109 protein-coding genes, 11 pseudogenes and 1 other annotated feature (2 of these 121 cut by a window edge) are annotated in these 114,260 nt (G+C 53.2%); of the genes and pseudogenes, 64 read left to right on the top strand and 56 right to left on the bottom strand.

The annotated features are described in order from the left end of the window. Nucleotides 1-61, top strand: the final stretch of a protein-coding gene (locus KO116_RS22185; RefSeq protein ID WP_035563003.1) for a sulfite exporter TauE/SafE family protein. The gene continues 674 nt to the left of window position 1, outside the view; 61 of the gene's 735 nt are visible here — the last part of the coding sequence; its start codon lies off the left edge, out of view; it ends in the stop codon at nt 59-61. Here KO116_RS22185 and KO116_RS22180 read toward each other — a convergent pair. Continuing rightward, the gene (locus KO116_RS22180) at nt 58-483 is read right to left on the bottom strand and encodes a MerR family transcriptional regulator (RefSeq protein WP_035563000.1); all 426 of its coding nucleotides are present in this window, start codon (nt 481-483) and stop codon (nt 58-60) included. The two genes, KO116_RS22185 and KO116_RS22180, sit on opposite strands and share 4 nt — an antisense overlap. Nucleotides 484-729: 246 nt before the next feature. On the opposite strand from KO116_RS22180, the gene KO116_RS22175 reads away from it, so the two are divergent. From KO116_RS22175 to KO116_RS22145, 7 genes are all read left to right on the top strand, one after another. Next, nucleotides 730-966: a hypothetical protein gene (locus KO116_RS22175; protein ID WP_035562998.1), complete on the top strand. Its 237-nt coding sequence runs from the start codon at nt 730-732 to the stop codon at nt 964-966. A 100-nt stretch (nt 967-1,066) separates the two neighbouring features. Next, a complete protein-coding gene (locus KO116_RS22170; RefSeq protein WP_035562995.1) occupies nt 1,067-1,507 on the top strand; it encodes a DUF411 domain-containing protein in 441 nt (146 codons plus the stop codon). A gap of 14 nt (nt 1,508-1,521) precedes the next feature. After that, nucleotides 1,522-2,070, top strand: coding sequence for a TlpA family protein disulfide reductase (locus KO116_RS22165; protein WP_045812314.1), 549 nt, complete (start codon nt 1,522-1,524; stop codon nt 2,068-2,070). Between the two features lie 12 nt (nt 2,071-2,082). After that, nucleotides 2,083-2,466 carry a hypothetical protein gene (locus tag KO116_RS22160; RefSeq protein WP_035562993.1) on the top strand — a complete coding sequence of 128 codons (384 nt, stop codon included), beginning with the start codon at nt 2,083-2,085 and terminating at the stop codon, nt 2,464-2,466. Nucleotides 2,467-2,482: 16 nt separating this feature from the next. After that, nucleotides 2,483-3,226, top strand: a complete 744-nt coding sequence (locus KO116_RS22155; protein WP_035562990.1) for a cytochrome c biogenesis CcdA family protein — start codon at nt 2,483-2,485, stop codon at nt 3,224-3,226. Between the two features lie 23 nt (nt 3,227-3,249). Continuing rightward, entirely contained in the window at nt 3,250-4,116 is an 867-nt protein-coding gene (locus KO116_RS22150; protein ID WP_035562988.1) for a WD40/YVTN/BNR-like repeat-containing protein, read from the top strand. Next, nucleotides 4,109-4,579, top strand: a complete 471-nt coding sequence (locus KO116_RS22145; RefSeq protein WP_035562985.1) for a c-type cytochrome — start codon at nt 4,109-4,111, stop codon at nt 4,577-4,579. The genes KO116_RS22150 and KO116_RS22145 overlap by 8 nt, the downstream gene beginning before the upstream one ends. Before the next feature lie 505 nt (nt 4,580-5,084). Here the strand turns inward: KO116_RS22145 and cadR (KO116_RS22140) are convergent. Further along, nucleotides 5,085-5,492 carry a Cd(II)/Pb(II)-responsive transcriptional regulator gene (gene cadR / locus KO116_RS22140; RefSeq protein ID WP_004364961.1) on the bottom strand — a complete coding sequence of 136 codons (408 nt, stop codon included), beginning with the start codon at nt 5,490-5,492 and terminating at the stop codon, nt 5,085-5,087. A 95-nt stretch (nt 5,493-5,587) separates the two neighbouring features. Between cadR (KO116_RS22140) and KO116_RS22135 the strand changes: the two genes are divergently transcribed. From KO116_RS22135 to KO116_RS22125, 3 genes and pseudogenes are all read left to right on the top strand, one after another. After that, nucleotides 5,588-6,484, top strand: coding sequence for a cation transporter (locus KO116_RS22135; protein WP_045812313.1), 897 nt, complete (start codon nt 5,588-5,590; stop codon nt 6,482-6,484). A gap of 3 nt (nt 6,485-6,487) precedes the next feature. Next, the gene (gene lspA, locus KO116_RS22130; RefSeq protein WP_035565177.1) at nt 6,488-7,000 is read left to right on the top strand and encodes a signal peptidase II; all 513 of its coding nucleotides are present in this window, start codon (nt 6,488-6,490) and stop codon (nt 6,998-7,000) included. Between the two features lie 21 nt (nt 7,001-7,021). Then, nucleotides 7,022-8,313 (top strand): annotated as a pseudogene (locus tag KO116_RS22125) (ISL3-like element ISPpu12 family transposase). A gap of 50 nt (nt 8,314-8,363) precedes the next feature. Here the strand turns inward: KO116_RS22125 and KO116_RS22120 are convergent. Next, nucleotides 8,364-8,659 (bottom strand): annotated as a pseudogene (locus tag KO116_RS22120) (TorF family putative porin); the annotation flags it as partial. 95 nt (nt 8,660-8,754) lie between these two features. Between KO116_RS22120 and KO116_RS22115 the strand changes: the two are divergent. After that, a complete protein-coding gene (locus tag KO116_RS22115; RefSeq protein WP_045812073.1) occupies nt 8,755-10,116 on the top strand; it encodes an IS1380 family transposase in 1,362 nt (453 codons plus the stop codon). 351 nt (nt 10,117-10,467) lie between these two features. Further along, on the top strand, nt 10,468-10,788 hold the full coding sequence (locus tag KO116_RS24900) for a hypothetical protein (RefSeq protein ID WP_164834383.1): 321 nt from the start codon (nt 10,468-10,470) through the stop codon (nt 10,786-10,788). Between the two features lie 505 nt (nt 10,789-11,293). Here KO116_RS24900 and KO116_RS22100 read toward each other — a convergent pair. Then, on the bottom strand, nt 11,294-12,022 hold the full coding sequence (locus KO116_RS22100) for a TorF family putative porin (RefSeq protein WP_035566949.1): 729 nt from the start codon (nt 12,020-12,022) through the stop codon (nt 11,294-11,296). A 281-nt stretch (nt 12,023-12,303) separates the two neighbouring features. Between KO116_RS22100 and KO116_RS22095 the strand changes: the two genes are divergently transcribed. Continuing rightward, the gene (locus KO116_RS22095) at nt 12,304-13,389 is read left to right on the top strand and encodes an OprO/OprP family phosphate-selective porin (RefSeq protein ID WP_035566952.1); all 1,086 of its coding nucleotides are present in this window, start codon (nt 12,304-12,306) and stop codon (nt 13,387-13,389) included. A gap of 173 nt (nt 13,390-13,562) precedes the next feature. Here the strand turns inward: KO116_RS22095 and cadR (KO116_RS22090) are convergent, their stop codons facing one another. After that, nucleotides 13,563-13,970, bottom strand: coding sequence for a Cd(II)/Pb(II)-responsive transcriptional regulator (gene cadR, locus KO116_RS22090; RefSeq protein WP_035566955.1), 408 nt, complete (start codon nt 13,968-13,970; stop codon nt 13,563-13,565). A gap of 95 nt (nt 13,971-14,065) precedes the next feature. Between cadR (KO116_RS22090) and KO116_RS22085 the strand changes: the two genes are divergently transcribed. The 4 genes and pseudogenes from KO116_RS22085 (at nt 14,066) to KO116_RS22070 (ending at nt 18,680) form a co-directional block, all read left to right on the top strand. Beyond that, complete coding sequence (locus tag KO116_RS22085) at nt 14,066-14,965, top strand: cation transporter (RefSeq protein WP_045812311.1); 900 nt, start codon at nt 14,066-14,068, stop codon at nt 14,963-14,965. Nucleotides 14,966-14,968: 3 nt separating this feature from the next. Then, on the top strand, nt 14,969-15,481 hold the full coding sequence (lspA, locus tag KO116_RS22080; protein ID WP_035565177.1) for a signal peptidase II: 513 nt from the start codon (nt 14,969-14,971) through the stop codon (nt 15,479-15,481). Between the two features lie 21 nt (nt 15,482-15,502). Further along, nucleotides 15,503-16,794, top strand: a pseudogene (locus tag KO116_RS22075) (ISL3-like element ISPpu12 family transposase). Between the two features lie 713 nt (nt 16,795-17,507). After that, the gene (locus KO116_RS22070; protein ID WP_052703841.1) at nt 17,508-18,680 is read left to right on the top strand and encodes a DcaP family trimeric outer membrane transporter; all 1,173 of its coding nucleotides are present in this window, start codon (nt 17,508-17,510) and stop codon (nt 18,678-18,680) included. Nucleotides 18,681-18,936: 256 nt separating this feature from the next. Here the strand turns inward: KO116_RS22070 and KO116_RS24890 are convergent. Together KO116_RS24890 and KO116_RS22060 are read right to left on the bottom strand one after the other, a co-directional pair. Further along, nucleotides 18,937-20,044 (bottom strand): annotated as a pseudogene (locus KO116_RS24890) (IS3 family transposase). Nucleotides 20,045-20,340: 296 nt separating this feature from the next. Beyond that, a pseudogene (locus KO116_RS22060) lies at nt 20,341-21,310 on the bottom strand (IS30 family transposase). A gap of 258 nt (nt 21,311-21,568) precedes the next feature. Between KO116_RS22060 and KO116_RS22055 the strand changes: the two are divergent. The 5 genes and pseudogenes from KO116_RS22055 to KO116_RS22040 all read left to right on the top strand — a co-directional run bounded on the left by KO116_RS22055 (nt 21,569) and on the right by KO116_RS22040 (nt 24,794). Continuing rightward, nucleotides 21,569-21,985: a hypothetical protein gene (locus tag KO116_RS22055; protein ID WP_035555993.1), complete on the top strand. Its 417-nt coding sequence runs from the start codon at nt 21,569-21,571 to the stop codon at nt 21,983-21,985. A gap of 239 nt (nt 21,986-22,224) precedes the next feature. After that, nucleotides 22,225-22,434, top strand: coding sequence for a hypothetical protein (locus KO116_RS25985; protein WP_235272586.1), 210 nt, complete (start codon nt 22,225-22,227; stop codon nt 22,432-22,434). Next, the gene (locus KO116_RS25980; RefSeq protein ID WP_235272585.1) at nt 22,431-22,811 is read left to right on the top strand and encodes a MauE/DoxX family redox-associated membrane protein; all 381 of its coding nucleotides are present in this window, start codon (nt 22,431-22,433) and stop codon (nt 22,809-22,811) included. Before KO116_RS25985 ends, KO116_RS25980 begins: the two co-directional genes overlap by 4 nt. Before the next feature lie 165 nt (nt 22,812-22,976). Then, a pseudogene (locus KO116_RS22045) lies at nt 22,977-24,308 on the top strand (APC family permease). 27 nt (nt 24,309-24,335) lie between these two features. Further along, entirely contained in the window at nt 24,336-24,794 is a 459-nt protein-coding gene (locus tag KO116_RS22040; RefSeq protein ID WP_035555996.1) for a hypothetical protein, read from the top strand. 483 nt (nt 24,795-25,277) lie between these two features. On the opposite strand, the gene KO116_RS22035 is transcribed toward KO116_RS22040, so the two are convergent. From KO116_RS22035 to KO116_RS22020, 4 genes are all read right to left on the bottom strand, one after another. Continuing rightward, nucleotides 25,278-25,841, bottom strand: coding sequence for a hypothetical protein (locus KO116_RS22035; RefSeq protein ID WP_035555998.1), 564 nt, complete (start codon nt 25,839-25,841; stop codon nt 25,278-25,280). After that, nucleotides 25,841-26,296, bottom strand: a complete 456-nt coding sequence (locus tag KO116_RS22030) for a DUF305 domain-containing protein (RefSeq protein ID WP_035556000.1) — start codon at nt 26,294-26,296, stop codon at nt 25,841-25,843. Before KO116_RS22030 ends, KO116_RS22035 begins: the two co-directional genes overlap by 1 nt. Before the next feature lie 11 nt (nt 26,297-26,307). Beyond that, entirely contained in the window at nt 26,308-26,853 is a 546-nt protein-coding gene (locus tag KO116_RS22025) for a c-type cytochrome (RefSeq protein ID WP_045812310.1), read from the bottom strand. A gap of 207 nt (nt 26,854-27,060) precedes the next feature. Then, nucleotides 27,061-28,338 (bottom strand): hypothetical protein, encoded by a 1,278-nt coding sequence (locus KO116_RS22020; RefSeq protein WP_082072710.1) that lies wholly within the window; start codon nt 28,336-28,338, stop codon nt 27,061-27,063. Nucleotides 28,339-28,470: 132 nt separating this feature from the next. Here KO116_RS22020 and KO116_RS25975 point away from each other — a divergent pair. From KO116_RS25975 to fdhD, 4 genes and pseudogenes are all read left to right on the top strand, one after another. Further along, a pseudogene (locus KO116_RS25975) lies at nt 28,471-29,003 on the top strand (tyrosine-type recombinase/integrase). A 267-nt stretch (nt 29,004-29,270) separates the two neighbouring features. Next, nucleotides 29,271-32,099: a molybdopterin oxidoreductase family protein gene (locus KO116_RS22010; protein ID WP_035556002.1), complete on the top strand. Its 2,829-nt coding sequence runs from the start codon at nt 29,271-29,273 to the stop codon at nt 32,097-32,099. After that, complete coding sequence (locus KO116_RS22005; protein WP_052703838.1) at nt 32,099-32,638, top strand: HPP family protein; 540 nt, start codon at nt 32,099-32,101, stop codon at nt 32,636-32,638. The genes KO116_RS22010 and KO116_RS22005 overlap by 1 nt, the downstream gene beginning before the upstream one ends. A gap of 519 nt (nt 32,639-33,157) precedes the next feature. Then, a complete protein-coding gene (fdhD, locus tag KO116_RS22000) occupies nt 33,158-34,024 on the top strand; it encodes a formate dehydrogenase accessory sulfurtransferase FdhD (RefSeq protein ID WP_052703837.1) in 867 nt (288 codons plus the stop codon). Nucleotides 34,025-34,056: 32 nt separating this feature from the next. Here fdhD and KO116_RS21995 read toward each other — a convergent pair whose 3' ends face one another. Together KO116_RS21995 and fdhF are read right to left on the bottom strand one after the other, a co-directional pair. Continuing rightward, nucleotides 34,057-34,584 carry a DUF1641 domain-containing protein gene (locus KO116_RS21995; protein ID WP_035556004.1) on the bottom strand — a complete coding sequence of 176 codons (528 nt, stop codon included), beginning with the start codon at nt 34,582-34,584 and terminating at the stop codon, nt 34,057-34,059. After that, entirely contained in the window at nt 34,584-37,550 is a 2,967-nt protein-coding gene (gene fdhF, locus KO116_RS21990; protein WP_035556006.1) for a formate dehydrogenase subunit alpha, read from the bottom strand. The genes KO116_RS21995 and fdhF overlap by 1 nt, the downstream gene beginning before the upstream one ends. A gap of 223 nt (nt 37,551-37,773) precedes the next feature. Between fdhF and KO116_RS21985 the strand changes: the two are divergent. Both KO116_RS21985 and KO116_RS21980 read left to right on the top strand, forming a co-directional pair. Beyond that, nucleotides 37,774-38,437, top strand: a pseudogene (locus KO116_RS21985) (SDR family oxidoreductase). Between the two features lie 109 nt (nt 38,438-38,546). Then, nucleotides 38,547-38,876 (top strand): HPP family protein, encoded by a 330-nt coding sequence (locus tag KO116_RS21980; RefSeq protein WP_082072709.1) that lies wholly within the window; start codon nt 38,547-38,549, stop codon nt 38,874-38,876. Nucleotides 38,877-39,894: 1,018 nt separating this feature from the next. On the opposite strand, the gene egtD is transcribed toward KO116_RS21980, so the two are convergent. The 22 genes and pseudogenes from egtD to KO116_RS21870 all read right to left on the bottom strand — a co-directional run bounded on the left by egtD (nt 39,895) and on the right by KO116_RS21870 (nt 62,314). Next, nucleotides 39,895-40,857, bottom strand: a complete 963-nt coding sequence (gene egtD / locus KO116_RS21975) for an L-histidine N(alpha)-methyltransferase (RefSeq protein WP_035556010.1) — start codon at nt 40,855-40,857, stop codon at nt 39,895-39,897. Between the two features lie 2 nt (nt 40,858-40,859). Next, complete coding sequence (egtB, locus tag KO116_RS21970; protein ID WP_035556011.1) at nt 40,860-42,167, bottom strand: ergothioneine biosynthesis protein EgtB; 1,308 nt, start codon at nt 42,165-42,167, stop codon at nt 40,860-40,862. Nucleotides 42,168-42,219: 52 nt separating this feature from the next. After that, complete coding sequence (locus KO116_RS21965; protein WP_035556014.1) at nt 42,220-43,629, bottom strand: NADH-quinone oxidoreductase subunit N; 1,410 nt, start codon at nt 43,627-43,629, stop codon at nt 42,220-42,222. Beyond that, a complete protein-coding gene (locus tag KO116_RS21960) occupies nt 43,629-45,116 on the bottom strand; it encodes a complex I subunit 4 family protein (RefSeq protein WP_253505848.1) in 1,488 nt (495 codons plus the stop codon). The genes KO116_RS21965 and KO116_RS21960 overlap by 1 nt, the downstream gene beginning before the upstream one ends. Further along, on the bottom strand, nt 45,113-47,086 hold the full coding sequence (locus KO116_RS21955) for an NADH-quinone oxidoreductase subunit 5 family protein (protein ID WP_035556016.1): 1,974 nt from the start codon (nt 47,084-47,086) through the stop codon (nt 45,113-45,115). Before KO116_RS21955 ends, KO116_RS21960 begins: the two co-directional genes overlap by 4 nt. Further along, a complete protein-coding gene (gene nuoK, locus KO116_RS21950) occupies nt 47,086-47,391 on the bottom strand; it encodes an NADH-quinone oxidoreductase subunit NuoK (RefSeq protein WP_035413666.1) in 306 nt (101 codons plus the stop codon). Before nuoK ends, KO116_RS21955 begins: the two co-directional genes overlap by 1 nt. Nucleotides 47,392-47,421: 30 nt before the next feature. Beyond that, nucleotides 47,422-48,048: an NADH-quinone oxidoreductase subunit J gene (locus tag KO116_RS21945; protein WP_045812309.1), complete on the bottom strand. Its 627-nt coding sequence runs from the start codon at nt 48,046-48,048 to the stop codon at nt 47,422-47,424. Beyond that, on the bottom strand, nt 48,045-48,971 hold the full coding sequence (locus tag KO116_RS21940) for an NADH-quinone oxidoreductase subunit H (protein WP_035556018.1): 927 nt from the start codon (nt 48,969-48,971) through the stop codon (nt 48,045-48,047). Before KO116_RS21940 ends, KO116_RS21945 begins: the two co-directional genes overlap by 4 nt. Then, on the bottom strand, nt 48,958-50,274 hold the full coding sequence (locus tag KO116_RS21935; protein ID WP_035556021.1) for a hypothetical protein: 1,317 nt from the start codon (nt 50,272-50,274) through the stop codon (nt 48,958-48,960). Before KO116_RS21935 ends, KO116_RS21940 begins: the two co-directional genes overlap by 14 nt. Further along, nucleotides 50,265-50,612 (bottom strand): NADH-quinone oxidoreductase subunit A, encoded by a 348-nt coding sequence (locus tag KO116_RS21930; protein ID WP_035556078.1) that lies wholly within the window; start codon nt 50,610-50,612, stop codon nt 50,265-50,267. The genes KO116_RS21935 and KO116_RS21930 overlap by 10 nt, the downstream gene beginning before the upstream one ends. A 212-nt stretch (nt 50,613-50,824) precedes the next feature. Next, nucleotides 50,825-51,020, bottom strand: a pseudogene (locus KO116_RS26360) (IS30 family transposase); the annotation flags it as partial. A 288-nt stretch (nt 51,021-51,308) separates the two neighbouring features. After that, nucleotides 51,309-52,406: pseudogene (locus KO116_RS21925) on the bottom strand (IS3 family transposase). After that, nucleotides 52,015-52,131 (bottom strand) — a sequence feature (AL1L pseudoknot). It overlaps the preceding pseudogene by 117 nt. Nucleotides 52,407-52,471: 65 nt before the next feature. Further along, a complete protein-coding gene (locus tag KO116_RS21915) occupies nt 52,472-53,809 on the bottom strand; it encodes an APC family permease (protein WP_035556027.1) in 1,338 nt (445 codons plus the stop codon). 163 nt (nt 53,810-53,972) lie between these two features. Continuing rightward, nucleotides 53,973-54,731 (bottom strand): glutaredoxin, encoded by a 759-nt coding sequence (locus tag KO116_RS21910; RefSeq protein WP_035556029.1) that lies wholly within the window; start codon nt 54,729-54,731, stop codon nt 53,973-53,975. A gap of 197 nt (nt 54,732-54,928) precedes the next feature. Beyond that, nucleotides 54,929-55,345: a hypothetical protein gene (locus tag KO116_RS21905; RefSeq protein WP_035556031.1), complete on the bottom strand. Its 417-nt coding sequence runs from the start codon at nt 55,343-55,345 to the stop codon at nt 54,929-54,931. A gap of 133 nt (nt 55,346-55,478) precedes the next feature. Further along, entirely contained in the window at nt 55,479-56,249 is a 771-nt protein-coding gene (locus KO116_RS21900) for a copper resistance protein B (protein WP_035556033.1), read from the bottom strand. Nucleotides 56,250-56,258: 9 nt separating this feature from the next. Further along, complete coding sequence (locus KO116_RS21895) at nt 56,259-58,148, bottom strand: copper resistance system multicopper oxidase (RefSeq protein WP_035556035.1); 1,890 nt, start codon at nt 58,146-58,148, stop codon at nt 56,259-56,261. 68 nt (nt 58,149-58,216) lie between these two features. Next, a complete protein-coding gene (locus KO116_RS21890; RefSeq protein ID WP_035556037.1) occupies nt 58,217-59,551 on the bottom strand; it encodes a sensor histidine kinase in 1,335 nt (444 codons plus the stop codon). Further along, on the bottom strand, nt 59,538-60,203 hold the full coding sequence (locus tag KO116_RS21885) for a response regulator transcription factor (protein ID WP_035556039.1): 666 nt from the start codon (nt 60,201-60,203) through the stop codon (nt 59,538-59,540). The genes KO116_RS21890 and KO116_RS21885 overlap by 14 nt, the downstream gene beginning before the upstream one ends. A gap of 14 nt (nt 60,204-60,217) precedes the next feature. Further along, nucleotides 60,218-60,751: a cupredoxin domain-containing protein gene (locus KO116_RS21880; RefSeq protein ID WP_035556080.1), complete on the bottom strand. Its 534-nt coding sequence runs from the start codon at nt 60,749-60,751 to the stop codon at nt 60,218-60,220. A gap of 282 nt (nt 60,752-61,033) precedes the next feature. Then, nucleotides 61,034-61,939, bottom strand: coding sequence for a copper resistance D family protein (locus KO116_RS21875; RefSeq protein ID WP_035556041.1), 906 nt, complete (start codon nt 61,937-61,939; stop codon nt 61,034-61,036). Between the two features lie 3 nt (nt 61,940-61,942). Then, the gene (locus KO116_RS21870; protein WP_035556043.1) at nt 61,943-62,314 is read right to left on the bottom strand and encodes a copper resistance CopC family protein; all 372 of its coding nucleotides are present in this window, start codon (nt 62,312-62,314) and stop codon (nt 61,943-61,945) included. A 539-nt stretch (nt 62,315-62,853) separates the two neighbouring features. On the opposite strand from KO116_RS21870, the gene KO116_RS26130 reads away from it, so the two are divergent. Continuing rightward, nucleotides 62,854-62,988, top strand: a complete 135-nt coding sequence (locus KO116_RS26130) for a hypothetical protein (protein ID WP_268762349.1) — start codon at nt 62,854-62,856, stop codon at nt 62,986-62,988. A gap of 13 nt (nt 62,989-63,001) precedes the next feature. After that, nucleotides 63,002-63,442 (top strand): DUF411 domain-containing protein, encoded by a 441-nt coding sequence (locus KO116_RS21865; protein ID WP_035556046.1) that lies wholly within the window; start codon nt 63,002-63,004, stop codon nt 63,440-63,442. A gap of 381 nt (nt 63,443-63,823) precedes the next feature. Here the strand turns inward: KO116_RS21865 and KO116_RS21860 are convergent, their stop codons facing one another. Beyond that, nucleotides 63,824-64,744 carry a bile acid:sodium symporter family protein gene (locus KO116_RS21860; RefSeq protein ID WP_027957952.1) on the bottom strand — a complete coding sequence of 307 codons (921 nt, stop codon included), beginning with the start codon at nt 64,742-64,744 and terminating at the stop codon, nt 63,824-63,826. Nucleotides 64,745-64,948: 204 nt separating this feature from the next. On the opposite strand from KO116_RS21860, the gene KO116_RS21855 reads away from it, so the two are divergent. The 4 genes from KO116_RS21855 to KO116_RS21840 all read left to right on the top strand — a co-directional run bounded on the left by KO116_RS21855 (nt 64,949) and on the right by KO116_RS21840 (nt 68,538). Continuing rightward, entirely contained in the window at nt 64,949-65,863 is a 915-nt protein-coding gene (locus KO116_RS21855; protein ID WP_035556048.1) for a cation diffusion facilitator family transporter, read from the top strand. Nucleotides 65,864-65,976: 113 nt separating this feature from the next. Then, entirely contained in the window at nt 65,977-66,654 is a 678-nt protein-coding gene (locus KO116_RS21850) for a DsbA family protein (protein ID WP_035556050.1), read from the top strand. Continuing rightward, the gene (locus KO116_RS21845; protein ID WP_022521291.1) at nt 66,654-67,643 is read left to right on the top strand and encodes a M23 family metallopeptidase; all 990 of its coding nucleotides are present in this window, start codon (nt 66,654-66,656) and stop codon (nt 67,641-67,643) included. The genes KO116_RS21850 and KO116_RS21845 overlap by 1 nt, the downstream gene beginning before the upstream one ends. A gap of 112 nt (nt 67,644-67,755) precedes the next feature. Beyond that, complete coding sequence (locus KO116_RS21840; RefSeq protein WP_035556053.1) at nt 67,756-68,538, top strand: ZIP family metal transporter; 783 nt, start codon at nt 67,756-67,758, stop codon at nt 68,536-68,538. Nucleotides 68,539-68,566: 28 nt separating this feature from the next. Here the strand turns inward: KO116_RS21840 and KO116_RS21835 are convergent, their stop codons facing one another. Further along, nucleotides 68,567-69,025: a MerR family transcriptional regulator gene (locus KO116_RS21835; protein ID WP_082051477.1), complete on the bottom strand. Its 459-nt coding sequence runs from the start codon at nt 69,023-69,025 to the stop codon at nt 68,567-68,569. An 86-nt stretch (nt 69,026-69,111) separates the two neighbouring features. Between KO116_RS21835 and KO116_RS21830 the strand changes: the two genes are divergently transcribed. The 5 genes from KO116_RS21830 to KO116_RS21810 all read left to right on the top strand — a co-directional run bounded on the left by KO116_RS21830 (nt 69,112) and on the right by KO116_RS21810 (nt 75,971). Beyond that, entirely contained in the window at nt 69,112-71,298 is a 2,187-nt protein-coding gene (locus tag KO116_RS21830; protein ID WP_035556055.1) for a heavy metal translocating P-type ATPase, read from the top strand. After that, nucleotides 71,295-71,798, top strand: a complete 504-nt coding sequence (gene lspA, locus KO116_RS21825; RefSeq protein WP_035556057.1) for a signal peptidase II — start codon at nt 71,295-71,297, stop codon at nt 71,796-71,798. The genes KO116_RS21830 and lspA (KO116_RS21825) overlap by 4 nt, the downstream gene beginning before the upstream one ends. Nucleotides 71,799-71,802: 4 nt before the next feature. Further along, nucleotides 71,803-73,335, top strand: a complete 1,533-nt coding sequence (gene lnt, locus KO116_RS21820; RefSeq protein WP_035556060.1) for an apolipoprotein N-acyltransferase — start codon at nt 71,803-71,805, stop codon at nt 73,333-73,335. A 53-nt stretch (nt 73,336-73,388) separates the two neighbouring features. Beyond that, nucleotides 73,389-74,411: a L,D-transpeptidase family protein gene (locus KO116_RS21815; protein WP_035556063.1), complete on the top strand. Its 1,023-nt coding sequence runs from the start codon at nt 73,389-73,391 to the stop codon at nt 74,409-74,411. Between the two features lie 180 nt (nt 74,412-74,591). Continuing rightward, a complete protein-coding gene (locus KO116_RS21810) occupies nt 74,592-75,971 on the top strand; it encodes an IS1380 family transposase (RefSeq protein ID WP_035564251.1) in 1,380 nt (459 codons plus the stop codon). 437 nt (nt 75,972-76,408) lie between these two features. Here KO116_RS21810 and KO116_RS21805 read toward each other — a convergent pair whose 3' ends face one another. Together KO116_RS21805 and KO116_RS21800 are read right to left on the bottom strand one after the other, a co-directional pair. After that, complete coding sequence (locus KO116_RS21805) at nt 76,409-76,681, bottom strand: hypothetical protein (RefSeq protein WP_144408647.1); 273 nt, start codon at nt 76,679-76,681, stop codon at nt 76,409-76,411. Between the two features lie 130 nt (nt 76,682-76,811). Further along, entirely contained in the window at nt 76,812-77,687 is an 876-nt protein-coding gene (locus KO116_RS21800; RefSeq protein WP_035561761.1) for a DUF6685 family protein, read from the bottom strand. Between the two features lie 263 nt (nt 77,688-77,950). Here KO116_RS21800 and KO116_RS21795 point away from each other — a divergent pair, with 263 nt between their 5' ends. The 3 genes from KO116_RS21795 to KO116_RS21785 all read left to right on the top strand — a co-directional run bounded on the left by KO116_RS21795 (nt 77,951) and on the right by KO116_RS21785 (nt 79,218). Next, nucleotides 77,951-78,307, top strand: a complete 357-nt coding sequence (locus tag KO116_RS21795) for a DUF192 domain-containing protein (protein ID WP_052703836.1) — start codon at nt 77,951-77,953, stop codon at nt 78,305-78,307. A 213-nt stretch (nt 78,308-78,520) separates the two neighbouring features. After that, nucleotides 78,521-78,799 carry a type II toxin-antitoxin system RelE/ParE family toxin gene (locus KO116_RS21790; protein ID WP_035561763.1) on the top strand — a complete coding sequence of 93 codons (279 nt, stop codon included), beginning with the start codon at nt 78,521-78,523 and terminating at the stop codon, nt 78,797-78,799. A 140-nt stretch (nt 78,800-78,939) separates the two neighbouring features. Beyond that, entirely contained in the window at nt 78,940-79,218 is a 279-nt protein-coding gene (locus KO116_RS21785) for a HigA family addiction module antitoxin (RefSeq protein WP_035561890.1), read from the top strand. A gap of 566 nt (nt 79,219-79,784) precedes the next feature. Here KO116_RS21785 and KO116_RS21780 read toward each other — a convergent pair. Then, the gene (locus KO116_RS21780) at nt 79,785-80,333 is read right to left on the bottom strand and encodes a hypothetical protein (protein WP_035561765.1); all 549 of its coding nucleotides are present in this window, start codon (nt 80,331-80,333) and stop codon (nt 79,785-79,787) included. Nucleotides 80,334-80,812: 479 nt separating this feature from the next. Between KO116_RS21780 and KO116_RS26125 the strand changes: the two genes are divergently transcribed. The 7 genes from KO116_RS26125 (at nt 80,813) to KO116_RS21750 (ending at nt 85,304) form a co-directional block, all read left to right on the top strand. Continuing rightward, nucleotides 80,813-81,232, top strand: coding sequence for an Abi family protein (locus KO116_RS26125; protein WP_052703835.1), 420 nt, complete (start codon nt 80,813-80,815; stop codon nt 81,230-81,232). Next, nucleotides 81,229-81,735, top strand: a complete 507-nt coding sequence (locus tag KO116_RS26120) for an Abi family protein (RefSeq protein ID WP_206604591.1) — start codon at nt 81,229-81,231, stop codon at nt 81,733-81,735. The genes KO116_RS26125 and KO116_RS26120 overlap by 4 nt, the downstream gene beginning before the upstream one ends. Before the next feature lie 274 nt (nt 81,736-82,009). Then, the gene (locus KO116_RS21770) at nt 82,010-82,915 is read left to right on the top strand and encodes a hypothetical protein (RefSeq protein ID WP_035561768.1); all 906 of its coding nucleotides are present in this window, start codon (nt 82,010-82,012) and stop codon (nt 82,913-82,915) included. Between the two features lie 645 nt (nt 82,916-83,560). After that, nucleotides 83,561-83,905 (top strand): hypothetical protein, encoded by a 345-nt coding sequence (locus KO116_RS21765; protein ID WP_035561771.1) that lies wholly within the window; start codon nt 83,561-83,563, stop codon nt 83,903-83,905. After that, on the top strand, nt 83,895-84,308 hold the full coding sequence (locus tag KO116_RS21760) for a hypothetical protein (protein ID WP_035561774.1): 414 nt from the start codon (nt 83,895-83,897) through the stop codon (nt 84,306-84,308). The genes KO116_RS21765 and KO116_RS21760 overlap by 11 nt, the downstream gene beginning before the upstream one ends. A gap of 128 nt (nt 84,309-84,436) precedes the next feature. After that, entirely contained in the window at nt 84,437-84,745 is a 309-nt protein-coding gene (locus KO116_RS21755) for a hypothetical protein (RefSeq protein WP_035561777.1), read from the top strand. Between the two features lie 160 nt (nt 84,746-84,905). Continuing rightward, nucleotides 84,906-85,304: a hypothetical protein gene (locus KO116_RS21750; protein WP_035561780.1), complete on the top strand. Its 399-nt coding sequence runs from the start codon at nt 84,906-84,908 to the stop codon at nt 85,302-85,304. Nucleotides 85,305-85,778: 474 nt separating this feature from the next. Here the strand turns inward: KO116_RS21750 and KO116_RS21745 are convergent, their stop codons facing one another. The 4 genes from KO116_RS21745 to KO116_RS21735 all read right to left on the bottom strand — a co-directional run bounded on the left by KO116_RS21745 (nt 85,779) and on the right by KO116_RS21735 (nt 87,706). Continuing rightward, on the bottom strand, nt 85,779-86,684 hold the full coding sequence (locus tag KO116_RS21745) for a cation diffusion facilitator family transporter (RefSeq protein ID WP_045812307.1): 906 nt from the start codon (nt 86,682-86,684) through the stop codon (nt 85,779-85,781). A gap of 135 nt (nt 86,685-86,819) precedes the next feature. Then, nucleotides 86,820-87,197 carry a YkvA family protein gene (locus KO116_RS21740; protein ID WP_035561783.1) on the bottom strand — a complete coding sequence of 126 codons (378 nt, stop codon included), beginning with the start codon at nt 87,195-87,197 and terminating at the stop codon, nt 86,820-86,822. 52 nt (nt 87,198-87,249) lie between these two features. Then, entirely contained in the window at nt 87,250-87,402 is a 153-nt protein-coding gene (locus KO116_RS25360) for a hypothetical protein (protein WP_157738124.1), read from the bottom strand. Nucleotides 87,403-87,436: 34 nt separating this feature from the next. Continuing rightward, the gene (locus KO116_RS21735) at nt 87,437-87,706 is read right to left on the bottom strand and encodes a metal/formaldehyde-sensitive transcriptional repressor (RefSeq protein ID WP_035561786.1); all 270 of its coding nucleotides are present in this window, start codon (nt 87,704-87,706) and stop codon (nt 87,437-87,439) included. Between the two features lie 89 nt (nt 87,707-87,795). On the opposite strand from KO116_RS21735, the gene KO116_RS25970 reads away from it, so the two are divergent. Continuing rightward, nucleotides 87,796-88,053 carry a hypothetical protein gene (locus KO116_RS25970; RefSeq protein WP_235272584.1) on the top strand — a complete coding sequence of 86 codons (258 nt, stop codon included), beginning with the start codon at nt 87,796-87,798 and terminating at the stop codon, nt 88,051-88,053. Between the two features lie 5 nt (nt 88,054-88,058). Then, nucleotides 88,059-88,214: a hypothetical protein gene (locus tag KO116_RS25965; protein ID WP_235272583.1), complete on the top strand. Its 156-nt coding sequence runs from the start codon at nt 88,059-88,061 to the stop codon at nt 88,212-88,214. 577 nt (nt 88,215-88,791) lie between these two features. Here the strand turns inward: KO116_RS25965 and KO116_RS21725 are convergent. The 6 genes from KO116_RS21725 to KO116_RS21705 form a co-directional block, all read right to left on the bottom strand. Further along, nucleotides 88,792-89,355: a manganese efflux pump MntP gene (locus KO116_RS21725; protein WP_035561792.1), complete on the bottom strand. Its 564-nt coding sequence runs from the start codon at nt 89,353-89,355 to the stop codon at nt 88,792-88,794. A 258-nt stretch (nt 89,356-89,613) separates the two neighbouring features. Further along, nucleotides 89,614-89,982: a hypothetical protein gene (locus tag KO116_RS25205; RefSeq protein ID WP_144408646.1), complete on the bottom strand. Its 369-nt coding sequence runs from the start codon at nt 89,980-89,982 to the stop codon at nt 89,614-89,616. A gap of 75 nt (nt 89,983-90,057) precedes the next feature. Beyond that, nucleotides 90,058-91,725, bottom strand: a complete 1,668-nt coding sequence (locus KO116_RS21720) for a phosphoethanolamine transferase (RefSeq protein ID WP_035561795.1) — start codon at nt 91,723-91,725, stop codon at nt 90,058-90,060. 24 nt (nt 91,726-91,749) lie between these two features. Next, nucleotides 91,750-92,436, bottom strand: coding sequence for a phosphatase PAP2 family protein (locus KO116_RS21715; protein ID WP_035561798.1), 687 nt, complete (start codon nt 92,434-92,436; stop codon nt 91,750-91,752). Further along, nucleotides 92,418-92,795 (bottom strand): diacylglycerol kinase, encoded by a 378-nt coding sequence (locus KO116_RS21710; RefSeq protein WP_217908915.1) that lies wholly within the window; start codon nt 92,793-92,795, stop codon nt 92,418-92,420. The genes KO116_RS21715 and KO116_RS21710 overlap by 19 nt, the downstream gene beginning before the upstream one ends. Before the next feature lie 74 nt (nt 92,796-92,869). After that, a complete protein-coding gene (locus KO116_RS21705) occupies nt 92,870-93,994 on the bottom strand; it encodes a glycosyltransferase family 9 protein (RefSeq protein WP_235272582.1) in 1,125 nt (374 codons plus the stop codon). 361 nt (nt 93,995-94,355) lie between these two features. On the opposite strand from KO116_RS21705, the gene KO116_RS21700 reads away from it, so the two are divergent. The 3 genes and pseudogenes from KO116_RS21700 (at nt 94,356) to KO116_RS21690 (ending at nt 98,452) form a co-directional block, all read left to right on the top strand. Then, nucleotides 94,356-95,018 carry a response regulator gene (locus KO116_RS21700; RefSeq protein ID WP_035561803.1) on the top strand — a complete coding sequence of 221 codons (663 nt, stop codon included), beginning with the start codon at nt 94,356-94,358 and terminating at the stop codon, nt 95,016-95,018. Then, nucleotides 95,015-96,426 (top strand): annotated as a pseudogene (locus KO116_RS21695) (ATP-binding protein). The gene KO116_RS21700 and the pseudogene KO116_RS21695 overlap by 4 nt, the downstream one beginning before the upstream one ends. Before the next feature lie 439 nt (nt 96,427-96,865). Continuing rightward, the gene (locus KO116_RS21690; protein ID WP_035561808.1) at nt 96,866-98,452 is read left to right on the top strand and encodes a phosphatase PAP2 family protein; all 1,587 of its coding nucleotides are present in this window, start codon (nt 96,866-96,868) and stop codon (nt 98,450-98,452) included. A 1,186-nt stretch (nt 98,453-99,638) separates the two neighbouring features. Here the strand turns inward: KO116_RS21690 and KO116_RS21685 are convergent. Together KO116_RS21685 and KO116_RS21680 are read right to left on the bottom strand one after the other, a co-directional pair. Further along, nucleotides 99,639-101,009: an MFS transporter gene (locus tag KO116_RS21685; protein ID WP_035561811.1), complete on the bottom strand. Its 1,371-nt coding sequence runs from the start codon at nt 101,007-101,009 to the stop codon at nt 99,639-99,641. Between the two features lie 35 nt (nt 101,010-101,044). Further along, entirely contained in the window at nt 101,045-101,320 is a 276-nt protein-coding gene (locus KO116_RS21680; protein WP_035561815.1) for a metal-sensing transcriptional repressor, read from the bottom strand. Nucleotides 101,321-101,448: 128 nt separating this feature from the next. On the opposite strand from KO116_RS21680, the gene KO116_RS21675 reads away from it, so the two are divergent. The 3 genes from KO116_RS21675 to KO116_RS21665 all read left to right on the top strand — a co-directional run bounded on the left by KO116_RS21675 (nt 101,449) and on the right by KO116_RS21665 (nt 103,381). After that, nucleotides 101,449-101,814, top strand: coding sequence for a hypothetical protein (locus KO116_RS21675; protein ID WP_035561818.1), 366 nt, complete (start codon nt 101,449-101,451; stop codon nt 101,812-101,814). Between the two features lie 139 nt (nt 101,815-101,953). After that, nucleotides 101,954-102,604 carry a HupE/UreJ family protein gene (locus KO116_RS21670; RefSeq protein WP_035561902.1) on the top strand — a complete coding sequence of 217 codons (651 nt, stop codon included), beginning with the start codon at nt 101,954-101,956 and terminating at the stop codon, nt 102,602-102,604. Between the two features lie 15 nt (nt 102,605-102,619). After that, nucleotides 102,620-103,381: a hypothetical protein gene (locus KO116_RS21665; protein WP_035561821.1), complete on the top strand. Its 762-nt coding sequence runs from the start codon at nt 102,620-102,622 to the stop codon at nt 103,379-103,381. Between the two features lie 87 nt (nt 103,382-103,468). Here KO116_RS21665 and KO116_RS25955 read toward each other — a convergent pair whose 3' ends face one another. Further along, nucleotides 103,469-103,930: a hypothetical protein gene (locus KO116_RS25955; protein WP_235272581.1), complete on the bottom strand. Its 462-nt coding sequence runs from the start codon at nt 103,928-103,930 to the stop codon at nt 103,469-103,471. A gap of 580 nt (nt 103,931-104,510) precedes the next feature. Between KO116_RS25955 and KO116_RS21655 the strand changes: the two genes are divergently transcribed. From KO116_RS21655 to KO116_RS21630, 6 genes are all read left to right on the top strand, one after another. Continuing rightward, nucleotides 104,511-105,602 (top strand): DUF7146 domain-containing protein, encoded by a 1,092-nt coding sequence (locus tag KO116_RS21655; protein ID WP_052703833.1) that lies wholly within the window; start codon nt 104,511-104,513, stop codon nt 105,600-105,602. 541 nt (nt 105,603-106,143) lie between these two features. Next, the gene (locus KO116_RS24250) at nt 106,144-106,797 is read left to right on the top strand and encodes an ERF family protein (protein WP_052703832.1); all 654 of its coding nucleotides are present in this window, start codon (nt 106,144-106,146) and stop codon (nt 106,795-106,797) included. Nucleotides 106,798-106,868: 71 nt separating this feature from the next. After that, a complete protein-coding gene (locus KO116_RS21645) occupies nt 106,869-107,324 on the top strand; it encodes a metal-dependent hydrolase (protein WP_144408645.1) in 456 nt (151 codons plus the stop codon). Next, complete coding sequence (gene traF, locus KO116_RS21640) at nt 107,321-108,343, top strand: conjugal transfer protein TraF (RefSeq protein ID WP_035561824.1); 1,023 nt, start codon at nt 107,321-107,323, stop codon at nt 108,341-108,343. The genes KO116_RS21645 and traF overlap by 4 nt, the downstream gene beginning before the upstream one ends. After that, entirely contained in the window at nt 108,343-109,902 is a 1,560-nt protein-coding gene (locus KO116_RS21635; protein WP_035561827.1) for a conjugal transfer protein TraH, read from the top strand. The genes traF and KO116_RS21635 overlap by 1 nt, the downstream gene beginning before the upstream one ends. Beyond that, nucleotides 109,902-113,036: a conjugal transfer protein TraG N-terminal domain-containing protein gene (locus KO116_RS21630; protein ID WP_035561830.1), complete on the top strand. Its 3,135-nt coding sequence runs from the start codon at nt 109,902-109,904 to the stop codon at nt 113,034-113,036. The genes KO116_RS21635 and KO116_RS21630 overlap by 1 nt, the downstream gene beginning before the upstream one ends. A 40-nt stretch (nt 113,037-113,076) precedes the next feature. On the opposite strand, the gene KO116_RS21625 is transcribed toward KO116_RS21630, so the two are convergent. From KO116_RS21625 to KO116_RS21615, 3 genes are all read right to left on the bottom strand, one after another. After that, on the bottom strand, nt 113,077-113,421 hold the full coding sequence (locus KO116_RS21625; protein ID WP_035561835.1) for a hypothetical protein: 345 nt from the start codon (nt 113,419-113,421) through the stop codon (nt 113,077-113,079). An 83-nt stretch (nt 113,422-113,504) separates the two neighbouring features. Further along, the gene (locus KO116_RS21620; RefSeq protein WP_035561838.1) at nt 113,505-113,756 is read right to left on the bottom strand and encodes a hypothetical protein; all 252 of its coding nucleotides are present in this window, start codon (nt 113,754-113,756) and stop codon (nt 113,505-113,507) included. A gap of 9 nt (nt 113,757-113,765) precedes the next feature. After that, nucleotides 113,766-114,260, bottom strand: the end of a protein-coding gene (locus KO116_RS21615; protein WP_035561842.1) for a type IV secretory system conjugative DNA transfer family protein. 1,176 nt of this gene lie beyond the right edge of the window; the window shows 495 of its 1,671 coding nt (coding positions 1,177-1,671); its start codon lies beyond the right edge, outside the window; its stop codon occupies nt 113,766-113,768.

Here is a 114,260-nt window from a genome sequence, read left to right as displayed (position 1 = left end):
TTTGGAATCCATGATAGGGATGGTGGATACGCACGGTGCCATGACCCCATCGCACCATTAATGATGACCTCGCTTATCATTAATCTCGACGTCTGATTTTCTAGATCCAAGCGATTCGATGAGCTCCTTCAGGCTGAAACTTTCAGTCATCTTGTCTTGATTCATATTATCTATCCAGCGCGCTATCACCTGGAACTCTTGAGCCCGCAAGTAAAGACGTCCCCTTTGAGTGGCGAGTGGTACTGGTTCAATAAACTCTGCAGTGCCTTGATCCGCCCAAGATAATATTTGCTTGATCTCTGGAAGACTAACACCCAGCGAACGCAGGCAATCGATAAAACGTAGGCGCCCCAAGGACTCTGCATCGTAGAGTTGATAACCGTTGCGCGGGTCGCGGTGCGGTTGCAATAACCCTTCCCTTGTATAGTGGCGTACCGTTTCTGCCGTTACTCCTCCCGTCTGAGCCAGCTCTGAGACTCGCATTGGCTTATCCTCATTCGTTTATTCGTAGCCAGCTTACAACCGTTAGGCTGCCCAAAGGTCAAGTCTTCAGCTGAGCGCTCATGACAAACATTTAGGTTGTATAACGAAATTTAAAATGAGGCCTTGACATTAAAGTCTGCTTTAAGGATATCTTAAAAAAGCACTTCTGCCACAGGATAAAAAACCGTAATCAAGTCCTACCACCAGCGCGTTTGGCAGAGTGACTCACACACAGAGGAGAGTGTCATGCGTAAACGTAATACTGCGATCCTGTTTACTGCCATTGTTGCTGCCAGCAGCTTCGGAGCTAGCTCGCTTCTTGCCCAAGAAGAGAATCAACAGAAGCCGATGGAGGGCAACGCCATGCATAGCAATATGATGCAAGCAGGGGGTATGCACGACATGATGGGCGATATGAAGTCCATGATGGAAAAATGTAACGCCATGATGGAAAACATGCAGCATGAGAACGACGACGCTTAAAGCGGCTCGGATAGGGTTGCTTGTACGCAAGCAACCTTTTCATCATGCGGATAGCGTCGCTTGGACCTTCCTCTCTGATATCTAACCGGACACACAACATATGAAACATTGGAAAGCGCTTGCCGTTACGTCTTTGCTGGCTTTTCCTGTATCGGGATTGGCGGCTGATATATCAGCGACTCTCTACAAAAATCCCAATTGCGGGTGTTGTGCCGAATATGCCAAGTATTTGGAACAAAACGGCTTCGACGTGGAGACGATCGACACCCATGATCTTGTTAAAATGAAAGCCGAGTATAACGTCCCTGAAGAACTGCATGGCTGCCATACCACGGTCGTAGGGGACTATCTCTTCGAAGGGCATGTGCCTGTTGAGAGCGTGACCCAAGTGCTTGATGAAAAGCCCTCTATCATAGGGCTGAGTGTGCCGGGAATGCCGCTTGGCTCACCGGGCATGTCGGGAGAAAAGCGTGGCCCGTTGGAAGTCTATGCCATCGCCTCGCAATCGACTGAGAGCCCCGACATTTACGCGACTCACTAAAGGATAGTGCGGCGATGAAACACCCCATCCTGACAGGACATTTCGTAGCTGTATTTCTGATGACTGCCACATCCCTTGCCATGGCCGCCCCGTCAGAAAGTTCAGGGCCACAGGGGTTTCTTCTCTGGGCTACCCCCAACGACGTGGCACAAATCAGCTTCGAGGATAGCGACGGTACCCCTTTCACGTTGGCTGACTTTGAAGGAAAACTGATTTTACTCAACATCTGGGCAACATGGTGCGGGCCTTGCCGAGAGGAAATGCCCACTTTAGATGCCCTGCAAGATGAGCTTGGCAGCGATGATTTTGAGGTGGTCGCCTTATCGATCGACCGTAAGGGGGGCGAGATTGTTAATGAATTCTATCAAGAGATAGGCATTGAACATCTGGCTCCCTATATAGATAAAACCGGAATGGCTAGCGCAGATCTTGGGGCCGTAGGTATTCCCACGACGCTTCTACTTGACCGCCAAGGCAAAGAAATTGGGCGCCTCGTGGGGGAAGCCGAGTGGAACACTCAAGACATGATCGACTTTCTTGCCGAAATGATTGCAACCAGATAATGAGGTAGCACCATGAGTTGTTGTGACGACAAAACCCAACAGAAAAAACAAAAATCGGGGCTACAAGGCCGGTTGACAGGGCAACGCGGCCTGATGTTGCTGGGTGGCGTGGCAGTGGCTGGCGGCCTTGCTTTTGGCTGGGATAACCTGGTTTTGCTGGGCATCGCGCCTATACTATTGAGCCTATTGCCATGTCTCATTATGTGCGGATTAGGCCTATGCATGATGAAGTGCAAAGACAAAAAAGGTGAAGCGACCGAGCAAAGCGACGCTAACAATGTTCAGGCTCGGGTAGAAGACGCTTCAGAAGTGAATGCTGGCACAGCGTCCACCACTCGCCAAATAGTAGATCAAAACGAGTCAATCAAGCATTCCTCATCAAATTTCCAAGCCTAGCCATGGGTAAAGGGTAATGCTTGAAGTAGCCAATATAGGACTGGTCACTGCCTTTCTGGCAGGCCTGATCTCGTTCATTTCACCCTGTGTTTTGCCACTTGTGCCTGGCTATCTTTCTTTCATGACCGGCCGCTCGCTCGGACAATTACAGAAGGCGGATAGACGAGAGCGACTCCGGGTGTTAACCCAGTCGATATGGTTCGTGCTCGGTTTTTCAACCGTTTTTTTGTTGCTGGGAGCCAGCTCCACCGCCATTGGTCGTCTGCTATTGGTGTATCGCCAAGAAGCAAACCTAGTCGGTGGCCTTATCGTTATACTGTTTGGTGCCTTCATGACCGGGCTCATGCCATGGCGCTGGTTTCATCAAGAATGGCGGTTTATGGGTCGACTGAAGGACGTCGGCGGAAGCCGCAGTGCGGCTTATCTGCTTGGTTTAGCGTTTGCATTTGGCTGGACCCCCTGCATTGGCCCGATTCTGGGTGCCATTCTTACCGTCAGCGCTTCCACGGCCAACGCCTGGAGCGGCATGGCGTTGCTCGGCGTTTATTCTTTGGGTCTGGGTGTGCCCTTCATGCTGAGTGCCCTTTCACTTGATCGCTTCATAAAGCACCAGAAATTCCTGCGTCGCTGGGGGCATTTCATACATATAGCGGCTGGGTTGATCATGATCCTGATGGGTAGCTTAATGATCACAGGCAAACTATCCGAGCTGTCATATTGGTTATTGCGTACTTTCCCTGCCCTAAGTGTTATCGGCTAATCGTTATTTAAGGAAATATTGAAATGCACATGATCGTGAGTCGTTTTTTACGTGTCTTCTTACTGACAGGCTTGGCCGCAGTCAGCTTTGGCAGCGCCATTACGGCCTTGGCAACTGAAGAAAGGTTGCTTGCACTGCAATATGACGTAACAGGCAAACGACTGTTTAAAATTGAGGCTAACCAACTATTCCAGCGTGCCGATGAAGGCATGACCTGGAATGCGATTCCCTTGCCCGAAGACGTGAATGAAGGCCAGTTGCGCGCGGTATCGGTCCCCTCCACTGATCCGCAAGCGCTCTATATCGCAGGCCCCTCAATCGGGGTGCAGCGTAGCACCGACAATGGAGAAACCTGGCAAGAGCTCAGCGCTAACCTACCTAGCCGGGAGGTGACTGCGCTAACCGTGCATCGCCGCCAGGACGAAACACTTTATGCGGTGGTTGCCGATAACGGCATCTACCAAAGCGAGGATGCTGGCAACACCTGGAAGAAAATGGACAGCGGCCCTTCACAAAAGGTTAACCGACTCGTTCACTCTGACATGGAAGGCAGCATGCAGACTGGCTGGCTCTACGCGGTGTCGGACGATGCGGTGCGTCTATCGATGGACTGCTTTTGCGGCTGGAGACCGACCGGAGAGCTTGATGCTGGCAGCGTCTATGATATGGCTTATAGCCTTGGCAACCCAAAGCGAGTCTATGTGGTTACACAGCAAGGACTATGGCGTAGTGAAACGGGTGGTCAAGAGTGGCAACAAGTAGCTGGTGACGGCACAGAGCTCGTTGCACTCACACTCTCCGCCAAAGACACTCTCTATGGTTTAAACCAGAAAGGGGAACTTCTACACAGTGAAGACGAAGGCCAATCCTGGACTTATCCCGATGCGTAAGCACTGTTTTTTCACTGCCTCATGGCTGACGCTAATGGTTGTGGGGCACGCCATGGCTGAGGACCGTCCTTTTTCAAGCGATACTCCTCAGCTGGAAGACGGAAAAAGAGTTTACCGACAATACTGTGCTAGTTGCCACGGTACACAAGGCGAAGGCATGCCCAACTGGGAAGAGCAAAATGCTCTAGGCGAGTTACCTGCTCCACCACATGGGCCAGAGGGCCATACCTGGAAACACTCTGATGCCATGCTCTACCGAATTATTGCCGAGGGTTGGCGCGACTCCTGGAATAAAACCGATAGGCTAACGATGCCAGCGTATCAGGAAGTTTTGGCTCCCAGCGAGATACGAGATGTGGTGAATTATCTCAAGACATTATGGACACAAGAGCAAAGGCGTCACCAAGCAGACGAAAGTATTGAGAACCCCTTTCCAATACAAACTGGAATACCCCCAGAGTAAATAATAGTGTCTATGCCCTATAACAAATTTTCTTAGTCACCTTATGGGTCACCACACTGTTAGCTACCGTCTCAACCGCCCACTTGTGTTATTAAGTAGAAAACAACCTCTTGGTCCTTTTAACTCCGACAAACCTGCTCCCGGCGAATGCTAGCCCTTACTTAGAAAACCAACTTCGCATTGTCAGCGAATAAATATACACTTTAGCGAATCTCAAATGTTTATGTTGAGACATGGAAGTTAACAAATTTCATATAAAATAAACTTATTACCTAACGACTGAGGCGCCTTCAGGCTTAGTAAGATCGACTGGCTCACTTCACAATAAAGTTTTCGTCGCGCCACATATTTGATCTGAAGGCTGTGGAAGGGAGTTAGATTATTATGTTAGGTAAGCAATATAGTGTTAATAAACAACGGGTAAGCGGATTAAATGGTTGATCTTACCTTTGCATGAGAGTGAGACAGACCGGCATCTCATCGGATTATCTGGTTGATGCTTCACCTACTGCTGGTGCATGTTTCCTTCGCTAATTCCAGCAAGAACCCCACACGCCTCAACTTCCCGGTCATCGTTGCAACTCGCTCTCAGTGAAACGAGTTGTTTCTCAAGCGCTTGCAGAGCGGTTATCTGCGACCGCACATGAGAGATGTGATCATCGAGCAAGGCGTTGACGGCGGTACAAGGCTGATGAGGGTCGTCCTGATAGCTCTGTAGTTCGTGAATCTCAGCCAGTGACAGGCCCAGGATTCTGCAGCGACGGATGAAGGCCAGCCCCTCACCATGCTTCTCGGTATAGACACGGTAACCGTTGTCCTGCCGATCAGGCGGCGGCAACAAGCCCTGCTGTTCATAGAAGCGGATCGTCTGTGTTTCGACCCCTACCAACTGCGCCAACTGACCAATGCGCATCAGCCTCCTCCCCAACGGATTCTTTACTCTATTGACCTTATAGTAGCTTTATAGTTTTAAATGGTACCACAACATTGTTCAAGTGGAGTCGTATCATGAGCAAATCCTGTGGTGGCGCCTGTGGCGGTGATGCAACGTCCGCAGCGGATACCGATATACAGGCCTCCTCCGAGGCGCCAGGGAGATGGGTCAGTGTTTATGCCGTGCCGAAGATGGACTGTCCATCAGAAGAACGAATGATTCGCCTAGCCCTGAACGGCTTTGAGGAGATTCGGGCGCTGTCCTTCGACTTGTCGAACCGCCGGCTGAAGGTCGTGCATGACGGCGAGGTCGAGCCCGTCACCTCGAAACTGAAGACCTTGGGGCTAGGCGCCTCGCTTCAGGAAACCGTCGCTGCAAATCCGGAGACCATCAAGGCCGCCGAGTTTTCGGCAGCTTCTGCTAAGCAAGAATCCGGGACCCTGCGCTGGTTGCTCGGCATCAATGCACTTCTGTTCGTGGTGGAAATGACTGCCGGTCTGATGGCTCAGTCAACTGGCCTCATTGCAGAGTCCCTGGACAATTTTGCTGATGCGGCAGTGTACGGACTCGCTCTTTATGCGGTTGGGCATAGCGTGAAAAGGCAGGTCCGTGTTGCGCACGTTGCTGGTGTGGTCCAACTGGTTTTGGCTGTTGGCGTACTCGTAGAGGTCGTGAGGCGCTTTGTATTCGGTAGTGAGCCTGAATCGCTGGTGATGATAGCCATCGCATTCGTCGCATTGATTGCCAATACCGCCTGTCTGCTGATGGTATCCAAACATCGAGGGGGCGGAGCTCATATGAAGGCTAGCTGGATATTTTCGGCCAACGACGTGGTGATCAACCTGGGGGTCATCACCGCCGGCGCCCTGGTCGCGTGGACCGGGTCCAATTATCCGGATCTGATTATCGGCACCATCGCGGGGGGCATTGTACTTAACGGTGCCAGACGCATTTTGGCGTTGAAGGGTTAAATAATGCTCATTATTGGCAAAAAGCTCTCGCCGTATGCCCTATTGTCCATATCGGGCCTGCTGGCAGCGTCTGATCAGGCTGTAAAGTGGCTGGTGCAGCAATCAATGGCCTATGGCGAGTATGTTTCGGTGACCCCGTTCTTTAACTGGGTGCACCTATGGAACACCGGTGCCGCATTCAGTCTTTTTGCGAATGGTGGAGGCTGGCAGCGCTACTTTTTTATCGGAATCGCGGTAGTGGTCTCGATTTTTCTGATCAAGCTGATCCTTGAAAATCGTCATAAAGGAGAAGCCATCGCTTACAGTCTTATCCTCGGTGGCGCCATGGGCAACCTGATTGACCGGGTCTTTCGCGGCTATGTTGTGGATTCCTTTGATTTCTATTGGCGAGACTGGCATTGGCCGGCCTTCAACCTGGCTGATATTGCAATTGTCCTCGGTGCCTTACTTTTCGTTTCCGGCAGCTTTTTGGGTAAAAAAACAAACACCAATGCCGAGCCGGATGGATCTGACTGACACCTACGCCTATACAACACCATGACCGAACTTCCCGACAACATCCTTCACCTGCCGCAATACCAAGTACTGGGCTGCAAATCAACCGACGACGAAATGCACTTCCAGGTGGACGTGCCCGATCCGATCGCCTGCGAGGAATGCGGCGTGCAGGGTGAGTTCGTGCGGTTCGGCAAGCGTGATGTTCCCCATCGTGATCTGCCCATCCAAGGCAAGCGGGTCACTCTCTGGGTGGTCCGCCGCCGATACACCTGCCGGGCCTGCAAGACAACATTCAGGCCCCAGCTACCGGAGGTGGTGGACGGATTCCGTATGACACTGCGGCTGCATGAGTACGTGGAGAAGGAATCCTTCAACCACCCCTACACCTTTGTGGCGGCACAGAGACCGGCCTGGACGAGAAGACGGTGCGCGACATCTTCAACGCCCGCGCCGAGTTCCTGGGGCGCTGGCACCGCTTCGAGACGCCCCGCATCCTGGGCATTGACGAGCTATACCTGAACAAGCGCTACCGCTGCATCCTGACCAACATCGAGGAGCGAACCCTGCTCGACCTGCTGGCCACCCGCCGCCAGGACGTGGTGACCAATTACCTGATGAAGCTGAAAGACCGGCAGAAGGTCGAGATCGTCAGCATGGACATGTGGAACCCTTACCGGGCAGCGGTCAAGGCCGTGCTGCCACAGGCCCGCATCGTGGTCGATAAGTTCCATGTGGTACGCATGGCCAACGATGCCCTGGAGAAGGTGCGCAAGGGCCTCAGAAAGGAGCTGAAACCCTCCCAGAGCCGAACCCTCAAGGGCGACCGGAAGATCCTGCTGAAACGCGCTCACGAAGTTTCAGATCGGGAACGGCTGATCATGGAGACCTGGACAGGCGCATTCCCGCAACTGCTGGCCGCCTACGAGCACAAGGAACGCTTCTACGGCATCTGGGACGCCATCACACGGCTCCAGGCAGAAGCCGCCCTGGACGAGTGGATAGCCACCATCCCGAAGGGCCAAAAGGAAGTCTGGAGCGATCTGGTCAGGGCAGTGGGAAACTGGCGCGAAGAGACCATGACCTACTTCGAGACGGACATGCCCGTCACCAACGCTTACACGGAGTCCATCAACCGACTGGCCAAGGACAAGAACCGTGAAGGGCGCGGTTACTCCTTCGAGGTGATGCGGGCACGAATGCTCTACACCACGAAGCACAAGAAGAAGGCACCGACTGCGAAGGTCTCTCCTTTCTACAAGAAAACCATCGGTTACGGACTGCCGGACTTCGCAGAGGAACTCAACTACGGAGTCGATCTATCAACCATCTGAGGGTGGTATCAGATTGATGGGGTGAAGGTGCCCCATCAACCATTAAATCCGTATACCCAATAAATGTACCCAACGTCATAACCCAGTTCTTCCACAGAGCCGGAGAATCCGGCATAAAGATCAAGCTCATAGCTGGTGCCGTCACCAAAATCGACATTGGAACCCCAGCCACCGGCGTAGAAGCCCGACGCATGCTCATAACATAATCCAACCCTCCCTGGACAGCCGCAGCCCCGTCTGTCTGGGTGACGCCCCGGAACAGATAGTTGCTGCTGGCGCTCACATTTGAGCTGACGTCAGCGCTAACAATGGCGGGCGCAGCCTGAAGTGCTGCAAGCAAAGTGATACTCCTGAATCCGTGAGACCGGCCCCCAGGAATGCTTCTAACCTACTGAACTGCATGGCAATATAGCGAATATCGCCATTCACCCAGACAGTGCCATGCCCAACGTCAAGTTCCGCGCCAGTCGCCGCACCCTCACCAGCCACGCCGGGCTGTCCATCATCGGGCAATGCTTCGAGATCGCTGGCGTCGACAGCATCGACAGCCGCTTCCCCACCACGCTGGGCATGCGCACCAGTGACGTGATCAAGAGCTACCTGGGCCTGCTGTGTCTGGGCATGAGCGACTATGACGCTGTCGAGAACTTCCGCCGCGACAAGCCCTTCCAACAACTGCTGACCCTGCAGAAGGTGCCGAGCGCGGCGACGCTGCGACAGCGGCTGGAGAAACTTGCCGCCAACGACCTGCAGGCGCGCACCGCCACCTGGTCCACGACCCTGCTGTCACTGATCGAAGCACCGATCACCGCCGAGACGACGCACGTCTGCCTGGACATCGACACCTTCGTCATGGACAACAGCAACTCGAAGAAGGAAGGCGTCTCGCGGACCTACCAGAAGGTCGATGGCTACACACCGATCGCCGCCTATCTGGGCAACGAAGGGTGGTGCCTGGGTCTGGAACTGCGGCCTGGCAAGCAGCACACCATGAAGGAGAGCAACGCCTTCCTGGAGCGGGTGCTGCCTCGCACCCAAGGCCTGACCAAGCAACCGATCCTGTTACGCGAGGACAGCGGCTTCGACAGCCAGGCGCACCTGGCGCTTCTCGAACAGCAGCGCCAGGTCTTTGCCGACGAGGGGCGCCGGCTCGACTATGTCGTCAAATGGAACCCGCGCGGCTCGGCCACGGCTGATCGAGATACCTGGCTGGCGGTGGCGGCGGACTACTGGGAAGAGCTGCGTCCTGGCAAGCGCCAGGCGCTGTGGCTGCAGACCGTCTCGATCCACGACGACAACAAGACCGAATACGTCGTCCAACGCGTGATGCGCCTGGTAGAGCGCACCGCCGATCGCGATGGCCAGTTGCTGCTCGAACCGGACTATGAGTTGGAAGGCTGGTGGACCAGCCTGGACGAGGCGCCGGAGGCGGTGATCAAGCGCTACCAGGCGCATGCCACCCATGAGCAGTTTCACAGCGAGATCAAGACCGATCTCGACCTGGAGCGCTTGCCGTCCGGCAAGTTCGCCACCAACGATCTGATCCTGCATCTCGCCCAGTTGGCCTACAACATCCTGCGCCTGATGGGACAGCTGGGCATGACCGGCGAGCTGAGCCCGGTTCGCCACCCGGCCAAGCGGCGCCGGCTGCGCACCGTGCTACAAGAGCTGGTGCACCGTGCGGCTCTCGTGATTCACAAGGCACGGCAGATCATCCTCGACTTCGGGCAGGATATCGGGCGCATGACGGTGCTCAAGACGCTGCGGAGCCGACTGCGTTATCCACGAGGAACGCCATGCTGACCGTCAATCGGCGACACTCTATCCACAAGCAGTTCCAAGCGACACGCGATCGCCAGATATGTCGTGCCTGGCGGGTGGAAAGGCATGACAAAACGGGCCGTCAGCACCGATCAGCACGGTGGGTTTTGGCAATAACGGGCTTGCGAAAGCCAACTTGCACGGGGCGAATGATCAAAAAGTGCTCGCTGGCGGTGATAGGGAAAGTGTCGGCGCCGGCTTCACGGATTCAGGTATTAGAAACAGTGGTTTATGCCTGTTTGAGTGGCGATATAACATCAATAATCATGCTGGCGCGCTCAATAGTGTTATGTTGAAGGGCGTATAATCACTGTTATGTTTTAAGGAGGTAGTTTGAGTAAAGTCGTTGGACGCTGGCGAATTAAGTGGATGGAAATGTGGGATCAAGACTTTGTTGATCTTATCGAGCCCGGATACTTCCAGTTCGATGAAGATGGCCTCGGCTTTTTTGTATTCGGAGCAGTTGAGGGCCAAATCGACTACCGCATTCCAGATGATGGAGGGCGAGTCGAGTTTTCTTGGTCTGGAAATGATGATGGTCGTGAAAAGTCTGGCCGTGGTTGGTTTCAGTTTTCATCTTCAAATTCAGCGAAAGGGGAACTCTTCATTCATTGTGGAGACGAGTCGGCCGTAGAAATCGAATATCAAACATAACTGTCCCTGCTGTATCGAGACCGCGGCCCGCCTCAAAGCCAATACCGGGCTGTTCTCGAAAGCCATCACCATGGCCTGGTTCAGGGAAACAGCCTGGCTGGCTTTGGCCTGCTGATATTCTTTCAGCGACACACTCTCTTGTGCCTGGGCCGACACCATGGGAGAGACGGCCAAGGCTCCCGGAACTATCATCGCGCACAACAACAATCGTTTGTTCATTCAGTATCATCCTGGCTGTTTGACTGAGGTCAGTGAGTCAGCATTTTTGCGTGGGATTCCGGAGCGACCTTACAGACAAACCTTTAATACAGTTTGAAATTCAGGCACCGGATAAGAAATGAGCTTTGGCGGCAGGGGGGGGGCAGAGGTAAGGGCGAGGATGTCGAGTCACCGGGCGTCAAGGCAGGCGCACGATGGTGGGTTCTTGCATGATAAATAAAAACCGGCCCGTCATTTGGGCCGGCTTTTTATTCTGGATCTGAATTGCTTGTGATCACTTGGCCGATCAGAAACTCCTGCTCCAACCCAGCCAGAACTTCGGATCATCCGAGTTGACAGAGCCAAGCGCGTCGGTTGACTCAATGTCCGCGTACTCCACGTTAACACTGAAAGAACCGAAGTTTCCCGCATCCTTTGTAACGTTGGCGGCGACGTGTGAATAACTTGCCTCGCCGACAGAAGCCTTGCCGTCATCAGCGAAGTCGTAATAGCCAAGCGTCACACCGGCACTGTAGCTGTCCTCCAGAGGCACCCCAACAGAGGCGTAGTAATAGGCATCCCCCTGCACGAACACCCCATCACCACTGGTGTCGCTGTTGATCGTGTAGGCCAGGCCGATGGCCGCAATGCCATAACTGATCTCGCCGTACAGTTCGCCGAAGTCGATGGAGCCCGGCGCGTCAGGATACGCATAATAAATGTACCCAACGTCATAACCCAGTTCTTCCACAGAGCCGGAGAATCCGGCATAAAGATCAAGCTCATAGCTGGTGCCGTCACCAAAATCGACATTGGAACCCCAACCACCGGCGTAGAAGCCCGACGCATGCTCATAATCCAACCCTCCCTGGACAGCCGCAGCCCCGTCTGTCTGGGTGACGCCCCGGAACAGATAGTTGCTGCTGGCGCTCACATTTGAGCTGACGTCAGCGCTAACAATGGCGGGCGCAGCCTGAAGTGCTGCAAGCAAAGTGATACTGATAAAACCTGATTTGGTGAAAAACTGCTTCTTCATAATGGATACCTTCGGTTGGGTTTCATTGCTCCAAATATGATTTAGCAAAATTCCTGCCACATCTTATTTATTCTTGTTTATCATAATTATAGAGACAAATCGGCGCATTCTGAGCTTGCCCCCGAAAAACGACCGCAACACCTAGCGCCCCAGAACCTGTCACTGACCCGGACCGGCGCCCTGTTTTGATGCCATTCTCTGTAACTATTCTGTAATCTTTGCCAAGTAGGCTTTAATAGCGCTTCAACACACATAAGCAAACCAAAAAGGTGAGACAGATCATGAGCAAGAAATATTTGGGCTTGGCTTTGGCGATTTCTGCCGCTTCTGCTGCACAGGCCGGAACTGTTACGACCAGCGGCAAAGACCTTGTGATCGATACCGAGAGCGGTATCAAGGTGAAAACGTCTGACAATTCTGCGTCTTTTCAGCTCGGCGGGCGCCTTCAATGGGATTACGACGCCACGCAGTCTGACGCCAACGGTGTTGACACTACCGATTTCGACGTGCGCCGGGCACGCCTCTACGCCAAGGGCCACTTTGGCGACTGGGCGTACAAAGCCCAGTTCAACGTGGCTGAGAGTGATGGCGCCGACGGCGGGAACGCTGAGGACCTGTACATTCGCTACCTGGGATTTGGCTCGACGGCAACCGTGACTATTGGTAAGCAGAAAGAGCCATTCGGCCTGGAACAATTAACGAGTTCAAAAGACATCTCGGCCCTTGAGCGATCCGCCATGACCGAGCGTTATACCCCCGGTCGCAGCGGCGGCATCCAGCTCAGTGGCAAAGGCAGCAACTGGACCTACGGTATCGGCTATTTCGAGGCAGACGGCGATGGCAGCGACGACTTCAATAACACGGCAGTAACCGCACGGGGCACGGTTGCACCCGTTCAAACGAATAATGCTGTTGTTCATCTTGGTGCGGGTTATACCACGCGTGATGCCGACACTCAGGCCAATGAGGTCGATACGTTTAATCTGGAATTGGCCGGCGCTTTCGGGCCCTTCCATGCCCAGGCCGAATATTTCGATTCCGAGGAAGGCCAGGTGGATGTTGATGGCTATTACGTACAGCTTGGCTGGATCATCACCGGCGAAAGCCGTCCTTACAAAGCCGGAGCATTCAAGCGGGTAAAACCGGCATCACCCAAAGGGGCCTGGGAAGTTGTTGCCCGCTTTGAGGATGGTGACGGAAAATACAGTGATGTGGGGCTGGCCACGACCGACGGTGAGCAAACAACACTGGGCGTTAACTATTACGCCAACAAGAATGTTCGACTTGGAATGAGCTACATGGATGGCGAAGAAGCCAATGGCGCTAGCGGAGATGAAGTGCGTGCGAGGTTACAATATGCATTTTGACCGCATGGAGGTCGCTTGAATGAGTTTGCGGCTTGATATAGTTCTTGAGAGTTAATGAAATACTCAGGTTTTGGGCAGATATTAATGGGTAAGCGGATTAAATGGTTGATCTTACCTTTGCATGAGAGTGAGACAGACCGGCATCTCATCGGATTATCTGGTTGATGCTTCACCTACTGCTGGTGCATGTTTCCTTCGCTAATTCCAGCAAGAACCCCACACGCCTCAACTTCCCGGTCATCGTTGCAACTCGCTCTCAGTGAAACGAGTTGTTTCTCAAGCGCTTGCAGAGCGGTTATCTGCGACCGCACATGAGAGATGTGATCATCGAGCAAGGCGTTGACGGCGGTACAAGGCTGATGAGGGTCGTCCTGATAGCTCTGTAGTTCGTGAATCTCAGCCAGTGACAGGCCTAGGATTCTGCAGCGACGGATGAAGGCCAGCCGCTCACCATGCTTCTCGGTATAGACACGGTAACCGTTGTCCTGCCGATCAGGCGGCGGCAACAAGCCTTGCTGTTCATAGAAGCGGATCGTCTGTGTTTCGACCCCTACCAACTGCGCCAACTGACCAATACGCATCAGCCTCCTCCCCAACGGATTCTTTACTCTATTGACCTTATAGTAGCTTTATAGTTTTAAATGGTACCACAACATTGTTCAAGTGGAGTCGTATCATGAACAAATCCTGTGGTGGCGGCGCCTGTGGCGGTGATGCAACGTCCGCGGCGGATACCGATATACAGGCCTCCTCCGAGGCGCCAGGGAGATGGGTCAGTGTTTATGCCGTGCCGAAGATGGACTGTCCATCAGAAGAACGAATGATTCGCCTAGCCCTGAACGGCTTTGAGGAGATTCGGGCGCTGTCCTTCGACTTGTCGAACCGCCGGCTGAAGGTCGTGCATGACGGCGAGGTCGAGCCCGTCACCTCGAAACTGAAGACCTTGGGGCTAGGCGCCTCGCTTCAGGAAACCGTCGCTGCAAATCCGGAGACCATCAAGGCCGCCGAGTTTTCGGCAGCTTCTGCTAAGCAAGAATCCGGGACCCTGCGCTGGTTGCTCGGCATCAATGCACTTCTGTTCGTGGTGGAAATGACTGCCGGTCTGATGGCTCAGTCAACTGGCCTCATTGCAGAGTCCCTGGACAATTTTGCTGATGCGGCAGTGTACGGACTCGCTCTTTATGCGGTTGGGCATAGCGTGAAAAGGCAGGTCCGTGTTGCGCACGTTGCTGGTGTGGTCCAACTGGTTTTGGCTGTTGGCGTACTCGTAGAGGTCGTGAGGCGCTTTGTATTCGGTAGTGAGCCTGAATCGCTGGTGATGATAGCCATCGCATTCGTCGCATTGATTGCCAATACCGCCTGTCTGCTGATGGTATCCAAACATCGAGGGGGCGGAGCTCATATGAAGGCTAGCTGGATATTTTCGGCCAACGACGTGGTGATCAACCTGGGGGTCATCACCGCCGGCGCCCTGGTCGCGTGGACCGGGTCCAATTATCCGGATCTGATTATCGGCACCATCGCGGGGGGCATTGTACTTAACGGTGCCAGACGCATTTTGGCGTTGAAGGGTTAAATAATGCTCATTATTGGCAAAAAGCTCTCGCCGTATGCCCTATTGTCCATATCGGGCCTGCTGGCAGCGTCTGATCAGGCTGTAAAGTGGCTGGTGCAGCAATCAATGGCCTATGGCGAGTATGTTTCGGTGACCCCGTTCTTTAACTGGGTGCACCTATGGAACACCGGTGCCGCATTCAGTCTTTTTGCGAATGGTGGAGGCTGGCAGCGCTACTTTTTTATCGGAATCGCGGTAGTGGTCTCGATTTTTCTGATCAAGCTGATCCTTGAAAATCGTCATAAAGGAGAAGCCATCGCTTACAGTCTTATCCTCGGTGGCGCCATGGGCAACCTGATTGACCGGGTCTTTCGCGGCTATGTTGTGGATTCCTTTGATTTCTATTGGCGAGACTGGCATTGGCCGGCCTTCAACCTGGCTGATATTGCAATTGTCCTCGGTGCCTTACTTTTCGTTTCCGGCAGCTTTTTGGGTAAAAAAACAAACACCAATGCCGAGCCGGATGGATCTGACTGACACCTACGCCTATACAACACCATGACCGAACTTCCCGACAACATCCTTCACCTGCCGCAATACCAAGTACTGGGCTGCAAATCAACCGACGACGAAATGCACTTCCAGGTGGACGTGCCCGATCCGATCGCCTGCGAGGAATGCGGCGTGCAGGGTGAGTTCGTGCGGTTCGGCAAGCGTGATGTTCCCCATCGTGATCTGCCCATCCAAGGCAAGCGGGTCACTCTCTGGGTGGTCCGCCGCCGATACACCTGCCGGGCCTGCAAGACAACATTCAGGCCCCAGCTACCGGAGGTGGTGGACGGATTCCGTATGACACTGCGGCTGCATGAGTACGTGGAGAAGGAATCCTTCAACCACCCCTACACCTTTGTGGCGGCACAGAGACCGGCCTGGACGAGAAGACGGTGCGCGACATCTTCAACGCCCGCGCCGAGTTCCTGGGGCGCTGGCACCGCTTCGAGACGCCCCGCATCCTGGGCATTGACGAGCTATACCTGAACAAGCGCTACCGCTGCATCCTGACCAACATCGAGGAGCGAACCCTGCTCGACCTGCTGGCCACCCGCCGCCAGGACGTGGTGACCAATTACCTGATGAAGCTGAAAGACCGGCAGAAGGTCGAGATCGTCAGCATGGACATGTGGAACCCCTACCGGGCAGCGGTCAAGGCTGTGCTGCCCCAGGCCCGTATCGTGGTCGATAAGTTCCATGTGGTGCGCATGGCCAACGATGCCCTAGAGAGAGTGCGCAAGGGCCTCAGAAAGGAGCTGAAACCGTCCCAGAGCCGGACTCTCAAGGGAGACCGGAAAATCCTGCTGAAACGCGCTCACGAAGTCTCAGACCGGGAGCGCCTCATCATGGAGACCTGGACAGGCGCGTTCCCGCAACTGCTGGCCGCCTACGAGCACAAGGAGCGCTTCTACGGCATCTGGGACGCCACCACACGGCTCCAGGCAGAAGCCGCCCTGGACGAGTGGATAGCCACCATCCCGAAGGGCCAAAAGGAAGTCTGGAGCGATCTGGTCAGGGCAGTGGGAAACTGGCGCGAAGAGACCATGACCTACTTCGAGACGGACATGCCCGTCACCAACGCTTACACGGAGTCCATCAACCGACTGGCCAAGGACAAGAACCGTGAAGGGCGCGGTTACTCCTTCGAGGTGATGCGGGCACGAATGCTCTACACCACGAAGCACAAGAAGAAGGCACCGACTGCGAAGGTCTCTCCTTTCTACAAGAAAACCATCGGTTACGGACTGCCGGACTTCGCAGAGGAACTCAACTACGGAGTCGATCTATCAACCATCTGAGGGTGGTATCAGATTGATGGGGTGAAGGTGCCCCATCAACCATTAAATCCGTATACCCTTTTAAATTCAGCTTCATTTCAAAAACCACAGCTAATATAAACAAATCATCAACCACTGGAGTAATTATCATGAAAGTTAACCAATTATCTTTGGAGCGCTTGTAGCCAGCATTCTTTCAACACCTGTATTGGCTAACTTCGGCAATACAACCCAGGATCTGCCCCTACTTGAAAGAGGCGTCTCTTCTACACAGATTCTTGCTCAGGGGCAATCCAAACGTTTCAATATTAACATTGAACAAGCGACTACCCTACAAGTGACGAGTGAGCATTTTCCCGGCATAAGGAGCTATGGTAACCGCATTTCAGCAGTTCTTTACAATGAGTCTGGACAACGAGTAGCAGAAGCGTCCAGTCCACAAGGCCACTTCAACCTTGTCCATCAGTTGCAACCTGGGAATTATCAACTCGAAGTTACAGGAAGATCAGGGGGTGGCAGTAACGCAAATGATGATAACCGTTATAAGCTGCACGTTGTCTACTAACCTTTATTGGCAAATATGCTGAGGTTACAGAAGGTCAGCCATGAGCTGGCCTTTTTTATGAAAAATTGATACCCCGGCAGGCAAATTCAGCTTTAATTCAGGAATCTTCGCTAATTTGATATTGCCGCAATCGGCCTAAAAAAAAGACAATTCACAAAGAGGTGTCATCATGTGGAATAACAAGAAGATTCCCTTGGTCAGCATGACGGTTATGGCCTTGGCAATTGGCTCGACGTATGTTTCGGCCCTGGAAACCGAAGTGGGAGAGACCACCGTGGGGCTTTATGGCTACGTCAGGCTGAACATGGCTTACAACTTCGATCGGGATGCCGGATCGGCTAACGAAGGTTACTTTGCTGAAGCCGCAGGATCGGAAGATGAGAGAGATGTAGGGGATCAGTTTCAAGTCACCGCGACACAAAGCCGCATCGGCTTTCAGACCAGTACGCCTGTCGAGGGGAGCACGCTAGACACCGTTATCGAAGGGGACTTCTGGTCCTACAACGATGATAATACGCGCTTCAGACTACGGCATGCTTATGGGTCCTGGAATGGCATCCTTGCCGGACAGACCTGGTCGAATTACAACACCTTCGTCGCCGCCACACCCACACTGGATTTCTTCGGCACGGCGGGAAGCAATGGCTATGGGACGCGCCTGGCCCAGTTGCGCTACAGCATGGGAGGGTTCTCGATAGCTGCGGAGGATCCAAAGGCACAGCTGGCGGAGAACATTGATGGCTCCGTGCCAGACGAGGATTTGCTACCGGATAATGACGATGCCGTATCATCGATACCCGCACTGAGCCTGCGCTATGAAAATAGCATGGGTGAGTTTTCCTACTCCATCGCCGGCATCGCCCGACAGCTGAAGTACGATACCGGCAGCGAGAAGGATACGGAAATGGGCTATGGGGCCTTCGCCGCAGGCGCCTATCATGCTGGGCCGGTGACCTTGAGAGCAATCGTGAACGCCAGCGAGGGGGCGAATAGTTACCTCTATCTGTCTGGCGATTACTTTAACGGTGCCGATGCCTACGTTGATACCAACGGCAAACTGCAAACGCTATCTGGCGACGGCGGAGCCGTTGGGCTTTCTTATCAAATATCGCCGCAGTATTCATTGAACGCGTCTCATGGCTATACCGATGTCGATTTAGGCGACACTACCGTGGGTGGAAATGCAGGTAGAAAGAACAAGAATACATTTCTTAATCTGATGTGGACTCCCAACGAGCGTTTGATGTATGGAATTGAGTACGGCTATTTCGAAACGGAGTTGACCGATGACCGTGAAGAAGATGCGAGCCGTGTGATGGTTGCCGCCCAATATAGTTTCTAGGATAGATGAGTTAGTAGTATAGCAGAGAAGCTGTTTCGATCTTTTAGCTTGGGCGTATGCCCAAGCTTTTTTATTTACACCAGGCACAGCGTATAAAAACATGAACTGGGTCATTTTTTTATACGCCCTATTAAGGGAGGATTCAGGTAAAAGCCTCACAATGGCATTGTAACAAAACAGAAAGGAAGGTTTTCATAAAGCTCAAGCTTGTATTCGATGCTGCAGCTATCGTGATGGTTATGTAAACATCCCAGTTTCAGTTGCACCGCTGACTAGGGTTCTCCGAGCATTGGTGTTTCGCCAGGTATTCCCATGGCGCCAGGTCTTCCAGTGAATCGTGGGGACGTTCATCGTTGTATTCCGTCATCCACGATTCGGTCAGTTGTCGGACTTAGGTAAGGTTCCGGAAGACATACATGTTCAGGATCTCATTCCGGTAAGTCCGATTGAACGCTCAACATACGAGTTCTGAGTCGGGGTGCCAGGTTTGATGAACTCCAGCTTGATATCGTGTTGTTCAGCCCAATCAGCCAGGGCGATCGAGATGAATTCCGGCCGTTATCCATGCGTAGTTTGGCCGGGTAGCCTCGCCAGACGATAATGCGTTCCAGGACCCTTATAACCCTCGGTGCTGGCAGGTTAGGTCAATCTCGATAGCCAATATCTCCCGGTTAAAGTCCTCCACCACGTTGAACTTCCGAAACCGGCGGCCACAGAACAGGCTGTCTCTCATGAAATCCATGGGCCAGCACTGATTAACGGTGGCTGGCACGCTCAATGGCTCCGGGTTCCGTGTCGGAAGTCATTTCTTGCCCCGTCGCCGTTTATTCAGGTTGAGTGCGCAATACAGTCAATGGACCCGCTTGTGATTCCATCCATGACCCCATCGTCGCAGCAACTTGAACAGTTTGCTGAAGCCGTAGGCGGAATAGCGCTCAGTCGCGCTTTGAAGCGCTCCAACCACTGGGTCATCCCGAGATGTGTCCGGACGATAACGGTACACAGAGCCACTGATGCCAGCGATTCGGTAAGCTCTACGGGTGCTGACACCATGTGCTTGCTTGAGGTAATCAACCAGCTCTCGTCGAACGGCTGAATTTACAGCTTTTTTTGATGACATCCTTCAGCAGCTTGTGATCCAGGCTCAGCTCAGCATACATCTGCTTCAGCCGGCGGCTTTCTTCTTCAAGTTCCTTAAGGCGCTTCACATCAGAGGCTTCCATGCCACCGTACTTGGATTTCCAATTGTAGTAGGTCGCATCGGAGATGCCGTACTCCCGGCAGACTTCCTTGACTAGGCGACCGCCCTCGACCTCTTTCAGGATTTTGACGATCTGTGCCTCGCTGTACCGTGACTTCTTCATGCCGTTCTCCGTTTGTCTCATTGTAGGCTGGAGAACTCTAATCACGCATGTACTGATTTTAGGGGATGGTTACAATTACTACTCCTGCTTTTGCAGAACTCGGCCACTCCGAGGGTCAAGATAAACTGCTAAAGGAGGAGATAACTGCGGCGACATCTTAACCAGCGCCTTTCCTCATGAGTACGAATTAAACCTCGACAGCAGCTCTATCGTAAGAATCGAAAGCGATCACTTTCCGACATCAACAGGCACTTCTTTGAGGATGAAAACACAGCTTGTGGATCTCAATCCTGACTTCAATCAATAAGCTCAGCACCTGCGGTATCCAGAGCGCCTGAGTATTCCCCAGGAACACCTGCGCCGGTGTCCGATAGCCGAGCCGTTTTCGGGGGCGGTCATTCAGTTTGCTGACCACCTTGCGCAGCTCGCCATCGTGACCTGTCGGAAGTAGGTTCCATTGGGAAAGTACTGCCGTATCAGGCCATTCGTGTTCTCGTTGGTCCGACGCTGCCCGGAGCAGTAAGGATCACAGAAATACGTTGCTGCCGTCACGGCCTTGGACACGGCTTCATGGACGGCGAACTCCGAGCCATTATCCAGCGTGATGGTCTGGCCAGCGCCCCGACGAGGCTTCAGCAGGCGGATCATGGCCGCTTTCATCAGCTCCGCCGAGCCCCTGGGCAGCCTTGCCGCCAGCAGGTACTCGCTGCGACGCTCGACCAGCGTGACCAGGCCTGAATGCTTGTGCCCCTGGAGTACGGTGTCGCCCTCCCAATGGCCGATAAAGCGCCGGTTTTCGACCTCAGCGAGGCGGTGCTCGATGCCTATCCGGTTAGGGATCTTGCCAAGCCCTGAGCTCTTGGCCTGAGTGCGATGCTTGCTGCGACGTTTGGGCTGACGCAGATGCTGCCAGAGATCGCCGCCCTGCGCCTTGTCATCCCAGATTAAGTAATAGATCCACTGATGGCTGACACCGACGCCTGCCAGGGGCGCGATGAAGCCGCTGATCTGCTTTGGGCTCCACTCCTCATACAGCCTGCCGACAACGGCAGTGATCATGCTCGGCAGGTGCTTCGTCCACTTCCAGGCGGTACGACGCCGCTGATCACTGAGCACCTGAGCCTGCTCGGGATCGTAGCCACAAGAGGTGGCGTTACGGCGCAGCTCAAGGCTGACGGTGCTGTTATGGATGCCAAGCTCTCCGGCGATCTGCCGCTGGCTCAGGTCATGGCGGGCGTAGATCTGTTATCGTTGGATCTGGGTCAGCTATCGGTATCCCATGCTCTTCTTCACTTTGGTCGGTGAGCCGAGAAGGGTACCGGCGCTGGTCCTCCTACCTCTACCGTGCTGTCCAAAGTGCTGCGTTTATTCTATGAACCCAGGATGTTCTAACAACTCTGGTAATGGGTAACTTTTAACGTCACCAATTGGTGGCGTTTTTTTATTGTTTTTATTTTTAAATTCAGCTTCATTTCAAAAACCACAGCTAATATAAACAAGTCATCAACCACTGGAGTAATTATCATGAAAATTAAAGCAATTATTTTTGGCGCAACGGTAGCGACTATACTATCTACACCTGTCTTGGCTAGCCAAGGCAACACCTCTCAAGGCGTTCCGACGCTTGAAAGAGGCGTATCTTCTACACAGATTCTTGCTCAGGGGCAATCCAAACGTTTCAATATCAATATTGAACAAGCGACTACCCTACAAGTGACGAGTGAGCATTTTCCCGGCATAAGGAGCTATGGTAACCGCATTTCAGCAGTTCTTTACAATGAGTCTGGACAACGAGTAGCAGAAGCGTCCAGTCCACAAGGCCACTTCAACCTTGTCCATCAGTTGCAACCTGGGAATTATCAACTCGAAGTTACAGGAAGATCAGGGGGTGGCAGTAACGCAAATGATGATAACCGTTATGAGTTACATGTTGACTATTAATATATAGTCACTAATTTAAGATACAGGGCCAGCCTTTATGCTGGCCCTTTTATTTAACATATATTTTTATCATTGAAGAAACCTATTCGTAACCGTAGCTAGAATTTTAAAATAAATGAGCAGGCTATACTTGCCTTTGTGTAGCACAAAGGTTCTATATTTTTAGCAAATACCATATTCTTAGCGAAGGAAAAACAATACCAACGTCAACATCCACTGCCTCTGCACAGGTTTACCGGATGAAAACCGTCGAGCATATGTGCCCGTTCGGTTTGAAAACGGTTGATCTACTCAAGCGTAAAGGCTTCACAGTTGACGATAACTTGTTGGCCTCACGGGAAGAAATTGACGCGTTTAAAGAACAGGAAAATGCGACACAACGCCTCAAGTATATCTTGGCGATGAACGTATCGGCGGCTATGAAGAACTCCGCGAGCACCTGGGGATGAGCGTTCCTTACGCTAAGTCCATTACCTATCGTCCGGTGCTGGCGATTTTCGCCACCGCGCTATTGATCGGCTTTGCCTTTAGCTGGGCTGCCCAAGGCTCCCTGTTCACCACTCGTATGCCAGAGTACGCCGTTGCCACTGCGATGGTGCTCTTGGGTCTGCAAAAGCTTCAAGACGTAGAAAGCTTCAGCACCATGTTTCTCAACTACGATCTGCTTGCCCAGCGCCATGTCCCCTATAGCTATGTTTACCCTTACGCTGAAACGCTGGCGGGGCTACTGATGTTAGCGGGTACCCTTATCTGGCTGGCCGCGCCACTGGCGCTTTTCGTCGGTACCGTGGGACTGTGGATGCCGCTTCGAATGCTGCTCGGATGAGTAAGCCTATTTTCGCCAAACACTTGATCGGGATCATGTCTTCATTCTGCGTTGTTCAGGTTGCGTTCAGAATCGTCACCCATGCTGTAGGTAAGGTAACTTCATTCATTTCTATCCGAAACAGCGAGGGTAGTCGCTGTCGATATTGAAGAGGTAGCTTTTTTTATGGCGAAACAGGACAGAACGCCACAGTATAAAGAAGGCAGTCTTTCGCTGGTCGGTGCCGTTGCATTAGGCACAGGCGTGATGATTGGGGCTGGTATCTTTGCGTTAACCGGCCAGATGGCCGAAATGACCGGTTATCTTTTTCCTCTCGCTTTTTTGGCCGCTGCGGTGATCGTTTCTTTCAGCGCTTATTCTTACGTAAAGATGTCCAATGCCTACCCATCGGCGGGCGGCATCGGCATGTACCTTCAGAAAGCATACGGCCCAACACTCCCCACCGCTTTTCATGCGCTTTTGATGTATTTTTTTATGGTGATCGCGCAGAGCTTTCTGGCGAGAACCTTTGGCTCGTACACCTTGGAATTAGGGGATCGCTCCTTTTATGCCCCTCTATTAGGTGTTGGTTTACTACTAGCGGCCTTCTTGGTCAATTTATCCGCCAACAAGCTAATTGAGACGGTTGCCTCGGTACTCGGGTTCGTCAAAATAGGCGGTATTGTTGTGTTTGGTGTTGTCGGTGTGTTTGTTGCCGATTCTCTCGAAATGGGGGCAAGCAGCGAAGCACCTTCGCCTACAATCGCAGGTTTTTTTAGGCGCAACGGCACTGGGCATTTTAGCCTTTAAAGACTTCACGACTATTACTAACATCGGTTCGGAGCTTAAGAACCCCAAACGGAATGTCGGTAGAGCGATTATGATCTCAATTGCCTTATGCATGGTGATCTATGCGCTTGTCGGCTTTGCCGCTCCAGCAACCTTTCCTTATCAGAAATTATTGAAACACAAGATTATTCGCTGGCCGCTGCGGCTCGGCCCGCGCTTGGTGAAGCGGCGGTTGCCTTTACTGTGATACTCGCCATGCTGGCTACCGCCGGTGGGATTATCGCCAGCGTCTTTGCCGTTTCGCGCATGCTTGCGATGCTGACGGAAATGAAACTGGTACCGCACCGTCATTTTCACATGCCCGGCAGCCTGCAAAAGCACACGTTGGTATACACCATTGTATTCGGTTTGGTGCTCACGGCCTTCTTTGACCTGAGCCGTATCGCAGCACTCGGCATTATTCTTTATTTGATCATGGATATCGCTATTCACTGGGGTGTGCTGCGGCATCTTAAAGAGAGCGTGAGCGCCAACCCTATCATACTGGTCATTGCCATACTGCTGGACGCCATTGTGTTGCTGGGCTTTATTTGGGTAAAAGCCACCTCAGACCCTTTTGTTCTTATGATTGCAGGCGTAGTAATGGCGATCATTTTGCTAGGTGAGTGGATGTTCCTCGCCAAACGCGGCACATCAGACGATAGCGAGCATTCTCACCACGCTCATTAACATTAATAGCGCTATAGGAGCTATCCCATGGAAGTCAGAACGTTTGGTGATTTGATTGATTGGACGCGTCAGCTACATGAACATCTCGCTAGTTGCCTAGCCCACTGCGCCACCGAGCATGAAGAAGAGCGTGCTCAAATGCTGCTCAATTATTTAGCTGCTCACGAAGCAGAAATGCAGCGTGTTGTTGCACGCTTTGAGCAACAAGCCGACACAAAGGCATTAAAAACATATGTATATGACTATCTAGAGCATAAACCTATCCGTACGCATCGGACCTGCGATGCTCCTTACGCCGAGTTGAGTTTTGACGATATTTGTCACGAGATTTTCGACTTCCATGAGCAAGCAATCAGTCTTTATCGCAGCTTGGCTGGCAAAGCGGAAATCCCTGAGACCAAAGAGTTGGTGGATGCACTTTTGGATTTAGAAGAACACGAAGCCATGCGCCTTGTTCGCCAAACAGGACGAATGAAAGATGTCTGAAGACTATTTCGAAACAAATGAGAAATACCCTGTTTGCAGCATTGCAGACTTTCGAGAAACTGAACATCAGTTACCTTGAGGTGTATTTCTCTTTTGCTTGCCTTTTGAACTATCACTGCTTTCATTCCCACGTCGGGTTCCTCTGAATAAGGGATACTCATTTTTCTTTGAAGGTATCCCTCTGAGCTTTGTGCTCCACACCATCAATAACAACCGTTTCTGGATAGACTAGCTTATCAAAATCGAAATCCATGCAACCTCCTTACTGAGCATGCATGACAGATATTAGGCCGCCGGCTAGGTTTCCTGCCGCAGGGAGTAATGCTAGGCCGAGAACTGTTCATATTTTTTGCAGCATCTGCTTCTCCAGGTCTTTACCTGATCGTCGCTGGTCTTTTTGCGCTAAAAACACGCCGAACAGCTTTTACTCGCTGGCCAAGTCCCGAACGGGCGCACTATCAAGAAGCACTGAAGAGGCATTGCCTATTCTGTTTCGCACCTATACCAGCCTAGATACCCGGCGTTCAAACCCTGTTGAAGAGAAAAGTGTAGCTCTGCTGTAATGAGCTCTCCTGGCTCCGCTGATTCTGGTTCTTCTTCATCCGAAAACACCCTCATCGTCAACCCTTCTGCGGTGAGCATGAGGCCTTGCTTCAAGTTTTCATAATCAGGATTGTGGTCTGCTGATAACTCCACTAGACGACCATGAATCTTGGTAACTGCGCGGGCACCCTGGCCTTGATCCGTGTTGTCGATAGCGAGAATCGGCGGGCTTTCTGCGGTATACCGATAGGCGCAATACGCAGCGTCTCCCAGCACCTTTTCGATTTCGGCTTCTTGCATCGTTTGGGGATCGATCGCCGGTATATCAGGCGAGTTGACGGCCTCCTGCGCTCCAACCACTTCGGGAGACGGCCCTTGCATCATCGGATTTTCCACTCCTTCGCCAGGGGCAGGATCGCCACAACCGGCGAGAAAAGCGGTGCCCAGCGTTACTGTCGAAAGGATAAGGATCTGACGAGGGCGGTTCTGTGAAGGAATAAACATCAGTCGGCCCTCTCCAAATCGCGTATGAGATATTTCATTTCCGCAATTTCGCGACGCTGTGCCTCAATAATTTCATCGGCGAGCTTACGCACACGCGGATCGGAAATTTGTGCTCGCTCGCTGGTTAAGATCGCGATCGAATGGTGAGGAATCATTGCCTTCATATACTCGTCATCGCCCACGGTAGCCTGGCTGCGGACGAGCCATAATGCGGCGGTGAAAAGCAGAGCGCTGCCCACAAAAATGGCGATATTGATCAGTTTCTTCTGATACATATTGAGCATAAAGCTCAGCATTATCACCGCCATCACAGCGCCCATCACAAGTGCCATCCATGCTCTGGTTTCGCTCCAGAAGACATGCTCATAGGCGTACGTATTGAGATACATCACCCCGTACATAATGACCGTAGAGGTAGCGATCATCGCGCCGAAACGCCAATAAGACATGTTCATAGCGTTTCCCTTTAGTGTCCATGATCTGTTGAACTGCCCGTTTCAAAGCTTGCGTACTCATCTTCCGTCATGCCGGGTAGGCGCATGACAAACGCAGTGATGTTCCAGATTTCATCATCACTGTGAGTAGGTCCGAACGCAGGCATACCACTCATTCGTATCCCATGTTTAGCCAACCAGAATACTTCGCGGGGCTCCCATTCGGAGATGGTATCGGTCAGATGTGGCGGCTCTGGCAGCATGCCTCTAGCCCACTCACTCTGTCGAACTCCCGGGCCGCCGTGGCAATGTTGACACATCGACTTGTAGTCGGTCGCTCCGGCAGTCACCATCTCATCATTCATTGAAGGAGTCGTGATGGCTTCTGCCCTGTCTGCTACAGAATTTTTCATCGTTGTCATCAGCGTCCAGCGTACAAGGGGCTGATGGCCTTGAGTCGCCGCGATGTTGTAGGTGCCGGAATAAGCCACCCAAACGACGACAAGGAGTAAAATCAGAACGAGTATTGCAAGCCCGAAGGCTGCTCCCAGCGCTAAATGCTTAGTTTTCGGCTGCATTGCGGCACCTCGCTTGTTCCTAGAAAGGAAGCGTTGATTCACCTCTCATCACGTGATTTGTTCAGAGTAGTAAGGTTTTACTGGCATGCCAAATTTAAACAATAAGATGGTCTGTTTTGCTGAACTTGTCTGAGCGAGCGTCTACCCAGGCTGCCGATCAGTGCCAGGCCGCTCCGTAAGACTATGGTTGGAACGCCACGCCTTATGTCAGATCGGCTCAATGAGTATGGGTGCGAATCCGCCCCCCGGTGTACGAAAATTCGTGGTTTGGCCTTGGTACAGGCGTGCCGCAGCCAGAATCAGATTGCCACGATAGGTATATAGCCGTACGTCTACCTTGAGCATTTCCCGCTCGCCATCGACCAGAACCAGTCGCTCCGAGGGAGGCACGTACGCCTGAGCGATATAGTCACTTTCGAGTATCTGGGAAAATGTGCGTTTGGTAAGTTTGCTGCCTCGATAAGCGCCCTTGCTGCCATAACCTGCCACTGGTTTAAAAAACCACAGCCGTCGCTGTTGCCAAAGCTCATCTGCGTTACTGGCGGCAACCCTAACGGTGCGCGGAACGCCGCAGCGAAGCAGCTCGGCGTTCTCTGGGCTCAACCCCCAATCCTGAAGAATGGAAGGATCAGACCATTCGGCTAAATTGCGCTTGTCTGCAAAGAGTGCGTGTGCGAATGGGTTTGGGGTTATGACAGCGCCTCCGTCCAGCCAAGCCGAGCGCAGTGCGGCATGCTCTGGCACCTCCAGAGCGAAGTCCACTAAGCGGTTGTAAACCATGTCGATTCGCTCGCCGCCGCTGTATAACGCACCCAACTCATATCTGAGATCAGAGGGAGAGACTATGTGGGCATCGATACCATTATCCCGAAACAGCTGCTGTGCCAGTCGGAACTCAGGATAGAGGTACTGCTCGATAGGCTGGTCATCGACGATCGCTATGCTTTTCGGTCGTCCACTGCCCCGCTGGGCGCGCCATTCACTCTCGAACTGGGCGATGACCGCAGTATCAAAGTTTTCGGCCCAGGCCACCCGAGTAGCCCCGCTGCAGCATTGCAGTTGGGCACGTGCAAGCTCAGCATTGAGGAACGCGCCCCCCGCATTGGTGTTGACTTCGATGAGAAGCGGACCCTCCCCACCGAGGTGAAAATCATAGCCCATGAAGGCGCCTACGGGGCCAGGATTGGCTCGGGCGCTCTGAGGAGCTCTGGAAAACACACGGTGATGAAAGTCGGGGAGCTTGGCCGCAGCTTCCAGAGCTCCGACAATGGCCAGCATTCGATCCAGATCTTGGCTGGGAACAAAAACCGCAACATCTGAAAAGAAGTGATGCCAGACTGAACTGGAAAGCATGTCGTTCGCATTACTTCCCAACTGATTAGCTAGACTACGAACCACTTCTGGCCGATCGAGAGTGACGCAGACGCAGTGCTGGTTCAGCTTTTTCGCCTTCGTTTGTGCTGGGGAATAATTGGTGTCTTGCAAGAGAATACCCTCCGTGTCTATATATCGCCGATCTCCAACCCATGAATATTTCGGCTGAAATCTCCATTGCATCTTGTAGTAAAGGCAAGTTGGTAGAACAGGAGGCCTATGCTTCTTAAAAATACCTGAGCTATTAATGTTCGGCTACAACTTGCTAAAAAGACGAAAGATCTCCCCCCTCTTTAGCCTGGTCAACGATAGGATAGTAAATTTCGGAGCTACGACCTCGTCAATTTACGAGTACGGGATATAGCCCATGATGCGTGTATGCCCTCACGAGCCATTGGACGCAGCAAAAAAAGCAAAGACCTGAACAGTTCGAAATAACCGAGCAAACCCCTATCTCAGTTATGGACTGGATACAGCTTGCTCAACTCAGAAATAGAGACTTCTTGTTTCCCAGCCGAATCAACAGCGCAAAGCATCTCTCCACGCGCCAATATGTCCATATTGTGAAAGCCTGGGTCACCGAAATAGGTTTAGATGCCTCAATCTATGGCACGCACATAATGCGCCGCACCAAAGCTTCGCTTATATACCGTCGCACGAAAAACTTGAGGACAGTGCAGCTGCTCCTGGGTTACACGAAGCTGGAAAGCATCGTCCGATATATTGGGATTGAAATAGATAATGCGTTGGATGTGGCAGAACAAACAGAAGTTTGATATAGACAAACGACGGCCTATTTCGGGCCGTCGTTGCCCGGCCAGAAGCGATCTTTTAGTTAAAGCTGACATAATGGCTCATCATTAGATGAAAACCTTATTCGAACACTTACATTGACCGCTTAGACAAACCCTTCAAACCCCAAATACTAGACCAAACAGTGTCTAGAATACCTGGTCCGATTCAGCTAGACCGCTCCTGTTGAGATGGCCGTTATCTACTATGCTGCTCTCAGTTGTCACATACATGCATGTTAGGAGCCTGCCATGACCGCACAATCCCGAGACAGTATCGACAATATCTGGGGTGATAGAACGCCCTACGTTGGCAAATGGCCCGATCGCCCTGATTATCAGCTTGCCGACGAGCCTGAGCGCTGGGTGCAATCGGCCTGTGTATTGTGCTCGAACGGATGTGGGTTAGACATCGGCGTCAAGGAAGGAAAAATCGTCGGCGTGCGCGGTCGCACCGATGACCGGGTCAACCGAGGTCGGCTCGGGCCGAAGGGGTTGCATGGCTGGATTGCCAACCACAGCGATAATCGGCTCACTCAGCCGTTGATTCGCCGTGACAGCGGCCAACTGGAACCGGCTAGCTGGGACGAAGCGATGGAGCTGATCGTGCGCCGCTCAAAAGAGATTTATGAGCAGTACACGGCTAATGCAATAGGCTTCTATACGTCGGGCCAGCTATTTCTGGAGGAGTACTATACCCTCGCCGTGATCGGTAAGGCTGGCCTCGGCACACCTCATATGGACGGTAATACCCGATTATGCACTGCAACCGCTGCGGCAGCGTTGAAGGAAAGCTTCGGCTCGGACGGTCAGCCGGGAAGCTATACCGATCTGGATATGACCGAGGGGATTCTTCACGTTGGCCATAACATTTCCAATACCCAGACTGTGTTGTGGATGCGGATTCTCGACCGGCTAAGTGGACCCAACCCGCCCAAGCTGGTGGTAATCGATCCGCGGCGTACAGCCACTGCGGCCAAGGCGGACGTTCACCTGGCGCCACGGGTCGGCACCAACGTGCCGCTGCTCAACGGCCTGCTCCACCTGATTATTGAAGCGGGGCATATCGACCAGGACTTCATCGACAATCACACGATGGACTTCGACAAGCTCAGGCAAACGGTGGCGAAGTATTCGCCGGAGCGTGTCGAAGAACTGACTGACGTGCCGGTAGCTGACCTGCGTGCTGCTGCCACCATTCTCGGTGAGGTTAAAAGCTTGGTCTCTACTGTCTTGCAGGGCGTCTATCAGTCTAACCAGGCAACGGCCGCTGCGGTTCAGGTCAACAACATTAACCTCATCCGTGGCCTGATCGGGAAGCCTGGCAGCGGTGTATTACAAATGAATGGCCAACCCACGGCACAGAACACGCGCGAGTGCGGTGCCGACGGCGACTTGCCGGCCTTTCGTAACTGGGAAAACCCGGACCATGTCCAGCAACTGGCGGATCTGTGGAACATAGAAAAAGAACAGCTCCCCGCCTGGAAACCGCCGACCCATGCATTGGAGATCTTCCGCTACGCGGAAAAAGGTACTTTAAAGATGCTCTGGATCTCGGCCACCAATCCCGCCGTGTCGCTGCCGGACCTACATCGAGTACGCGCGATGCTCGCTCGCAAAGATCTCTTCGTGGTGGCTCAAGATGGTTTTCATACCGAGACGACCCTTCTGGCCGATGTCGTGCTGCCGGCAGCGATCTGGGGCGAGAAAACAGGCTGCTTCACGAACGTCGACCGGACAGTGCATATTTCGCATAAGGCCATCGAGCCCCCCGGCGAGGCGCGAGCCGACCTCGATATCTGGCTTGATTATGCACGCCGCATGGATTTTCGAGACAAGGATGGCGAGCCGTTGATCAAGTGGAACACGCCCGAGGAAGCGTTTGATGCGTGGCGCGAATGTACGCGGGGCCAACTCTGCGACTACACGGGCATGAGCTATGAGAAACTAAGCGGCGGCTCCGGTATCCAGTGGCCGTGCAATGAGCAGTATCCGCACGGGCGCGAACACCTCTATTCCGACTATGTTTTCCGTACATTCTACGACACAGCGGAGAACTTCGGTCATGACCTGGACACCGGTGCGGCCGTCACGCCCAAAACGTTTAAAGCGCTGAACCCCGCTGGCCGCGCTCTTTTGAAGGGCGCCGACTACGTTGTTCCTCACGAAATAGTCGATGAGGACTATCCGTTGCACTTGACCACCGGAAGAGTGGTGTTCCAATTCCACACGCGAACCAAGACTGCCCATTCTCGCGAGCTGAACGAAGCTGCGCCGGATGCCTTTATCCAGCTTAATGGCGAAGATGCAGAGCGCCTGGGGATCGAAGAAAGAGACATGTTGCAGATTGAGAGCCGGCGCGGGTGGGCCTACGCTCCAGCGCGTATTGGTGATATCGAGCCAGGCCATGTGTTCATGCCGTTTCACTATGGCTACTGGGACAATGACGAGCGGCCTCGAGCAGTCAACGAGATGACGCTGTATGAGTGGGATCCGGTGAGCAAACAGCCGTATTTCAAGTACGCCGCGGTGCGTTTGCGAAAGATGCAACCGGGCGAGCCCTTCGAGATGGATGATCCGATGCGCGACGAGCATTTAAAGGAGGCTTCGGAGAACCCCAGGGCGCATGTGGCCGATTACCTCGGTCTGCTCGACGATAGCTCGCGCGCCACTGCTCAGGCGCTGTTCGCCGTGGCGGAAAAGCATAAAGCCGAGCCGGACATTGGCGCGATATGCAAAATGCTAGCGCGCTTCTCACAAGAGCATTCCGAAGACTTGCAACCATGCATCCAGCGCTACGGCGAAACTCAGGAAAAGGAGGCAGATAAGCTGCTTGAGGTGCTTCAGCCGAGCCACCATAAGGGCCCTCTTTCGCTACTGCGTGATTTGCATGATTGCTGGTTGCTGGCACAGGAATCGCATATATCGATCGTTGTGTTGAAGCAAGCTACGCAGGCGCTGCGCGACGACGAAATGATGGAGCTATTGCAGCGCATGTCGGAGCATAACAGTCGGCAATTGGCCTGGCTGAAGACGCGAATCAAGCAGACCGCTCCGCAAAGTCTGATAGTGCCAAGTTGATGGGCGAGGATACGAAGAATGGAAAGCCATTTGGCGGACCGGAGTGGTTCTGGTCCCCGGTCACCGCTGCATTCACGACGCTATTGATCGGGGGTGTAGCGGTCATTGCCGGTCAACCCTGGCTATTCCCCAGCCTGGGTCCGAGCATTTTCCTGCATGTGCACAAGCCCAACCTAGAGTCGGCCAGGCTTTACAACACGGTGATGGGGCATTTGATTGGCGTGGCCGCAGGCGCAGTCGGTGTTCTACTGACCGGGGCGAGCCAGGCCCCATCGGTGCTGTCGAGCCAGACCATGCCCCTGTCGCGCGTCGGTGCATCGGCCATCGCGATGGGAATTTGCCTGCTCGTTCAGCAGCTACTTAAGGCCTCGCACCCGCCGGCTGCGGCCACAGCTCTGCTGATCGCCTTAGGCGGTTTCAAGCTGGTACCTTCCGATATGCTCGCCATTGCGGTTGGGGTCGGGCTGATCGTCTTGATCGGTGAGCCGTTGCGACGCGCACGTGCTGGAATTTTGTTTGGTGATAAGCGTAATAAATAGTTTGATCTGAGCGGGTTGCGGCGGGCTCCGTGAGGCTAATAGACTGTGAACACGGAAAACTAATCGTCGATTTACAGCGGTTTCCGTCACTCAATGGAGGGTACGCCACTCGACAATCTGCGCAGCAAGGCTTTTTCTTGCGCTAGCACAGCGAAGAACTCTATCCATAGGGCAGCTTTGGCAGACGGTGACAGAAAGCTAGATACCGATACCCTGTCGATGGCTGCCTGGAAGCTCAGGCGGTTTTTTGTAGTGTTTCCTATATTCTCTTTGTAAGGATCCTGGACGGGGGGAATGACAATGCGGAGTCAAGTAGGTGAACAAGCGATGACACCTTGATGCTGGACAGCGTACGGTTACCTATATATATGAATAGCGGTTTTTTAGCGGTATGTGGAGGATTAAGCACATATCTTATTGGCAGGTGGTAAAAGCTGAACTAGCCTCAAAGATAGTGGACTTGTTGCTTGCTAAAAAAGTGGCCGCGACTCAGGAAGAGACCAGGGCAAGGAGCTTACAATGGATATAGCGAGGAACGCGCACGAATACGGCGATATTCATTTGGATATCCTCACCTTAGACGCCAAAGGTATCACCGCCAGAGAGGACGCTTTGGCCATCGAAGAGGCGTTGGAAATCCGCCTATCGGGTGCCGAACCTGTTATCACTATGCGAACACCAGGCCACGATCGAGAACTGGCCGCCGGATTAATGCTAAGCGAGGGGCTCGCGCGTACTAAGGATGACTTTGAAGTTATCGACCATCTAGTCGGGCAGCCCAATGTACTGCAAGTAGTGCTTAAGCGCTTTAATGCCACTAAGGCCGAACGCTTGGAGCGTTCATCTCTCTCTAACAGCGCCTGTGGCGTATGCGGTAAGAAAAAGCTGAATCTTGAGGCTATGCAGGGGCTGCCACCTTTAGCATTTTCCAATCAGTTGAGTCGACAACTGCTCTCTTCGTTGCCAGCAGAGCTACACAAGCATCAAACACTCTTCGAGCAAACCGGCGGGTTACACGCCGCTGCCCTGTTTGATACCAGTGGGCAACTACTGGTATTACGAGAAGATGTTGGACGTCATAATGCGGTGGACAAATTGAATGGATGGGCAGTATTGAATAATCAGCTGCCGCTTTCTGATCGCATCATGCTACTAAGTGGACGAGCTAGTTTCGAGCTCATTCAGAAATGTATCATGGCGCGGGTGTCGGTTGTATGCGCGATTTCCGCCCCCAGCAGTTATGCGGTGCGGCTGGCAAGAGAGTTCGGTATAACACTGGTAGGATTTCTGCGCGAGGGTCGTTTTAATATTTACTCAGGCTCGGAGCGGATTCTCGGACCCTCTTATGTGTTGCCCAATAGTGCCGTCAACAAACGCTCAGCCTAGTCTGGGCACTCATTTACCAGCGTGTTCGTGGTTTATGGTCCCTCTGTCGCCTTGCCGGTAAAGTCGGTGACTGGCTTGTCGATAGGCTTGTCGAGCCGCTCGGAAAAAGCTCTTAACCCCGCCAGTAGTGGCTGGATGGCATGCCAGAGTTCATCGTCGTGCAGCAGCTTATACAGACCGCGGATACCTGGTGCTTCTTTGTTGTCAGTTTCTTCAGCGGTCTTTGCGTCACTCTTTTCACTACTCTTTTCATTACCATGATAGCTGCTGACCTCGCCCATCCCCTCCTTAATCGCGAACATCACTTGGTAAAAACGATCCGGGGGGATGGAGGACAAGGTCATCGCCATGATCGAGATATTTTGAATAGCGTTGAGAGACCCTTCTTTACTCAGTCCGTTAACCAAGATACGAATAATATCGGAATTGGCGGCCACCATATCGTTAGTAAAGCGCAGCACCCCATGCTCATGTAGGGTCTGAAGCAGGGTCTCTAACTCTTCGTGAGCATCAGGGCCTATCTTTGGCGGCGTCACGTCCTGGGAGATTCGTTCGGCCATTACATTTTCCTCGGATTGGTTTGCTGGGCGGGCGGTAACCGATAATCTTCTTGCATCCACTTGACCTCAACCGCTACGCCTTGATTAGGCGTGCGCCGCCCGAAGCGATAGTTAGTACTGGGTAGTGGCGGTTCTGTGCGCTTGTCGAGCACCTCAAGTTTGACGGCTGTCTCCTTGTAGGCCGGCGTTTGTACAACGGGGTCGTTATGTTCGCCCGTTAGGGCGTTCACTCCCGGCTTGCCGAAATGGATTGGCATGAACAGGGTCTTGCCAGCCACACGGTCAGTAATTAACGCTGGGAAATCGATACTGCCGCGTCGTGAAGTAATCCGTACCCAAGTGCCTTCCTTGATGCCCCGCTCGGCGGCAAGTTCAGGGCTAACTTCGACAAAGCCATGCGGGGCCTGATCCCAGATGCCTTGCGAGCGGCCTGTCTGATTGGCCCCTTGGAATTGTTCAAGTATCCGACCATTATCGAGTGATAAATCATATTCCGCATCGGTAGCTTCTTCAGGCTCCTTCCACTCCATCGGGAAAAGGTTGGCCTTGCCGTCTTCTGTATGAAATCCATCGGTATACAGAAGGGGTGTATCAGTACCATCCGCAGCTACTGGCCACGACAGGGATTTCCAGCCCTCCAGGCGTTCGTAGGTGACGCCAGCGAACATCGGCGAGATAGAGGCGCACTCTTGCATAATCTGAGAAGGGTGTGTGTAACCCCAATCATGGCCCATACGAGCGGCCAAGTCGGTAAGGATACGCCAATCAGGACGACTGTCACCAAGTGGTGGCAGCACTTCATAGAAGCGTTGGATACGCCGTTCCGTATTGACAAATGTTCCGTCTTTTTCAACGCTAGGGCAGGCGGGCAGCACTACATCAGCAAACTCCGCAGTACGGCTTAAAAAGATATCCTGCACCACCATAAAATCAAGATTTTCAAAGGCGGAATGTACGTTATGAGTATTGGCATCGGAAAAAGCAGTTTCCTCGCCAATCACATACATCGCTTTGATATCGCCCTGGTCGGCCGATTGCACCATGAGGAAATTGCCTTCACCGACCTCATTAGAGAGCTGGCTCGGATCGACGCCCCAGCCTTTAGCCCAGCGCTGTCGTGCGCTCTCATCGGTGACTTTATCATAGCCGGGGTACATATTGCGTAGGCAGCCAAAATCGCTCGCACCCTGCACATTATTATGGCCACGCATAGGGTAACCGCCAGTGCCGGGCTTGCCATAATTACCTGTTACCAGTAGTAAGTTGGAAAGTGCAGTACTAGTATCCGAGCCGTGGGAGTGCTGGGTGATTCCCATCGCCCACAGCAGGCAGACGTTTTTTGCCCGGCCAATCATTTCGGCGGTGTTGATTAGCTCCTGCTTGGAAATCCCTGTCTTGAATTCGGCGAAATCCAAGGTGAATGGCTCCAATGAGCGGCGGTACTCCTCCACGTTATTGACCCATCTTCCCAGAAAATCCAGGTCCGCTAAGTGGTTATCGAACATATAACGCGACAGAGCCGAAGCCCAAATAAGGTCAGTGCTGGCATTGGGGCGTAGAAAAATATCAGCGCGTTCGGCCATCTCGTGCTTGCGTGGGTCCATGACGATCAATTTTTGGCCGCGTAGTTTTTGCGCAGCTTTAATCTTTGAAGCAATCACAGGATGGTTTTCGGCCGTATTGCTACCCACTAACACGACCACCTCAGCTTGCTCAATATCTTTGATGGTACCGGCGTCTCCACCGTAGCCGACAGTGCGAAACAAGCCTTTAGTGGCGGGGTTTTGGCAATAGCGCGAGGAGTTATCGACACTGTTAGTGCCGATGATCAAACGAGCGATTTTCTGAGTTAGGTAAGCTTCTTCATTGCTGGCCTTACTTGAGCCAATAAAACCCAGACTGTTAGAACCATGCGTGTCGCGGACTTCAAGCAACCTGCGAGCTACGAGATCTAATGCTTCCTCCCAACTGGCTTCACGAAAGCGGCCATTCTCACGGATCAGTGGAGTGGTCAGTCGTTTCTCGCTATTAACGAAATCCCAGGCAAATTTACCTTTAATACAGGTAGAAATACCGTTGGCAGGAGCGTCAGGGGAAGGTTGAACCTTGAGGATATGACGATCGCGCGTCCACATTTCAAATGAGCAACCGACGCCACAATAGGTACAGACCGTTTTAGTGCGTTTGATGCCGGGCTGGCGCCAAGCTGAATCTATTTCCGAAATCCCTGTGATGGGCTTAGCGCTGATGGTCGTTTCGATTTTCTTGACGATTTCGATCATCGGCCGTTTAAGTGACCATGGCATGGAGGTAAGCGGACCCGCATGCTCATCCATGCTATTTTCCATCAGTGCGTTGCAAGGGCAAACAGTGACGCAATGTCCACAATGAACGCAGCTTGAATCATTGATTTCCTTGCCGCCATCCCAAAGTACGCGAGGGTTTTCACTGGCGTAGTCAATGCTTAAGGTTTCATTGACTTCGATGTTCTGACACGCTTCGACACAACGGCCACACAGAATGCATTGGTCAGGATCGTAGGTATAAAACGGACTAGTAGTGTCTTTAGCATGCGGTTTAGGTTGAAACTCATAACGTTGAATGGGGATATCCATTTCCACCACTGCGTTATGCAGGCTGCAATCGCCATTATTGTTTTCACATACCGTACAGTACAGCTCATGCTTGCTAAGCAGGCGATCCATTCCTTCGTGGCGTGCTGCAACAGCCTGTGGATCACGGCTGGAAATTTGCATCCCTTCTTGGGTACGCAGCGCGCAGCCTCGTTTTAGCTCTCCATTGACTTCGACCCAGCAGGCATCGCAGGTTTCAATCGCCCCTAGCGAGGGATGATAACAAACACTTGGCAAAGCGATGCCATGACCTTCTAGAAAGTCGATCAATGGCTCATCGGCGATGCCTCTTATTTCTTCTCCATCGAAAATGATCGTGCACGGCTGGCTCATATGGGCATTCCTCCATGAATTCTTTATTTTTAATATGCAGCTCTACCTCTGTGTCGATTCGCATACATAACTTGAAACATAGTCAAGAAGCCTTGGGTTGCACAAGTTTAACCAAGGGATTGAATGTATATTAAGGGCACGTCTTGTGGGTTATTCCAGGTCAGTAGCGCTATTATCACCTAGGCTTGGTAGGACACATTAGGAAAGGAAGCGAGGGACAAAAATGAAATCGGCAGTTGTCGTTACGGGTGTCAACCGCGGTGTAGGTTTGGTGCTCGCAGAACACTATTTTGATGCTGGATGGCGAGTGTTCGGTGCCTGCCGCCAGTCGTCGGAAGAACTAGATCGCGAGGCCGATCAGGTGAATGAGGGCATTGATGACACCCGGCCTGGCGACGTCGCCCGGCTGGTCGAGGCGCTTAATGGCCAAGAGGTAGATCTATTAATTAACAACGCGGACTGCTTCGCGATGAGTTACTAGGTGGTGTTGATTTCGATAGTATCCGCGAGCAGATAGAAATCACCGTCTATGCGCCACAGCGAGTAGTGGAAGCGCTACTACCAAATCTTAAAAAGGGTAGCAAGTTCGCTAATATCACTAGCCACATGGGCTCACTAGCGGATAACGACTCCGGTGGGTGCTAGGTTACCGAGCCTCTAAAGCTGCTTTCAATGCGTTTGGTAAATCGTTGGCGATGGACTTGAGGTCGTTGGGTATTGCCGTGGCTCACCTTCATCCCAGCTATGTGAAAACACGCATGGTTAATTCTGGTGGATTGATCAGTCCACAAGAGGCTGCATTGGGCATTGCCGCACGTATTGAAGCGCTGACACTAGATAACAATGGTGGGTTATGGCATAGCAATGGGGAGTCACTCCCTTGGTAAAGGCGGGCGCGATGAACGTGAACGTTATATTCTCGCGTGGGCTACCTAGCGCGCGAGGCCTGTAGCATGTGATTAATGTTTTTGATCAGCCACCCGTGTCCGTGGACAAATGACGGCTACCGACACTCCTTGCCGATTGAGTACACAGCTTAACCGGCTCCTCGTATGGGCATCGGTGCTGTCGAGCCAGACCATGCCCCTGTCGCGCGTCGTCGCATCGGCCATCGCGATGGGAATTTGCCTGCTCGTTCAGCAGCTACTTAAGGCCTCGCACCCGCCGGCTGCGGCCACAGCTTTGCTGATCGCCTTAGGCGGTTTCAAGCTGATACCTTCCGATATGCTCGCCATTGCGGTTGGGGTCGGGCTGATCGTCTTGATCGGTGAGCCGTTGCGGCGCGCGCGTGTTGGAATTTTATTTGGTAAAAAGCATAACGATTAGTCTGGTCTGAACGAGCCGGGGCGGGCTCCGTGAAGCTAATAGGCCGTGAACGCGGGAAGCCGGCCGTCGGTTTACAGCGGTTTCCGTCACTGATGGAGGGTACGCTAGTCGACAATTTGCGCAGCAAGGCTTTTTCTTGCGCTAGCACAGCGAAGAACTCTATTCATAGGGCAGCTTTGGCAGACGGTGACAAAAAGCTAGATACCAATTCCCTGACGATGACTACCTGCAAGCTCAGGCGGTTTTTTGTAGTGTTTCCCTAGTGCTAATAAGTAAGCGTAGTGCTCGAAAAAAGCCACGGTACCTTGCCCTCGGGACCGACATCGGGATCTGGTCAGAAGCAGCAACCCCGATGTGATATAACCAGGCTAATGAATATCTTGCTGAGCTTGAGGCGTTAGCCGAGCAGGCAGGCAACTTGTTACTGATTGGCGTCCCGATATGCGAAGCGGAGGGTCGTATCTAAAATGTGGTGGTGAGCCTCTCCCATCTCTCAGGCTTCTACTACAAACGCACTTGGTGCCATTAGGTGAATATGTTCCGTTTCGAGACTTCTTGGGTTCGGTCCCCGACGTGCTCGGGGCGGCCATGTTTGTTTTCATACCGGGAAGGCAAGCACACGTTCTTAATGCATCAGAGGCGCCCTTAGGGGTCTTCATCTCCTACGAAGCGGTCTTGGTGCCGAAGTCACAGAACTTCTGTCCGAAGCGCAGTTACTAGTAAATGTCAGCAACAATGCTTGGTTCGGCCCTCACCTGCCCTTCCAGATGTCACGCATGCGTGCCATCGAAACCGGCCGAGAACTGCTAAGTACCACGACCACCGGCATCACTGCAGCTATCTGCTACGAAGGAATGGTCCTTAAGCGCGCCCCTCAATTCAAGGTAGCTATCCTCAGAGCCGAAGTGACACCGCGAACTGGCGCGACCCCTTGTGTGTGCTTCCGGGATTGACCTGTCCTTGGCCTTCCCTATCAGCGTTTAATGTGGAGTTGTAGTGGCCGCGCTATCAGTGTCCCCTAGGCACGCGTCAGGTAGTGGGCGCTAAACAAGCTATTCGCATCGGTCCAGGACGAGAGCGCCTCAAATCCCGCACGTCCCGCCAACGCCTGAAACCCCTCGACCGTGTATTTGTAAGAGTTTTCAGTGTGAATCGTCTCCCCTTCCAGAAAACTGAAGCGCTCCCCTTCAATAGTGACGACTTGAGGTAACTGACTGACCAGATGCATCTCAATACGAGAGTGTGCTTCGTTGAAGAACGCCTGATGGACAAAATTGGCGGGATCTATTTTAGCGTGCAGCTCATGTCGCAGCCTTTCCAGTAGATTCAGGTTGAATGCTGCCGTCACACCAGCTGCATCATTGTAGGCGGCTTCAAGGGTCGGCTTATCCTTAACCAAGTCGACTCCTACCAACAATCCGCTGCCGGTGGGTAACAAAGAATGCAGCCCGCAAAGAAAATCTTCAGCGGCTTGTGGGTCGAAGTTGCCGATAATGGAGCCAGGAAAAAAACCGACCGGTCTTTCGCAGCATAGCCCGTCCGGTAAGGCCATATTGCAGGAGAAATCGGCACAGGCGGCATGCACTTCAAGCCATGGGTAGTCAGCAGCCAACCGTCGTGTGCTGTCGAGCAGGAAATCCCGTGAGATATCGATCCCCAGATAACTGGTAGGACGCATGGCTTCCAATAGAAGCCGTACTTTACGGCTCGCCCCGCTGCCAAGCTCGATCAACGTCGCCTCATGCCCGGCTATCGTCGCTATCTCATCGGCGGCCTCAGCGAGTATCGTCTCCTCGGTCCGTGTCGGATAATACTCCGGTTGCTCACAAATTCGATCAAATAACTCAGAACCACGCTGATCATAGAAGAACTTTGGCGAGGCGAACTTTTGATCGGCTCTGAATCCCGTCAGTATCTCATCGCGAAGCGATGTTGAGGCTGGGATCGGGTGCAAGTCGTGGAATTGTACGGCCAGGCTCATGATTAGCTCTCCTTAGCAAGACGGAATCCGGAAAATGCCCAACGGGCATGAGGTGGGAAAAAATTACGATAGGTCGTGCGGATATGGTCTTCCGGGGTGGCACAACAGCCACCTCGAAGCACCATCTGCCCCGACATAAACTTGCCGTTGTATTCACCTAAGCTGCCCGGCAACTTGCGAAATCCTGGATAGGGCCGATAGGCGCTGCCGGTCCATTCCCAAACATCACCGAACATCTGCCTCGGCCCCTCGCTGGATCCGCCGGGGGCAGCCGCGACCGGCTGAAGATGGCCTTGTTCGACGAAGTTGCCCTGCAGGGGGACATGTTGAGCCACCGCCTCCCACTCGGCCTCAGTAGGTAGGCGTGCGCCGGCCCATTGGGCATAGGCATCGGCCTCGTAGAAGCTGACATGGCAAACCGGCGCATTCACGTCCACTGGCACCAGCCCGCTTAAAGTATAGTGATGCCAGACGCCGTCCCGCTCGACCCAGTAAAGTGGCGCCTTCCAGCCTTCCGCCTTGACCGTGGCCCAGCCATCCGACAGCCAATAGTCAGGTTTGTCGTATCCCCCCGCCTGCATGAACGTGAGAAATTCACCATTGGTAACCGAACGGTCAGCGATCTGGAAAGCCTCAATGAATTGACGATGACGCCCCATTTCGTTGTCGTAGGCAAAACGGCTATCGTCGGCATCATGACCTATTTGCCGCACTCCGGCTGGATAAGCGTGCCAACCGAGTTCACCGACCTCATGGGCGGGTGCCGACACAAGATCACCTCGATAGACTGGGCAGAGCGGGTTCTGGGCCAGAATATGCTTGATGTCCATGAACAGCAGTTCCTGATGTTGCTGCTCGTGAGGCAACCCAAGCTCCAGACGATGGAGAATCTCCTGCAGGTGTTCTTGCGGAGGGTCGTTGAGCAATTCTTCCATGGCCTGATTAATGTGCGCGCGATAGCGATAGACGTCATCCACTGTGGGGCGCGAAATCATGCCGCGTTCAGGACGAGGAAACGGCGTACCGTGGGTCTCATAGTAAGAGTTGAAAAGGTAATCGTATGCGGGGTCGAGGGTCTGGTAGCTGGGGTGAAACGGCTTGAGGATGAAGGCTTCGAAGAACCAGCTGACATGGGCGATGTGCCATTTGGGGGGACTGACGTCCGGCATGCTCTGCACCATGTAATCTTCTTTATGCAGAGGTTCGCAAATTGCGTCGGTGGCGGCACGAACCCGCTGGTACGCACGCAGCCACTCCTTGGTATGAATGCTATCGATTGTTTCGATAGTTAAATCTTGAATAGGTGACATAAATAACTCCCTCTAAGTATTACTCCGTTTAGCTTGATTCGGCAGGCCAGGCCTAACGCACAAAGCCTATCGAATCCGTGAACTCCATTAGCATTTCTGCACCAAGCCCACCGACAATCAACAGCAAGCCAGACACGATCATGGTGGTTCGTGCCCACTGGCCCACCAGTACATGCACAGTGGGTCGGGTATCGCTAAACATCATCCGCGCCACGATGCGCAGGTAATAGAACAGCGAGACAACGGTGTTGGCGGCAGCCACGAATGCCAGCCAAGCGTATCCCCCCTCAATCGTGACGCTGAACAACATGAGTTTGCCAAAAAAACCGATCAGCGGCGGGATACCCACTAAAGAAAGTAGCGAAGCGATTAGTATCGTTGTGGCAATAGGGGCCTGTCTGGCTAGCCCCTGATAGCTCTCCAGTGCAGTGCGCCCTCTCAGATAGGTGACCACAGCGAAAGCCGCCAAGTTAGCAATGGCGTAGCTGGCCAAAAAGAACACCAGCGCCGGTAGAGCCTGGTCGCTTGTTCCCATTACCACGATAGCCATCAAGGCATAGCCGGACTGGGAAACCGATGACCAACCCAGCAGGCGCCGTACATCTGTCTGTCGAAGGGCAGCCACGTTACCCAGCGTCATGGTCGTGACCGAGATCAGAGCCACAATCGCTCGCCAGGCGACATCCGGCGGCATTAATGACACGAAACGGGCCAATGCGACGGCAGCGCCAATCTTGGGAATTACGGTCAAGAAGGCTGCCACCGGTGCCGGGGAACCTTGGGCTACATCCGGCATCCAGGCGTGGGCCGGAAAAGCCGCCAGCTTGAAGGACAAGCCCAGTATGATAGAGGCAGTGGCGATGGTTAGCGCCAGGCTGTCGTGACCCACGGAAAGTCCTTGTGCGATTTCTGGATAGCCTGTGTTACCAGTCAGGCCGAACAACACGACAACGCCTATCGTCAGTAAAGTGTTGGTCAAGGCTCCCATCAGAAAATACTTCATGCCAGCTTCCAGGGCGGGTGCCCAGGTGCGGTGATAGGCAGCCAGCGGATAGCTGGCCACCGACGACAGCAACACACCGACGACCAGTTCCATGGTGTCACTGGCTGACGCCATCATGATCACACCCAACAGCGCGAACAACACCAATGCGTAATACTCGGCATGGCGGCGATCGGTCTGCATCCACTCAGGCGACATGGCAATAACCAGCGCGCCGGCAATCAACACGACTAGTTTGCTGGAGAGTGCCATGCCGTCCAGGGCCCACACACCCGAGAACGTCAGCCGCGGCGGTCCATCCCACTGCGTAAAGGTCAACCCAATACAAAGCCCAATCGTGAGCAACGCCAGTACAGCCGCCCAGACATGCTGATGTTGTCGGGCGAAAGCCGCGAACAATACGATAATCACAGCACCGAGCGTCAGGCTGATTTCCGGCAACACATCACCAATAGGCATCAGCGGGCTCCTACCAACAGCGTTGCTGAAGCCTCTATGAGGGTCAGCAGGAACTGCGGCGCAATACCGATGATCACGAAGCCTGCCGACAGCACCCCGAGCACACCCCACTCAGCTGGGCGCAGATCGTCAAACTTCGCCCAACGCTGCGGCATCGCCCCGAAGAACAGTTTCTGCAGCATCTGCAGAAACAACGCTGCCGTGATCAGAATGCCCAGCACACCAATGACAGCGAGCCAAGGGTAGACGGCAAAGGTGCCGGCAAAGATATGGAACTCCGCCACGAAGCCGGCCAGACCAGGAAGCCCCAGGCTGGCAAACGAGGCGAGTATGGCGAACGTTGCCAATAGCGGTGCCTGTCGGAGCAGCCCACCATAGCTATCCAAATCGTATTCCTCGGTGCGCTGCCAGAACGAGCCGCAGATCAGAAACAGCGCCCCGGTAATCAGTCCGTGTGCCACCATCTCTACCGTGGCCCCTATCAGTGCCATCTCGCGGGCATATACCGCATCCTGGAACAAGGCGCCAGCCACGGCGATCCCTAGCACCGTGTAGCCCATATGATTGATAGAGGTATAGGCAATGCGTCGTTTCAAATTTCCCTGGCCAAATGCCACGAGGGCACCATAGAGAATAGAAACCACAGCAAAGAGAGCGATAATCAGAGCGTAGCGGGCAAAGGTCTCCCCCATCATTGAGTACGGAATCCTCAGAATCCCGTAGGTGCCCATCTTGAGCAGCACCCCGGCGAGAACTGCCGAGGCCGGTCCGGGAGCGTCGACATGCGCTTGGGGCAACCAGGTATGCACGGGCACGATGGGAGCCTTGATGGCGAAGCCGAGCATGAGGGCGAGAAATATGAGGCCAGCAGACACACCCGCTCCCGCCAATGGCTGCTGCTCGATCAGCACTCGCATGTCAAAGGTGTGTGGCTCGACTGATAGATAAAGCCCGATGAATGCCAGCAACAACAGTAGCGAACCACAGAAAGTGTAAAGAAAGAACTTGAATGCTGAATGCTGGGCCTGACCGTGCCCCCAGCGGCCGATCAGGAAAAACATCCCCACCAGGCTCAGGTCGAAAAAGACATAGAAGAGCAGCAGGTCCAACGCGAGGAAGACGCCAAGCGATACGGACTGCAGAAAGAGCATCCAAGCGTAGTACTGCCGAGGCTGGTTCTGCGTGTTAATGGGATAGGCAATACTGGCAGCGAAGACCAAGGAACTCATCGTCGCGATAGCCAGCGCGATGCCGTCTACGCCTAGCCGGTATGCCATGCCCAGGCTGGGTACCCAAGGCACCTCTTCGACAAATTGAAATAGTGCGCCTTGGGTATCGAACTGCAGCCAAGCCCAGGCCAGCAGTAATACAGGCAATAGGGAAACCCCCACAGCAAACAGGCGAGCCGTGGTCTCTGTCCAACGGCGTGAAACGGCGAGTACGAGAGCTCCCAGCATGGGAAGGCCCAAGGTTGCGGTGAGAATCAAAGGAGTGCTCCTATGCCCAAGATTATAAAAATTACGGCGAACCCTGCCGCGATACCGGTGTAGTAATGATGCGTCTGTCCGGTATGGGCCTGCCGCGCTACTTGGCCCGCCCAGTCAACGCCTCTCGCTAGTAGGCTCGTTGCGCCATCGAATGCCCCTTCGCCACGTCGATCACTGACCTTGGCCAGCCACACGCCAAAACGGGCGCTGGCGCGGATGCCAGCATCTACAGCTCGATCGTCGAAGCGTGCCAGGCCATGGCTGAAGGATATCGCAGCACTTACTCCGCGGCCCCGTAATCCAGCATCCACTACGCGATCATCGAAACGTGCCAGGCCATGGCTGAACCTCATGAAGGTAGCAATCCCCCGCTCTGCCAGAGCTGGCAGGCCAAACCAGTTCGCCATAGCAGCATGCGTCTCGCTCTGTCGGCTCTGATTCGACCCCTCACGGCGCACCGTCCAAAACCCAGCGCCAATGCCTAGCGCCACTAGCAATAGCGACAGGATCAGTTCCCACAGTTTGGTTTGGGGAAGCTGGATCGATAGCAGGTTAGCAAGGTCGTTTCCCACACCGGGCCACCAGAGCAGAGATAGCACTAGCGTGCCTGCCGAAAGCAGGTAGAGCGAGCCGGCCTCAACCGAGGAGTGCCCTGGCTGTGATGGGGCCGTTTTCGTGCGGCCATGCAGATCTCGTCCAAATGCGAGCAACTGAAAGCGTGTTGCATACAACGCGCTGAGCCCACCAGCGATGGCGGCGATCACGGCCAGCCAGGACGCCTGATGGCCAGCAGCAGTAATGATCTCCTCCTTGCTCCAGGATGCCCCCACCGGGATAACCCCTGCCAGCGCCAGACTGGCGACCATGGTCGCCACTGCAATCCCCGGAAGCAGTCGCCCAAGGCGCATCGTATTTAGCGAGTAGCTGCCGGCATGACGTTCGGCAATGCCGGCTGCTAGGAACAAAGCCGCTTTCGTGAAGGCGTGTGTGACGAAGTGCACCAGGGCGACACCGGGAAAGCCTGCCCCAACCGCTAACCACATCAAGCCATACTGAGCGGATGTCGAGGCGGCCAGCAGCTTCTTGGCATGCCTTTGCAGATAGGCCACGACACCCCCTGCTAGGGCGGTGGCCAAGCCTAACGTGATGGCAACCGGCCCAAACCAGGCAACGGCAGCCATCTCCGCATGCAGCCGAATCACCAGATAGATACCTGCGGCGACCATGGTCGCCGCGTGGAGCAATGCCGACACCGGTGTTGGCCCAGACATGGCGGCAAACAACCATGGCGAGAAGGGAACCTGGGCGGACTTGGCCGCTGCAGCCAACACGGCGCCGGCAACAAACACATCCAGTAGCCATCCATCGAGTTGGGACAGGTCAGCAAAGGCAAACGAGCCAGTGCCGGCAAACGCTGCCGCCGCTGCAATGTACAGCCCCAGATCCCCGAAGCGAGTGACCAGGAACGCCCAGGCGGCATCCCGCAGGTTGTCGCCCTCTTGCCACTCGTGGGCAATCAGTGCCCATGAACAGGCCCCGACCAGCTCCCAGGCGATCAGCAGGGTCACCAGATCCTCAGCCAGCACGAGAAGCTCCATCGCCCCGACAAATGCCGTCAGCAGAGCGACCAACCTGACGGGTGGACGCGTTGGCACGCCCTCACTGACGGGCTCAGACTCATGGTAGGCGCTATAGGCTATGATCAGTGTAGCGATCAGTGGCACGACGATGGCAAATACAGCGCTCGCTGGTGTCATCCCAACCGACAGGACGATCCGTGAGCTCCAGCGATAGGCACCACCCCAGTCCCCCATGAGCGCCACACTCGCGAGCAGCAGGGTAACGACAGCGACTGCCGCCCCCATCAGGCCCAACACGGCTCGACCACTATCCCTAGCGGACAAGCGCTTGCCAAGCCAATACATCCCGGGGGCGGCAAGCAGTGGGAAAAGAGGAACAAACCACAACATCAGTGCTTCAACCCGGTCAGTGACTCGGTCATGTCGGCCTGCTTACCGCGGAAGACGGCTACTACCAAAGCAAATCCCATGGCCATCTCAATGGCCATCACCGCCATAACAATGATCGTCAGCAGTTGCCCTTCTGGCGCCCCAGCCCCGCTAAAGGCCCAGAACGCCACCGCGGCGAGCATGACGCCATTGAGGATCAGTTCCAGTCCCATCATCAGCATCACGAACGATTGCTGGGAAAGCGCACCATAAATCCCGATGCCAATCAGTGCCGCTGCCAATAGCAAAAGTGTGGTTAGTGTCATGCAAGCCTCCCTGCCTATCTGTCTGCTTGGTCAGTGGTGATGATGGTGTTGATGACCACCACTCTCTTCCTCTTCGTCCTCCTCGAGCTTACCCGCCGGGTCGCCACCCGGCTCCAGCCCCGGCGGTAGCGAACCCACTGCAGCCGCCCCATAGCGGCCCCGATGACTCGACAACACCACCACGCCGATCATGGTGGTTAAAAGCACGATGCCCGCCGACTCGAAGATCAGCATCGAGTCACCAAGCATCTCATTGCCTAGGGATCTAACTGGCTCAAGGTCTGCCGAGACCGGCTGGTCAGGAAAGGCAGCCAATAGCGCCATGGCGCCCAATACCAGGAAGCCGACAATCCCCGCCCCGATAGCGATACGTTCCTGGTGAACCATATTCATCGGGTTAAGGCCGGCAGGATTCATCATGAACATGACCATGAACAGCGCCATGACCGTCATCTCCACAGCCATCATGAAGAACATCGCCACGCCCAGGTATTCCGCTGCCAGCAGAATCATGATCACGCCTACGGCGATGAACGACACCAGCAGGAAAAAGGAGGCGCGTACCATGGAATCGGTACGAAACACTCGCCATCCGGTGACCACCGCGAGCGTGGCCAATGACAGAAACGTGATATCAATGCCAATGCCGTGATTCATAGCAGCACCCCTATGCCAGCCCACACCAGGTCGATAAACGACAGTGGTAACAGCACCACCCACATCAAGGTGACGCAGCGCTCAGGGGCAATACGCGGCAGTACCCGTCCAAGCAATAGCAACACGAGTAGCACTGCCAGCATCTTGATGGCCATCCATAACGGACCGGGTAGCCAAGGTCCCATCCAGCCACCTAAAAAAGCACTTGCTGCCACACCACTGAAAGCAACCAACATGGCCGCCCGAGCCACATCCCAGACCAGCCGAGGTGGCCCAGAGATCTCAGAAGCCGTTCCTCCAGCCAGGTCCTTCGAATCAGCAAGGTTGAGCGGGCCCCAGAAGGTCATGCCTAGGCCGACAATCAGAAACAATGGCAACCCCAGCGGTTGGCGTATGACATTCCACAGCGCTTCTTGCGAGGCGACCACTTGGGTGAACTGTAGCGATTCGGCCGGCAATGCCACGCCAATTAGCACAAACATGCTGATCAGGATGTAAGAGAGCCCTAGCGCCACATAACGGTAGCCGCCGATGAGTGCCAGCAGCGCGTTTGCCGACCAGCCATGCAAGAAGATAACCACTGTCGCTAATGCTTCCACGCTGCCCCACAGCACCACGCTGGTGACCAAGTCAGTGGCGACCAGCGACTCCGACCACGGCACCACGGCCAGTCCGATTGCAGCCAACGCCAAATACAGTGCCGGCGCCAGCCGCCAGGCCTGCCAGTCCGGTGCTTCGGTGGCATTGGCGTGTTGGGTCATCAGCCAAGCCCCTCGGGCCATGGGAGCAAGCCAGACACGGCCTGCCTGAGGGGCGCCGAATGCACCGGCAATAAGCCGATCAAGCACCGCCACGACGTAGGCGCCGACAGTCAGCATGAACATCACCATCAGTACTGGCAGGAACAGCTCACTTAACAACATTACCCGAACCTCCCTGCACTGCCCGTGACTCACCAGGCGACTGTGTTCCGCCCCCTCCATCGGCTACCGCCGCTATATCCAGACTAGCAATAGTAGCCAGTGCATCGCCCCACTCCAGGCCTGGTAAGACCTCGTCAAGAATCGCGCTAGCATCTTCGGGAGGCTGTTCGTCCCACGGCCCCCGTGGCGTCTCGATGCAATCCACATCGTTCGTGTACACCTCATCCCGTTCGGCCTGGTGTGCCAACACTAAGGATTGTTCGACTTCGTCCAAGATTTGCTTCCAACGGGCCGAGACTCCTCCTCCGTCCTGACATACGGGGGAAAACCCTAGACGGCGATAACCGGCATCGTGTGAACGCAAATCATCAGCCAGCCCGGCAGCACGAGCGGCAGGCCCGCCAAACTGTCGGGCCTGCTCTGTATTGAGCACACCACCGCCTACAGCAGCCAGATGAAAGAAGCCACTGCGAACCAGGCGTCGACGTAGCCCATCTAGCGTGCTTGATGTCGACAAACCGTGTGCCAGGCGCAAGGAACTTAGGCTGAGTGCTTCCAGCCCAGCAAGATGCAGCGCATGGTACAGGCGCTGCAGATGATGACGGGCCCGTGCGAGCTCAATCTCGGCGATGGGGACGGGGTGCTTCCGAGCGTTGAAAAACACCGCGTCGAGGCGTTGCGGATACGGCTCCAACTGCGTTTCCCATGACTGAACCAGATCCCCCTGCAACGTAACCTCCGCTGCCATGCCGGGCGGAAATGCCATGAAGAACGGCCCGAGCCGAAAAGTCAGCGAATCCAGCGTCAAACCATCGCTGATATCTTCCTGCATATTCATGGCCATGGGCCGCCCGTAGGGCACTCCACCCATCATGCCTTCGCCACCTTGGCCGAAGTCTCCTTCACCTTTCCAAGGATTGGGCGGTCTATCCGACAAGATGCGGCATCCACTGTCACGCTGGCCTGTCATCAGTTCACGATGTGCTTTGGTTAGGGCCGCAGGTAAATCGGTGAGATCATCGATCCGATCCACGTTTTCAAGATGAGGCCACGGTTCGTTACGAAACCACAGCGTAGTGAAAGGATCAGGCAACTGATCGTGAACACGACGTAGAGGCTCTAATCTATCAGCCGGAACCTCCCCCGCAATCAGCAACACACTGGCGTGGCGTGGCGAATCGACCAGTTCGATTTCCGGCGATAGCGCGAGGTACCGCAGCGCTTTATCGCCCTGCTTGCCCAGCACAGGAAATACGGGAGCCCGCTTATGCGAAGCGAGTTTCCGTAGCCAGTTCACTGCCACTTGAATACCCCCTCACGCCAGGCGTAAACAATGCCAACCGACAGGATGGCCAGGAACATGCCCATCTCCATTACTGCCATCATGCCCTTCTCTACGAAGACAACCGCCCATGGATACATGAACATCATCTCCATTTCGAAGGCGATCAGCAGCAGCGTCATGGGATAATAGCGGACGTGATAGCGGCTCCAGGCGTGGCTATCTGGCGTACCACCGCCTAGAAAAGGCGCGCGCTGCGGGTAGGTGGCTATCGGCTGGTGGCGCATAGGCAGCCACTGCACTAGCAGGCCGGCGCCTAAGCTCAGTAATAAAACAATAAGCAGAGTCAACAGTTCCATGCGAATCCCTCGCGTCATTAGCCAGCAAATCCTTGCCGTAAATTACAACGTAGCAGGCTGAAGCAGCGCATTTATACAAGTGTAGATATCAAACCTGAATGCAAACTGAATATGCTGCCTAAAACATGGTGCAAAAAGTAATAAACCGCAAGGTGGGTGCAGGCTCTGAGTGCAACGCTACCTAATAGATGGCGGGTGAGCATTCATGGTGTTTAGACCAGCGCCTCAACTGGCCACCTGAAGTCAAGGCGCTTCCTATTCAACTGGTAATACAATGTCCTCTTGGGTGTGGCGCGGCAGTTCCGCCCCTTTCGCCTGTGTTAAGCCGTCGATGTTTTTATTGCTACCGCGTTGTCATAGGCTGTGTGGATCACAAAAGTAGATAGCAACACTCGTTGCCTCGATAATTATGCATGCCGTTGTTGTCCAATCAGTTGGCAGGCGCTGCACCGGTTTCCAGAGAAGCACATTCAGTTCGTATCTACACCGTGTTTGCCATGAACTACATGGCGCTGTGACAACATGGACTGGCACAGTTGAGGTGTCTGTTTATAACTACTAGGAAGATGAACTGCAGACCGCTACTCATCAAGCTCGGTGTGCTTGCGCCCATGACTGGGGCCGGTATTTCTATTCTCAAAGCGAGTAACCCCGGGATGAACCTCCCCGGTTATTCTGGAGACCGGTTTGTTTGAGTCAGGCTGCTTCACCCGACTCCTCCAGTTGACGACAATACGTCCTTTCTCGTTCTGCTGGTGAAACGTTTCCGATGGGTTCCTGTAGTCGGCGATTGTTGAACCAGTCAACCCATTCCAGCCTGGCATACTCAACGGTATCCAGCCCCTTCCATGGGCCACGATGGTGAATCACCTCCGTTTTGAATAGGCCGATGATGGTCTCGGTCAGTGCATTGTCGTAGGAGTCGCCGGTGGTGCCGACTGAGGCATCGATACCCTCGTCAGCCATACGCTCTGTATAGCGAATCGAGGGATATTGTCTTCCCCGATCACTATGATGGATCAACCCTCGTATGTGTTTTTGTGCCCACAGAGCTAGCTCCAGGGCGTCCAGTACCTGTCCCGTTTTCATCGACGTCGCTACACGCCAACTCACGATACATCGTGCGTAAACATCGATAACGAACGCAACATAAACGAAGCCAGACCAGGTGGCGACGTAGGTAAAATCGGCCACCCAAAGCTTATTAGGGCGCATGAGCCGTTCTACGGTGCAGCGAGCAACATTAACGTGGAGTTGCCGCCAGACCTTACGAGCACCGTAAACGCAGAAATCTTCCTCCCATACCCGATGAATCTCAGCCGTAAGAAACGCATCCTGCCGATATCGCTCTGCTCGTCGTTCAGGATCGGCTTCAAAGTGCCTTGTGGTGGTAATACTTCGATGGGGCGATTGGCAGCTGACTACAAATCGATTCGACCCCGAACTGAGCACGATGCTCGTCGATAAATGACACCATCAATTGGGTTTGCGGTCGAGCTCCGCCTGGGCGAAAAAAGCAACCGCCTTACGGAGAATTTCCTTGGCACGCTTCAATTCGGTGTTTTCACGCTCTAGCTGCTTGAGTCGTTCATGTTCAGACAGGTTAACCGAGCTGTTTTCCTGCGTGAGTTCTGTGCGTTTGCACCAGGCTCTCAAGGTCTCTGGTGTGCAGCCTAACTTACTAGCAATGGAGCAGATTGCTGCCCACTTGGATAGGTATTCCCATTGCTGTTCAATGACTAATCGAACACCCCGCTCCCGGACTTCCGGGGAATATCGTTTTGGTGAGTTAATGACGCCATCCTCTCAAGATATGGAGTCTCCGGTAAAGCCGGGGCGGTTCACATGTACAGTTGTGGTTAGTGGGAATGAAACTGTTCGCTATCGGCTGAATTGTTGCGCTTGGCAAGAAATAGCCATTCGCCGATGAGCAGCACGGCCATCAATCCGGCGGCAACGATAAGTACCAGTGGATCTGAAGTGGCTTTTACCCAAACAAAGCCACTCAATACGAGGACATCTAGCAGAATGGCAATGCTTGGAATAACCGCGTTAGCGCCCACACTTTTCCTGAGATGGCGCAGCACTCCCCAATGGATAGCGATATCCATGATCAAGTAAAAAATAATGCCGAGCGCCGCGATACGGCTAAGATCAAAAAACGCAGTCAAGATTAAGCCAAACACAATGGTGTACACCAACGTGTGCTTTTGCAGGCTACCTGGCATATGGAAGTGGCGGTGTGGAACCAATTTCATTTCAGTCAGCATGGCTAGCATGCGTGATACGGCGAAAACACTGGCGATGATCCCGCCTGCTGTGGCTAGCATGGCTAAAACAACGGTAAAGCCAACGGCAGCTTCACCAAGTGCGGGCCGAGCCGCTGCCGCCAGCGAATAGTCTTGAGTTTCGATAATCTCAGACAAGGAAAGATTGCTGGCCACCGCAAAGCCCACAAGCGCATAGATGACTACACATAGCGCGATGGAGATCATGATGGCCTTGCCCAGGTTGCGCTTTGGGTTTTTCAGCTCCGAGCCACTATTGGTAATGGTCGTAAAACCTTTGAAAGCCAAAATACCTAGCGCCGTCGCGCCCAAGAAGCCTGAGAGGGTTGGGGATGGCGCATCCCCGCCAGTACCCATGTCGATAGAATCTGCAATAAAAACACCGACAACACCAAACACGATGATGCCGCCAATTTTGATGAAGCCCAGCACCGAGGCAACTGTTTCAATCAACTTGTTGGTGGATAAATTGATCAAAAAAGCCGCGAGCAATAAGCCCACACCGAGTAGTGGCACAAACACAGCGCGATCACCCAGGTCAAATAGCTCCAGCGTGTAAGAACCGAAAGTTCTCGCCAAAAAGCTCTGCGCAATCACCATGGAAAAATACATCAATAGCGCATGGAAAGCGGTGGGGAGCGTTGAGCCATACGCTTTTTGCAAATACATGCCAATCCCCCCGGCAGATGGGTAAGTATTGGACATTTTGACGTAAGAGTAAGCGCTGAAAGAGACAATGACCGCGGCAGCCAAAAAGGCTAGGGGAAATAGAGGGCCGGTCATTTCCGCCATCTGTCCAGTTAACGCAAAGATTCCTGCGCCGATCATTACTCCAGTGCCAAGTGCTACGGCACCGATTAGTGAGAGGCTTCCTTCTTCGTAATGTGGCGTTCTATCCTGGTCAGCCATGCAAACACTCCTATGGATTAAGCCTAAGGCGTGCGTGTTCACCGCCTTAGGCCAGTGTGGGATAAGTTCAACACCAAGTGTGGTTGAGTTAGCTGAACGTAACCTGAATATGGTTCAGTCATTTAACTGACCTATATCATGGTTTGGCGTAAGAGTACGGGTCTTACCCCAACAACATCCGCAACGGCATCCACAGTCCCATAGCGATCATCACGAGGTTTTCGGTTAGTGACACAAAACCCAACGGCACATTGCTGTTACCACCGACGCAGGCGCACTTCAGCTCACGCTTATCGATATACACGGCTTTAAACACGGAAACCGCCCCCACCGTACCGACAAATAGCGCCAGTGGGGCTGCCAGCCAAATCAATGCTCCGGCCAGCATTAAAATGCCTGCAAGTGTCTCGGCGTAGGGGTAAAAATAGCTGTAGGGCACGTAGCGCTGGGCCAAAAGGTCGTAATTCAAAAACATACTGCTGAAACTTTCGACATCTTGCAGTTTCTGCAAGCCCAGCAGCACCATCGCCGTAGCAACGGCGAACTCCGGCATGCGTGCAGTAAACAGTGTGCCTTGGGTCGCCCAGCTAATCGCCAAGCCTATCAGCAGCGCAGTAGCAAAAATGGCAATCACCGGCCGGTAAGTGGTTTCTTTTGCATTGGGAACGCTCATTCCCAGATGTTTGCGCAGCTCTTCATAGCCACCGATACGTTGGTCACCGATATACACCTGGGGCGTCGTGTCGACGTTTTCCTGTTTTTTGAAAGCATCGATTTCATCACGAGACGTTAAGGTATGATCGTCGACCTTAAAGCCTTTACGCTTGAGTAGATCAACCGTTTTCAAACCGAACGGGCACATATGCTCGACGGTTTTCATCCGGTAAACCTGTGCAGAGGCAGTGGATGTTGACGTTGGCATTGATTTTCCTTCGTTAAGAACATGGTATTTACTAAAAATATAGAACCTTTGTGCTACATACAGGCAAGTATAGCCTGCTCATTTATTTTAAAATTCTAGCTACGGTTACGAATAGGTTTCTGCAACGATAGAAATATATGTTAAATAAAAAGGCCAGCATAAAGGCTGGCCCTGTATCTTAAATTAGTGACTATATATTAATAGTCAACATGTAACTCATAGCGGTTATTGTCATTTTCTTTAGTACCTCCCAGTGCATTGCCTGTCACTTCAAGTTGATAATTGCCTGGCTGCAGTTGGCGGACCATTTCAAAATGGCCACGTGGGCTGGATGCTTCTGCTACCTGCTGTCCCGCTGCATTATAAAGCACCGCGGAGATACGGTTTCCAGTGCTGGTTGCGCCTGGAAAGTGCTCGCTTGCCACCTTCAGCGTAGTCGCTTGTTCAATGTTAATATTGAAACGTTTGGATTGCCCCTGAGCAAGAATCTGTGTAGAAGAGACGCCTCTTTCAAGTAGCGGCAGATCCTGGGTTGTATTGCCGAAGTTAGCCAATACAGGTGTTGAAAGAATGCTGGCTACAAGCGCTCCAAAGAGAATTGATTTAACTTTCATGATAATTACTCCAGTGGTTGATGATTTGTTTATATTAGCTGTGGTTTTTGAAACGAAGCTGAATTTAAAAATAAAAACAATAAAAAAAACGCCACCAATTGGTGACGTTAAAAGTTACCCATTACCAGAGTTGTTAGAACATCATTCTAACACCGGCCACCACTCCAGTGTCTTCCGTGTTGTCGCCACTGGCGCGGGTGAGATCCGCCGTGTCGCCGTACTCTTTCTCCCAATAAGCACCGATGTAGGGGGCGAAGCGGCGGGTCACCTCATAACCTAGACGCATACCCACACGCACGGAGTTTAGCCCTTGGCCCACCCCAAACTCCTCGACTTCGCTAGCAGCAACGGCAATTTCGGTACGCGGCTGTAGGTAGAGCCGCTGCGTCAGGCGCAGATCGTACTCGCTTTCCAGGCTGGCGGAGATATCGCCTTCATCGCTTATCCTCAAGTCGAGATCGGTCTCGAAGCGATAGGGGACGAGCCCCAATAGGCTGATGACGCCGAAATAGCGTTCGGGATGGTCATTCGTAGCGATACCGCCCTGATAACCGATGCCGCCCTGAAGTTCCCAGAAGTCGGCAATCAAACGACTATAAAGCAGGTCGAGGGACTCGAATTCTGCATCTTCGCCATCGCCCTGGACGTTTTCGCCTTCGCCTTCCACGTATAGGCGATTGAAATCACCGCCATACCAGGCCTGGAAATCCCAGACCAAGGCATCCCCCCCCTTGTCGGGCGAAGCATATTCCAAGCGATCGACCAGTACCGTGGTCATCGGGTGCTCCACGACCGGTGACGGCCAGCCGGCCGGGGCGTCATAGCCGTCTTCGGCTTGAGCAGTCGTGGCGGCGGCCATGCCGAGGGCGGCGCTGGCGAGGGTTACGTAGTACTTGGTTTTCATACTGCCTCCTTAAGAAACCTGAACAACGCGGAACATGCCAGCATCCATGTGATAGAGAAGGTGGCAGTGGAACGCCCAACTGCCCTCGGCGTCTGCAGTGATCAGCGCAGACACGCGCTCGCCGGGCTTCACGTTCAAGGTGTGTTTGCGCGGAATCAATTCACCCTGGCCGTTTTCCAGCTCCATCCACATGCCGTGGAGGTGGATAGGATGCTCCATCATGGTGTCGTTAATGAGGATAAGGCGCAGTCGCTCATCTTTCTCAAAATGGATGGGGCCGGTCACTTCGCTAAACTTCTTACCGTCGAACGACCACATATAACGTTCCATATTGCCGGTCAGGTGCAGCTCAAGCTCACGGCCTGGTTCACGGCGGTCAGGCCATGGCGTGAAGGCTTTTAAATCGCGGTAGACTAAAACACGACGTTCATCAGGGTCGATGCCGATGCCCGCCTGGTCGTATCGAGAGCCGGGCTGGGCTTCACCGGCAACGAGCAAGCCATTTTCGCCGATTTTCGCCTGTTCACCCGCCATGCCACCCATATTAGAGTGATCCATGCCTTGCATGTTGGACATGCTGGAGTGGTCCATCCCCGCCATGCTGGAATGATCCATGCCTTCCATATTCGACATGTTTGAGCGATCCATTTCCGACATGTTGGAATGATCCATACCTTCCATATTCGACATGCCGGAGTGGTCCATCCCCGCCATATTTGACATGCCAGAATGATCCATCCCGCCCATACCGTGGGCACCCATGGCTTCCATACCGCGGTCGGCAATTTGACGGCGTTCAGGGATGTCGGCCTGCATCCCTTCACGCGGTGCCAGGGTAGCGCGGGCGTAGCCGCTGCGATCCATGGCTTCGGCGAAGATGGTGTATGCCCGGTCGTCTTCAGGTGAAACAAGCACATCGTAGGTTTCCGCCACGCCAATGCGGAACTCATCAACAGGGATGGGCTGGACCGGTTGGCCATCGGCGGCCACCACGGTCATCTTCAAGCCAGGTATACGGACATCGAAGTATGACATGGCCGAACCGTTAATCACGCGTAGCCGTACCCGCTCACCGGCCTTGAACAGCGCGTTCCAGTTTTCCTGGGGGGAGTGGCCGTTGAGCAGGTAGGTATAAGTGCTGCCGGTGACATCGGCGATATCCCGCGAGCTCATACGCATTTGGGCCCACATACCGCGCATCTCGGCGGTTTGTGAGAAACCCTTTTCGCGTACATCGGCGAAAAAATCAGCAATCGTGCGCTCTTGGAAGTTGTAATAGCCTTCCATGGTTTTCAGATTACGGAACACCGACATCGGTTCTTCAAAGGTCCAGTCGGTGAGCAGTAACACATGCTCACGGTCGTAACGGATAGGCTCGCGCTCGGCGGCGTCGATAATCAGCGGCCCCGCATGGCCTAGCTGTTCCTGCAGACCTGAGTGGCTGTGGTACCAGTAGGTGCCGTTCTGCCTGACAGGGAAACGATAGGTAAAAGTTTCACCAGGGGCGATACCGGCAAAACTGACACCAGGCACACCATCCATTTCCGGCGGTAGAATAAGACCATGCCAGTGGATGGAGGTGGACTCGTCCAGCAGGTTGGTGACACGCAGTACGGCGTCTTGACCTTCTTTCAAACGAATCAGCGGGCCAGGACTGGTACCGTTAATGGTAATTGGTTGGGCTTCTTGTCCGTCAATAGGCAACGATTCACGGCGGATCGCCAGCGATACCTCGGGCCCTTCTTCAACGCCCTGCGCGTAGACATTGCTGCGGCCCCAGGGGTTTGCCCAGGCGGGGGTTAATCCCATTGCCGCAGCGGAACCTATTCCTAGGGCAGCGCCGCCTTTTAGGACCTGCCGGCGAGAAAGCGGGTGAGAAATGATGCTTGAGCGTGCCATGTGTAACTCCCATCAATGATGAATGGCACCATCTTGATGGAAGAAGCTGAATCAAAGCTGAATAGTGATTAATTAATCACTTCAACTGCAAGAGGCAACGTAACCGTAACGCGCAGTCCACCCAGTGGACTACGCTCAAAGCGCGAGTGCCCTGAGTAGCGGGCAATTAACTGCGCAAGAATCGACAGGCCTAAGCCGTAGCCGGGACGGCGTTCATCCAATCGTGTGCCACGCTCTCCCAAGCGCGAAAGATCTTCTTCTGCAACGCCGAAACCGTCATCATCAGTGGTGAGCGTGAGTGTGGTAGCGGAGGCGGCAATATCGCAATTAACGCACCTATTCGCCCATTTGCCAGCGTTATCGAGCACGATGCCTAATATTTCAGAAAAGTCGTGAGCCTCAATAGGCACTAGGTCTTTCTCGCCTGCCGAGTGGGTGAGGTTGAAGATACGCTCAGGGTAAAGGCTGCGGAACATCTCTATGAGCCGTGAACTATCTCGCGTGACGTTCGCCATTCGACCCGCGTTAGGCCCTGCAATACGCGAACGACGCAGCTCTGCAGCTAACTGAGCGTTAATATCTTCAATACGGCTGAGCAGTTTATGCCGTCGGTTTTCATCAATGGGCCGATTGCCGCGCAGTACTTGGGTAATTGCTGCCAGCGGGGTTTTTAAAGCATGAGAAAGATTGGCGACTGATTCCCGCGAGCGTTGTAATCGATGATCGATATCATCCATAAACCAGTTCAGCTGGTCGACTAATTCATCTAGCTCGGAAGGGGCTACTAATAACAAGCGATCACGTTTGCCTGATCGCAAGGCTTCAAGCTGTTGACGCAGTTGCCAAAGTGGCGTGAGGCCGCGGTTAACTGCCAGCATATTGAGTATGATGAGCATTCCTAAAAGCACGGCGGCAATTCCACCGACCCACCAATGCAAGGTAGCAAGTCCTGCTTCTACCTGAGAAAAATCCTCACCCACCAGTAATACGCCGTTAGAACCCTGCCACTCAAAATGGCGGCGGTAGACGAGCATGTGCTGATCGTTATGTTTAACGTCCACAAGAGCATCGCCGTTCTCTTCCAGCAGAGGCGCCAGCTGTTGCTGCCATTGCGGGTCGGAAGCGCTGACCGAACCGTTAAAGCGGAGTACGTAGAGATGATGAAAGACTTGATAGCCTTGGCTAACCGAGTCTAGCGCAGTCGGGACAGCCGTTTGGTCCTGCTCTAGCTGTGCGACCGCATGATTGGCTTCGCGCTGAAGACGCTCACCCAAAAAATCCCGAGCAAGATTCTGTAACAATATGCCATGCAGTAGCCAGGTCGTCACCACCACGAATAGCGCCACGCCACCTAGCCAGGCGAGTAGTCGAAAACGTAAACTGCGCCGATCAATGTGAAGCAAAGAAATACCCCTGGCCGCGCCGCGTTTGAATCACCGATTTGCCGAGATAACGGCGCAGACGAGCGACATAGACTTCGACCAAGTTAGGCGCGGCGGCATCCTGATCCAAGGCATAGAGCTGCTCTAGTAGCTGCTCTTTAGAGTGAATGCGATCAGGATGCAGCATTAAGTAGCGCAGTAACCGAAACTCGGTCGCTGTGAGCGAACGCCACGTTTCACCTTCTAAGCACACTCGTTGACCCGCTTCATCCAACGAAACGCCGTTAAGCGTGATCACTTGAGATAACTGACCAGACTGCCTGCGTAGCAAGGCCTTCAGCCGGGCCATCAGTTCGGCTTCGTGGAAGGGCTTGGTAAGATAGTCATCGGCCCCCGTCTCAAGGCCGACAACTTTATCTTCCCAGGTATCGCGGGCCGTCAGGATCAAAATAGGCGTGTCGCGTTTTTGCCTGCGCCACTGGGCGAGCAGATCCAGCCCTGAGCCGTCGGGCAAACCGACATCTAAGATCGCCAGTTCATAATGCTCGGTTGCCATCAGCGACTTGGCCGCTTTCAAGGAAGCGGCCAAATCAACTAGGTAACCGTTGTCTTTGAGACTCTCTGCTAAGCTTTCCGCTAGCAAGTCATCATCTTCAAGTAGCAACAGTTTCATGGATATACGTCAGATTAGAGAGAAAAATTGCCGTACATGCCGGATTCGTAATGGCCGGGAATGTTACATGCATACTCTAGCGCGTTAACATTATCAGGAACACGCCATAATAGAGACCCAGTCTCGCCAGGTGCAATGGTGACGCCTTCCATACTCATATTGGCCATATCGTGACCATCGCCGTTTGACATATTGGACATATCGTGGCCTTCACCGTGTGCCATATTTGACATGTCATGGCCTCCGCCATTGGCCATGTTTAGCATCATCTGGCGATGTTCTTCTTGGGCTTCTTTGCTACCAATCACAAATTCGTGTTCTAGATTGCCGGTGTTAGTAATTTCAAATTTAACCACCTCCCCTGCCGCCATTTCTAGCGCTTCAGGGTCGAACCACATATCGCCAGCTTCAAGGCTGATCGTGCGGTCAACGTCAGCCTCGGTTAGGCCATTGTCACCACTGCCTTGGCCGGGCGCAGCCCAAGCCGCACTCGTTATCAAACTTAGTGAAAGGGCAAACATAGACGTTGTTAAGGAGATGTTGCGCATGGTCATTTACCTCAGAGGTTAGTGTCACTTGTTCTTTATACGGTGTTAACCTGAAACGAGCCTGAACCTAACGTAAAAATATGGCCTGCTACCCAAAAGCATTTCTAACATGATGATGGATCCTGACCCCCTGATTAGAGTCAACGCTGCAGCAATGACTTTTCGTCTTGTTGGTGCAATTGCCTATGGCAGCCTCCGCCTAAACCTCAGCGTAAGGCCCATAAGAAGGAGACCGTTAATTTCGAGCTCTGGAACGGCTTAACAAGGTGGTTGACCTGTTAGTCACCCATTCGGTGATGACACTCTTGTCAGCACTGCCGTGATCAACAAGATAACCGCGACCAGCACCATCTCCAGTGCAATACTTCTCTGTAACCGTCCTGGGGCTGTTGCGTCGCCGCTCTCAAAGGCCGGAACAAGCCGCCACTTGTTCGCGGCAGCAAATAACAGTAGCACCGCCACAATCAATACCTTGCCGATCAAGAACTGTCCATATGCCGTGGTGAGCAGTGGCGTGAGACCGCCCGTTAGCAGCGTGGCCAACGTGACGCCCGCCAGTACCAACAAGCCGACTCCGCTTATGGCGATTTTCCCGAAACGGGTCAGAATGTGGGCGGTATTGTCCTGGTTGTGACCCCGTCCCACTAAATGGAACAGCGGCCACAGCGAGGCCACCCAGAATGCTGCCGCCATCAGGTGAACGATCAGCAAGCCAGCCAGAATGAGGCGTGGGGTGTTTACTGTATGCCCCACCTGCACGAATGCCAGCATCACCAGTAACACGCCTACTAGGCTCACGCTGTTGGCTGTTTTCGAGAGCGCTAAGTTATTAAGCTGAATCGCCTGGACTAGCAGCAAGCCAGTTACCGCCAGTATTAGTCGGACCCCGGACGCGCCATCGAACACGATTCCGAGCAGCATTGGGTTGGTTGCAGCAGCGATATTGCCGCCCCCAAGGTAACCAGCTTCTAAAGGCCACTGGAACAGAATCAGAATGACCCCCGCCCAGGCAGCAAAGATGCCCATGCAGGCGACGCGCCTCCGGTCGTGATCAGGGAGTCGGGGAAACGCTAGACGAAACAACACGGCCCCCGTCGCGACTAGGGCGTTAAGGTAAATCCCGGCCGCCACGAGAATCATCGCGACGGTCCAGACATCAAGGCTATTTACTGAGGGCCACCAGACCACGGGTCAAGGCTCGACCGAGAAGTTAAAACCGTCAGACATCATGTGCCCGTCATCCGATAGGCCACGCCAGCGCACCTGGTAATCCCCAGCCGAAAGAGTGTCACTGGGCTTTACGAAGTAGCGATCGACCTGTTCACTGCCTGGCTGACCATCAAGAGGAACGGGGCCGTCCGGGCCTGCCACTTCAAACTGGGTGATGCGCATCATGCCACCAAACTCGATGCCAATCTCTGCTGGGGAATCCTGAATGGTGACGCCATCCTTAGGCGAAGTGCTTGCGCCCCCTTCATGGGCCAACACTGGGCTTGCGAGCGACAGCAGCAGCGTTGCTAAGGTAGCGTGAATAATAGGGAGCGAAGTCGTCTTCTTTTGCATACCGTTTCCTTATATTTTTTTAGGCTTGAATGGTTCGTCGCGGAGGCTTCAAATCTGATTCGGTTGAGCCTTCAGACATCGTTCATGTGCCCTATTTGACGAACAAGGCACATGGCATCTTGCTCTTAAAGAACCAAGAGAGCATTCATGGATTCTTTGGCTGCTGGGTTTTCGCTTCTTGGGTGGCGATGTATTTGAGCAGCATTTGTACGCGCTCTTCTTCATGGAACTGAGTCAGTGTTATAGCGTGCCAACCTGAAACAGAGCTGAAAATGGCGGAAAAAATGACCTGTGACAAATCTAGCGTTTGGGATCAGTTTCTTCTTTACCTTTGGGCTACCTATAGGTTGTAGGCTTATAACAAAAGCTAACTCTGCCTTCTTCCATTTTTATCGGATAAGGCAATGTCTCGATCAGCAACATGATGAGAGGAAATATCATGGTTAAGCACACGATGAACTTTGCTATTGGTGGGGCTGCAATCCTCAGTGTCTTAAGTAGCGCCATCTTTGCTCAAGGCATAAATCAGGAGTGATGTCATGATGAACGCGGAATGCTTTGCTTTTATGGGGTCAATGGGGTGGTTAGACTGGTTGATGCCCCTGGCTATGCTGTTATTAATTGGCTTGGCGATCGCGTCGCTGGCCAAGTACCTCTTCAGTCGTTCACATTAAGGAGTTGAAATTAATGCAACATATGACCACCAAACTTTTGCTCTCGGGTTTCATGCTAATTGGGACGGTCTCCGCTCAAGCGGCGTTACCGCCAGAGGCGACACTGTATAAGAACCCCCAGTGCGGCTGCTGTGACGAATATGCGCGCCATCTTGAGGAACTTGGTGTAGACGTCACCGTTATTGATGACGTCGAGCTGGGTGATATCAAGCAGCAGGCGGGCGTTCCCTATGGTCTGGGATCGTGCCATACCATCGAAATCGGCGAGTATTGGATTGAGGGCCATGTTCCGATGGAAGCCGTACAGGCGCTGTTTGAGCAACAGCCTGATGTAGACGGCATTGGCCTAGCAGGTATGCCCATCGGTACACCGGGGATGCCAGGGCCTCAGAAAGCGCCCTATGACGTATATTCCTTTACGGATCAAGAAGACAAGGCGTTTATGACGCTGTAGTAGGTTTTGGATGACATAATTAGACCTCTTGTACTACATGAGATGTTTGTTAAGCACCAGGTGTGTTTCGAGATGATTTGAAAATTGGTTGCGTCAGATGCTCTCTAAAGTGCGACATGTTCAAGAAATCATCCAGAAATTGGCGGGGCCTTTCCCAGGGTTCGCTGATACTTTTAAGCATCTTAAATCCAAAAATGAACAGATACCCTGCGAAGCCTCTGTGTTAAATGCTTTTAGCAAGGTCAGTATTGGTCACAGTGACTTAGCATAGGTACTATTTGCCACCTTTATGAGTAGCGGTGTCTGTTTTGTCGGTAAGAGCAACCTGTACACCCCGTGTACAGGTTGCTCTTCTGACGAAGAGCCGATACGGCCATCCCTTCAGTGGCGGGCGAGGATCTTCGCTGCGATGGGCGAAGTGATCATTTGAATCACTGCAAAAAAAGCGGCTGGAATTGCGATCTCTGATGGCAAGCCAGAAGCAGCGACAAACGCTGCAGCGATGCTGAATTCCTTTTTACTGACCGTGAAAAGATAGGTAATCACCTCTTTGCGATCAGAGGTGAGTAACCGTGAGGACATACCTACCAGGTACCCAATCAAATTGAGGCACAGGGCCGCGCCCGCAATCACAAACGCATACCAGCCATAGCCAATGATCGTGGTGGCATTCGGCCCGACCACGGCGAGTAGGATCAGCAGATACAGAATCGACCCTATCCCTGCATACGCTGAATCATGCCGTGCAAAGAAAGCCGAGAACCTTGTACGCAAGCTGACCCCAATCACGGTAGGAAGAAGCACGATTAGTGTTAATTCAAGAATAATTGATCCAAGCGGCACGTCTAACTGAAGGCCGGTGAGCCATAAAAACAGGAAGGGAACAATAAACGGACATAACGCGGTGTTGACTGCGTTGAAAACAGCGGCAAGCGCCACATTGCCTTTCGCCATCAGTACCAAAAGAGGAGAAGACACATCTGTCGGCAGCGTGCCGAGCAAGGTTTGGCCAGCAGCCAGCGGGCCGCTTCCAAAAAATAGACGGCCCGTTAGCCACCCGGCAATCGACATAGGCCCATAGACCAGCCCCAATGCCAACAACTGCCGTGACGGCTTTCGGAACACGATGCGCACTGCATGCGCATCGAATGTGAGGCTGATAATCAACATCAGTAATGCCAGTAATGGCCCAATCGCGAACTTAAGCATTATTCCGGTGGCCGGAAAGAGTAAGCCTCCCCCCGCGACGACGATTACAAACCAGACAAGGTGCGCCTCGACAAAATAAATGAATCTACCCATGGTGGATTGGACGTTACCGGTTGAAGTGGATTGAGCCCCGCACCTAAAACATGATCACCTTCGGCCCAGCACACAAAGGCTCCTTGGTAGCTAGGGACGTGCTTCCCAATCCAGCGATGCAAATAGATAATGCTCAAGGGTTGAAGCTTTAGTTGCTAGAGGTTTTATAGTACCAAGAACAGATAATTCGAGAGAGGGTAACAGATGGGACATCATCATGATCATCCCCACATTGATCCTGCCTCTGGCGACCGGCGCGTCAGCATCTCCATTTGGGCCAATGGGCTCTTAACCATCGCTCAAATCGTCGGTGGCATTATGGCGGGGAGCCTATCGCTGATCGCTGATGCGTTACATAACTTTTCTGACTTGGCAGCATTAGTCATTGCCTTTGCTGCTCGTAAAATCGCCAGACGGCCTGCCGATGTGCATATGACCTTTGGCTATGGCCGCATCGAGATAGTGGCAGCACTCATCAATTACACCACCCTCATTATTGTCGGTGTCTACCTGATTTACGAAGGCGCTATGCGGATGGTCGATCCCCCTGAGATAGAGGGATGGACGATCGTGATTATTGGTGGCGTCGCGCTCGTCGTCGATGCCCTTACCGCCATGCTCACGTGGTCAATGCAAAAAGAGAGTGTCAATATCCGCGCCCTTTTTCTGCATAACTTATCGGATGCGTTTGCCTCCATCGCCGTGATTATCGGTGGTTCGCTTATTTTACTGTACGACATGCGCTGGGTAGACCCCGCGATCACGATAGGGATTGCGCTATATATTCTTTACCTAGCCTTCTCTGAAATTGGCGGCCCTATCCGTACGCTAATGCTGGGATCTCCCCCGGACATTGACGGGCAGGCAGTCGTTGAGACCGTACGAGATATCGAGGGAGTCCAGGATATTCACCATGTGCATCTATGGCAGATGCAGGAAAACATGGCAGCCCTTGACTGCCACGTGGTTCTGACAGAAACCGGCTGGCAGCAGCTTGAATCCGTCAAAGCAGAGATCAAGGAGCAGCTTAAAATGCGCTTCAGTATTGCTCATTCCAGCCTAGAGTTTGAGCATAGTGACCACGCGCATCAAAATGCCAATCTATATGGGCATGAGTGACAGACCGAGGCCGGCTCCCAGCTCAGGTAGATAGCGAGCAGCTTACTCCCATAGCGATTGGCTTATTTTTCAACCCTACTTTTCCACCCCATCGTTGAGACAGAGAGAGAAACATGTTCAAAAAAGCGTCTTTTATATTGGCCGGTACGTTAATGCTGACCGCTGCGATCGTCGCCGTATCGAAGCCTGCCCTCTTAGACATGCAAGCTCAGGCAGCAAAAGAGAGCGGTGTCCAGGCCGAGGACTCCTTGGTGCGTTCACACTCCCCCTTCTTGGGACGAGAAGACGCGCCGGTGACGATTGTGGAATTCTTCGATCCGGCTTGCGAAGCCTGCCGTGCTTTCTATCCCCTGACAAAAAGTATTCTGGAAACCTACCCAGAAAAAGTGCGGCTCATCGTGCGCTACACTCCTTTCCACGGCGACGTATCGGACAAGGCCATTCGGGTATTAGAAGTTGCTCGTCGTCAGGGCGTCTTTGAACCGGTACTGGAGAGGCTGCTGGCTCGCCAGGATCAATGGGCTTCACATGGCAGTTTTGATGAATCCGCTATCCTCGATATCGCGAGCCAAGGAGGCCTTGATTTAGCGGCTGCCGAAGAGCAACTGACTTCTGCTGAGGTGCAGGCGGTGATTGACCAAGACATGGCGGATGTCAGAGCCAATCAGATTCGCCAAACACCTACCTTTTTTGTCAATGGCGAGCCTTTAGACCCCTTTGGTATGCAAGAGCTGATTGATGCCGTCGAGAGTGAAGTAGCGGAGATCTCTGGGGAAGAGGATGGCCAGTGATGCAGCGCTGGTGGTTACTAGGCTTGGTGGGCTTTTACCCCTTGCTAGCCGAAGCCAATTGGCAAACGCATCTGTCATTGCCTCCGTCTGAACTTAGCCCTGTCAAGTTACAGGCGGCTAGCGAGCAAGAAGGCACATTACCGCTCGATAGCGTTGATACCCTAACCTTTGGGCGTGATGTCGTCATTGATACCACCCTCTACGAGGCCTTGGCAGCAGAAGGTGTCCCAACGCGTTTCGCCACTAAACTGGAAACACTGCTCAGCGAGTTTATCGCAGCGCCGCTGGAGTTTTCTGGCAGTGAACGTATTCAATTAGTGTGGGAGGAAGATCGACGCCAGGACGGCGCCCGTGTTGGGCCACCACGCCTCAGTTATGCCGCTCTGCCTGATCAGGCAGAGCCCTTGGAGGTCATATGGCCGGTCACCCAAAAGGGGGACGTAGCTCTTTTCAAAAGCGACACCCTGCTAGGCACGTTGCGGTTGCCCGTGCTTAGTGCCCGCTTAACGTCTCGCTTTGGGAATCGGCGACATCCTGTGTATGGAGGGATGCGTCCTCATAATGGAATTGACTTGGCTGCGCCGACAGGAACGCCGGTCATTGCCACCGCACCTGGGCGCGTATTCTTTATGGGTCGCCAAGGGGGATATGGGCAGGTGATCGAGGTGGAGCACGACACAGGGGCCATTAGTCGCTACACACACCTTAGCCGATTCTCCCCACAGCTAGTGGTTGGGGATTTAGTCAATGCGGGAGAGTCGCTCGGAGAGGTAGGTTCCTCCGGGGTCGCCACGGGCCCCAACCTGCATTACGAAGTGAGAGTCAATAACCAGCCTGTTGATCCCCTTGGTCAAGGTCAACGCATCATGTTGGGTGAGCAGCCGACTCAAGGTGAATATCAAGCGTCACTTTACGAGGCAAGAGATCGCTTGGAACAAGCTATCGGCACGGCGTCCATTTATGACTTGATCTCGTTTAACGAGCCGTAACCACCCGTGCTTAGCAACGTTGCATGGATTGTTAGTAACGTGAACGTGTGCTTGCCTCGTTATGGAACCCTAGCGCTGTGATCACTCATCTACCACAAGACAGGTAATCGGTATGGAAGAGGTTTCTCTCGTCACCATGGGGGTATTGGGAAGCCTTGCCGCGGGCTTGATGACGGCTGTCGGGGCGCTTCCTGTCTTGTTTACCAAAAGACCGAATCGTGGTGTTCGCGATTTAGCGTTGGGGTTCGCCGCTGGCGTCATGCTAGCGGCCTCTTTCTTCTCACTGATCATACCCTCCTTAGAAGCCTCGGAGCTGCGTTACGGAGGTAGCGTGGTACCTGCTGCCATTGCCTGTGCGGCCATCTTGCTAGGGATTGGAATGGTCGCACTACTGAACGAACTCTTACCTCATGAGCACTTCGAACAGGGGCGAGAAGGGCCAGAGGCTGCCTCACTACGTCGTATCTGGTTGTTTATTATTGCCATTACGATACACAACCTGCCAGAAGGGCTGGCCGTTGGCGTGGCCTTCGGCGCAGGGGGAAGCGAAGGAGGCATTCCACTAGCGATTGGCATTGGACTTCAGAATGCCCCAGAAGGACTGGCCGTAGCAGTATCACTGCTAGGCGTGGGCTATTCACGTTGGCGGTCATGGACGATTGCCGCCCTTACGGGGCTTGTTGAGCCGTTGGGTGGCTTATTAGGCGCTGGAGTCATCAGCATGTCACAAGCGCTACTGCCCTGGGGGTTGGCCTTTGCAGCGGGGGCGATGTTGTATGTGATCAGTCATGAGATTATTCCCGAAACTCATCGAAGCGGGCACCAAAAAAAGGCCACGCTGGGCCTCTCTATCGGATTGGTACTCATGCTGTTTTTGGATGTTTCGCTGGGCTAACCATTGGGCGTGGGGCGTAGCGTTAGTGCTAACCTAAGTCGTGAGCCCCTCCGTGCGATTTTTCAGTGATACAGAGCTGATGATCACTGATGACCTCAATGATTCGGCAGCTTTCCACTTTACCACCGGCACACTGCGTGACCATCCGTTGAAGCTCCTCACGCAGTATGGACAGTCGTTGAAGGCGGGACTCCACTTTCTTTAGGTGATGCGTGGCGATGGCATCGACTTCTTGGCAAGGCATATCAGGCTGATCTGACATGGCCAAAAGCTCTCGCACTGACTCCACCGAAAAGCCAAAGTCTCGGGCATGACGAATGAAGGTCAAACGCCGCACAGCGTCGTCTCCATAGCGGCGCTGCCCTCCGCCGGTTCGTGTTGCATCGCGCAGCAGCCCAATACGCTCGTAATAACGAACCGTTTCAGGTTTGCAATCGGCTCGTCGTGCTAACTCACCAATGCTGATACTTTGCCCCATCATCGACATGGTAAAACTCCTTACGTAGGGCTTGAAGCTATAGTTGCTACAAGGTTTACACTTCAAAACCATAGCCCATTGAGAGAAGAGGCACCATGAAAACATCAACGCAGGCGACAGCGACTACCTTTTTGACGCTGCGTGTTGAAGGCATGGACTGCGGCGGTTGTGAGCGCAAGGTCGTGTCGGCGCTAGAGCGGCTGGACGGCATTGAGGAAGTCACGGCAAGCTCGGTCACGGGATCGGTGAAGATTCATCACCATGATCACGGGGCCCCCTCGCGAAAGACCATTGAGGGCATTCTGAACGAACTAGGCTATCAAGTGACTTCCCCTGATGGCCAAACACGCGCATCTGGTTCTTCATCCCCTTGGTGGCAAACCGCTAAAGGGCGCTTGGTCATTATCACAGGAAATCTGCTGATCGTAGCCTTCGCGCTTCGTTTAGCATGGCCTGCGCTGGGTAATGTGCCGTTCATTCTGGCCACGCTGGTCGGCTTAATGCCCATTGCGCAGAGTGCCTGGGGCGCCCTCAAAATGCGCAACCCCTTTACCATCGAGATGCTGATGTGCATCGCTGCGCTTGGCGCATTGGCCATCAATGCTGCCGCTGAAGCTGCGATGGTCGTGTTCTTGTTCGCCGTAGGTGAGCTACTCGAAGGGGTAGCTGCTTCACGGGCGCGCCGCAGTATCTCAGCCTTGGCAAATTTAGCACCCTCAACGGCGAGGCTGATGGACAATGGCCATCTGCGTGACGTCTCGGCGGAGTCACTTAAACCCGGCCAGCGTGTGCTGGTGCGGCCCGGTGATCGCGTTCCCTGCGATGGACGCATCCTGGTGGGCACCTCCGACATTGACGAGTCGCCGGTAAACGGCGAGTCCATACCCCGTTCGCGAGCGCCTGGTGATGACATTTTTGCTGGCACAGTGAATCTTGATGCCGCCCTGGAGGTGGAGGTAACACGAGGCGCTGATGACAATACGATCGCACGCGTTATTCGCCTGGTTGAAGAAGCACAGGCCGCCAAGGCACCGATAGCACGCTTTATTGATCGTTTTGCGTATTACTATATGCCCGCCGTCGTCTTACTCGCCCTCCTGATGGCGATAGTGCCACCGCTGGTATCGACCATGGCATGGTCGGAGTCGATTTACCGTGCGTTAGCATTGCTGTTAATCGCATGCCCCTGCGCGTTAGTCATTTCCACCCCAGCCGCCATCGCCGCAGGCCTCTCGGCGGGCGCTCGGCGCGGCCTATTGATCAAAGGGGGAGCCGTTCTTGAACAGTTAGGTAAGCTTCGCTTGGTGGCATTAGATAAAACGGGCACCCTCACTGCGGGTACTCCAAGAGTCACAGATGTGGAGTCTTGGATCGCTGAGGAAGACGATAACAGCGTATTGCGGCTCGCCGCCGCGATAGAGCGAGATTCCAGTCACCCTATCGCCACGGCTATCGTTGAGCATGCCCGACAATCGGGCCTAAACCTCCCCACCGTCACCGGCAGTCGTGCTTTGGCGGGGCGCGGTGTCTCAGGCCAGGTGGAGGGTCGCGAGCTGAGCTTAATGACGCCTCGTCACCTTCACGAGAAAGTCATCCTGGAGGAAAGTCTCAGTGCTCGGATTATCGCGTTAGAAGAAGCCGGTAAGAGCCTCGCTCTCCTCGTCGAAGGCGAGCGTTTGTTGGGCTTGATCGCTGTTCGCGATGAGCCACGCGAAGATGCCCTTGAAGGCCTAGCGGCGCTATCCCGTTTAGGCGTACAGGCGGTCATGCTCAGCGGTGATAATGCCCGCACCGTCGCTGCCACTGGGGGTCGCTTAGGCATTGAAGCGTACGGCGAACTAATGCCTGAAGACAAGGCAGCGTATGTTCGAGACTGGCAAGCGACAGGTCGTGGCCCCATCGGTAAAGTAGGCGATGGCATCAACGATGCACCGGCACTCGCGGCAGCCGATGTGGGTATCGCGATGGGTGGCGGCACGGATGTGGCGTTGGAAACCGCCGATGCAGCCTTGCTCAAGAACCGCGTTACCGGCATCGCTGAGCTGATAGACCTCTCTCGTGCCACGCTACGCAATGTGAAAACCAACGTTGTTCTCGCCCTTGGCTTAAAAGCCATTTTCCTGGTCACCACAGCGCTGGGTATTACCGGTATGTGGATTGCGGTGATGGCCGATACCGGTGCTACCGTCCTGGTGACGTTGAACGCCATGCGACTGCTGGGTTATCGCTTTTCGCCCAGTACCGCATTGACAGGCCTGTCACAAGGAAAAACAACGTCATGAGAACAGCGCAACACGACAGCCCTTCACGACGTTGGCCATGGTTCACATTTGCTTGCGTGTTGGCTCTAGCCGATCAACTGGTCAAAGAAATCGTGCATGCCCAGATGTCGTTTGGCCAAGTCATTCCGCTAACGCCGTTTTTTAACTGGGTATACACCGGTAATACAGGAGCCGCTTTTAGCTTTCTCGCGGAGGCAGGTGGTTGGCAGCGCTACCTCTTTCTTGGTTTAGCGTTGGTGGTGGTCGTCGTATTGCTCGTGCAGCTATGCAAACCCCTGCCGCGCTTGGAAGCCTGTGCGTACAGTCTGATTCTTGGCGGCGCACTCGGCAATACCGTTGATCGGTTAGCGCGTGGGTACGTCGTCGACTATCTGGACGTTTACTGGAGCGAATGGCATTGGCCCGCCTTTAACATGGCCGATATCGCGCTATTTGCCGGTGTATTGATGTTCGCAGTGGCGTTATGGCGTGAAAGTCCTGCTTTTAAGCGCTCTGAGTAACGGTATGGACTCAGTCGATCAAGAAAAAAAATATACGTTTGTGGCTGGGCGACTCTCACCAACAGTCGATTGCGTTGTAGCGCTAGCCGCTGGGGTGCTGACCACCTTGAGTGCCGCCCCCTTTTCCCTATGGTGGCTTGGCCCAGTGGCCGTGGCACTGGTCTATTGGAAGATAGCGTCGCTAACGCCTGCCATGGCCACCCTGCGTGGGTGGTGCTATGGGGTAGGCCTGTTCGGTTCTGGCACATCGTGGGTCTTCGTTGCTATTCACGACTTCGGTGGCACCGGGGCCTTGGTGGCGATGTTCCTCACCACTCTTTTTGTCAGCGTCCTGGCGCTCTTCTTTGCAATCCCCTTTGGGCTCTATCGACGCATCACGGGGCCACGGTTCGCCTTTCTTAGCTTTGCCGGTATGTGGGTGGTGAGCGAATGGCTACGCACTTGGTTGCTCACCGGCTTTCCCTGGTTATTGCTCGGCACCTCTCAGATTGATTCTCCACTAGCCCCATGGGCGCCCGTTGGTGGTGTGTACTTGCTGTCACTCATGACCGCGCTGACAGGTACGTTAGGGGTAGAGGTTCTGCGTCGCCGCTGGGTTTTCCTTGTCCCAATGGCCGCCTTGTGGATCGTTCCATTCCTATTGCCCGCCCAATGGACAACCCCTGCTGGCAAGCCCATCCGGGTGGCATTGCTGCAAGGGAATCTTGACCAGCGCATTAAGTGGACTGCCCAAGGGCAGCGCGAGGCGGTCAATATCTACACAACGATGACACAAGAGCAAGCAAGGGACATCGATCTCATCGTTTGGCCCGAGGCAGCCCTTCCCATGCTTGAGCAGGAAGCACAGCGAATACTGGAGCAAGTAGCGTCCGACCTGGGGCCTAACACCTCCTTGTTGACCGGCATTTTGCAACGCGACAGTGAAGGGCGCTCTTATAACAGCGTCATAGGGCTAAATGATGTGCAAGGCGAATACCAGAAAGCGCACTTAGTACCCTTTGGCGAGTATTTGCCATTCCAAAGCCTCCTCGCTGACACCCTTGCTTTTTTCGACTTGCCAGCACCCCGCCTGACCCCAGGGTCAGACGGACAGGCTCCGTTACACGTGGCTGGCACTACCATTGGCACTGCCATCTGTTACGAGATCATTTTCGCCGACCATGTCGCCCAACAGGCGCGTAATGCCGAGCTGCTATTAACGGTTTCCAACGATACGTGGTTTGGGCGTTCCATTGGCCCACACCAACATCTTCAAATGGCGCGTCTACGTGCCTTAGAAAATGGTCGTCACCTACTTCGAGCTACCAGTAATGGCGTGACGGCCATCATCGATTCACAAGGCCACGTCACAGCCCGTGCCCCACAGTTTGAACCGGCCAGTTTAACTGGCGAGGTGACCCCGATGCAGGGCCTAACTCCTTTCACACGCACCGGTAGTGGCCCCGCTTGGATACTCGCTGCCTTGCTGACGCTGCTCGGATTACAACTAAACTTATCTCGATCAAAAAACGACGCATTAGATGAAAAAGGAACCTAGCGATGCTCTTGGCAAAGAACGCAGCAATACTTAAGAGACTCCTCCCATGGCCAATGCAGATCGGCTTCATCGTGAGTGTGATGGTTTCGTCTCTGGCATGGGTCCCTGTCGCCATGGCGGCACAACCTTCCACTGCCCAGGAGACGGAATGGCCCAAGGGGCATTACCCGCTACCTGAGGAAGGCAATATTATCGGAGAGGCTGACACCTTCATTGTGAAGGATTACGAGGATACTCTGATTGATATTGCCAGACGTCACAACCTTGGCTACCAGGAGATTGTACGTGCTAACCCAGAGGTCAGTATTTGGGTGCCCGGAGTGGGTACTGAAGTAACCATTCCAGGACGCTTCATCCTGCCGAATGTCGAGCGTACTGGTGTCGTCATCAATATCGCCGAGCTGCGGCTTTACTACTACCCAGATGTCAAAACCGGTGAGACACCGCGCGTTGAGACCTATCCTATCGGCATCGGTCGCGAAGGGTTTGATACTCCTCTAGGCGTGACCGAGACCACCATGAACATTAAAAACCCCGCATGGTACCCGCCTGAGTCGGTAAAACGTGAAGCTGAAGCACGCGGCGAAACCGCACCAAGCGTTGTGCCGCCCGGCCCCGATAACCCGCTGGGAGACCACGCCATTATTTTAGGCTTCGATGGCTATTTGATTCACGGTACCAACCAGCCAGATGGCATTGGCATGCGCGCAAGCCGAGGCTGTATCCGCATGTTACCCAAAGACATCGAATCTATATTTGACCGCATCCCTCCCGGCACCCAAGTCAATATCATCAATCAGCCTATTAAAATCGGTTGGCAGAATGGGCAGCCGCTTATTCAAGCAATTCCGCCACTAGGGGAAGAAGAGCACAGCATGACCGCTATATCAGATGCCATTACACGCCTTGAGCAACGCAATGCAGATGGCGTTAGCTTCGATTACGAACAGCTTAGCGATTTACTAGCATTATCCAACGGGCTTATCGAACCCCTGTATCCCAAGCCGGAACCGAGTAATAAAGAAGACGACAATATCAACAGTGTTTATGAAGAACTGACACTTCATTCGTCGTGAATATCGATAAAGACAAGGCAGCGCGTTTTGTCAGCCCTTTGGAGAACAACGGCTTGGCTACCGTCAAGCCCTTAACCCGCCTTATTCATGAGGCCGACCTGAAAACGAAGATAGCGGATGGTATTCTCTTGAGAAATCAGAACGTTCCGGCAAGAATCTGAACCAAGAGAGCCATCCGCTATGGGTGAAAGCCTATCCACCTGGACGCCCTCATGCAACGGCTCTGTCCGTGTTGAGCTGAGCGGCCAGCGCACTACCAGCGACAGCGGCGCTCTGCTGTTGCGTGAGGCCCTCGACAACAGCGGCGTGATTGAGGCGCTGGAAGACAATCTGGTCGATCGACGCCACCCGCTGCGCATCCTTCATTCGCTGGCCAGCCAGTTGCGTACCCTGGTGCTGCAGCGTGCGATGGGCTGGATCGACCTCAGCGATACCGACACGCTGCGCCGTGATCCGCTCTGGCAGCTGGCCTGCAGCGATGCGCGCGGGACAACGCCCCTGGCCCAGGACCGGCCGTCTCAAGCCACGCTGTCGCGGCTGCTGAGCTGCCTCGGTCGTAACGACAATATCGATGCCGTGCACGAAGGCCTGCTGCGGCTGGTGGTCTGGCGCCTGACCTCGCTGCAGAACGGTGAACGTCCCAAGCAGCTGACGCTGGACATCGACGGCCTGCCGATCAAGGTGCATGGCCACCAGGGCGGGTCGGCCTATCATGGCCTTTACGGGGCCCGCATCTACTCGCCGCTGGTCGCCTCGCTGGCCGAGACCGGCGACATGGTGGGTGGGCTGCTGCGCGAGGGCAACGCCGGCCCGGCCGAGAACGCCGACACTTGGATCCCGCACCTGGTGAAGCGACTCAACGAGAGCACCGGCGCCCAGGTTCGGGTGCGCATCGACGCCGGTTTCACCGACAACGCGACGCTGGAGGCCCTGGAAGAGCGCGACATCGAGTACCTGGGCCGACTGCGCAGTCACTCCGGCCTGCAGAAGCTGGCGGCACCGCACCTGAAGCGGCCACCCGGCCGGCCACCCGAGCAGCCTCGCGAGTGGTGCCACGATCTGGAGTATCAAGCGGGCTCTTGGTCGGCACCGCGTCGCGTGGTGCTGGTGGTGCAGGAACGCCCCGATGACCTGCTGCTGCATGCCTTCTTCCTGGTCACCAACCTCGGCAAGTTCGACTGGCCGCCGGAGAAGGTCCTGGCGCTCTACCGCAAGCGCGGCAGCGCCGAGGCGCACATGGGCGAGGTGAAGTCGGCGCTGGACGTGCACCTCTCGTCGACCGATCGTGGCGCCTCCACCGTTCAGGACGTGATGGCCCGCAACGAGGTGAGCCTGCTGCTCAGCCTCTACGCCTACCAGGTCCTGCATGGCCTGCGCTGCCTGCTGGAGCGGCAGACCCGGCAAGGCTGGAGCCTCAGCCGGATGCGCGAGCAGGTGCTGAAGGTCGCCGCCACGCTGAGGCTGCACGCTCGGCGAATCACGGTTCATCTCGGAGCCGCTGCCGACAAGTGGTGGCCGACCTTGCTTAAGGGGCTGCCGAAGCTGACCGCACTGAGCTGACGCTCCTGCGAGACCACCACAGCATCAGAAAGCGAGCGACCGGAGCGGCGGTCGGCGATCACGGCTGCTTGGACGGCCGCCATTGATTCCAAAGAGCTATAAGTAAGTAGGAAAAGGGCTGCGTTCTGGCATTACTCAACAGCCACTCGCGCTGAAGATGCGAATCCTGATAAGCAATGCCAACAGCCAGTACCTTCAGACCGCTCAATCAGCGCCCTCGTGAATAAGGCGGGCTTAATATTCGCCGTGTGTTGTTGATTGAGCTCTTCCATCCCTAGCGTAGAAAGAGCTAATGCGATCATCACAACGTTGGTAGCATCCACTTTCGGTAGCACTGAAGTGTGACGAAGAGGATCTATTCTAAGCCCCTTCCACTGGCTGGCAGGGGCTTTTTCTATACCTAGGCAAAGTGATAAATATTATTTCCCTATTAAGATTCATTTATTCCAGTGTTTGTTTAGTGGCTGATGCTCTGTGTTCGCCTTATCAATTGCAGCACCGATAGCAGCATAGGCGTGTTGGTACGTCTTATAGTTTTTCTGATTGCTGTAATACACGTTAAAATCAACAAGGCTTCGCACCACTGCCAGCAGGGTTTCTGGCTCACCATCACGAGTGATAACGTCAATAGCGTCGGTCACAGATTCATCGTAAACGCGCATAGCTATCTCGGCGTGAAACGCCTCTGCGTCGTGTTTAATCTTTGCCAAGTTCATTCTCCTTATATGCGTTGCTAATCACTGTACTTTCAAAGCCCGCTAACAGCCTGGTGGTTCTACGCGCTGCCGCAATAACACCAGCTGATGTCAGCCCTGTCCAATGGATGTGCCCAGTTTTTTTCTATTGTTGTTTCGCCTGCTTGCGTAAGAGGTCGCCGACATCGAGCAAGCCATAAGCTCGGAATATATCGGCTACGCCCATGGCTTTGCTGTTCTCACAGGACAACAGTAAAAGGTGATGGCCATCCTGCCGCGGCGGGGGTGCTGAACAGATGGCGAATGGGATCTGCGCAGCCTCCATCCGCTTCATAAACGCTTCGTTCATTGTGTGGTGCTCTGGCTCGCAAAAGATGTCGAAGGCGCTGAGAATAACGTGGGCGACCTCGGTGTTCAGTTCATGCCTGGTCAAGGGAGCTTTTATGCGCAGCTCAGGATCGAAGAAGCCAGCAATCAGACAAGCTGCAGCGAAGTGATGGGCGCCACCCTGGTTGTTTAGATGGTATCCCCAGGGCCGCCAGCTGAAACCTTCCATTGATTCTTCAGTGCCAGCGCCGCCATGGAAGCGGAGTTCATGCCAGTTGAGCAAAGGTTCGATGCTGGCACGATTGTTGTGAACCAATTCGCGACATTCGCCGATAGCACAGGAGTCGAGAGTGGCGTAGCCGACGAGATCGCCTTTTCCAGACGCCAGGGAGATGATGCCTCTGATCGAGCAGCTGAAGTTATCATCGTAGGTGGTCGTTGTGAGTCCAGCGGCCGCTGGATAAGGCAGGCGCTGACATTGCAGCCCCGTTCGCCCTGGTCGCCAGTAGGCAATATCACCCCCTAAGCAAAGCGGCCATCGGTGCCATTGGATGATGCCGAGTTCGCTGGTGCTAGCGGCTGGGAGCGTTACCTGGGCTGCTAAGTGCGAAAATTCAATAGCGTGCTGCACGACTGCTGGGCTGGCCCAGCAAGCATGGCGCAGCCAGCGGATCAGTAATGTGGTTGCCAGCATAATATGTCCCCCCAAAGCCTAAACGTTACGGTCACCCTCGGCTCTATCTTGGAGTGATATTCTGATTTTATTCTGGAGCCCAGGTGATAATGTCACGGCGTCAACAAAGGCTTGTGAGATTCGATCGGCCCACGACCCGAAAAAGTATCCGCATTTTGGCGCTTTTCTTGATTGGCACTGCTCTAATCACGGGGATGATTCTTCGACAGGCCACTGCATTTTCCTCTGGTGTTTTGCACGCTAAGGAAGGCCGATATTCGCTCATGCTTGAGGTGGCATCTACCTCGCGCCAGCGTCGCAATGGCCTAATGGAGCGTGACTCAATGGCTCCCGATGCTGGCATGCTCTTCGTCTATGATGAGGAGCAGACAACCGATCATGCTTTCTGGATGTACCAAACTCGTATACCGCTTGATATTGCCTTCCTCGACCATGACGGAGAGATCCAGTCGATCACCAGCATGGCCCCCTGCACGAGAGAAAAAGAAGCCTGTCCGCGTTATCCAGCTGGCACGCGCTTCTGGATGGCCCTGGAGGTAAACGCTGGCTACTTCAATGAGCATGGTATAGCCGCTGGAGATCGCCTAGAGGTCGACCCTTTACAGCACCCCCCCTCTTAAAACCTGTTCTACTGCAGGAATGAGAGAGAAGCACGTTAATGAGCACACCCGTTTTTTCACCTCAATCGGGGCCAATCTAGTTGGCGGAACAACTGCTCCTGTACTGTCAGCCATGCCACCTTTAAGCAGTTTCTACCTCAGCTGTCATTGACGCGTGTAGCGTTACGCGCTACACTTCGAGGGCGTTTCACAACAAGGGAGCAAAGCAATGCGATGATAAAGAAGATCAAACACAAAGGGCTTAAACGTCTTTATGAGAAGGGAGAATCCCAAGGAGTACAACCAAACCATGTAGACGATTTAAGAGACATACTTGCTGCACTGGACGCAGCCACTAAGCCAAACGATATGAATTTGCCAGGATTTGATTTTCATAGTTTGAAGGGTGATAGAAAAGGCTTTTTTTCGGTGCATGTAAACGGTAATTGGGTAGTGATATTTACGTTTGATGGGGAAGATGTACACCTTGTTGACTATTTAGACTACCACTAACCCCGGCGTTCCTTGATAACCGGCTCGGTACGGTTATCAAGGGCCACCGAGAAAGATGGCCTCGCAGACGTAGCCATGAATGCAACACCTCAAATATGCGATACACAATTTGTGTAGAGAGAGAGAACTGAAACATGACCATGATGAACCCGCCGCACCCAGGTAGCTTATTGCGCCGTCGGATCGTGCCAGCGCTGGGGCTGAACGTCACTGAATTTTCCAAAAAGTTAGGCATGTCTCGTGCAGCAGTTTCACGCGTATTACATGAGCATGCCGCTATTTCCCCCGATTTGGCCGTTAAGTTAGAGCATGGCGGAATTGGCAATGCCAAGCACTGGCTAACGATGCAGGCAAACTATGAGCTATGGCACGCCGAGCATAAAGAACAGAACCATATTGAAAGATTTGCAGCTGTTTGAATTAGTAAGATATTAATTCGGAAAAACCCAACGTACCGCGACGTTGGGTTTTTTGTATCCAATTAGCCTCGCTAATTGAGACGCAAAAACCCGGCTTATTGCCGGGTATCAAGGTTTAAATATTGGCCATTATGAAAAATCTGCTTACCCATTCATGCGAACGTAGCAGGTAATAGCACCTAATTAGAGGTCGTCTTCTTCCTCTACATATTTTGGCACGCAGTCATTACAAAGCAATAATTGGCGTTCCTGGCCGAACACCACAGCTGGTATATTGTGAACTGCTTCTCGCGCGCATGGCGTCTCATCATCCTTCATGCCTTCGCACTCAATCACGGTGCTACCTCATCGGTTTTTTGTCTGACTAGAATTAACCAGCAGCTTCGCTAAAAGCCCTACTCCTATTAAACCACTAGGCCTGCATTTCGACACCCGTCGACATAGGTGTTATCTATATTCTTTTAACAGGTTAAAAAAACGTCGTATAGGGCCGGACTTTTGGTGTTTGATGTTGTGTCATGCCATCTGGATGTAGAGAAACCCGGCTGGCAATTCTTCGCAGCGTGTTACTTCTTATTCACGCGGTGGTAAATTTCTTCCTCTAAGACGAGCTTAAACGCCTCTCCTTCTGCTTCAAATTCATCCCACAAGCATTCTGGCAGCGATGCAGCGTCCAGATCGAGTTGGCCCGGCTGAGCGCCGTATTCTATTTCATTGACGATATGGGGTTCGCGCTGGATAAATAACGTGGCCATAGTGTTGAGCTTTTCGACTTCACGCTCTTTCTGGTAGAGCCTAATTTCATCTAGCGCCGGGCCTTCTGGCCAGGACTCTTTTCCTTCCATTCGACGTTTTGCCGTGTCAATCAGCTCGCCGAAAGCGCCCAAAGCCCCTGCTGCTGAACGATGCCCGTACTCATCGGCCGCCAAGATTAAATCTTGCTCTTCATAATCGCGCACAGCCACGCGAAAACTAACGCCATCACAATGCAAGACCGCGTAAGGCATGACACTGCTTTCGGCATCAATCCATTCGGCAATACCTCGTATAGTTGCTTCACGGTCAAAAATGCGTCGTGGGTAATCGTCCCAGCCATCGATAGCGTCGAGAATCATGCTTCCCCCTGTGGATGCTTATAAAGTTTACTAAGATAATGTCCAGTCGCTTTTCTATATTCATCTTGGTGTATAGGTAAAGTACTTCCAACCAAACATGTGAAATTCGATGAATTTTATACAGGCTATACGTTGGATTCCGGTGCAACATTCCCCCTATAGCTGCCTTTTACTCCTCAGACAAAACGTACAACTGCAAGTAGGCTAGTCCTGGCCAAGGTTCATCCTGGGCCGAGCACCCATTACGGATAAGAAACAGCTTAGATTGGCATGGGCACAGTAGAAGTCTACTACTGCAAGTGGACTTGTATCAGCCAAGGTTCCCCCTGGGACGGGTACCCATTCAAGATAGGAAACAGTCTAGATTGACACGAGAACAGTAGAAGCCTACTATTTAAGATAAGAATAACCCCCACGCCTCACAGGATTCGTCCTGACTGCGCACCAGGGGGTTAGTTTTTTTAGTGGTAAAAGAATGTATGGGGCCACAACTGCAACCACAACTAAACTTCACAAAACCCGCAAAATCCTCTTACGCCCACCTTCGTCATCTTCGCGCCAAGGGCCTCATCACCAAAGGTCAGCAATCACAAGCACTTAATGTCCTTCAGTTTGTCGGGTATTACCAGCTGCTCATTTATACGCGGCCGCTGCAGGATGATCAAAAACGTTTTTATCCGGGTGTAAGGTTTGACGATATTCTTGCGCTTTACGAGTTCGATCGTAGTCTTCGGCTAGTGCTCCTTGACGCTATTGAACAAGTAGAAGTCGCGTTCAGATCCGCCATAGTTAACGCTATGGCCAATGACAAAGACTGCGGCCCCCACTTCTATCTCAAAACCAAACATTTCAAGGACATGGAAGCGCACCGCAATTTCATGAAGAACGTCTTGGATTGAGACTTACCAACCCCATTAAGCACTATTACCACACTTACCATACGCCGCCTTATCCGCCGATCTGGACAATCTTGGAGGAGTTAAGCATTGGCCAAATGTCGCGGTTGCTTGCCAGTCTTGATCGCGAACATCGGAGGCGAGTGGCTACACAGTTTGGCTACGATGAAAAGGTCATTGTGTCGTGGCTCAAAAGCACAACCATGCTGCGTAATAATTGTGCCCACCATAGCAGGGTCTGGAATAATAATGTCGGCGCTGACAGCCCTCAAAGCGCGAATGCTATCCACTCCGAGTTTCCAGGCAACCCTGATCAAGGATTTTTCTTTTCCCGGACCGTCGCGCTCCAAGCACTTTTGAAAGCGATCGATCCATCAACAACTTGGCAGGATCGCTTCAAGACAGTTATGAGAACATTGCCAGTTGCGACGCTCTCAAAAGCCGGCATCACACCTCAGTCAATAGGGATTCCCTTTCAGTGGGAAACACGACCGTACTGGAACTGAATACAACCCGAAGCTAATTTTCAGAGAGTATCCTGAAACACCTTATTATCCAGGGAAAGGTACGATGTTACGCTGCCTGGGAGTTGCAGAATACGAGGCCTTGGCGAAAGTAGCCGGTCGTTTGCGCCTCACTTGGATCGAAGTCCCTGTTGAAATGGAGGGTAGCTGGGCAAGACTGACTGTCTGAATCGCCAAACTGTTGCCAATCTAAGTGAGTTAGGTGCCACATCCAGCTGATTTAAGTTTAAACAGTAGCTTGTAATAGGCCCTACCAATGATCACTAACATTAATGAGTACGAGGCAGAGACTGCCTTTGAACGTTTTGCTCTTGACCGGTATTTACCTCTGACAGCCCAGACATCTGGAAGCTACATCGATATACGTCCCCTAATTGATGGAGGAAAAAACGTTATACAGAACGGGGCGAGCCACATTCAAGCCAATCGAGAGGACAGCCTACGTGCAGCTTTCTTGCCATTGGCGTTTGGAGCAGCCTGGAAGGTGCTTGATCTTACGATCGAGCTTGCGCTGGCGGAACAAGGTATAAAACCTCAGCGGGAAGCTAAGCTCTGGCCAATTAAGGAAAAGGCTCGTCTCGCAATGAGCGGTACGCTGAATGGCGTGATCCTAACCGAGGAAACCTGCACCTGGGAAGGAATGCTGACTTGTTACGTGTCTACAATAGAGTATCGCCATAGCCTGATTCATCGACAAGCTCAGTTTGTGGAAACCCCCCTCACCTTATCGGGCTATGGTAGAGACGGTATGCCTCTTCCACCGCTAGATGAAGCTACGCTTAGAGCCTTAATCGCGTTATCACAACTCATCGGGGAAGGGATCATCAACAACGGGCTGAATCGTCGTCGTCTCGACAACGTGAATTTTCTATTGAATAGATTATTGTGCTTCGGGGTTAACTCAGTACCGAAAGGCGTCAGGATGAAGCCTATCGAATATTATTGGATGAAACTTCGACGAAACCCTCATGGCCAATGGGTGGCCCCCTTCTCGGTCGTTCGAGAGCAGATGCGATGCAGAAGACAGATAGGACACATTGACGTTCGCATCGACTTACCGGGAGAAAGCGGTCGCCAGCTTGTCGGTCAGTGCGAGGAGCTACCGGACAGGGATGTCACAATCGATTTCAACCAACCCCCAAGCTACCTAGCTTATCAGTAATGCTGCCTAGACAAGATAGATAAAGGAGAAGTGCTGAAATAGACATTTTACTCAGGCGGGCGCCGCTGGGGCCGCGCCATGGTGGGCACTGCGATTACCGATCGCGAGACATTGAAGCGATACCTTCGGGCGCTCACCGCCTGTGAAATTGATTCTACTAACGGCAGCTCGAAATAAGATCATGGCCGCCAAATCCTGCCTATCCAGCCTTCCCTCAACTGAGCGAGATTGTCGGTTGGGGATTATTTTTTCCGATATTAACTTCCCAGATGTCACCCATGTCCCTATCTTATTGGCGAGGCCGTTCATTGAACGGTATGGGAAACGGAAATTGCTAATCACGATGACCTCTAAGGTTGATTGTCAGGTTGTTTCGACAAGGCCCGCGGGCTTTTCGGCTATCACGCAAGGGCGCTTACGTCAGCAGTCCTGATAATAACCTCCTTGAGGAATCCCTGTGGCATTTCGCTCCAGGTAAAGCTGTCTTGCACAGCAAATCTGCAGCTTTCAGCTGATCAGATTCAAGGTTTTTACCTTCAAGCCCCTTCTAGTTCGCTAGTTGGGGCTTTCTCATTCTGTGTCATTGCCATCCCTAACTCCCTATAACCAGCCATTCATGAGCCTGGGGACAATAGGGGGGATCGCATGCAGCAACGTGTTGAGCAGGTGGATCAGGCCGGCGAGACGCTGGTGACACACTATCTGGATAATCCTTTTTCTCGGTCGTCCGTCATTGGCGAGGCTTGTATTCGCCTGTCATGGGATTGCTCCCATCCTAAGTACCCCCAACGCGAAACCCTGTTGCGATATGTCGCTGCCGCACAAGCCCTGGTGATCGATACCCAGCAGCACATCAATCGCCTGGCTTCACGAAAGCGATCTCGCTCCGCGGCCGTCGAGTATGCGATGAGGATTCACCTCGCAGGACGAGTTCGCGAGCAAGCCCTCCATGCCCTAACCAACCGGAATGAGATAACCAATGATCACTAGCATCGAATATACAAGTCGACGTGACATCGAGCGCCGGCAAGCAAGCGCCGATACTGTAGTCCTGTCCATTCGAGGGCTTGACGAGCGTTCAACTCGCTTGGCAAAGGGGGGGGATGATGTTCTCTTAATGCAGTTTGATGATGTCGTTCCCGGTGAAGGCTTCGGCTGCGAAGAACCCATGACGCTCGAGGATGCACAGAGAATTTCTGGGTGGATTCGCCAGTGGTCCAGCGATCGCAGGCCGGTGAAGCTGGTCATTCACTGCACTGCCGGGGTGAGCCGGTCTGCTGCTGTGGCTCTATGGGCTGGCGCCTCACTCAATCGACCTGCCCAGGGAGTCGAAGGTGATGGTAGGGATGCGAATCCGCACGTTCGGTCAATGCTCGACCGGGCGGCTGCGTGAAACGTCCATGTTTTATACTGTAGCCTATCGACTGGTTGCGGCCATCTAGCACTCAAGGCCTCCAAGGGTCACTCTGCGCCCTACCAATGATGAGTCCTGCAACGGGCAGGAATGACTAAGGAGACCGTATGAAAGAGTTCGAGGGCTGCTTCAAGGGTTACATGCTCAACAGCAGTATGGATGGGATGAGCCTCCCAGCAGGGGCCACTGAGCAGATTTATATCGGGTTGTACCATATCGATGGTGGGACAGCCGGGGAGTTCTGCATTCAGTGGGGTAATCACTCCCCTTTATTGCATGTTTATCAGGATGATTGGAAAGCCCTGTACTCTATGCAAGATGTGCTGAATTTACTGGCTGAACTGGATGGCAAAGAGATAACTCCAGAAAAGTTTATTAAGAAACTTAAAGCCTTAGGGTTTCGAGAGAACCTGTAGTTTCATTGAGGCTTAACGAGATTTTATTTCATCCTGAAGGCCCCTCAAGATCGAGGGGCCTTTTTCATTGCGCTGCACAGAGCCTCACCAGTTGTGTCAGTGGAGTCCCTATCTCTTCTTGAGACCTGCAATTCAGCAGGAATGAGAGAGAGGAACGATCATGGAACTTAATAAATTTGACGGCTTTGCAATCTGTGGTGACACCGTTACAGGTACGAATGGCCACTTAACCGTCACACTGATGCTCGACAATGATCCAGTGGTGACCCCGGACTTCTTCGATAGGTACTCAGATTCCGATAAGGAAGCTTTTGCTGAGCATAAGTGGTTCTTCGGTATGCTGTCCGCCAAGGTCGAAGTAAAGATAGGTAGCCAACCCGTGCTTTTGAGCGATGTTGAATTCGCAAGAAGTGGGGTTGAGGTCAATAGGGACGATAATAATGCCCGTCTTAACGCTAGTGCTTTTGAGCTGGCTCAGAATGCACTGGCTCGCGGCATCGAGCTTCTTGAAGGGATCGATACCGCCGCTGATAACATTCCAAAGCTCGAAATGTTCTGATGAGCTTTTCCTAGACCCCTCTCTTTTGAGGGGTCTTTCTCTTCACGCTGAACAAAGCATTTCTCACATCTTTAATTGCTGCTGTGCAACGTTCCCCCTCAGCCTCAGCCGCCAGGCAGGGCTGTTTCTAGGGGCTGACTGTGCAATATCCCCCCTGCCCAACAACGTCATTAGCAAGGCGCTGGTGTCATTTTCAACAATTGCTGCGACTAAACAATAATTGCTGCGACAATCTCTATGTTGAGTTTATATAGAGCGCGCCCTTGTGACCGTTTCTCTGAAACAATGCAAGCCGCACGTTGGAAAGCACTTGGCGTTGCCAAAAGTGTTGATACGGACGCTCCTGAGCGGCTCAGGAGCAGGACTCCCCAAGGGGGGCGTACATTCCCAGATAGAGATAATGGGTATCAAGTGGCGCTATAGTTATTGATGCTGCTACGTGCAGCCTCGGCGGGACCTTCTGCCGGTTGTCTCCTAATTCACCTTACCAGCCCCACAATAAGGATCGGCATCACAAACATGGCGGATAGCGGCATCTTCGGGTTGTAGGGTGCTGTGCGCAATATCGAAGCGCTCCCGCAATATCGTTTGCAGCTGCGGCAGTATCTCTTCCCATCGCTCCATCGCTTCCACATCGATATGTGCCACTAGAGCCTGGCTGTTTGATGACAGGCTCCAAATATGCATGTCATGGATAGCGCAGACACCGTCGACCCGGACTAGAGCGCAGCCGACTTCATGCGCATCAATTCCTTTTGGCACGCCTTCCATCAAGACATGCGTCACCTCACGCAGTAGCCGAATGGCGGACACCAGTATCAATAGGCTGACGAAAAGAGACAGGATCGGATCCGCAATGGGCGGCCCGTCCAGATAAATGACCGCCCCAGCAACCAGCGCAGCTACCGAGCCCAATAAGTCTCCCATTACGTGCAGAAGCGCTCCGCGGACGTTTATAGTTTGCTCTCCACGCATCAGCACCCAAGCCACTACGATATTCACCAGCAAACCGAGCCCGCCTATCGCCAAAACCATGCCTCCGGCAACGGCGGGTGTATCTGCCATGCGGCGGATCGCCTCGTAAGCGATGAATACGATCACCCCGAACATAAACAGCACGTTAAACAGAGCGCCGAGGATTTCAGCACGCTTGAGTCCAAAGGAGTGCTGACGCGATGCTGGCTTCTTGGCCAGCCAAGCAGCGAAGGCACCAATCCCTAGCGACAATGAATCGGTTAGCATGTGGCCTGCGTCCGACAACAGGGCAAGCGAATCAGCTATCAGGCCACCGAACACTTCGACAGCTGCAAAACCTGTAGTGAAGACCAGTGCGAACAACAAGGTCTTGCCGCCACTATGGCTATGATCGTGGTCTGACATTTATGTCTCCTTCGTTATTAGCCCACGAGACTTCCCGCGAGCCACCCCTACCCTCTATCAGGCCATTGGGTCGACAGGTTTTTTCCGCGCTAATATAAGGCAGGTTGTACCTGCCACATTACGTATTGGATATATTCATAGGAGCATTCTTGCCAAGAAGGTGGCGAAGAAGAACCAGATAGCGATAAACACGCCAGCAGCTATGCGGCTTACCGGGCGTTCAGAGGCTGCGTCAGCGGTTGCTCGGTGCTCGTTCATGACCTCTGGTGGTGTAAGCTTCACCACCAACAATATCCCGAGTGGGACAATGATGATGTCGTCCACGTAGCCGAGTACGGGGATGAAGTCGGGGATCAAGTCGATAGGTGAGACGGCATAGGCTGCGACAATCATTGCCAACACCTCTGCAAACCATGGGGTACGTGGATCGCGAGCGGCAAGCCAGACGGCGTGTACATCCCGTTTGATCGTGCGAGCCCATTGTTTAGCGTTCGAGATTAGTTCTGTTGTCATCAGGGACTTTCTCTACTCAGTACTCGTACCAACAAGAAGCACGGCCAGTTCCTCAGTGCTGAAACACAGCAAGGAAGCCGGAGCGCATAACTGTAATCGCTTCATGGTAGAAATCACCCCAGGCGTAGGTGATGGTCGTACCGCGCCAGGGCCTTTGATCCTTTTCTTCGAGCGGGTGGCGGCCTTGATCATTGCTCTCATCCATATTGAATATTCTGTGTGCCAGGCTTCTTTCTCTCCTACTTGAGGTAGGACTTGATGACCTGTAGCACCGCGTCCAAATCTTGTTGCCGCTGCTCCAATTCGGGCTCCCTGACGATGTGATCAGTTAGGTGTCCCTCTATTATGGCTGCCATCAGCCCATTGACCGCCCCGCGAATCGCGGCAGTCTGTTGCAGCACGGCAGTGCAATCCCCTTCCTTATCAAGTTGCCTTTCCAGTGCGGCTGCCTGCCCCTGAATGCGTCGAACACGAGTTAGCAGCTTCGCTTTGTCTTTGATCGTGTGCATGTGGTCGTCTCTGTGGAGAAGGAAACAGTACAGGAGGTAGTATAGATACTAGGGGGTAGTATGGCTTGCTTGCAACAGAAGAAAGTTATGTGAATCGTTCATCCCAGCATGCCGCCTGTAACCGACTGCAACACATCGAGGAGGGCCCCGTGCTCCAGGTGCTGGCTCATCGTATCTATCGTCACTCGTTCCTGGCCCAGGTCACCGCCCTCGTCGGCAACGGTTTAACGACGGTCGCCCTAGCGCTGCTGGCCCATGACTTGGTGGCCGGGCAGGCTAAGATGGTGGCCTATGTGGGCATCGCGTCACTGGTCGAAGCCTACGCCTCGCGTCTGCCGCGCTGCTGATGGTGATGAGCTTCGATGTGCTGTTCCTGCTCAATAGTCTGGCCTTCCTGGTCGTCTCGGTGGTCCTGCTGTCGCCCCAAACTGCGGATGACGAAGCGCTAAGTGACTGGCGCAAGGTCTCCCACGGCATGCGAATCTACTTGAAAACGCCCCGGCTGTGAGGGATGCTTGCCCTGAACATAGCGGTTTCGGTCGCCGGGGCCATGCAAATCGTTAACACCGTGGTCTATGTCCGCTCCGGGCCTGGGCGAACAGGCGCTCGCGACCCGTCTCTGGCCGTCACGGGTTCCGGTGGCGCTCTAGCATGACCATGCTCCTGTGGAGCACTCCCATCTGCACTACCATGACGACCATCACCAGCATGAACATGAGGTCTGGGAGGGGTCTGAACCGCATCGCCATCCTCACCATCACCCGAGGGGCAGGCATCGACACATCTTTGTAATCGATTTGTCATCACACGAAATGGACGTCGTGACATGACAAAAAGGCACAAGAAACGTTTGTATGACCATTTTGGCTGACAACATCCTTCACTTACTGTAATACCGCATCCTGGGCACAAAGACGAAAGAGCATGATCTACACTTCAGCTCGAAGCTCCGGTTCCGGTGACCTGCAAGGAAAAGCATCAGTAGTTCGATTCTGCGTTTATGCTACGTGAACAGTCCTCTTTCCCAGAGGGTTGCTACGCATATTGCTTTAACACTGTCTCTGGATGACACAGATCAGGAAAGATCAATTAAAAAAAGCAGTATGTTCGGCTAACACTCCCAGGCCAATACCAATTAAAACGATCCCACCGATCAGCTCAGACCAGTGGCTAACGTATTTGCCAAATTGGTGACCCAATAAGGTGCCAATTGATGCCATGACAGTAGTGGCTAAACCAATAGCTAAGCTGGTAGCGATGATATTGGCATCAATAAAGGCAAGGCTTGCACCAACGGCCATGGCATCAATACTCGTAGCAATAGCCGTTAATATCAATAACCACAGTGTTTGCTTTTCTTGGGCTATTTTGTCTTCTTTGCATAGGCCCGAATACACCATATGTAAACCAATAACCAATAAGATTGAGAACGCAGCCCAGTGATCCCAAGCCTGCACAAAGCGCTGCGATGCTACCCCGGCCAACCAGCCCAGCAAGGGTGTTATGGTCTCGATAGTACCAAATATCAGCCCAATGCTGATGGCGTGCCGAAACGAGGGTTTTTGTAGCTCAGCGCCTTTGCTGATGGAAGCAGCGAAGGCATCTGCCGACATGGAAAAGGCCAAAATCAATATGGTGGCAAATGTCATGACATGGTGTCTCTAGCTGAAAATCCGACGCTCTAAACCAAGTCACCCAAAATTACTGCTATACTTAAGTAAATTCGTCGGGTATTAAAAGGCTCCCAACATTATCATTTCCGGCTAGATAAACAAGTCAAAACGTTAAAAATATAGTTCGTCTTGTATAAGACACTTAGCATAGGCTAGCCATGTTTCCTCAGTCTTTACTTTTAGCCTAGTTGCATTAATAAGTGAATTTTTTTTCAATAGCGTACATTAAGTGTGTTAATCCAATAGATATAAAATTATTAAGGTTCCAACTCCTGCAGCTCCTAATGCGTCGAGCGTATCTATCAAATCATTTTCAACTACTTTCAATACACTGATAGAATAATAACGTCCAAGTAACTGTGACATACCACTTGACGTTACACTTAATATGGCGATGATGATCTCGATTCTTTCTATTCCCGTTAACCACAGCAGAGTCGATAGTAAAGTAATTAAAACAACACTGGCTCTAAAGGAAAGCCATTTAGCAGAATGTATAGAGGTATTGACACCGTCTACCAAGCCCCCTGCTGTTGCCATTTTTTTGGGTAGTAGCCGTCTCCAAAAACCTTGGTTGGAGTCCAATAGATGCGATAAAACCATGTGCATACACCAGGATAGTTGAGCAGAGTGGAGAGCAGCTTGACATGGAATACTTAACGATCACTTAAGCATTCATTAATTGGCGAGGCTCCGGCACGTTTGGCTAATATCTTCTGCCTGCTGATATACGTCCGTTGCTACGCCAAGCAACCCCAGCACGCTGTGAAATAAGTTATCGTGGGAAGCGGCTTGATCAGAGACTTGGCGTAAGCACTCCGTATCGAGTCCTCGCTGCTTTGAAAATGAGTTGGAAAGCCACCAAACCATAGGCACATGGGTCTGTTCATCGGGAGCAATGGCATAGGGAATGCCGTGCAAATATAGGCCTTTTTCACCCAGTGATTCACCATGATCAGAGAGATAGATCATCGCAGTTGCGTAGTCATCCTGACGCTTTAACATCTCAATCACCTGATCCAACACAGTGTCGGTATACAGAATGGCATTGTCGTAGCTGTTGGTAATGTCGTCTCTTGAGCACTTGGCTAAATCAGCGGTGGTGCAAGCGGGAACAAAACGTTCGTAGTCATCAGGGTAGCGTTGGTAATAGCTGGGGCCGTGGTTGCCTAGCTGATGCAGCACAACAACCTGATCAGCTGAGGTACCGCTAATTTGCTTGGTCAAGGCTTGAACCAGTGCTTCATCCAAGCATCGCCCATCTTGACACAAAGAGGCATACTCTTCTGGCGATAGCGCTTTTGTCGTCACTCCGTCGCAGACACCTTTACAGCCTGACTGGTTATCAAGCCAGGTGACCTCTAACCCGGCGTGGGCTAATACGTCCAGCAAGGATTCATATTGCTGAGCATACGATTTAGCGTAATCGGCACGCCCTGGTAATGAAAACATGCAGGGTAATGAGACCGCTGTGCTTGTACCGCATGAGGAAACATCTGAAAAATTGATAACGTCAGGCTGCTGGGCAAGTTTGGGTGTGGTTTGGCGTTCATAACCATTTAACCCCCAATTCGCCGCCCGTACCGTTTCGCCCACCACGATGACGAGCAGTGTGGGTTTGTCACCCGCTTGTGAACTGATACTGGCGTCCTCACCCACCGGGGAACGCACCGTATTCGCGGAAGCGTGTTGGCTCGAAAGGGCCTGCGCCATCGAAACAATATAATTACCTGGGGTCACCAAGTAGCGTAGCTCTTTATTGTTGCGCATGAGTGACGACACTTCTTGGTAAGATAAGAAAATTGCTAACAGCAATATAGCAGTGCTGGCAAGGCAATAAGCTAAGCGACGCAACACTGCCTTCTTCCAAGTTGACTGTGTGATTTTAACGCGCCAAATCATGATGGTTGGCAAACAGAAAAAGAGCATTAAATGAATCAGTAATCCGGGTGTAAGAAGCTCCTGTGCCTCGTTAGTATCCGTTTGAAGCACGTTGTCTAACATTGAAGTATCAAAATAGGTGCCGTAATAGCTAGTAAAGTAACTGACGAAAGCGGCAATCAGAAAAAGTAAAGTTAATAATGGCTTTACCAGTGTTCGAAAAGCAATGCTAATAAAGGCTAAATAGTTAAGACAGGTCATCACCAAAAACATAGTGGCAAAGGTTAGCCACGTCTGGACGGCAAGAGGTTCATAGCCAGCAAAGGCTTGTTGCCAAAAAGGGACATTGTAAAAAACACTGAATATGACAACGGCCCATAAGACAAGCTGCTCCGTGCTTAATGTGGGGCGATAATGCCAAGCGGTGCCAACAGCATTTGAAGGCAATGATAGCAAAGTACGCATCGAAAAGATCTCTGAATGAAAAGATTAATGAACGCTGGGGTGTAATAAGAATCTTGAAAGGACAAAGCTTACGGTCCAACAAATCATGACGGTCCAGAGGTCGTGGGAGAGAAAGTGCGCCCCGCGGAACTGTTGAGTGATCCCAAACGTAAGGCCAAGCCCTAAACCCAGAGAAAGCCCTGCCCATCGCCAATGAGGCCGTATGGCGGCAAAAAAGAAGTAGAGGGCTATCCACGTATAGCCTGCGCTGGCATGCCCGGCGGGAAAGCAGGCGGATGCTGGCATGGAGGAAGGCCGTGTATTGAGCAAGCCAATAAAGTCTCGTTCCCCGCCATAGCGAACTAAATCCCAAGGGCATTCCATGTTCACAAGTTGTTTAAGCGTTGCGACAAGCAGCGTAGAAAGAAGCGTTGCGGAAAAAAGATATAAAAGCGGCATGCGATACGCTTTAAAACGAGTTACAACGGTGCTTAGTATCAAAAGGAGGAGTGTGACTAAACCCATCGCTAAGCTTAGCCATTTACCGCCTGTGTGAAGAACATCTTGGGTAATCAAGGCATCTTTCCACGTCCAGGCATTACCTTGAAAGCGATATATAACGTCAGTTATCGTAAAATCTATGTTTAAAATACTGAAGACCGACATGACGATTAGAAATAAAAGCCATACGGATGCTACGGATTTGAGAACATTTAGTAGAGCAGCACGCATAGCCACACACCCATCATCATAAAAAGGGTCATCATGACGGCGGCAGCCCCCATGTCTTTAGCACGCCCGCTAAGTTCGTTATGTTCTAGTCCAATACGGTCAATGGTGCATTCGATGGCGGAGTTAATGAGTTCTACTATCACTACAAGGGTGAGTGAAGAAAACAGCAATGCTTTTTCTACGGAAGTGGCATTAACAAAAAATATAAAAGGGTAAAGGACGAGGCATAGCATCACCTCTTGTCTAAATGCAGACTCATTTATCCAGCAAGCTTTTAAACCCGATACTGCATTAATAGAAGCGCGGAAGATGCGTTTGACACCCGTGCCATTAGGTTTTGACGTCGTTGAAATAGGCAAGACAGTACTCTCGATAACGTAACAGTAGGGTCACTGTAAAGCGCAAAACTTAACGAACAGTTATGCGCTTTAATTCAGTAGCTAGAATGCAAAGGGGCAGCGCTGGGTGGTGTTCTAACCCACTGTGTTGGTTGGTTTGTTGCCGAGGCCAGTTGAACGGGAGCGGTTGCGTTTTGTCCGTCAAGATTAGCGCTGATAGCGTCTATTACCGTGCTGATCTCTGGGCGCCACAGAATAGTGTCATAGGCTTCTCGTGGTACGAAGGCGAGTGATTTTTTCTGGCGTACTAGGGAAATGGTGGCGACATCGAGTGCTGCCGCTAAGTGCATAGGCCCTGAGTCTGGTGTCACGAGTAACCGCGCTCGCCCTAGAACAGCGGCAAAGTGACGAATAGGAAGCGGCGGGCATAAGCTACCATACAGTGATGACATCAAGCGCTGCTCAATAGGGGCTAGAAGCCTAAACTCCTCCGGTCCAAGGAAAACGACATAACGTATTTTGCAGGCTTCCATGGCATCGATGAGCATTAGCCAAAATGCCAACGGCCAACGTTTGTTTTGATGCCCGCCTACGAAGATCGCAATAAAGTCTGTATCTGATGAGTGGTCGCTATGCAGACTGAATAGCTGTCGTATCTTCGTCATGGCTTGATAGCCTTCCTGATCCGTTAGCTGGAGCAGTGGCCGATTATGGCAAGCAACGCCGAGCGGGCGTGTCAAATTGACGATGGCATCATAGGCATGTGATGACTTACCTTCCGCCTCAATGTTGTACCAGCGCTGGTGACCTTTACCTGAACCCATGCTGTACCGTGCTCCTATTAACCGGGTCACGATAAAGCCGCTCGTTGAACCTCCGCTCACTTGTACCGCTAGATCATAGCGTTGTGCCCGTAAGCGTCGTAATAGCGTCACGCACTGCCAGGGACGGAGAATGGCGGTTCTCGACAGTAAATGAAAATGATCAACAGGACGTTGCTGCAACAGTGGCCATGTTTTATCCGTCGCTAAATAATCTATGCGCGCGGAAGGAAAACGTTCACGAAAAGCATCGATGACAGGGGTACTGATTAGCGCGTTGCCCAGACGAAAATTGGGGCGAATAATGAGAATTTTTTCTATGCCCACAAGGTTATTAATGGTTTCTGGTGCAGGCGCTTTGACGATATACCGTATACCTCCGAGTAAAAATCGCTTCATTCTTTTTTCTACAAAACGGGCCATTATTTTTAAATAATAGTTTGTTCTAATCAGTGTTAGTAAGTGCATACTCTGGCGCTCTATTCAGTTAATAGAAAATGACCTGCCCGCGGTAGCGACAGGGCAGATTCAAAATGACCGCCAGTGAAGGCGCTGCTTTGGCTTTGCCCATGGCGAAAGAAGCAGCTTGAGCCTAAGTAACTTAAAGAAGAGTTAAGCTGCGTAAAAGGTTTGCAAAAAAGGGTGGCTGACTTACAGGTTGAATTCAGATGCGTATGCTTTGTGGGGGATACGTTGCCGTATTTAAGAAAAGCTTAAGTTTTAGTGGCGAAGATAGCGGTTTGTAGATTGGGGGAGCAGCATGCGTGCACTGCTAATAGAAGATGATCCCTTGCTTGGGGATGGCATTAAAACGGCGCTGGAACGCGAGGGGTACACGGTCGATTGGTTTATGCTTGGGCGCGAGGCAATCAGTGCTATCGGCAGCGAGACCTTCAGTGTGATTATTTTGGATCTTGGACTGCCCGATATGGACGGTATGCAGGTACTGCAGTTACTCCGTCAGCAATCCACTCTACCTATTCTGATTTTGACGGCCCGAGATGCGATGGAAGACCGTATTGGCGGTTTAGATGCGGGGGCGGATGACTATGTGCTCAAGCCTTTTAATTTGCAGGAGTTACTCGCCCGTTTGCGTGTCGTCATGCGACGCGCTGAGGGGCGCGCTTCGCAGATATTGACACTGGGAGCGCTGAGTATTGATGAGGCGCGTCATGCGGTGAGTTGGCGGGGCAAAGACGTAAAGTTGGGTCGGCGCGAGTATGCCTTATTGCTAGAGCTCGCTAGGCACCCGGACAGGGTGCTATCTCGGCCTCGTTTAGAAAATTTGCTTTACGGCTGGGGCGAAGAGGTAGAGTCCAATACGGTGGAAGTTCACATTCATCATCTGCGTAAAAAGCTTGAAAAACATCTGATTATTAACGTGCGGGGGATTGGCTACCGACTGGATAGCCACGCGCAATGAGATCGATACGGCATTATCTGCTTCGCACGCTAGCCATTACCATGGTTGTCGCTGGGGCGTGGCCGTTACCGCGGCTTACTTAATTACCGATCACGAGCTAGAAGAAATTCTCGATACACAGCTCAGTCTGCATAGCCGGATTGTGGCTGGTCAACTCGATCCAAACGCGACCATTGATGACTATGCTCGCCTGGCTTCACGCATGGGCCTACCAGAACATCCGGCTCAGCTATATCGTGACGGTAAAGCAGTCCCCATGAGCAGCTCTGAATCAGGTCCCAAGCTTTACCACGAGGAAGAGCTTAAATTAGTGCTGGGTTTTTGGAATTCAGATGGCTCACCCAGGTTGTTAGGGGGCAAATGGAGTGATGCAGGGCCTTTCCCCTCGCCTTTAGAGGAGGGTTTTCGCTGGGAAAGCTACGATGGTCATCGCTGGCGGGTTTTCAGCATGTTCGATGTTGCCAGTGATACCTGGATCAGCATGGGGCTGCGAGGTTCGTTTCATGATGAAGTAGTCGAGCGCATCACCTGGAATAATTTATTGCCGATGCTTTTTTTGCTACCTCTTCTTCTTTGGCTGATGAGCCGTATTATCCGGCGGGGGATTGTCCCTATCCAAGCGCTTTCTAGTCAGGTGCAAGGCCGCTCTGCCCGCGACCTAAGTGAAATCGATAATCCTGTTCCTCAAGAGCTTAATGGATTACGTCAATCGCTAAACGATTTTATCGCCCGGCTGAAAGAAACGTTAGAGCGCGAGCGGCGCTTCACCGCAGATGCGGCCCATGAATTACGCACCCCTTTAGCAGCACTGAGGATTCACCTAGATAACGCGCAGGCGGGAGGAGAGCAATCATTACAAAAGGCTTATATAGGTGTGGAACGGCTTCAGCGGGTGGTAGAACAACTGCTTATTTTGGCTCGATTGGATCAAGTGGCCACAACCTCATCGGCCACTATCGATCTTTATCCTATTATTGCTGAACTGGTAGCTGAGCTGTGGCCACTCGCTGAAGAGCGAGATCAGCACTTGAGGCTAACAGGCTTAACCCGGCTGGAGGTCCGCGCCGACGAAATCGAGGTGGGGATTCTGTTTCGTAACTTATTGGATAACGCCTTGCGCTATACGTCAGAAGGCGGTCAGGTAGAGGTAGAGTTAGCGCTTTGGGAGGGCTTGCCTCAGCTCACGGTGAGAGACACGGGCCCCGGACTCCCCGAGGCACTTTTGGATAAAGTCACTGAGCGCTTTAGGCGCGCGTCTGGCCAGGGCACCACCGGCAGTGGATTGGGTTTATCGATTGTCTCGGAGTTAGTCCAGCGCCAACAAGCCATTCTTACCCTCACCAACCGTGAACCTAGTGGGCTTGAGGTTAGCGTGAGGTGGGAGCGTGTGTATGCCTGTGCATCGTAAGCTCCGACTCGATCACTTCAAGACAAGGGAAAAGACATGTGGCTCACGGAAATGATGGCATCGCTGACGACGTATCTCGAACAACACCAGTGGGTTGCGGTCATTGCGGCTTTCATGCTCGCGGCTTCGGAATCGATCATCGTTATCGGTGCCCTCGTTCCCGGAACCGCCTTGCTAGTTGCCTTGGGTGCCGCCATTGGTCTCGGGCATCTTGCGCTATGGCCAATTCTGATCGCCACGACCCTTGGGGCAATCGCAGGAGATGGGCTGTCCTTTTGGGTCGGTCATCATTGGCGCGATGGTATTACTACGGCATGGCCGCTAAGGGGGCGGCCAAACCTCATCCATACCAGCAACGCCTGGCGGCAAGAGTATCCTGATCGCTCGTTTTACGCCGGGCGTGCGAGCAGTGATACCCGTCATGGCAGGAGTGTCGGGCATGGCCCCTGTTCGCTTTCTGGCGGCAAATATTACTTCAGCAATCATATGGGCTCCTGCTCACATCCTCCCCGGTGCAGTGGCTGGCCTCGGGCTCAGCTTGGTAGGGCATGCAAGCATGCGTTTGGTGGTGCTTGTCGGCATCATCTTCGGAGCTGGCTTCGCCATTGTGTTGTTGATTCGTCTGATGCTGACCAGGGGCGTGCCAGCCCTTGAGGCTCTGCGTTTGCGGCTTATCGGGCGATTGCGGAAAAGTGGCGAGGGTCGTGTCAGCACTTTGGCAATGTCACTTCTCGCGCCCTCGCATGACCTACAACCGCTCATCCTGATTGGTGTCCCGCTAGCCTTTGTTGCCGCCGCTTTGGCGACTCTGGCTCAAGAGGTGGCCGAGCGGAGCGGGCTGGCGGTCGCCGATCAGTCGATTAGCCTAGCCCTTAGCCACCTGCGTACCGAACCGGGCGATAAAGTCGTCGCCTTCCTCACCGGCTTCGGTGACGCTTATGTCATCATCGCTTCGTCTGCAGCGGTCACTTGCTGGCTACTGCTGCGCAGGCAGTGGCACCTCGCCCTAGGGGTTGTACTGAGCATCGCCATTGCCTCAGGACTTGCCACGCTCCTCAAGGCGGGACTGGCGATACCGCGTCCGCAGGCACTTTACGAGGGCGCCCAGGTCTTCGGCTTCCCGAGCGGCCACGCCACGGGGGCCGCGACGCTGATGGGACTGCTTACCTGGTTTGCTTGGTTCGGCTTACCACAACCTTGGCGCAGGGTGATGCCCATGGCCTTCGCCGCGGTCGTGGGCATCATCGCCGCCTCGCGCCTGTATCTCTCGGCCCACTGGCCATCGGATGTCGTCGGCGGCATGCTGCTGGGAACCGGGCTTACGCTATGCTTTGCGCTGGCCTTTCGTCGCGTAGACCTACGCAAGGCCCGGCCAGGTATGGCGATCGCGCTGGCCTTATTCGTTTTCCTCGGATTTGGAGCCTGGCACTCATGGCGCGCTCTGCCGCAGGCCGTGGCCATGTACACGCCGCCCCCGACACCTGTGCAGGTCATTTCCCGCGATGCCTGGCTTACCGCAGACTGGCAAACCCTCCCGGTGCGTAGAACCGACTTGGTGGGTGAAACGGAAGAACCCTTCTCGCTGCAATGGACGGGAACCTCTACTGCCTTCGAGGCAGCTGCGAGCACTGCTGGCTGGGTCCGCGCCGATGGCCTCACCTTGCAGACCCTGCCACGCTATCTCGATCCGGCAGTCTCAGCCGAGGCGCTGCCGGTGATCCCTCGACTGCAGGATGGCCAGTTTTCGGTATTGACCATGGTGCGGCCCGCACAGGACGGCAAGAGTCGCGAGGTCCTGCGCCTCTGGAAGTCGAACACGGCGCTTTCCGACACAGGCAGGCAGACGCCGATCCTACTCGTGAGCGTGGAAACCGAAGTCATTCGTCGCGCTGTCGGCATGATCAATTTGCCAGTGGTACATGAGGTTGCCTATCCCTCTCGGCACGATCTCCGGCTGACGGGCACACTGCGCAGGAGGGAAGATGGCCAGCCTGTGCTGCTGGCACCAGCCGATTCGGCGGGGTGAGAGGACTGAAATGACCACCCTATTAAATCGTGAAAGACTATAATTGTATAACCCGCCGACTCTGTATGTATCCAAAAATCAGGAGCGCAACCGGGTGATGTTAGCGACATGAAAAATCTCGTCATGAAATCCACTATATGGCGCGGGTCGAAGGCAGCTTGTTGCATCCCGATCATCGTATGGACGCAGAAATAGATCGCAACTGCCCTGATTGGAGCCAACATGAACACCGAGCACAAGTACCTTGTCCGGCTTGCCAGACGCCTACGCAAGCAGCGCCAAGCCCTTGATCCGGAGGAGGTGACTTTTATGATAGGGATACACCGCCGGGAGCCTATCAGACGCGACGCCAAGACTGTCTCCGCTGAGCATTCGGCGCTTGGAAAGCGCCACTCCGACAGTGTGGCGGCGGTCGGCGGTACGTTTGAATATGAAGGTGGGTCAGCCCATCGTGCAACGACTCGACCGGATTGTTGCTCAGATAGGTGCCGATCACATTGATGTCGCCGACCCGACAAAAGACCTGCCGCAACGCCATAATTCGAACGGGCTACTCCTCAATCTGAGCCTTCAGGTTTTGGCTCACATCGCTCAAAGGGTTAACTCATCCCGTTGTCAGTTTTCTTTGGATCAGTGAGACAGCTGGGGTTCGACTGTAATGTGTACTAACGACGGGCATCGAGCTTGAATGCGCTGCAGGTAAATATCAGGCGATTCTGGGCTGTGTGAGACGAGCGCGACAATCGCCGCGTGGATATTGGGGCCAATCGACCAAATGTGTAAGTCGCTGATGTGCGTTTGCTCGTCCTCCGGACTCCCCGAGGCACTTTTGGATAACGTCACTGAGCGCTTTAGGCGATTCTGGCCAGGGCACCACCGGCAGCGGATTGGGTTTATCGATTGTCTCGGAGTTGGCCCAGCGCCAAAACGCACGCCTTACGCTTAGTAATCGCACGCCCAACGGTCTAGTGGTCAGTGTGACGTGGGGGTAACACCACACCAGCAGCAAGATAGCTGAGTAATTGGCTGGCCACTGCCCAGGGATCGCCGATACGTTCAAGCACCTTAAGCCCAAGAAGGAAAATGTTCCCTGCGAAGCTTCTGGGGTGAATGCCTTCAGTAAAGTAGGCATCACCCGTAGTGATTTAACCTAATAGGCATCTATTAACTTGTCAGCCTTAATGTGTCACGAAGGCCATCGTGTATGGTGGTTATCAATGACAAATATGTGCCGATGCACATTTCTGGGATGATGGTGGGGATGGCTATGAGGTTCCGGCCCCTCCCACCCTTCATGCTCGTGTTGATGGTGTTCATCGTGATAGTGAAGATGGCTATGACGTATAGGCGAGTGCTCATGCGCAATCTCTCTTGAGTCTCGACGAGGCCAAGTAAGCATCGCAAGCCCTGTCGCCGTTAAAGCTACTGTCCCGAGCAAAGCGAACGTTCCCGTCAGACCCAGGTTTATCCCCAGCCAGCCTGCCAACGGATAGGTGATCAACCAGCAACAGTGTGACAACGAGAATTGGGCAGCAAATAGCGCTGGACGATCCTCCGTCTGGCACGAACGCTTGAGCAAGCGCCCTGTAGGGGTCATGACCATCGAAGCGCCTGCACCCAGTAGCAACCATAGCCCGACAAGTCCCGCAAACGATGGGCCTAGCCAGCCCAAGTAGAGACTGAGCGCCATGATAACGCCACCCAACAGCATGACTGGTCGTTCAGGCAATCGATCCAGTACCTTAGGTAGCAGTACGGCCACCAGCATGGAGCCCCCACCTGCGGCCGCAAAGGCCAAAGCTACTTCTTTCTCGCCAAGCCCCAACATAGAGCGAACAAGCACTACCGTATTGACGATCTGCATCGCTCCGGCGGCTGAGACCGCCAAGTTCAACGCCAACAGACCGCGAAGGCGAGGTGTTTTTAGATAAATCCGTATGCCGTGAGAAACGCGACGCCAAACACCGGGAATTTCCTCTAGTGGTTGTGGCTCAGGTAACATCACCGATATAACCAGTGAGGCAGAGATCACGAACGCCAGGGCGTTGAGTACAAACAGGACATCAAAGCTCATCGCCATCAGCAATGCCGCGGCCACCATCGGGCTAAGAAGATTCTCTAAATCGTAGGCAAGGCGTGACAGGGATAATGCTCGTGTGTATTGCTCTTCGTCTTCTAGGATGTCCGGTATTGTCGCCTGGAAAACGGGAGTGAAGCCTGCTGAGCAAGCATTGAGTAGAAAGATCAGCACATAGATTTGCCACACTTCGGTAACAAAAGGCAGTGCGCAAACCACGGCTGCTCGCAGCAAGTCGAGGCTAACCAACAACGTGCGTCGAGGTAGGCGTGAGGCGTAAGCACCCACCAGTGGAGCAATGCCCACGTAGGCGACCATCTTAATCGCCAGCGCTGTGCCTAGTACGACACCCGCCTGCCCCCCAGCAAGATCATGAGCCAGTAACGCTAGGGCAACGGTGGTCAGACCGGTGCCAATCAGTGCAATGACCTGAGCGAAAAAGAGATGGCGATAGACGCGATGGGCGAGTACATCGAGCATAGAGCGTTCCTCAAGTGAGGGGAGCTTAGATGCATTTACAGGTAGCGGGCAATGGCCTTGAACTCTTCAGTCCGCGCCCGCTGCGTTTGATCCTGAGAGCCCAAGGCATCTTCTAGGCAGTGATCGATATGATCTAAAACCAAGGCACGTTTGGCCTGTTGAATAGCTTTCTCAACCGCATGAAGCTGCTGGGCAATGTCTAGACAGTGGCGACCATCCTCTATCATCTGCGTCACGCTCGAAAGGTGTCCCCGAGCCCGGTTTAAGCGCTTGATGATATCGGGATGTGACTGGTGTGTATGTATTGTCATTTTCTTTTCCTTATTCTATTCCTATCCCCCTGGAGGGGATGATAATCTATTGGTGCTATGCGGAGCTACAGCGTAAGCAAATTGTTATCTACATTTTTTATCGTCAATTTTTGTCTTGGTTGCTCTAAATGCTCAATCGGCTGCGCCACCGTCTTGGCTATCTGACCCTGCTACTGCTGTTTTTGCCTAGCCTGGTGCTTACCAGTGTGGGCGAAGCGAGTGCGCATGGCGCAATGAGCATGGTTGGCGTTGAGTCATCTCACCATGAGAGTGTTCAGAAGGGCCATGGGCATACCCATGGGCATGAACACGATGACGGTCGACACCTCTCTCATGAGAGCGGCAGTCACTTCCACGAACAAGCGGATCGCTTGGGGGCGAACATTGCCATCGCACCAAACGTTCGTCATGCCATGCGGCTAGGCGAACGACGCGCTTTTCCCCTGCGTCGTGTCTACCGCTTGGAGCGCCCTCCACGGCCAGTCGTCGCTTGATGACTGGGGCCATCCATCCGATGGCCAACACTAATGACAGACCCGTGGAGGTTGCATGTTTCCATCCCAAGTAAGGGGTGCGCTCGGCTTGCCTATGATGGCACGACGCCACGCCTTAGCCTTTCTAACACTGTTGTTCATGCTGCTGGGTGCCAGTGGCGAGGCCTTTGCTCACGCGGTTGCTGAGGGTGACAAGGGCTACATCCAAGAGATCTATGGCGTTAATCTGATCTCGTTTATGTATCTCGGTGCCAAGCACATGGTAACGGGGTATGACCACATCCTGTTTTTGTTAGGGGTCATCTTTTTCCTCTACCGAATGCAGCATATCGCTATTTACGTCAGCCTCTTTGCCATCGGTCACTCGACGACCATGCTTCTCGGGGTCTACTTCAATATCGGCATCAATAGCTATCTGATCGATGCCATCATCGGGCTATCCGTTATCTACAAGGCGCTCGATAACATCGGTGCGTATCAGCGCTGGCTCGGCTTTCAGCCCAACACCAAGGTAGCCACGTTGGTGTTCGGTCTGTTTCATGGCTTTGGCCTGTCGAGCAAGATCATTGAGTACGATATCTCGCCCGATGGTCTCGTCCCTAACCTTCTGGCATTCAACATAGGCGTAGAGATCGGCCAGCTACTGGCATTGAGCGCCATTCTCATTGTGATGGGCTTCTGGCGACGCACTACGGGCTTCTTACGCCACGCCTATACCGCCAACGTCGCCATGATGTGTGCTGGTTTTATGCTGGTAGGTTATCAACTGACCGGCTATTTCATTGCCTAATTGAAGGAGTCCCCAATGTATAACACTGATCTTCCAACCCGTGCCGAACTGCCGTCAACGGGTAAGTTACTTCGCTCTACGTTGATGGCAGTCGTTATTGCCGTCGCTTTGCTGATCAGCGTCGTGCTACCTGCTGAGTATGCCATTGACCCGACCGGCGCTGGGCGCTTGTTGGGGCTGACGGAGATGGGAGAAATCAAGACCCAGTTGGCTGAGGAAGCCGAGCTCGACCAAGCCAGTGTCCAACAGGCTTCTGAACCCGCTGCACCTCAAGAGGCCGTTAGTGATAGCCAACCTTCGGCTGCAACCGCTACTGCTGCGCCAACTTCAAACGTAGAGACGGAGCAGGTAGCCGCTTCGTTACCAGAAGACCAAGAGATGGTGCAGACTGAAGCAAACGTAGCGCTTGCTGACGCTCCTGCCGCTGAGGAGACACCTTCCCAGGCAACTGAAGAAACTGCGGCATGGGGTGATGAGGTGACCTTCACACTCACGCCGGGTGAAGGTACCGAGTATAAGCTAACGATGGAAGAAGGTGCTGTCGCGACATTCGCTTGGGCGTCCGACGGCGGGCCACTTAATTTTGACACCCACGGCGATGGCAATGGGAACTCCATCAGCTACGAGAAGGGGCGTGGCGTACCCGAAGATGAGGGAGAGCTGGAAGCTGCTTTCACCGGCAACCACGGCTGGTTCTTCCGTAACCGCAATGACAACGACGTGACCGTGGTCTTGCGTGTTGGAGGAGACTACGGGGAGCTAAAAGGTATGCTTTAATTCCCTTAACTGAACCGCTCCGGCCAAAAGGCCGGGGCGGCCCCCATAGCGCACCTAACGACAAACAGCAGAGCTAACGTTTTACTCTTATACAATAGGCAGCCAGTAGCTCACGCCCTCCATGCTAACCCGAACCCCGTCTCCTGAATGCTCTATGGTCTGTTGACGGAGTGCTTTTTTAGATACTTTCTTGTCATGACAGTATTCCATGGTAGTGACGATCCATCGTTCCTTCCACTCCTCCCCTTGATCAGTACACTTAGCCATTTGAATCATGGTGCGAGCCAACTTTTCTTTTCGCCGTTTTCTTGCCCGTTTCTCATCCACCCTAGGGGTCAGTGTGGTGGCATGCTGGCGATTTAAGAAATTGGTAAACCCCGTCACCAAGGCTGCTTGTCCGGGCACCGTACTCAAGTAACTGTCCACATCGCCCTGGTTAGGTAGCCGCTGTCCCTCTCTGTCAGTATTGAGTAACAATGCGGCTGCCGCGCTTAGTGCAAGTCGTGCGGAGGTGTGGGACGTTGTGCCCGCCTCTATACGGGTTTCCAATTACAGCCAACAGGCTTGCAGCACTTGGTCTGATAGCGAAGCGGACGGCATAGAACTGAGACACGCTTGAATACGTCTTTTCTCTGAGTCGATCCGCTTTGCTTGGTGATCCGGCTCTACCCCTTGCTCTTCATGCAACCATCACATAGGGAGCCTCACACGCCGCAATCCCTCTGCCCCGAAGTGATGAAGCAGTTCCGTATAGCTCGGTATGCGTGACCATGCTTGGTCGAGTTACTGCTGGGCCAAGTAGTGGTGCATTGTGCATTTCGTGCTGTGGCCCGCCTCATTGGCAACTGCTTGCAAAGTATTAGTGAGCAGGACAAAGCTGCCTGGCAACAGAAGTGGCTCAAGACGCATTCCGCGGCTTAGCCACACACTGAACGACTAGGCACCCTTCAAGCCCCTCTCCGATTAATCGGGAGGGGCTTTTCTCTGTATAGGACTTCCAACTGCCATTGTTTCGCATGCGGAACATTTTTATTTGGTGGCAGTGTCTCCCCTACCTCTTCATAGCCGTCACTGGTCGCCCTATCTAATTGTGAGATCCGGGTGACCGGAAATGAGAGAGGAGCAGATCATGAGGAATAGCAACAAGTACGAAATTGCTGATGTGAAGCGTGTCGCGGAAGGTCAATGGGATACGGTCTTTCAGGCACTGTGCCCCGAGCTGGAGCATGCAATTGCCCACCCGGGACATCACATCGATTGCCCGATACATGGTGGCAAGGAAGACTTCCGCCTCGATCGCGGCTTCAAGCAACGGGGTACGGCCATTTGCACTTGCGGTAACTGGGATGGTTTTAGCCTGTTGAAAGAGCTGAAAGGCTGGGCTCTTCCCGAAATACTGGAGCAGGTAATGGGGGCTCTCGGTGAACAATCCGTTGAGCCGCTGGCGCCTACAGTATCACGGCCACCGCCACGGCAGGTCGAGGAAAAGCAGGACATCCGGCCAACGCTGCGCAAGCGCTGGGAAGAAGCTCTACCCCTGGGAAGAGGCGAAGGTCGCTTCATGCTGGCGAGCTACTTGCAGTTCCGCGGGTTGCCTGTAAAGCCGATGCTTAGCGTTCTCGAGACGGAGGCACGCCTCCACCCTAGGATGGCCTACATCGAGAAAGGCAAAGTGGTTAGCTACTACCCTGCACTGATAACCATTGTCAGGGATGCGGCTGGAAAGCCTGTCACGATGCATAGGACGTATCTCAACCGCACAGAAAATGGTGTGGTAGAGAAGGCGCCTGTGAGCAAGGCTAAAAAGCTGTTCCCTGTGGTGAAGGATGGTGATGTCCACGGTGGTGCTATTCGCTTAGGCACAGCTACAGCCGGCGTTATCGGTGTGGCTGAGGGTATTGAGACCTCGCTAGCTATTCGGGCTGCTACGGGAATGCCTGTCTGGCCGGTACTGTCAGCTTCCCTAATGAGGTCGTTCGAGCCGCCTGAGGGTGTCACGGAAGTCGTTATTTGGGCTGATCGTGACCTACCCGACAGGAAAGGACGCAAGGCTGGTCAGGACGCAGCGGAAGTGCTCCAGGCTCGGCTTTTAGAGAAAGGGATTCGAGCTTCGATAAAGATCCCTGATGCATCCAGCTCAACTGATGTGAGCGTTGATTGGGCTGATGTGTACACCAGTAGTGGGCTCACGGGATTTCCCCGCAAGAGCAAAGCTGCTTAACCCTTCAAACCCTTCTGACATCCATTGTCAGGAGGGTTTTTTCATTTTCAGCATGATGGGATTCGGGAGGAAGGATGCATTTTTATATATTTGCTGAATCTGTTTGGGTCAAGCAGCTACTGATCACTTAGGTCATTTCACTCTACCTCGCTTGAAGCGCATTCCTGTGGCATTGGCGCTTTTTAGCGTGGATAGCATGCCTCCGGGCGGTGATTCTGTGCTCAAGGCTCTGAGCACAGGGTCCAAAGTTACCGCCCTATCTGTCATTCCATAACCAGCCTTGCTTTTATTATCTGTTATTCGTTCTGAGACTAAGGTTATATGGGGCCTAGGGAATGATTCTAGTTCCCTTGCGTGGTGCATCACTTCTCCCTACTTTCTTTTAAATTAAACGTTTGTTTGATTTATCCGCTGGATCGTGTCACTTCAGCGGCGTTGCCACTCCTCTCGGTAATCTCAATACCACCTCCCGTTTGTCTGTCAGTAGCGCCCCTACCCCTCATGAGACCCCGATACCTGGGGGATGAGAGGAGAGCACGTTATGAATCGCAGTGACTCGATCGCCAGAATCGGCAAAGCCCTGGCTTCAGTGCAGGCTGAGCTTGGTGGTCTGATCGCACCGGATTCTACGAATCCGATGTACGACAACCGCTATGCAAGCCTCGCAATTATAATCGGCAGCATTCGTGCCGTCTTGAATAAGTTTGAAATTGCACTGGTTCAGGCACCTGTGCCCGGAACAGTGGGGGCTATGGTGATGGAGACCATGCTCATTCATGGTCCTTCTGGGGAGTACATTGGCTCTTACTGTGAGATGCCCGTTGAGACCCTTGATAGCCATGGTGTGGCGTCAGCCCAGACGTATGCACGTCGCTATGGGTTGATGGCTCTTCTAGGCCTTGCTCAAGGCCCGGACGATGATGGAAATGCTGCCTATAACGCCGCTGTGGAATCCTCAGTGCTTCTCTCTCGAGGAGAGCCTGAGCCATCAGAGCAGCGGGTATCGAACGGTCACCGTTTGGCATCGCCCGAAGCGATTCTAGCGGAGATTGAAAACTCAGATGTTGAGCGATTGGTTTCGGCCGAACGCTGGGTCAATAGCGCTCAACTGGATGCACACCTGTCAGCTCGGCTCAAGGGAGCGATCGCACAGCGACGCCGAATTATCCAGCGACAGCAATCCCAACATGCTTAACGTTCCATAGCCCCATCCCTTTGTGGAGTTGGGGCTTTTTCGCGTGCATGACACAGGTATTTGGAGGCAGCTTGACCGGGAACGCTCATCGATTATTCGGCCTGGCGCTTGGCGCATCGGCTGGTGCGATTATGACCCCCCTTTATGGCGGGATGTCTGCGCTGGCGTTGGCGGCGATGGCGCTGCCTGGATCAACGGCACCTGACTGGCTGGAGATCCGCATTGGTCCAGCCACGCTCATACCCCATAGGACTGTGACCCACTGGTTGCTCCCTTGGCTAGGGCTGGCAGTGGCATCGGCCGTTTGGCTACCTGATGCGCCATTGCTTGCCGCCCTTCTCTTTGGTTTCTCGGTTGGTGGGCTCTCTCACGTCATTGGAGATGCTGGCACCCCTTTGGGAGTGCCTGTGTGGCACCCCGCTAAACGCCATTCTATGCAGCTCTGGGGTGGCGGTACCTCGGAATTTTGGCCCGTGCTGTTCGCCTGGGTCATCGCCGCGTTTTTGATACGGAGCCTTGTGCTATGAAACACCTGACCGCCGGCCCATTGTCGACGACAAAGTTGCTGCTAATGCTGGCGCTGATAACAACGCTGAATTCGACCGCCATGGCCCAGCCCAGCGAGGATCGGGGGCAAGCCTGCCTTGATAGCAATAATCCTCGCGAGTGCGGTTGGTTCTGGGGACACCTAAATGAGGAGGAGGACGAGGAGGAACCTGAAGAACCCCCAGTCGAGGTACCGATGATCAAGGCGCCAGAAGAGGAGCTGGATTGTACCGACCCAGATCAGTGGGAGCCCTCGTGCGGTTTTGTCGACCCCGAGGGTAGTTTTGAATTTCAGGCCAAGCAACGCGACATGCTGCTGAACCAATCGGTGATGAACCCCAACAATCCAGAAACGGTCGAGGCCTTTCAGCGATACATGCGATGGGCCGTCGACCAAGCCATCACAATGTCGAGGATGTGGGAGTGGAATCAGATCCAAAACCAGGACCTCAACCCCCTCGTACATAGCCCCGTCTCCTCCTTTGGGCTTCGTGCAGCGTCACGAGCACGCGATGGCAAGCGCAACGCGGTCATGGAAGAGATAGATGACCAGAATGGGTTTCTCGTCTGGTTTACCCGGTCTAGCTGCCAATTCTGCCATGACATGCAACCAGTTATGAAGCAGCTCGAACGACGTACTGGGCTCACCATTTACAACGCTCCACTTGATGGGGGGTGCATGCCAGAGTTCTCGAACAGCTGCGATACCACAGGACGCTCAGTAGAGGCTGCTGGCCACCTTGCCGTCGAAGCGGTACCGGACCTCTGGCTTTACCTGCCACAGGATGATCTTTGGTTCCGCGTCTCCAGTGGTGTTGAAGCAGCGCAGCGGATTACCTCGAGGATTGAGGTCTTCTTTGGTGCTATCCAACGAGCAGCAGAAAAGGGCCTCGAGGCGGTTGGTGATGGCACGAGCCCTCCCGTTGATTTCAGCGTCCCCGACATGCTGGAACGGTCATCCGGCGGCCTCGGCGCCGGCATTCCCCAAGGAGTTGAGTAATGTTCTCCAGAAACAAATTGGTAACCATGGTGGCAACAGCAGTGATCAGCGGAATGTCGATAACGGCCACCACAAGCCAGGCTGAAGCCAGCGCACTCGAAAATGCGTTTGACCGGCTATCCAGTGCCGGAGGCGGCTTCAGTAGCTCAAACAGCGCAGCGTCGTTTGAGACCAGGACACGGCATGGATACACGGCCGGGGGGTTGACCATGCGGTTTTCTCAGAACCGCTACTCGCTAGTCAACATGGACCCGCCGCGGCTAGACGTAGGCTGCAATGGCATCGACGCGCATTTTGGTGGCTTCTCCTATATCGACAGTGAGCAGATCCAGCAGATGTTGGAGCAAATCGCCCAAGGGGTTGTAGCCCTCTCCTTCCAGCTCGCGCTCAAACAGCTCTGCCCTATTTGTGGGGATGTGCTTGAGTTCGCACAACGCATGGCGCAGGCGGCGGCGAAACTATCCCAGGACAGCTGTGAGGCTGCTACCGCACTGGTTGAGGGGTTCCCTGACTACTCCGGCGAATTAGGCAATCTCTGGTGTAGTTCGGTAGGGATGTTTGAGGGCGTGGAAAGTGACTGGCTGGCAGCCCAGCAGGACACTTGTGATAGCAAATCGGATTCGGGCCGCGAAGTGCGAGACCACCTCAGCAATAATCCCGGGGATCGCGCACTGGCCTTAGAGCTTGATGGCAACCGCACATGGCTAGGCCTTCAAGAAGCAGGTATTGCCCCTGGGCGAGATGGCAGCAACAACATGGGGGCAGAGAACAAGATATTTGCCGAGCTATTGATGAGTTGGATTGGTACTGAGGTTCGCAACAAAGGGGGTAGTGGCGACTCGAACACCTTTGCGCCAACCATCGAAACTGCCGATGCGATGCTGGACATATTCTTGTGCGGAAGTGATAAAGCCTCGCCGACCGTCATTGAATACGCTGACTTCGTGAACAGCTTTTGCGAGGACAAGGTATGGTCAGGCGCCTCAGGCCAGGCCACCGAGATTTATACTTGTAGCAACAGTGATCTGAGAGACTGTTGGAACCCGAACAAAGCAAAGGTTGAGGATATATCACTTGGCCACGGCTTTTTGACCACGGTGATTATGGAATTGGAAGGTGCGGTTAAGAACGTTGCCAGTGGCACCCCGCTGACCGCTTCTCAAAAGGCCCTTATTGCAGCAGCGCCCTTCCCGCTCTATCAAGCGGTTAATGTTGCAGCGACCTACCCGGACCTTGCCTACGACCTAGTAGTTGGTAACTCGACCATTCTGTCTTACATGATCTCCATTGAGTACATTCGCCATGCTGTCCAGGCAACGGCTAAGACATCGATGACATCATCCGTGCCGGGTGAGATCTTGCGCGAATTCCGCGAGGCCCAAAATGAGCTAGTTGTCATGACCTCCCAGAAGGCTCAGCAAATTAACCTTATGGCTGAGACTCAGGAAAACATAATGAGCCAGGTTGACAAGATCAACCGCGCCACGTTGCGAAATCTTCATGCCATGGGGCTATCCGGCATGGATTTCGCTCGTGATATGGCTCGGGAGGTGGACTGATGAAATGGCTTGTTCCTGCCCTTGTAGCTATTGGATTGGTCGCTGTTCCGGGGCTAGCAATCGCAGAGACCATGACGCCTGCAGGTGGTGACACTTGGACATTTTATGGCTATGGCAACGGTTATGCGCTGGCGCAAATACTGGAGGCGATTAAACGCCTGACTGACCCTGACTCAAACCCTGGGTTCAGGAACTTGGCGCTGTTCTTGGCGATGGCCGGCTTCCTTACGATGTGCTTTACGGGAATCCTGGGTGGAAGTCTGCAAAAGGTGGCCATGTATTTTGCCGGCATGATTCTTACTGTCTACATGCTGTTCTCTTTGAAGGTCGATATTCTTATTGAAGACATGGTGTGGGATGGCGTTGGGTCGCCCCAATTCATTCAAAGAATTGAAGGCGTACCGGCAGCCATTGGTCTTCCTGCTGTTGTCATCTCAGAGATAGGGATGTGGGCTACAAACGGCATTGAAACTAACTTCACGACGCCAAACTTCGAGAATCTACGTATTTCAGAGGGGGCTCCCGTTGGCATGGCGGCAAGCATGCTGAATGACATGAAAAAGATTCGCCTGACTGATCCGTACCTGCGATCAAGCATTCAAAGTTTCATGAATGACTGTGCGTTGCCGAATATTTTTAGCGGCAAAATATCCCCGGTGACGCTAATTACCTCACAAAATGCATGGGGGGTTTTAGGCAATAACCTGAACCGGGCAGTTTATACCGTCGTTTATGACTCGACCGATCCAAATGGTGGCATGCAGGCTTGCGATGAGGCCTACGCGAGCATTGACAACCGTTTGCAGACTGCAGCTCCCACGCTATTGAACGGCATGAGGGAAGCTTCCCCGTTCTGGCTTCAGCAGGCAGCAGGTTCAACAGCGCTGGCACAAGCCGCTCTGGATGATTCGTTTCGCTGGGCCTCAGGGGGAAGTGCCGTTCAGGACGCCACAGGGCTTGCCACACAAGCCGCAATCGCAGAAATGTACTCAGGCACCTATGAATACGCAGCAATGGCCACAGGCTCCAACGAGCTGATCTCAGCCTTGAATATGGAACAGGCTCGACGTGCCCAGCAATCTGGATGGTATAGCACAGCTATTCTCTTCCGGGATATGGCGGGCTATTTCTTCGCGATCCTTCAGGCATTCGTGATTGGGCTGGCGCCGATTGTGTTTGCTGCGGTGTTGGTCCCCGGCTTAGGCAAGAAGATGGGCACCTCGTATGCCCAGGTGATGACCTGGCTCATTCTATGGTGGCCAGGGCTCGCTATCGTGAACTACATCATGATGCTCTATTTCCAGGGGCAGACAGCGGGATACCTCGCTGATGGTCTCACCATGGCCAATATGAGCGCAGTCAGCGAGATGTCGGACAAGATGGTGATGGCATCAGGTTTTATGTCCACCTTAGTTCCCGCCATCATGTGGGGGCTAGTATCTGGCAGCGGTTACGCCTTCACCTCTGTCTTGGACAGGGCATCTGGTAGCCAACAAGCGGCGACAGCCGCGAACAACATGTCTACAGGTGCAGCTTCGGCTGGCCAGGTAAGTATGAACAACGCGAACATGAATGCTCACCAAACCTCTCACCGTTATAGCTCTGGGGAAGAAGTATCGGCCCACCATGTAGGGGTTGGAGCTTCTACTGTGACCAGTATGAGCGGCCAAGATATGAACGTGGGCTTACGCCCAGCTGACTTTAGAGCGAACTATTCGGCTTCGCAATCATACTCAGAGGCTACACAGCGCACTCAAGAAGCCAAGGAGTCGTTCTCACAGCAGTCTCAAAGTATGATGACCGATTCCCTTCGAGGTGCTACTCAATACGCCCAAGACAATGGCTATATGCAAGACGGTTCGATTGATTGGTCTCGAATGAGTCAAGACACCCAAGGTCAGAGGTATATGAGTGAATTGGGTGCAACCCGTCAAGTGATGGATCAAACAGGTCTTTCTGAGCGCGAAATAAACGATATGACCATGCACGCAGCAGGTAAGGTGGCAGCTGAAGCAGGTGTTAAAGGCGAGCTTGGGCTTAGCCTTAGCAGTGGCATAAGTGGTTATTACCGAGGCTCGGCGGCTGTTGAGGCCGGAGTGCGTAGGTCCCAGTCGGATCAAGATGCGCGCGAAGAAACCACCAGTGTTGCGCAGGCAGATACTGGAAAGCTCGTTTTTGGTGAAGACGGCACGCTAAGTGTTACAGGACAAGATGGTAGTCGTTACTCCCAGAAGTTTACCGAAGGGGAATCACGTCAGGTTCTTGAAAGCCGTGCCGGTGAAGACCGAGCATCAATGCTCTACGCGGCTTCAAATGATTACCAAGAGGCCGTGCAGGTTCAGCAACGAGCAAGTGAGGAATACACAACTAGCCGTTCAGGCTCGCTTCCTACAGCTGCAAATCCTCACGCTGTAGCTGGCATACAAAGTGATTTTGATGTTGTCCGGAGTAAAGTAGAAGGACAAATGAGTGAAGATGTAAAAGACATTTCCGGCCGAGGGGCCCTTGTCATGGGGACAGTAGGGGCCAACACCGCCGATGTTAATGAAAGGGCAAGTCATGCAGATGCCACTACATCGCCTATTGGTGCTATTGGTGTCAGCGGGCTATCTGTTGATTCGCCTACGCAATTGAATGATATACAAGCCAATGCCCAGGCTCCTGTTGTTCGTCCTGATAGTTACCATGTTATAGACACAGGTGAGAGCTTTACTGTTGCTGATCGCAGGGATCTAGCGGCAGCTGATGCCAGCAACGCTGACGCCATGATCACGGGTGGCGATAGAACGAATATTCAAGTCGGCAATGATATGTTCGTACCCGCGCTTTACACCCAAGATGAGAGTGGTCATGGGCAAGCAATCTATGCAGTCGAGCGAGAAGACGGGCATGCATATTACCAATATGGTGGCGATGGCACTTTTGAGCCGGTTGATGTCGAAGCCCCGCCTAGTCAGTCTCAGATTGACTCCCAGGCCAGAAATGGACCCACCTTGAACGCAACTGAAGCAACGATAACAAGGATACAGGTCCGTTCAGGGGGTTCTTCATCAGATTCATCAAGCAATGAATCGATCCCTTCCCCTGCCCAAGGCGAGGAAATTGATCCTCGGGAATTTATGCTGTCTCGATAAGAGGAGCCATATAGGCAAAGCCCCTGCCAAGGCAGGGGGGTTATGTGTTTCGGATGAGCTGCTTGTAGCGTTTCAGCATAGCTTGTTGTGCTAGGAACAAAGCGATGAAACCCGCCCAGATAAACGGGACAAATTTGCTCAGCCCACTGTTTGAAGTGTACGCGGTGAAGAATAGTAGAAACGCAAATATCACTGCATTAACCGCATAGATAAAGATAACGTTCTGCCTGGCTCTCCACTTAAAAGCCCTGACTACATCTTCTTCATTAGCACCGATCAGTTGGTGCAGCTCATTTGCGACGAAAGAGCCCTGGGATGGCTGAGCGGCATGTTGCCGTGCTGCGATCGCACGTTGGCGGCGAGCTTTGCGATTCTTGTTAGCCATTTCGACCTCCGAACGATCGACGCAATCACCTTGCTATTATCTGATAATACCATACGACGATTTCAAATTACAATAAGAAGCGGCTATTTTCTCATCTTTTCTGCTGGGTCAAAGTATGAGCGCTTATGACATAAGTGGGTAACAAGGTCGATATGGGCATGAATTATCGTCTTGGCAAGCCAAAGAATATACCCACCGGCAAACTTCAATACCTCTATGGTTCCCTTGGATAAAATATCCATGAGCGGTCTAAAGACTTCCTTTACTCCCGGAAGAATTCCTAAGAGCAACATAGCGAAGATGGCGATTGTTGCCCAAAATAACACTGTAATCATAACTACCCCCTAAACAGTTGCTGTAAGAAACTCGTTTAGTCGTTCCTCGAAGTTAAGCGCCTGTTTGTCGGCAGGCATCTTCATCTTGCGTTTTATTACCTTAAATGAAGGAATGTGTTTGGGGTAGTTGATCATTGGCGTTCTCAAATGATACATGCGAGCGCCCATCATCATGACCGCTTGCCCCATATCCATGGCTCTCAATTGATCCGGTGTTACCCTGAACTCCTCAACTTCGTGCCAGCTTTCACCCATGCCGCCGCCATCGGACATGCTGGATTGTGGGGTGGTTCTCAAATACTGCGCACTCTCTCCCTGGTTAGCCGAGACTGAGACAGTACGTTGAAAACGCTTGGTTTTACCTAGTATTTCTGCGGCCTCTTCAGGGCTGTCTTTCGCACCGAACTTGAAGAATATTTTGTTCCATGTGTTCTGTATCACGATGTCTGCAAAGTCTGGCGAGACTCGATTAAGCTGGCTGAAGGACTGGAAGGCTGGAATCAG

The organism is Halomonas sp. KO116 (genome assembly GCF_000734975.2).
GTDB lineage: Bacteria > Pseudomonadota > Gammaproteobacteria > Pseudomonadales > Halomonadaceae > Vreelandella > Vreelandella glaciei.
The sequence above is the reverse complement of the archived record's forward strand: the minus strand, read 5'-3'. Positions and strand labels throughout refer to the sequence as shown.

Bases quoted from the DNA above. Each gene is read 5' to 3' on its own strand.
- KO116_RS21665 (WP_035561821.1), top strand. From the start codon at position 102,620: ATGTATAACACTGATCTTCCAACCCGTGCCGAACTGCCGTCAACGGGT.
- KO116_RS21930 (WP_035556078.1), bottom strand. From the start codon at position 50,612: ATGGAACTGTTGACTCTGCTTATTGTTTTATTACTGAGCTTAGGCGCC.
- KO116_RS22055 (WP_035555993.1), top strand. From the start codon at position 21,569: ATGAAAATTAAAGCAATTATTTTTGGCGCAACGGTAGCGACTATACTA.
- KO116_RS26130 (WP_268762349.1), top strand. From the start codon at position 62,854: ATGATGAACGCGGAATGCTTTGCTTTTATGGGGTCAATGGGGTGGTTA.
- egtD (WP_035556010.1), bottom strand. From the start codon at position 40,857: ATGAGCCTGGCCGTACAATTCCACGACTTGCACCCGATCCCAGCCTCA.
- KO116_RS22085 (WP_045812311.1), top strand. From the start codon at position 14,066: ATGAACAAATCCTGTGGTGGCGGCGCCTGTGGCGGTGATGCAACGTCC.
- KO116_RS25965 (WP_235272583.1), top strand. From the start codon at position 88,059: ATGAGCTTCGATGTGCTGTTCCTGCTCAATAGTCTGGCCTTCCTGGTC.
- nuoK (WP_035413666.1), bottom strand. From the start codon at position 47,391: ATGACACTAACCACACTTTTGCTATTGGCAGCGGCACTGATTGGCATC.
- KO116_RS22115 (WP_045812073.1), top strand. From the start codon at position 8,755: ATGCCCAACGTCAAGTTCCGCGCCAGTCGCCGCACCCTCACCAGCCAC.
- KO116_RS21765 (WP_035561771.1), top strand. From the start codon at position 83,561: ATGCAGCAACGTGTTGAGCAGGTGGATCAGGCCGGCGAGACGCTGGTG.
- KO116_RS21735 (WP_035561786.1), bottom strand. From the start codon at position 87,706: ATGCACACGATCAAAGACAAAGCGAAGCTGCTAACTCGTGTTCGACGC.
- KO116_RS21915 (WP_035556027.1), bottom strand. From the start codon at position 53,809: ATGGCTGACCAGGATAGAACGCCACATTACGAAGAAGGAAGCCTCTCA.
- KO116_RS21790 (WP_035561763.1), top strand. From the start codon at position 78,521: ATGATAAAGAAGATCAAACACAAAGGGCTTAAACGTCTTTATGAGAAG.
- KO116_RS21625 (WP_035561835.1), bottom strand. From the start codon at position 113,421: ATGGCTAACAAGAATCGCAAAGCTCGCCGCCAACGTGCGATCGCAGCA.
- KO116_RS25985 (WP_235272586.1), top strand. From the start codon at position 22,225: ATGAAAACCGTCGAGCATATGTGCCCGTTCGGTTTGAAAACGGTTGAT.
- lnt (WP_035556060.1), top strand. From the start codon at position 71,803: ATGGACTCAGTCGATCAAGAAAAAAAATATACGTTTGTGGCTGGGCGA.
- KO116_RS21835 (WP_082051477.1), bottom strand. From the start codon at position 69,025: ATGTCGATGATGGGGCAAAGTATCAGCATTGGTGAGTTAGCACGACGA.
- KO116_RS21785 (WP_035561890.1), top strand. From the start codon at position 78,940: ATGATGAACCCGCCGCACCCAGGTAGCTTATTGCGCCGTCGGATCGTG.
- KO116_RS21760 (WP_035561774.1), top strand. From the start codon at position 83,895: ATGATCACTAGCATCGAATATACAAGTCGACGTGACATCGAGCGCCGG.
- KO116_RS22010 (WP_035556002.1), top strand. From the start codon at position 29,271: ATGACCGCACAATCCCGAGACAGTATCGACAATATCTGGGGTGATAGA.
- KO116_RS21630 (WP_035561830.1), top strand. From the start codon at position 109,902: ATGAAATGGCTTGTTCCTGCCCTTGTAGCTATTGGATTGGTCGCTGTT.
- KO116_RS22165 (WP_045812314.1), top strand. From the start codon at position 1,522: ATGAAACACCCCATCCTGACAGGACATTTCGTAGCTGTATTTCTGATG.
- KO116_RS21620 (WP_035561838.1), bottom strand. From the start codon at position 113,756: ATGATTACAGTGTTATTTTGGGCAACAATCGCCATCTTCGCTATGTTG.
- KO116_RS22100 (WP_035566949.1), bottom strand. From the start codon at position 12,022: ATGAAGAAGCAGTTTTTCACCAAATCAGGTTTTATCAGTATCACTTTG.
- KO116_RS22005 (WP_052703838.1), top strand. From the start codon at position 32,099: ATGGGCGAGGATACGAAGAATGGAAAGCCATTTGGCGGACCGGAGTGG.
- KO116_RS22135 (WP_045812313.1), top strand. From the start codon at position 5,588: ATGAGCAAATCCTGTGGTGGCGCCTGTGGCGGTGATGCAACGTCCGCA.
- KO116_RS22070 (WP_052703841.1), top strand. From the start codon at position 17,508: ATGTGGAATAACAAGAAGATTCCCTTGGTCAGCATGACGGTTATGGCC.
- KO116_RS22040 (WP_035555996.1), top strand. From the start codon at position 24,336: ATGGAAGTCAGAACGTTTGGTGATTTGATTGATTGGACGCGTCAGCTA.
- KO116_RS21705 (WP_235272582.1), bottom strand. From the start codon at position 93,994: ATGAAGCGATTTTTACTCGGAGGTATACGGTATATCGTCAAAGCGCCT.
- fdhF (WP_035556006.1), bottom strand. From the start codon at position 37,550: ATGAGCCAGCCGTGCACGATCATTTTCGATGGAGAAGAAATAAGAGGC.
- KO116_RS22175 (WP_035562998.1), top strand. From the start codon at position 730: ATGCGTAAACGTAATACTGCGATCCTGTTTACTGCCATTGTTGCTGCC.
- KO116_RS21865 (WP_035556046.1), top strand. From the start codon at position 63,002: ATGCAACATATGACCACCAAACTTTTGCTCTCGGGTTTCATGCTAATT.
- KO116_RS21680 (WP_035561815.1), bottom strand. From the start codon at position 101,320: ATGACAATACATACACACCAGTCACATCCCGATATCATCAAGCGCTTA.
- KO116_RS21905 (WP_035556031.1), bottom strand. From the start codon at position 55,345: ATGAAAGTTAAATCAATTCTCTTTGGAGCGCTTGTAGCCAGCATTCTT.
- KO116_RS21845 (WP_022521291.1), top strand. From the start codon at position 66,654: ATGCAGCGCTGGTGGTTACTAGGCTTGGTGGGCTTTTACCCCTTGCTA.
- KO116_RS21700 (WP_035561803.1), top strand. From the start codon at position 94,356: ATGCGTGCACTGCTAATAGAAGATGATCCCTTGCTTGGGGATGGCATT.
- fdhD (WP_052703837.1), top strand. From the start codon at position 33,158: ATGGATATAGCGAGGAACGCGCACGAATACGGCGATATTCATTTGGAT.
- KO116_RS21855 (WP_035556048.1), top strand. From the start codon at position 64,949: ATGGGACATCATCATGATCATCCCCACATTGATCCTGCCTCTGGCGAC.
- KO116_RS21830 (WP_035556055.1), top strand. From the start codon at position 69,112: ATGAAAACATCAACGCAGGCGACAGCGACTACCTTTTTGACGCTGCGT.
- KO116_RS21675 (WP_035561818.1), top strand. From the start codon at position 101,449: ATGCTCAATCGGCTGCGCCACCGTCTTGGCTATCTGACCCTGCTACTG.
- KO116_RS21810 (WP_035564251.1), top strand. From the start codon at position 74,592: ATGGGTGAAAGCCTATCCACCTGGACGCCCTCATGCAACGGCTCTGTC.
- KO116_RS22180 (WP_035563000.1), bottom strand. From the start codon at position 483: ATGCGAGTCTCAGAGCTGGCTCAGACGGGAGGAGTAACGGCAGAAACG.
- KO116_RS21955 (WP_035556016.1), bottom strand. From the start codon at position 47,086: ATGTTGTGGTTTGTTCCTCTTTTCCCACTGCTTGCCGCCCCCGGGATG.
- lspA (WP_035565177.1), top strand. From the start codon at position 6,488: ATGCTCATTATTGGCAAAAAGCTCTCGCCGTATGCCCTATTGTCCATA.
- KO116_RS21635 (WP_035561827.1), top strand. From the start codon at position 108,343: ATGTTCTCCAGAAACAAATTGGTAACCATGGTGGCAACAGCAGTGATC.
- KO116_RS21910 (WP_035556029.1), bottom strand. From the start codon at position 54,731: ATGCCAACGTCAACATCCACTGCCTCTGCACAGGTTTACCGGATGAAA.
- KO116_RS21995 (WP_035556004.1), bottom strand. From the start codon at position 34,584: ATGGCCGAACGAATCTCCCAGGACGTGACGCCGCCAAAGATAGGCCCT.
- KO116_RS21715 (WP_035561798.1), bottom strand. From the start codon at position 92,436: ATGCGTGCTGCTCTACTAAATGTTCTCAAATCCGTAGCATCCGTATGG.
- KO116_RS21750 (WP_035561780.1), top strand. From the start codon at position 84,906: ATGGAACTTAATAAATTTGACGGCTTTGCAATCTGTGGTGACACCGTT.
- KO116_RS21780 (WP_035561765.1), bottom strand. From the start codon at position 80,333: ATGATTCTCGACGCTATCGATGGCTGGGACGATTACCCACGACGCATT.
- KO116_RS21725 (WP_035561792.1), bottom strand. From the start codon at position 89,355: ATGACATTTGCCACCATATTGATTTTGGCCTTTTCCATGTCGGCAGAT.
- KO116_RS21980 (WP_082072709.1), top strand. From the start codon at position 38,547: ATGACGGCTACCGACACTCCTTGCCGATTGAGTACACAGCTTAACCGG.
- KO116_RS22155 (WP_035562990.1), top strand. From the start codon at position 2,483: ATGCTTGAAGTAGCCAATATAGGACTGGTCACTGCCTTTCTGGCAGGC.
- KO116_RS21940 (WP_035556018.1), bottom strand. From the start codon at position 48,971: ATGTTGTTAAGTGAGCTGTTCCTGCCAGTACTGATGGTGATGTTCATG.
- KO116_RS22150 (WP_035562988.1), top strand. From the start codon at position 3,250: ATGCACATGATCGTGAGTCGTTTTTTACGTGTCTTCTTACTGACAGGC.
- traF (WP_035561824.1), top strand. From the start codon at position 107,321: ATGAAACACCTGACCGCCGGCCCATTGTCGACGACAAAGTTGCTGCTA.
- lspA (WP_035556057.1), top strand. From the start codon at position 71,295: ATGAGAACAGCGCAACACGACAGCCCTTCACGACGTTGGCCATGGTTC.
- KO116_RS22030 (WP_035556000.1), bottom strand. From the start codon at position 26,296: ATGAACATGTCTTATTGGCGTTTCGGCGCGATGATCGCTACCTCTACG.
- KO116_RS25205 (WP_144408646.1), bottom strand. From the start codon at position 89,982: ATGGTTTTATCGCATCTATTGGACTCCAACCAAGGTTTTTGGAGACGG.
- KO116_RS21745 (WP_045812307.1), bottom strand. From the start codon at position 86,684: ATGTCAGACCACGATCATAGCCATAGTGGCGGCAAGACCTTGTTGTTC.
- KO116_RS25980 (WP_235272585.1), top strand. From the start codon at position 22,431: ATGAGCGTTCCTTACGCTAAGTCCATTACCTATCGTCCGGTGCTGGCG.
- KO116_RS21720 (WP_035561795.1), bottom strand. From the start codon at position 91,725: ATGCGTACTTTGCTATCATTGCCTTCAAATGCTGTTGGCACCGCTTGG.
- KO116_RS21880 (WP_035556080.1), bottom strand. From the start codon at position 60,751: ATGCGCAACATCTCCTTAACAACGTCTATGTTTGCCCTTTCACTAAGT.
- lspA (WP_035565177.1), top strand. From the start codon at position 14,969: ATGCTCATTATTGGCAAAAAGCTCTCGCCGTATGCCCTATTGTCCATA.
- KO116_RS21815 (WP_035556063.1), top strand. From the start codon at position 73,389: ATGCAGATCGGCTTCATCGTGAGTGTGATGGTTTCGTCTCTGGCATGG.
- KO116_RS22160 (WP_035562993.1), top strand. From the start codon at position 2,083: ATGAGTTGTTGTGACGACAAAACCCAACAGAAAAAACAAAAATCGGGG.
- KO116_RS21850 (WP_035556050.1), top strand. From the start codon at position 65,977: ATGTTCAAAAAAGCGTCTTTTATATTGGCCGGTACGTTAATGCTGACC.
- KO116_RS21655 (WP_052703833.1), top strand. From the start codon at position 104,511: ATGAGGAATAGCAACAAGTACGAAATTGCTGATGTGAAGCGTGTCGCG.
- KO116_RS21870 (WP_035556043.1), bottom strand. From the start codon at position 62,314: ATGCAAAAGAAGACGACTTCGCTCCCTATTATTCACGCTACCTTAGCA.
- KO116_RS21945 (WP_045812309.1), bottom strand. From the start codon at position 48,048: ATGAATCACGGCATTGGCATTGATATCACGTTTCTGTCATTGGCCACG.
- KO116_RS21885 (WP_035556039.1), bottom strand. From the start codon at position 60,203: ATGAAACTGTTGCTACTTGAAGATGATGACTTGCTAGCGGAAAGCTTA.
- KO116_RS22145 (WP_035562985.1), top strand. From the start codon at position 4,109: ATGCGTAAGCACTGTTTTTTCACTGCCTCATGGCTGACGCTAATGGTT.
- KO116_RS21900 (WP_035556033.1), bottom strand. From the start codon at position 56,249: ATGAAAACCAAGTACTACGTAACCCTCGCCAGCGCCGCCCTCGGCATG.
- KO116_RS22025 (WP_045812310.1), bottom strand. From the start codon at position 26,853: ATGCAGCCGAAAACTAAGCATTTAGCGCTGGGAGCAGCCTTCGGGCTT.
- KO116_RS21840 (WP_035556053.1), top strand. From the start codon at position 67,756: ATGGAAGAGGTTTCTCTCGTCACCATGGGGGTATTGGGAAGCCTTGCC.
- KO116_RS21685 (WP_035561811.1), bottom strand. From the start codon at position 101,009: ATGCTCGATGTACTCGCCCATCGCGTCTATCGCCATCTCTTTTTCGCT.
- cadR (WP_004364961.1), bottom strand. From the start codon at position 5,492: ATGCGCATTGGTCAGTTGGCGCAGTTGGTAGGGGTCGAAACACAGACG.
- cadR (WP_035566955.1), bottom strand. From the start codon at position 13,970: ATGCGTATTGGTCAGTTGGCGCAGTTGGTAGGGGTCGAAACACAGACG.
- KO116_RS21860 (WP_027957952.1), bottom strand. From the start codon at position 64,744: ATGGGTAGATTCATTTATTTTGTCGAGGCGCACCTTGTCTGGTTTGTA.
- KO116_RS21800 (WP_035561761.1), bottom strand. From the start codon at position 77,687: ATGCTGGCAACCACATTACTGATCCGCTGGCTGCGCCATGCTTGCTGG.
- KO116_RS22095 (WP_035566952.1), top strand. From the start codon at position 12,304: ATGAGCAAGAAATATTTGGGCTTGGCTTTGGCGATTTCTGCCGCTTCT.
- KO116_RS25360 (WP_157738124.1), bottom strand. From the start codon at position 87,402: ATGGATGAGAGCAATGATCAAGGCCGCCACCCGCTCGAAGAAAAGGAT.
- KO116_RS21770 (WP_035561768.1), top strand. From the start codon at position 82,010: ATGATCACTAACATTAATGAGTACGAGGCAGAGACTGCCTTTGAACGT.
- KO116_RS22170 (WP_035562995.1), top strand. From the start codon at position 1,067: ATGAAACATTGGAAAGCGCTTGCCGTTACGTCTTTGCTGGCTTTTCCT.
- KO116_RS21895 (WP_035556035.1), bottom strand. From the start codon at position 58,148: ATGGCACGCTCAAGCATCATTTCTCACCCGCTTTCTCGCCGGCAGGTC.
- KO116_RS21670 (WP_035561902.1), top strand. From the start codon at position 101,954: ATGCTGCTGGGTGCCAGTGGCGAGGCCTTTGCTCACGCGGTTGCTGAG.
- KO116_RS24250 (WP_052703832.1), top strand. From the start codon at position 106,144: ATGAATCGCAGTGACTCGATCGCCAGAATCGGCAAAGCCCTGGCTTCA.
- KO116_RS22035 (WP_035555998.1), bottom strand. From the start codon at position 25,841: ATGTTTATTCCTTCACAGAACCGCCCTCGTCAGATCCTTATCCTTTCG.
- KO116_RS21690 (WP_035561808.1), top strand. From the start codon at position 96,866: ATGGCCCCTGTTCGCTTTCTGGCGGCAAATATTACTTCAGCAATCATA.
- KO116_RS21795 (WP_052703836.1), top strand. From the start codon at position 77,951: ATGCTTGAGGTGGCATCTACCTCGCGCCAGCGTCGCAATGGCCTAATG.
- egtB (WP_035556011.1), bottom strand. From the start codon at position 42,167: ATGTCACCTATTCAAGATTTAACTATCGAAACAATCGATAGCATTCAT.
- KO116_RS21755 (WP_035561777.1), top strand. From the start codon at position 84,437: ATGAAAGAGTTCGAGGGCTGCTTCAAGGGTTACATGCTCAACAGCAGT.
- KO116_RS21740 (WP_035561783.1), bottom strand. From the start codon at position 87,197: ATGACAACAGAACTAATCTCGAACGCTAAACAATGGGCTCGCACGATC.
- KO116_RS26125 (WP_052703835.1), top strand. From the start codon at position 80,813: ATGGGGCCACAACTGCAACCACAACTAAACTTCACAAAACCCGCAAAA.
- KO116_RS21965 (WP_035556014.1), bottom strand. From the start codon at position 43,629: ATGCCTATTGGTGATGTGTTGCCGGAAATCAGCCTGACGCTCGGTGCT.